The following is a 115,343-nucleotide window of genomic DNA, read 5'->3' on the forward strand; positions in this document are numbered from 1 at the left end:
ATTGTTATAAAACAAGCTGGTATCGAACCGATACCAGCTAATGTTTTATAAGGAATACCCAAAGTCCAGAAAGAACCATGGAGCCATGTGAAGCTGTTCATCTTTTTTTATGCATGTTTTTCAGGAAAACAAAATCCAGCAGCAAAATCCATCCTGTCCTGGTGTAATATCTTTCAAGATTTTCCCCTTCCAATATGTTAAAATAGCAGAAAAGCAGTTTAAAAGGAGCAGTCAAATGATACAGGAGCAGGAACAGCGCCGGGTCTATTATGATAAGGACCTTAAAATAGAAGCCTACAATCTGAGCGGGGTGGTGCAGAAATTCCCCAATCATTTCCACGAATATTACGTCATAGGCTTTGTGGAGGGAGGTAAAAGGCATCTTTGGTGCCGCAGCAAAGAGTACGATGTCAGCGCCGGGGACTTGATTCTCTTCAATCCCAGGGACAACCATTACTGCGCCCCCATAGACGGGGAGCCTCTGGATTACCGCGCCGTCAACATTGAGCCTTCTGTCATGGAACAGGCGGTAAAGGAAATCACCGGCCGGGAATTCATACCCCGCTTTACCCAGAATGTGGTGTACCGCAGTGACATAACCCAGTCCGTATCCGCCCTGTACAGCGCCATCCTGCGCCATGCCTCCAGGCTTGAAAAAGAAGAAGCCCTGTTCTTTCTTCTGGAGCAGGTGCTCCAGGAATATGCGGCCCCGTTTAAGGAGGAGGATATATCCAGGCCCGACGACCGCATCCAGAACCTGTGCACCTACATGGAAGAGCATTTTTCAGAGAATATAAGCCTGGATGAGCTGCTGTCCATGACTACCTTTGGAAAATCCTATCTGCTGCGCTCTTTCACTAAGCAGGTGGGCGTTTCCCCCTACCGCTACCTCCAGACCATCCGGCTGGACAAGGCAAAGAAATTCCTGGAACAGGGCATCCCTCCTGTGGATGCAGCGGCCATGGCCGGTTTCTCAGACCAGAGCCATTTCACCAACTTCTTTAAGGAGTTTATCGGGCTTACCCCCAGACAGTATCAGAAAATATTCTTATCTGAACCTGATAAGGAACAAAAGGAGCAATATCATGAATCATAACCGTACCGCCGCAGGCCATGCAGCTGCATTTGTAACCATCCTCATATGGGGAACCACCTTCATATCCACCAAAGTGCTGCTTCGGACATTCAGCCCTGTGGAGATCCTGTTCATCCGTTTTGTCATGGGATATCTGGCGCTGTGGCTGGCATGCCCCCGCTCCCTGCGCCTTACATCTGTCCGTCAGGAAGGACTCTATGCCGCAGCTGGTTTCTGCGGCGTTACCATGTATTATCTTTTGGAAAATATAGCCCTTACCTATACCCTGGCATCCAACGTAGGCGTCATCATCTCCATTGCGCCTTTCTTTACAGCCCTCTTGGGCTGGATGTTCCTGGGAGGGGAAAGGCCGCGGCTCCGGTTCTTTGCCGGATTTCTCCTGGCAATGGCAGGCATCAGCCTCATTAGCTTCGGCAACGAGGCAGCCTTATCCCTGAACCCTGCCGGAGATTTGCTGGCCGTGGCAGCCGCAATCATATGGGCTGTGTACTCCACTCTCACAAAAAAAATCAGCGCATTGGGACACGGTACCATCCAGAGCACCAGAAGAACCTTTTTCTACGGCCTTCTATTCATGATGCCTGCCCTGACCGTCATGGATTTTCATGTGACACCGGTCCAGTTTACTGATATGAAAAATCTACTGAATCTGTTATTCCTTGGGCTGGGCGCATCTGCGCTGTGTTTTGTAACCTGGAATACCGGCGTGAAAATACTGGGCGCTGTCAAGACCAGCGTATACATCTACATGGTGCCGGTCATCACCACCCTGACCTCAGCCCTTATATTAAAAGAACCGGTGACAATACCGGCTGCACTGGGAATCATCATGACCCTGGCCGGATTATTTTTATCCGAACAGAAAACCTCAAACAAAGGAGAATCTAAGATATGGACCACCAAAATGAAAAATGTGTAATGGTAATTGATGAGGAGCTGCCCACCGGCATCATAGCCAATACAGCCGGAATCATGGGAATCACCCTTGGAAAAAAGCTACCCGAAACAGTAGGGCCGGATGTCTCCGACCAGAGCGGAAGGTCCCATCTGGGTATTATCGCAATTCCGGTTCCTATCCTCAAAGCAAGCAAAGAAAAATTAAAAGAGCTGAGACTTAAGCTTTACGAACCATGCTTCTCAGAACTGACCGTAGTGGATTTTTCCAATGTGGCGCAGAGCTGCAATGACTACGGCGAATTCATATCAAAAGCATCCCGGACCGACGGCGACAGCTTCCAGTATTTCGGCGTTGGCATCTGCGGCGCAAAAAAGCTGGTCAATAAACTGACTGGAAACCTGCCGCTTTTGAGATAGGAAGGAATTTAAAGGTTGCAGAAGCATTAGGTGCATCCGTCCGTGAGTGGAACGGGGGCGGGAGAGCCGGACGCGGGCTGCGGAGCGGGAATCACTAAGGCCGTGGGAAACGGCTTTAAACAAGATTCAGGCGACCCAACTCGCGCTTAGATTCATCCTTGACTCGAGAAACTGAGCTCAGACAAGGGTACGCCTGAATCTTAAAGCCGTTTCCCACGGCCTAAGTGATACCAACGCTCCTGTAGATGCATCCGCCTCTCCCACCCCCGTTCCACTCACCCGCAGCATGTCTTTGCATCTGCATCATTTATATCCCCAAAGTAAATAAATAGTATGGAAGAATTAACGGCTGGCCAGATATTTTTTCTTACTTGGCCCGGATGAGACAGCGGACGCTTTGAATATGTAGTGGGTGAGAGCCGGGGACGCAGGGCGGGAGGCGACTTTGGAGCAGTTCGGAGAGACTTAGGCCCAAGGGGCAGGAAAAGCCGGGGTTGCGCAGGGCGCTCCACGCCCGGAGCAAAGCAAACATGGAGCCGAACTCATCAAGAGTTCGGCGTAATTTTTGCGGTCCCTGGTTTTTCCTGCCTCTTGGGCCTTAGTCTCTCCCACTGCGGAAACGGTCGCCTCCCGCCCTGCGTCCCCGGCTCTCACGAATGCGGCACCCCATTCGTCCGCGTACTAATCCTCTGGATATGGATAGCCAGAAAGCCTGCCTCCTGGGAGGCCACGGACATCCCCAGCCGTTTTTCCATATCCCTGCACACATCCACCGCCACCTGGTAGGGCCTGGGAAATGTCTCCCTTGCGTAGGCTTCCATGTCCAGGTTCACCGGCTCACCTTTCCGTATACGGGCAATCATATACCGCAGGTGGCTCACCAGGCGGTTATACCCCAGAGAGTCAGAGGCCAGCTTTATGCCCATCTTCTTTTCTATGCCGTGGATACTGTCCTGTACCAGTCTGGCCATATCCATGGAATGGGCCACGTTCTCCTCGGATGAACCTGCGTGGATGTGAAGGGTAATGTATCCCACCTCGTCCTCGGATATGACGATGCCTGTCATTTCCCGTATAATTTCCCTGCCTTCCATGGCAGCCTGGTATTCCCGGTCAAACAGGGCCTTTATATCCTGGTTAAAGGGATTGGGAAGTTCTCTCCCCTCCCTGGCCCTGCCTGCTGCCAGGGCGATGTGGTCCGCCATGGGTATCAGTATGTCTGAACTGATGTCACCCAGTGTTTTCCTGGCTGACTCGATTATGTTTCCCGCTGCCTCAATAAAAACAGGGTCAATGCTGTTCACCTGCTGCAGCGCCGTGGACTTTCCGGTCACAAGCTCATACCGCTTTGCCTCTTTCACCTGCTCCAACCGCTCCCCGGTCCGGTGTCCGAAGCCGATGCCGTTTCCCAGCAGAATCAGTTCCCTGCCGGTATCTCCATCCAGAACAAGTATTCCATTGTTGTTTAATACTTTGATGATGCGGTACATAAAACCCTCCCCGTCCTTGGCGCAGCGTGGGGAGTGCAAAGCACCCCCGCTGCCTATACGGACATTATACCTAATATCCTGAAAAACATCTACATTTGGAACGGAATTTTACGCTTTGCCTTGTTATGTCTATCTTTAATACTCCCTCTTGACACAGGGGACGGAAAGAATACCATCCCCATTCCCTTATCCCAATCCAAATCATCAATACCATCCGATTTCATCCAGGGCATCTACCTCCCCTGTCTTAACCATATGAATCTCACAGCCTTCGGTGAGGCCGGTGAATACGGCCATACAAGCCTCGGATGCAGCGCTGGCCTTTACATATTCCAGGTCGAATTCCATCAGTTTCTGGCCTTTCTTTACCTTCTGCCCGTCCGACACAAAGGCCTCAAATCCCTTTCCGTCCAGCTTCACCGTATCCACGCCGATGTGCAGAAGGTACTCCATTCCGTCCTCCGTCTTCAGGCCGATGGCATGCTTTGTGGGAAATACAAACAGCACCTGGCCGTCCTCCGGCGCCAGCACCCGGCCGTCTGACGGTATGACCATATAGCCGTCTCCCATGGCCTTGCTGGAAAATGCCTCATCCGGCGCTTCCGTGATGGAGGCAGCCCTGCCCGTAAAGGGCGAGCAGATGATGTGTCTTTCCCGGCCATTATTACCGGACCGGCCATGTGCAGTCTCTTCCTTTACAGCCTCACAGGGTCCATCTTCATCCGGCGCATCTGCCAGATACTGCTCCAGATTGGACTTTATTACGGTCACGTTAGGCCCGTAAATCACCTGGACTCCCTGTCCCTTTTTAATGACCCCCACTGCTCCGGTGGCCTTTAACAGTCTCTCATCCACCAGGACCGGGTCCTCCACAGAGCATCTGAGACGGGTGGCGCAGCAATCCACAGAGGTAATGTTTTTCTTTCCGCCCAGGCCGCGGGTAATATCCATGCTGAGGGCGTCCCCGGCTTTGCCGGCTCCATTTCCCGTATCCGCCTGCCCGGCTGCTCCGGATGCACCGGCTGATTTCCTGGCATTTACATCTGCCTTTGTGTAAAGCTTTGTCTCCTCATCCTCATCTTCCCTGCCCGGAGTCTTTAAGTCAAACTTCTTAATCAGGAAGCTGAAAATAAAGTAGTACAGCAGGAAATATATGATTCCTGCCGGTATGATTCGCATCCAGCTGGTCTTTGCATTTCCCTGGAGAATGCCGAATATAAGTAAATCCAGAAAACCGCCTGAAAAGGTAAGTCCCACTGCAATATTCAGTATATGGGCAATCATATAGGCGCTGCCTGCCAGAATCACCTGTACGGCAAAGAGCATGGGCGCCACAAACAGGAAAGAAAACTCAATGGGCTCCGTAATGCCGGTCAGCATGCTGGCCAGGGCTGCTGAAAGGAGAAGTCCTCCCGCGGCCTTTCTCTTTTCCGGTTTTGCTGTGCGGTACATGGCCAGGGCTGCGCCGGGAAGGCCGAATATCATGAAGATGAACTCACCCGAAAAATACCGGGTGGCGTCTGCGCTGAAATGGACCACGTCCGGCGAAGCCAGCTGTGCAAAGAAGATGTTCTGGCCGCCCTGAATCAGGCTTCCGTCCACCATCATGGTACCGCCCACAGCCGTCTGCCAGAAAGGCATATAAAATACATGATGAAGCCCAAAGGGAATCAGCGCCCTCTTGATGATGCCGAAAATCAAAGTGCCTGCATACCCGGTCCCTGTCACCAGCCCGCCCAGGGCAAATATGGCGTTCTGCACAACCGGCCATATAAAGTACATCACCATTCCCACGCCCACATAGACCACCGTGGATATGATGGGCACAAAACGGGACCCGCCGAAAAATGAAATGGCATTTGGCAGCGCAATCTTATGGTAGCGGTTGTGGAGCGCCGCCACACCCAGGCCCACGATAATTCCCCCGAACACACCCATCTGCAGGGTCTGGATGCCGCACACGGAAGCAATGGTGCCGTCCAGAACACCGGGAGCAATGGCGCCGTCCGGAAAAATCTTTCCCGTGATGGTCAGCACAGCATTGATGGATACATGCATAACAAAAAATGCAATCATGGCGGAAAGGGCTGCCACCTCTTTCTCAGCCTTGGCCATGCCGATGGCAACTCCCACCGCAAATATAATGGGAAGATTGTCAAATATGACATTTCCCGCTTTGGCCATGATGACCAGAAGGGCGTTTAACATGGTTCCATCACCCAGAATCCGTTCCAGCCCATATGTCTGTATGGTGGTGACATTGGTAAAGGAACTGCCGATACCTAACAGCAGGCCCGCCACCGGCAGCACTGCAATGGGAAGCATGAAGCTGCGTCCCACCCTCTGAAGAACACCAAATATCCTGTCTTTCATTTTTCTTGTCTCCTGTCTTTTTCGTCCAATCGCGCACCCTGGCTGTCCGGACACAAAAAAGGCATTAACTGTTAAGAACACTGTCTCCAATGTCCTCTGTCAGTTAATGCCTGCATCACCAGTAACACGCTCTTTATTCGGTTGCGCATTTAGTATAAACAAAAACCAGGATTTATGTCAATCCGAATTGTGCACTAATATATCCGTGTCTTTTTATGCAAATGTGCTAAAATCCAATTCCTTATTCCAGCGTCAGGCCAAAGTCCAGCTCATAGTAATTACCCTCGCTGTCCCGGTAGGCATAGGCCCTGCCGTTTTCATCCTTCATGGATTCCGGCATGTATTTGTCCTTATCATACCCAGGCACATCATTGTGGGATATACATACGCCGTCCCGGTCCACCCGGATGACATCGTCATTTTTCGGGAGGGTAATGGGCATCCTGCCGGTGGGTGCGCATGTTCCCATAATGACATCCAGGGTTGCATCCGTATAGGTGTCAAATCCTGCCAGAAGGGCGTCCGCATAGGGTTCCACATTTCCCACCTCCCATGCCAGGGTAAAATTAATATTGGATATCACCTTTTTCCCTCTGCTGTGAAGGTATTCGTATATTTCCCGGATTCTCCCGGCCCCCAGCAGGGTGGTTTCCCGGTGGAAGGAATCCGCCGGGCGTCCCTGGCTGTCCACATCGCACACCCGCTTGTTCTCGCAGATATCCAGCTCCAGATAACCTTTGGTGGAATGGAAATATTCCCCTGAGCTTGGCCGGATAAACAGAATGGCAAAATCAGCCTCCCTGTAATCATCTGCCTGCTCCGCCTGAAACCTTTCTGCAAAGGATTTCCTGACTGCATCCGTCTCTCTGGCAGCAGCTTCTGCTTCACAGCCAAAGCACTCCACGTATATCTTTTTACCGGCCGTCTTCCTTCTATGCAGAGGAAGCAGGCCCTCTTTGTTCTTCAAGAGCACTACGGACTGCTGGTGCACCCGGTAAGCGTCATCCCAGTGTTTTTTTGTGGCAACCACCTGCTCCGCTGCTGCGGGGTCACGGTATGGGTTGTCGAACATGCCCAGCTCAAACTTCTCCTTTAAGGTCCTGGTTACCGCCCTTGTAAGGGCTTCATCCGTCAGCACCAGGTCCCTGGCCCGGTATCCCTCCGGCACCGGGTGGCCCTGGGCCGTGTAATACCCGTTCCTTCCGCGTTCATACGCCTCCCTGGCGGAAAACACATCCAATGATCCGCTGATGATATCCACCCCGGTATTGACTGCCAGCGCGATTCTGGAAGGCACATCCAGTTCCTCCACTCCCCAGGCCATCTTGTTGGAGATGCCGGAGTCGCTGTTCACATATCCCTCAAATCCCATCTGCTCCCGCAAAAGTCCCTGGATAAAAGCCCTGTTAAATGCAAATCCCACCGGCTCCATTTCCATGGCCTTCCCGTCCGGCCCGTACTGGGGCCTGCTCTTGGCAGCGCATGGTTTTGCATAGTATGGCATGATGGAAGAAGCCCTTTTGTCTATGGCTGTGCGGAAGGCAGGCAGGTGGTATGTGCCCAGGCTGTCTTCTGTCTGGTACACATTCCACTGTCCCTGGACATAGTGGGGGTCAAATCCATTTTCCCGTGCGCCTCCTCCGGGGAAGTGTTTGATGGTGACAGCCACCCCGTCCCTGGTCACGCCCCGGCTGCTGCCCTGTATGCCGGGAATCAGCCGCTCCATGATGGCGCATACAAGCTCCGGATCCTCTCCAAAGGTACCATAGGACCGCTGCCACCTGGGGTCTGTCATGACGTCGGCCATGTACATATATCCTTTTTTCATCCCGGTTGCATCCCATTCCTTTCGGATGCATTCAGCAAAGCTGTCTATAAGCTCCGGTCCGTTTCCCCTGACAGCAGCCGCAATTCCCATGGTTCCGGGCCAGGCGGCAAACACGCCCGCCGCATCGTTCATTCCAAATACAATTTCCCCGTGCTCATTCCTGGAATTGGAGAGCACCATCACCGGCAATGCATGGCTGGTTTCCTCCGCCACCCTGTTAAGCTGGTTAATCCAGTCCACAAGTTCTCCTGGCTTTGGATTCTGGCGGAGGATAAAATGCCGTATGCCCATTTCCTTTATGGTGTAAGTGGTTCCGTAGGTCTTTTCCACATTAAATATGGACTCGTCCTGTTCCACAATTTCCTCGTTGAGCAGACCGCTTTCGTCTACCTTTGTCCTGTCCTCCTGGTAGATACCCATCTTCCAGGAATTGACAAACAGCATGCCGATTTTCTCGTCGGCAGACAGCTCTGCCGCCAGGGAGGCTGCCCGCTCAGCAGGCGTATTCCGCCAATCCTTATAGGGGGTCAGCCTGCCGTCTCCTGTCAGGTCCCTGAAATACAGTCCGTCCCTTTCAATTACCGGCTTTACGGCAACTCCGATGACAGGACCGTTCTGGTTTTTATAAAAATGAATGTCAGATGACGCCTTATTCATAGTCTCAATCCCTTCTGATTTTGATTCTGTTTCTTAAGTCTTATTTTTGCTTCTCACCTTCATGCTGATTTTACAGCATCCGCAATCTGTCCCGGTTCTATATTGCTGCTCCGGCAGCTGCTTCCTCTGCGCTGTCCTGTAATATTCCCTTTCCGGTCCGTGCTTCCTTCCGGTTTTCCAGCTCTTCCTGGATTTCAGCCATTTTCACCTTATCCAGCTTATACCAGCGCATGGCTATGATTGTAGCGATATGGCCCAGAATCGGCACGATGCAGAAGCATACCATAATAGCCATGTTGAAGGTTGCATTTACAGGCTCATTGGGCCTGATTACCACATTTCCCACCCCGGCCATTGTCAGGGCGAATCCCTGAATCATGGCGGAAAAGGAGGATATGATTTTATCAATAAAGGAGAACATGGTTCCCATCATGCCGGGCACAAAACGGCCGCTGCGGTACATCTCATAATCCGTACAGTCCGCTATCATGGGGATGATGCCTGAATTTCCCATACTGGCCAGGCATTTCTGCACCAGGAACATCCCTAAGAATATGGCCGGCACTTCCGGGTCAGGTCCGACTACAAACATGATGGCCAGCATAATCATGGACCCCCATGTTCCCACAAGGAAGGTGCGCTTAAGTCCGAATCTTCTGGATACAAACACCCCGCCAATGGAAATAGCTACAAGCGGTGTAATAAGGATACTTGAAAATACGCCCTGAAGCTTGGAATTCAGCAGCATGTTGGCAAACAGGTAGGTCATGGTTCCGCTCATAAGGAGCTGTCCCAGTTTATCTGTGGCAGCAGAGATAATCAGCATCTGGATGGGACGGTTGTGCATGACAATATCCTTGTAATCCCTGAACTTTACCTTGGGTTGCGAGCCTGCTTGGCCAAAGAATTCAGGGCGGTCCTTTGCGCTGATTCCAATGATGGCAAGGATGGTAAATACAAAGGATATAACCGCTAAAATGATGACTGCTTCCTTCCACATGGCCGGATTAATCATTCCCAGGCCTTTTCCGTTCTCCCCCACAAATTCCCCGACGGAATATTTTTCAGCCAGAATGGTGGTGATAAGCATGGGCACCAGAGCGCTGGCCATCTGGGTCAGAACGCTGTCAAACCCGGCGAATATGGGACGCTGCTTTGGATTATTGGTAAGCACGGCCTGGCCCGCCTTGGTAACAACGGTCTGGCAGGTGTATCCTATAATATAGATAACGTAAAATACAGTGGTAAAAATGTATTTCCTGGAAATTCCCCAGGAGGACGGCGTATTGAAAATCACTATCAGGCTGCACCAGATAATGATATTGCCCACAAGCATATAGGGCCTGAACTTGCCGAACCGGCCATTGGTCCGGTCCACCAGAAATCCCACCAGCGGGTCCGTAACAGCATCAAAGATACGGGTCCCCGTTGCAATCAGGCCCACAATGGCCGCTGCCAGCCCCAGGACATTCTGGGTAAAATACGAATACTGCATCATTAAGAACATGGCGATATTGGTAGCACAGTTATTCAGTGAAAAGAAACCAATCTGCCATAGCTTCGCGTTGTTGTACTGTTTTGCAACACTTTTATTCTTCTCCATTTTCTATAATCTCCCTACATTCACACATTTTCATTTTGTTTGCCGGCTTTATGTTTGTAACAACATTCTAACACACTTGATTTTAAGTGGTTAGGATTATATAATATTAATTAGGATTATATTGTCATATTTATTTGGGTGATTTAGATAATATTTTTTGGATTTTTTGTGCAAATCACACCAAGGCTGCGGCAGTGCAGCGGATTTAAGGAGAAATGAAAGGGGGAACAGGAAAATATGAAAGAGCAGAGGCATATGGATGAACAGGAAAAAGCGCTCATATCCAAGCAGTTCATCGAAGTCATGTTAAAGGTCCCCGTCATCCTGTGCCCCGCGCAGGTACAGGCCATGGAAACCGGTATCAAAGAATATTTTCCGGATTTCATCAAGAACAGCTTTCCTTTTTTCATTACCGGTTCCATGGCAGAGTCCTTACAGCCGGGAGCGCTGTACCATATAACGGATTTCATAAACCTTCATTTCAGCCTGTTCCTGTACGACGGGGGAAAGCAGGTTTTCATAGCCGGACCCTATCTGCCCTATCCGGCGGACACTGCCTTTTGCGAGCAAACCCTGCAGAATAACGGAAAGAATCTGTCCCTGCTGGTCCCCTTCAGCCAGTTCTGCCTTAACCTGCCCGTAGTGGGAAATTCCCAGATTACAGAGGTTGTCCGCACCGCCATACGGGTTGTTACCGGAACGGACCAGGAAATTCCCTGTCTTCACTATGAATCGCAGCGGCATTATACCCAGGAGAGTTCCGGCCTGTCGGAAGAGGGTGTGGATGAGGCTTCCATAGAGCTTCTGGAACACCGGTATTACTACGAAAAGCTGCTCCTGCAGGAGGTTGCACAGGGCAGCCAGGACCTGGCCCTTAAGTATTACAGACAGTTCTCCCAGGAAAGCCGGGCCATTGTCCGAACTGAGGACCCCCTCCGCACTGCAAAGAACCTGGGTTTCTCCCTGAATACCATGCTCCGCAAAAGCGCAGAAACCACCGGCATCCATCCCGTGTATCTGGACATCATCTCCTCCAACTTTGCCATGCTCATTGAAAACTCCAACAGCTTAAGGGAAGCCGAGGAATGCAAATCCCAGATGATAAGCGCCTACTGCCGCTTTGTCCAGACAAATCGGCTGGACCAGTATTCTCCCCTGGTCCGCAAGGCCATCACCTACATCCGCATCCACTTAGCCGACCAGCTCACCCTTGCAAGGATTGCAAAGGGCATCCGCGTAAGCCCCTCCTATCTCTCCCGGCTGTTTAACCAGGAGACAGGGGATTCCATTTCCAACTTTATCACAAAGGCCAGGGTGGAAAAGGCTGCCGGACTTCTCTCCTTTTCCGGAATGTCCATCCAGAACATTGCCTTTTACGTGGGTTTTGGGGATTTGAATTACTTCAGCAGGTGCTTTAAGAAATATAAAAGGATGACGCCCACTGAGTTTAGGGCGTCATCCTCTGTCGGGTCGTAAGGGGGGCTATTCTTCTGCCCGGACCTCAGCATCCCCCATATATTTCCGTTCCATCTGATGCCTGGCCTTACGGTTCTCCACACTGTCAAACACAATGGAAAAATCGTAATCCTCAGGATACAGCTCCCCAGCCTTTACCTTTAGCTTCAGACGTTTCTGGTTTACCAGGCGTTTTTCCTTCTTTACCTGGACCAGAACATTTCCCGTCCGGTCAGCCGGTTTCACCACAATGCCAATCTCCCCCTTTGGAAGGACCTCCACGCTGTCCCCTCTCCCATACGCTTGTTCCGGATTTGCGGAAACTGTTTTTTTCCTTATGGGGACAATACAGGGAACCGGAATCCGCTCCAGTCCTCCCGGCTGCCTCCCGCAATGCTGTTCCCGGACCGCCCTGTCTCCGTACGCCTCCGATGCCGCTGTTTGAATCATATCTTCCGGCATGCCCAGGCGCTTCGCAATATAGAGGGCGCAGCTGTCCCCGGTCTTTCCTATTTCCAGCCGGTAAAGGGGCCTCAGGTTCTCACGGTCAAAAGCCATCCTGGCGCTGATGAGCTCCTGGTGGCGGCCTGCATAAGTCTTAACCTCCGGGTAATGGGTGGTAACCAGGTAGAGGCATCCCCTAAGCCTCAGCTGCTCCAGTATGGCAATGGCAATACCCATGCCCTCGGCCGGGTCAGTGCCTGACCCCAGTTCATCCAGTATAACCAGACTTTCCCTGGTGGCCCGCTTCAGTATCTCCAGCACATTGGTGATATGGGCTGAAAATGTAGACAGGTTATCCAGTATATCCTGACCATCACCGATATCGCATAATACCAGGTTGCGCATGGCTATGTCCGCCTCCCGGCAGGGTAGATGCAGTCCGGAGCAGGCCATGAGCACGAACAGTCCCACGGTCTTGATGGCAACGGTCTTTCCCCCTGTATTAGGTCCTGTGATTACCATACCCCGCTTATCCCCTCCCAGCTTAAAATCCAGGGGCACATTGGTATCCTCCGGCAGAAGGGGGTGTCTGGCTTCCTTAAGGCATATGATTCCCTCCGTGTTGACAGCCGGTTCCCTGGCATCCATCTGTGCACTGAGCTTTCCTTTGGCAAACACAAAATCCAGCTTGGCCAGCAGGGCCAAATTTTCCTTAAACCCTTCCTCCTCCATTGCAATCTTATCCATAAGCGTGTACAGGATGCGCCTTTCCTCGCAGTCCTCCTCTATCCTGAGGCCCTCTATCTCATCCTGCATCCTGGCTATGGCCTCCGGCTCTATGAATACCGTAGAGCCGCTGGAGGACCTGTCTATGGCGCTGCCCGGTATTTTGGATTTATACTCCTTTTTAACCGGCAGGCACAGTCTGCCGTTCCTGGTGACCAGAAAGGCTTCCGCCATATACTTTTTCTGTGATTTTAAAAGAGCCTCCGCCTTATCCTTGATTTTCTCTTCCAGGAGCAAAAGCTCCCGGCGGATATCCCGCAGCGTACCTGACGCACGGTCGTCCACCCTGCCGTGACGGATGGCTCCCTCTATCTCTTCCTTTAGTTCCGGCATAAGCCTGAGGTTTTCCCCGTAATAGGACAGTGGAATTCCATAGGATATTCCCTTGTCCAGATAGGACCTGACCCGCATGACTGCAGCCAGGAACATGCCGATTTCCTCCATTTCCTCCGGCGTAAGCAGCTCGCCGCGGACAGACCGGGCTACCAGCCCCGCTGTGTGTTCCATGGCCGGCATGGGCGGGGTGCCTGCCAGTTCAAGCATCTGCCTGGCCTGGGTGGTGTCCCTCATGCTTCTTCGCAGTTCCCCTTCCTCCATAAAGGGCGCCAGCCCTCTGGCCATTTCCCTGGCCTCCGCTGAATTGGCAAGGTCTGCCAGCTGTTCTCTTATGATATCAAATGCAACTGTCTTATATGATTCAAATGTCCTGTTCATTGTATTGTCTGATTCCTCTCTGTTTTCCTGTTCATGTATGCTCCTTATGGGAGCGCGTCTGAAACATAATGGATGTACCGCGAACATAAAAAATGGAAGACAAAAAAACCTACGGACATCCACTGCAGGCAATGTCGCATAGGTTCCAAAGGATACCATATGATTCATCTGTCATGGATTCCGGGGTACACAAAAACAAAGCCCGCCAAATGGACTGTCATTTCATGTACACAATCGGTTTAATTATCTTCCACAAACAGATACAATTAACAAAAAGACACCTCTCTTTAAATATTACTGAATCCGATAATAACAGATTTAAAAGCTCCAGTCAAGAATTTTATTTTAAATTGTGCTATACTAATAGGGATAACTAAAATCCGGAGGACTGACTGACATGCCTTTTGTTTCACTCATCATACCTGTCTACAATGCAGAAAAATACCTGCGCCGCTGTCTCAACAGCGCCATGGAGCAGACGTTTCAGGACATGGAAATCATCGTGGTAAATGACGGAAGCCAGGATACCAGCCTGGAAATCTGCCGGGAATATGAAAAGATGGACCGCCGTTTCCGTATCATTAACAAAGAGAATACCGGGGTATCTGACAGCCGCAACCAGGCCGTCCAAATGGCCAGCGGAGAATACTTACAGTTTATGGACAGCGATGACTGGCTCGCCCCGGATGCCACGGAAAGCTTTGTCTTCGCAGCCAGAAAATACGACTGTGACCTGGTAATCTCAGACTTTTACCGTGTGGACGGAGCGGTATTTACGGAAAAACAGCATATACGGGAACGGGGACTTCTGACCAGGGCCCAGTATGCAGAATATATGATGCAGGAACCGGCTGATTTTTATTACGGCGTGCTGTGGAATAAACTGTACCGCCGCAGCATTGTCCGGGAGCATCAGCTTAAAATGGACGAGGACCTGCGCTGGTGCGAGGATTTTTTATTTAACCTTAACTTTATCCGGTATGCCGGACGGTTCACAGCCATCCAGACTCCGGTTTACTACTACATGAAACGCAAGGGCAGCCTGGTGAGCACGGACTGGAAAAAGGCCAACGCGGTAAAGCTGAAGCTCCGGCTTCTTAAGGATTACAAGGAATTATACCAGAGCATGGACCTGTATGAGCAAAACAAACTGAAAATCAATGCCTTTGCTGTTTCCATTGCAAAGGACGGCGGAATCGGCGCTCCCTTAAGCCGTCTCAGGAACAAACTGAGCGAGGAGGATTATATTGAGGATGAACTTCCGGCCGGATACACCCGTGTGTGCCACACCCTGGGCCCTATTTACGATGACAGCTCCCGTATACTGATACTGGGCAGTTTTCCCTCGGTAAAATCCAGGGAACAGAACTTTTACTACGGCAATCCCCAGAACCGTTTCTGGAAATTAATGGCCCGCCTGTTTGAGGAACCTGTGCCCGAAACAACAGAGGACAAGAAGGAACTGCTGGCACGCCGCCATATAGCGCTTTGGGACGTGGTGGCTGCCTGCGATATCAAGGGTTCCAGCGACCGGAGCATACGCAATGTGATTCCCACGGACCTGAACCGGATTCTCCGCACGGCCTGCATTGAAAAAATCATCGCCAACGGCGACACGGCTTTTCAGCTGTACCGCAAATACTGCCAGGAAAAAACAGGAAGGGAAGCTGTCAAATGCCCTTCCACCAGCCCTGCCAATGCATTTTTCACACTGGACCGGCTGTCCGAGGCATGGAGCAGGGAATTATTCGGGTGAAGCTGCCGCTGCCCGGGATTCCAAATTCCCCCAAAATGCCCCGTATACTCATATTTTTCTTGCAAAAAGCATATAAAACGAGTATGATTATTAAAATTTGATTATTATTTATATGGGAGGACATACATGTTAGATAAAAAAGTAGCAGAACTTATTAACACACAGGTAAACAAAGAATTTTACTCCGCTTATCTGTATCTGGATTTCGCCAATTATTACAAGGATGCTGAGCTGAATGGCTTTTGCAACTGGTACCAGGTACAGGCCCAGGAGGAACGGGACCATGCCATGCTGTTCATCCAGTATCTGCAGAACAACGGAGAAAAAATCACACTGGAGGCAATCGCCAAGCCGGACAAGGTATTTGAGGACTTCAGGGGACCTCTCGCTGCCGGACTGGAGCATGAAAACTATGTGACCGGCCTTATCCATGAGATTTACGATGCAGCGTATTCCGTAAAGGATTTCCGTACCATGCAGTTTTTGGACTGGTTCGTCAAGGAGCAGGGCGAGGAAGAGAAGAATGCCAGCGAGCTGGTAAAGCGTTTTGATTTGTTCGGCCATGACCCCAAGGGACTCTATATGCTGGATTCAGAGCTGGCAGCCAGGGTCTACACAGCTCCCTCCCTGGTGCTGTAATGGGGAAGGATAAATACATATGTCCCTGCTTTAAGGTGACAAAGGACGATATCAAAAAGGCCATTGAAGAAGGCGCTGATTCCTTTAAGAAAGTTAAAAAAGCCACGCGTCTGGCTTCCGGGTGCGGCCATTGTAAATGCAAGGCTAAGAAGTATACGAAAAAGCGGCTGGATAAGGCCAAATGAAAAATCAATCTAAAGAGCGGGTCTGCACACTGGTATTGTATGTGCAGACCCGCTGCTTTTTCCTGCATCCCTGAACCTTCTATTTCCGGCAGCACTCCGGCTTTCTGCTGCAGCACTCCGGCCTTCTGCTGCGGACCTCCGGCTCATAAACAGCTCAGATGCGTACCTCCTTTTGGGCGCGGAACGTTCTTCCCGATGCAGGGTGTTTTATCAAATATCAATCTCCCGGTCCCTATAATAATACATCCTGTCCCGTTCCCCAATCTCCCTTAGCACACGGCAGGGATTTCCCACTGCCACCACATTGGCAGGTATATCCCTGGTAACCACGCTCCCTGCGCCAATAACGGAATTGTCCCCAATGGAAACACCCGGCACCACCACGGCGCCGGCTCCAATCCACACATTCTCACCGATATGCACAGGCATATTGAACTGGATTCCCTCCCTGCGAAGCCCAGGCTCCACGGGATGGCCCGCCGTGGCAATGGTCACATTCGGTCCAATCATACAGTGGGAGCCAATATAAATCTCGCCGTCATCCACCAGAGTCAGATTAAAGTTGGCATAAACATGGTCCCCCAAATGCACATGCCTGCCTCCCCAGTTGCTGTGAAGAGGCGGCTCTATATAACAATCCCGCCCAACCGAGGCAAGCATCTGTCCCAGCAGTCCGGCACGTCTGGCGCTTTCCTTTGGCCTGGTTGCATTGTACTCATAGAGAAGCTCCAGGCAGTCTGTCTGTTCCTTCATAATCCCCTCATCCCCCGGAAAATACAGGCGGCCTTCCTCCATACGTTTTCTTGCACTGTTAATTTCTTCTGTTCCGTCCCCTCCTTTGTACCGGTATTCCTGCTGACTTTTGTCCATTTCCATCCAAACATTCCTCCGATTTCATGTCTCTTTGCTATTGGAATGATTGTACTATATTATATGGACAATGAAAAGCAGAAACGCGGAATACTCCTATTGGCACTGTTTCCGTTCCACCGCCAGTTTCCCTGCCGCCGCGCCTGACAGGGCCACTTCCCCGTCCTCCAGGCGGTTCAGCTTTCTGAATACAGCTGTCATGAACAGCACGGCTGCTCCAAAGGACACCACATCTGCTGCAGGGCCCGAATACAAGGTTCCTGTCACTCCGAAGAAAGCCGGAAGCACCAGAGCCAGGGGCACACTCAGTACAAAATCCCTGAGCAGGGACAGCAGCATGGAAAGCGCCGGCCTTCCAATGGACTGCAGAAAGATGCTGCATGACTTCTGGATACAGCAGAGTACAATTCCACCCAGAAATATGCGGAAGGCCAGCACTGCAAACTCATTGTACAGGCCGTCCTCACTGCCGAATACGCTGATAATCTGAACCGGGAACAGCTCAAAGCATACCATGGAAACCAGTCCCACGCACAGCTGGGCCATCATCATTGTTCTGAAAATCAGCTTTACCCTGCGCCATAATCCTGCCCCGTAATTATAGCCCACAATGGGCTGGGCTCCGGCTGCAATGCCCACCACAACGGATATCACAATCTGGAACACCTTCATGACGATTCCCACCACGGTCAGCGGAATATCCGAGCCATACTTTGACTGTGCGCCGTAAATTACCAGAACATTGTTCATCACCGCCATGATAACTACAATGGATATCTGGGTGAGAAAGCTGCTAATGCCCAAAGGCAGGATATGCTTCAGTATCTCCCCGTCCGGCTTAAAGCAGGAACGCTCCAGCCGGAAGGATTTGGGCTTAAACAGATAGTATGCTGCCAGAAGGGCGGATACAATCTGCCCGGTTATGGTAGCCAGGGCAGCGCCCCTCATGCCCCACCCCAGCACAAAGATGGCCACAGGGTCCAGGATAACGTTGATAACGCAGCCTATAAGGGTGGAACACATGGCGAACTGAGGGCTGCCGTCTGCCCGGATAACAGAGTTCATGGCATTGGCAAACATGAAAAAAGGGATGCCCGGTATGAGGTATGTGAAATACTCCCTGGCATACCCGATGTTGTTATCAGTTGCACCGAACCCCCACAGGATACGGTCCCTTAAAAGAACATAGACCAGTGTAAGCATGATACCAGCTGCCGCCATAAAGGCCGCTGCATTTCCCACGCTCTTATTCCCGTGCTCTGCATCCCCGCGGCCCTGGCAGATGCTTAGATAGGCAGCACATCCATCCCCCGCCAGGAGGGATATGGCAAGGGCAATGACTGTTAACGGAAACACCACGTTGGTGGCTCCATTTCCCAGAAATCCCACGCCCCGTCCAATGAATATCTGGTCTACAATATTATAGAGGGCAGACACCAGCAGGGACATGATGCAGGGAATGGAAAATCTCAGCATCAGTTTTCCAATGGATTCCTCCGCCATATATTGGTTTGCATTTTGATTCATAATAACCTCCGTTTCTCTTTTAAAGCAAAAAAGACTGCATCCCTTCGTGAATGACCTTCACGTGAAGAGTTACAGCCATAATGCAGTGTTAACTATACCAGTTTTTGCTAAATTCTGTAATACGTAAATGTATACAAACTTTGGGGTTGTATATATTGTGCACTTCTGCCATTATACTACAAAATACAGCACAAATACAAAATCCCATCATGCGCCTGCTGGGGTTCGAACCCAGGACCTACCGGTTAAAGGCCGGTTGCTCTTCCAGCTGAGCTACAGACACTTCCTTTTAACACGCCGGACTTTCACCGCCCCACTCAGCCACCAGGATGTCGTTGACCGACACCCCCAAAAGCAGACTCAGTGCAAACATATTGTCAAGGCTGGGCAGTGCGTCACCTCTCAGCCACTTGTAGATAGCGTTGGTGGTGGAAAACCCGAAATAGTCCCTGAGGTACGGTACGCTCAGTCCCTTTGCCTTTCTCAATGCATTAATCCGTTCTCCTGTTGCCGCGGGGTTTATAATTGGATAGTTCATCTTCTTCCTCCCTTTCTTTGCGAAGGGTGGCTGACGGGATTTGAACCCGCATGGCCCGGAACCACAATCCGGTGCATTACCATTTCTGCCACAGCCGCCATTTTCCTTTTTTTAGATACTAAAAAACCGCCTACCCAATACGGATAAGCGGCTAAAGGAATTCGGAAGATGAATCATCTGAACCTATTGTTCCTGAATAAGCGCATACCATAAGGGCATCCAAACAAAACGCTGTTTGTGAGCGTATTTCTGTGCATGGTGCTTATGGCTTTTCTGTGCGTCTAAACGGAACATGTCATTTCCTCCCTTTCTCATTTCCTGTCTTGTTTCATGTTTTATTTCATGTCTTGATTCTAGCACGGATTCTGCCTGCTGTCTATATACCTGTGGTATAGAGCCGGTAAAAAAACAGCTGTACCGGCAGATGGTTCCGGCTACCCGCAGGTCACTCCGGCAGATGGTTCCGGCTTCCTGCGGGTCACTCCGGCAGATACATCTCGTCCTCCATCCTGCAAAACCCATACCGCTCATACAGAGGCCGCCCCATGCTGGTGGCCTCCAGTGCAATAAAATGAATGCCCCGTTCCCTGGCCTCCTGCACCAGCAAATCCAATGTCTTCATGGCAATGCCTTTTCTCCTGTACTCCGGGTCTGTATACATGTTCATGATATATGCCTTCATCCCGGTTGGATTATGGTATGTGGGCATGACCTGGTAAAAACTGATTCCACCTGTCCCGATAATCCGGTCCCCCTCATATACCAGATAGGCCACATGGCTGCCATCCCTCAGGCTTTTTTCGTAGTAGGACCGCGATTCCTGTTCTGTCTGTCCCATATCCGCAGCAGCCGACAGCTGGTTTGCCGCCCTGAGGACCTGGATTCTGGTCTTAACCAGTTCCTCCATCTGTTCCCTGCCCGCTTTCTCAAAACGCATCATTGCGTACCTCCCTTTCACTTCCCTGTATATGTTCCCTATTCAAATTTCCCTCATCCGGCAGCAGTTTTACCCCGTCCCTTTCCCTCAGCACCCGCCTCATAATATCAAGGAACTGGGATACGTACTTCCCCCTGCTGTTTTTCTTCATCAAATAATATATGACCGTATCCGGAGGGCCTTCCTCCATTTCGTGTATCTTCCACTCCGGTCCCAGGGAAAGGGACCTGGCTATATAGTCCGGCAGGATAACCCAGGTGCCCTTTTCCCGCAGGAAATATTCCATAAGGGACATCTGGTCCAGCAGCACCCTGGCTCTGGCGCCGGGCCCAAACCAGTAATCGTGCCACCTATCATATTCCGGGTTCCAGGGAAGGCGTATTTCCCTTTGGGAATCCAGCTCAGACGGATGGACGGCTCGGTCCGCCCAATCCGTGGCCAGCAGCACCATTTTCCCGGAGAATAAAGGAATAGTGTCCACGGACTGGGAGAACATGTGGTCCGATATAAGGGCAAGGTCCACCTCCTCCTTCTCCACATGTTCATAGCTTTCCCAGGAATGATACTGGTGGAATACCAGCGGACAGTCCGGGTTCTGTTCCATGAACCCGGCCAGGACCTCCGGGAGCAGGTATGTGCTTATACTTCCCACAGAGCCGATGTACAGGCTCTGCCTGCTTCCAAAAACGCCAATCTGCCTTGTCTCGTTCCACATCTCCCTCCATTTTTCAGCCAGGGCTATAAATGCCCTGCCTTCCCGTGTCAGCTCTATGTTCCTGACTCCTTTTTTCCGGTTCATGAGGCAGTAACCCAGCTCCTGCTCCAGGGCGCCAATCCGCCTGCTGAGAGCCGGCTGTGTCACATACAGTTCCTGGGCTGCCGCTGAAATACTGCCGCTTTTTACAATTGCCAAAAATGCCTCTATCTCCAGCTCCGTCATTGTGCACCTCATAATATAACTATTTATTTATATATTAAGGCAAATATAAGCATTTTACAATCATTAATTTTCCAGCTATAGTTACCTATGAACATGTAACAGTCCGGACAGTCATTTTCCATCTGCCTGAACTGTTACATCCAATTATATCTGGAAAGGATAATGACATCCATGAAAAACCTGACCTCCGGACCCATTCCCGCACAGCTGATTTCCCTGGCCTTTCCCATGATAATAGGCAACATCCTTCAGCAGTTCTACAATACCATAGACGCCATGGTGGTGGGCCGGTACGCAGGCGGCGCTGCCTTTGCTGCCATCGGAGTGGCTGGGACTGTCATGAACCTGTTTATTTTTGTCATCAATGGTTTCTGTACCGGAATCTCCATCCTGCTGGCTGGTTTTTATGGGTGCAGGGACTGGAAGAATTTCAGGCGTGAATATTTTGTATCCCTGGCAGCGGGCAGTATTTTCACTGTGTTCCTGAGCCTGGGCGGCCTGGCGACCTTATCTCCCCTGCTGCGCCTGATTCAGACGCCGGACCAGGTGGCCGGGCCTGCCCGTACTTACCTGACCATTATCTTCCTGGGGCTTGGGGCTTCCTACCTGTACAATTTCTGCAGCGCTGTCCTGCGGGCTGCGGGCGATACGGCTGCTGCCCTTATTTTCCTGGCAGCGGCCATCTGTTCCAACCTGGCGCTGGATTTGGTGCTGGTGGCCGGCCTGGGACTGGGTATTGCGGGGGCTGCCTGGGCCACCCTAATCTCCCAGCTGTTCTCCGCTGTCCTCTGCCTGGTCTACATGCGGTGTAAGGCGCCAGAGCTTATATTTACCCGGAAGGACATGGTAGCGGACCTGTCCCTGCTGAAACGCACCTGCAGGTACTGCTTTGTCACCGCCCTGCACCAGTCCAACCTGTACATCGGTAAACTGCTGGTCCAGGGCGCGGTAAACTCCCTTGGAACCAGTGTTATCGCCGCTTATACGGCGGCCGGACGGCTGGAGGGCTTTGCCAACTCCTTTGGCGACAGCGGCAGCGCCGCCCTCTGTGTGTTCCTGGCCCAGAACAGCGGGGACACACATAAAAAGAGGGCCCGCCAGGGATTTGCCGCAGGTACCATCCTGCTGACATCCCTGGGAGTCCTCTCCTCCCTGCTCTTATTCTGCCTGGCCCGTCCCGCCGCTGCCTTTGTGCTGAAAGGCACAGGACCCGGCGCCCTTCCCCAGTGCATCCTTTACCTGAGAGTCATATCGCTGTTCTACACCTTCTGCTTCATGGGCAATGCTTTGGTCGGATACTTCCAGGGCCGCGGCAGAATACTCATACCGGTCATAGGAGCCACGGGCCACATCACCCTGCGGGTTGTCCTGTCCTATATACTGGCCCCCGGATACGGGCTTCCTGCCGTGGCGGCCGCTACCGGCACGGGCTGGGCCATGGTGGTGGCGTTCTGGTGGATATTATGGTTCCGGAGCAACCATGTGAAGAAGCCTTACCGGGCCCAGGAGGCCTGATACATAGTTCCGGCTGTCCCGGTCCATATTGTCCTCGTTCCAATAGCGGTTCCATCCCAGGGCCATTCCCTGGTCCACCAGCATGTGGCGACGTTCATTGGACGCCAGGTTGGATACCACTATGGTAATCTCATTTTCCCCCTGGCGGAGCAGGTCCGTGATGTCCGCCCTGTAGGGATGCCACAGCCTTGTGTCCGCCAGCCTGCCGTTAACCCATATTTCCGCACAGTGATTGACTTGGCCAAGCTCCAGCACACAGGTGCCTTTCTTTTTGTCCGCAACCCATGTGTTTGTATACCTGCCCCTTCCTGAAAACCACGGAAGTCCCAGCATACGCCAGTCCTGAAGATTGGTCCTGACCGCCTTCACGGATACGCGGACCGGCTGTTTCAGGCCGTCCCCGCAGCTGCCTGCTGTTATCTGGATGGTGAGTATATGAATGCGTTCATTGTCAGGAAGTCTGTACGCCCCATTTTCCCACTCCATTTCCTTGCCGTCCAGCAGGCAGACCGTGTTCCCGGCTGCAGCCGGTTCATAAATGACCGTTGTTCCGGCAGGTATTGTGATTGTGTAATAGAGCTTTCTCGGATAGGCCATGGTCCGGCCGAACAGCGGCAGGTCCCCCCACGGTTTCATGGGCGGTCTTCCCCGTTCCCATGCTTTCAGCCACACATGCTCCAGTCCCGGATAATTAAAGTTTTTTACCTTCTGTACATCAAAATCAGCTGCCGTAAACCGCCTGTCCGAATCCGGCTGTTCCCATCCTTCCCACAGGCTGTCGGTTACAATCCAGGTGCTGTCGCTTTTCACCGTTATTTCGCTGGTTTTGCAGACAATGGTCCCCTCCATAAGAAGGGAAATAAACCGGTCTGCAGGCAGCTCCTCTGCAGAACAGACATATACATCCTGAAGCGGTTTATGGTTTTTCACATGAATGGCCAGAGTATTTTCTCCCTGCGCCAGCATGCCCCTATCCGCAAATACCACAGGCTCTCCATCGCTGGCTCCCCTGTATACCATTGCGCCGTTAATATAGCATTCAAAGGAATCCACTGCAGCCACGCAGAACTCCGCTCTTTCAGGCATGTCTTCCAGGAAAACCGTCTTTCTGAAATACAGGTCGGTTGCGTCAAGCTGGTCGTTCCAGCTGCGCCTGCGTGTAATCCACCGTCCGCTCCACAGGCTCAGATGGCGGCCGCACGCCCCTTCCTCCCCGGAACAATTGCAGATTCGGATAGTCTCTGTCTCAGAGGACAAATCAGAGGTGAATCCCGCAATGGGGATTTCCAGCTCCGTGCTGTCTGTATCTGATATCCCCTTTTCCCGGCTCCGGCAGGACACGGAAAGAGGAAGAAAATCCCATTTTCCTGTAATCCACTCTTCCTCCCGCCGGGTCCCCTCGGGAAGGGCCGGTCTGGCCTGGCTGATTGTATGTCCATCCAGGCCAAATAGTACATAGACAGCTTCTCCCGGCTCCAAATCCATATAGAGATGGATACCGTCATTCACCTGTTTATACCTGGCCTGCGCCATAGCTCCTTTTTCAATATCCAAAAGCACGGGCGCCGAAGCGTGGCGGAAGAACAGCACCGGACTGTGCTTCTCGCCGCTGCTGTTGACCACCAGATAATAGTCAAAATCCCCTGCCTTTCTGTGATTCCAAAAAAGGCTGCTGCGGTTTCCGTAAATCACGGATGCGGATGGCGGTGCCAGGCTGGCTGCTGCCTCAGGAAGGCGGCTGATGCTGCAGACCGTTCCATTTAACACTGCGTCCGCCCTTTCATTTGCATTTTCCCTGTCCGCCGGCCCGGTCCGGTAAAACAGCAGGCTGCCTCCGGCCTTTGTCCATGCTTTCAGCTTTTCCGCGGTTTCATCCATCAGGCTTCCCCCTTCCGGAAGAAGCAGTACCTGAAATCGCTGCTGCCCCATGCACAGCCTTCCCTCGTGGATATGGGAGTTTATGATGGATTCCTCGTCCACCATGTCCGTATCCAGCTGGTGCTCAATCATGATATTAAGGGCCTGATGGAATCCGTCGCTGACAGCCCTTCCAACAGCATTTTCCTCTCCGTTCTCCATATTTTCATCCATGGCGCCTATAGGGTAAAGAATAGCGTAATCCACCGCAGGGCTTCCCTGGCTGTTCATATAGGACAGACGCCTTATATAGTCGGCAAATATCTTAAAATAGTCCCAGTACGGATTCTGGTAGAAAAAGCTGGTGGGCCAGTCGCTCTGGGAACCCTGGTGTCCGCATTCATAATAGAACCCATGGAGGATAAACATGCTGGTTCCCATGGCTGCCAGGGTGTTGATTCCTTGTTTGAACTCCTCCATGCTGCAGTTCCATCCTGCGCCTCCCAGGGCTTCCGACATGGCTCTTTCCTTTCCGTAGAGCCTGGCCACGGACACGGAATATTTCGGCTCGCAGTATGTAATCCGTCTGGGATACCGGTACCGGTAATCATGGCAGTCCGAGCCGGGCACCATAAGGTGGCGCATGGTCTTAAAATAATCCCCCTGTCTTCTGGGATGCTCCCACAAAAACTCCTCTGTGTGGCCTGTAAGCTGCAGGCCGTACCTCCGGCACCAATCCGATATCTGTTTAAAAAAAGCCTCCTCGTACATGGCGGTTATGAGGGAATAGTAGTCCCTGCGGACCTGCTTATCCCTGTCATCACTCCCGTCCACAAGAGAGGGAAGCTCCTCAAGGATGTCATAGCCGTATGTGTCCCGGAAACATCCCGGCAGACGGTCTGTCCAGGGCAGAGGATTTCCCATCATATAGATTTCGTCAAAAAAAATGCCTGGTATCAGTTTTCCGAAATCCTCTCCCCACCGCTTTCTGTACTCCTCATGGGTCAGTTTTATAAAGGAGGCAATGGTTTCAGGATTTAGATAGTCCACTGCCTTTTCAAATACCTTTTCGTAAAACTCATAGACAAAACCGCCCTTTCGAACGATATGGTACGGCCCGGTCCCGGGCTTTTCATCCGCCTTTCTCTTCACCGCATAAAGCCCCTTTGCCATATTGTCCCTTCCACGGGACAGAATTCTGGAGGGCTTCTGGAACCCGTATTCAAAGGTGCTGCCCGCGGTGCCGCTGGGCCATGCATACTCGTCGTAGAGCCAGGGGGTAAATCCCTGTTTTCTGGCTTCCTCCACGCAGGCGCCAATGGCATCCCACCATGGCTTCTCCAGGTAAGGCGTTTTAAGGTAGGCCCTGGGATGCATGAAACCGCCGTATACGCCCTTCTCCACCATCTGGTCAATCTGCCAGGCCAGACGCTCCTTTTCCAGTTCTCCGTTTAAGAACCAGAAGGCCAGCACACTGTATTCCCTTCCCGGGTCCTTAAAATCATGAATCAAATCCATACCCTTCCTCCTATCCCTTCACTGCCCCGGCAGCAATGGACTTTACGAAATTTTTCTGCATGCACAGATACACCACCACAATCACAAGGGCGCTGATGGACAGGGCCGCAAACACAGGCGTATAGCCTACGGTCTCCGTCTTTTTATTAAACAGGGCCACGCCCACGGAAAGGGTGTATTTGCTCTCGTCCGTGATGGAGGTCAGGGCCCACAAATACTCATTCCACACCTGCATGGCTGACAGGATGGCCATGGTGGCCAGGATGGGCTTTGCCAGGGGCAGCATGATTTTCCTGAATACCTGCATGTTGCTGCATCCGTCCAGCTTTCCCGCCTCCATCAGCTCATCGGGCAAATCCTCAAAATAGTTCCGGCAGATAATCAGACCCATAGGGGCAAATCCCTGGAAATACGGAAATACCAGGGCCGGAAGGGTATTGACCAGATGCATCCGGTTCACCATGGTAAACATGGGCAGCAGGATGATGGCCGTGGGTATCAGCAGGTTGAAGATAATCATATAATAAAAGAAGGTCTTACCCGGAAATGCAAGCTTTGCAAAAGCATATCCGGCGCAGGTGACGAACACCAGGTTTACGGCAGTGGTAACCAGGGTAACCACCACGCTGTTCATGAAATACCTGGACATGCCTGCATCGTTCCAGGCCGTTGCGTAGTTCTGGAAATTAAGCCTGGCCGGCAGGGTCCAGATGCTTTCCAAAAACTCTGTCTCTGTTTTCAGGGACTGGATGACCACCCACAAAAGGGGATACACGGATATAAAAAATGCCAGCAGCATAAAGAGAAACAAAAACCATTTACATACATTTTTCTTATTCATCATGAAGCCCTCCCTGCCCTTTTCTTCTGGACAATGGTCTTAACTGCCATAATCGCCACCATGATAAGCATCAGTATGACGGATGCGGCCGTGCCTGCGCCGAAGTCCCGGTTGGTAAATGCCTTTGTGTAAATGTAGGATGTCATCACGTCGGAAGCGCCTCCCGGCCCGCCCTGGGTCATGACCCATATCAGGTCAAAGAGCCTGAGTCCGTTGGTCACGGTCAGCATGGCCAGCACTGCAAAGGTAGGCTTTAAGTAAGGAATGATGATGTAAAACAGCTTCTGCCAGAAATTGGCGCCGTCAATCTGGGCCGCCTCCAGGAAATCCTCCGGCATCTTGGTGATATTGGCGTACATAATCAGCATATTAAAGGGCTGTGAACGCCATATCCAGGTAATTGCAATGGCCCAGAGGGCTGTCTCCGGACGGCTGAGCCATGCCTTTGCATACTTCCCCAGTCCCGCCATCTTAAGGAACTGGTCCACTGGCCCGATGGTGGGGTCATAGATAATTCTCCATATGCAGCCCACCACCACCATGGATATCAGGTAGGGTATGAACAAACCCGCATTGAAAATTTTCTTGCCCGGCACGCCCACATACAGTACATAGGCAAACACGAACCCAATGGGAATGGCCAGGAAGCTGACCAGAATAAGGTAAAATGTATTCCACAGGGAGCGCACGAACTTGGGGTCCGCCAGAACCTTGGCATAATTTTTAAAACCCACAAAATGTTCCAGGGCTCCAAGTCCGTTGTATTTATAGAAGCTGGTCTGCAATGCATTGACAAACGGTATGTAAAGGAAAATGACCATGACAATGATGGTGGGGGCAATCAGCGCCAGCGCTGTCATCATTTCCTTCCTTTCTTTTAATGTTTGGGATGATTTCATTTTTATCTCCTCTCGGCGGGCCATAACATCGGCTGTTCTGTCAGATGCGGCGCAGGAACCTGTGCCTGTTCCTGCGCCGTTTTTCTTACTGCTTTATTTCTGAAACATGTCTGATGATGCTGCCTGTCACGACGCCCGGCATCAGTTCAGGTTGGACAGATAGGTCTCCTCATAGAGCTGGTTCAGCTGGTCCGTCACATAATCTATGTCGTAGGTGCCTAACAGGTAATTGGGCTCCAGGTCTGTCAGGAATGTGTTCTGGATTTCCGTTGTTATGTTCACCGGCACATAGATATCAGGAATAAAGCCATTTTTACCTGCGTCAATGTATCCCTGCATGGCCTCGTTGTCGCTGGTCAGCTCAAAGTTGGTAAGTCCGGGGTTGATGAATTTCGCATAATCCTCTGAAAATGCAGTCTTGGACGTCATGAACTTCACGAACTCAATGGCTTCCTCCTGGTGTTTGGAGGAATTGGTCACTGCCCAGATACTGCTGGAACCGCCCAGGCATCTGGCAGGCTTTCCCTCCACTCCCGGCAGGGCATAGGAAGCCAGCTCCACTCCCTCCGGCACGTTCTCAGTCAGATAGGAAAGATAGTTTGGCTGAAGCATGACCTGAACCAGCTCCTTCTGTACAAAGAGCTGCTGCATGGTCTCCCGGTTGCCCGTAAGGCCGGATTCCGGGAACCACCCCTGGTCCCACATATATTTAAATTTTTCAAGGCCCTTCCTGACGCTCTCAGATGAGAAGGTCATGGAACCGTCCTCAAAGGCATTGGGATTGGCATCCAGCTCCTCACGGCAGTACTGGTCCCAGAAGATTCGCGGCCACCAGTCCATGTTCTGCTGCTGCATGGATACGGGAATCTTTCCGGCTGCTTTTATGGCCTCGCAGTTTTTCTCAAATTCCTCCCATGTAGCGGGAACACTCAGTCCCAGTTCCTTATATACGTTCTTGTCATAGATAACAGCCACAGTGGTCATGGTAAATGGCACACCGTACAGCTTGTCCGCGTAGTCGGAGCCGATTGCCTTAAGGGTGGCCTTGCAGTTGCTCAGCAGGGTCGGATTGATTGTCTCTCCCCAGTTTGCGTCCTTCTCATAATTCTGTCCGTTTTCCACTGCACTGGTCAGGTCCACCAGCAGGCCGCTCTGCACCTGGTCCCCAATGAACTGGGAGTTGGTCATGACCACGTCCGGCAGCTCATTTGCCACATTCAGCGCTGTAAATTTAGAATAGTAGGAATCGGAGGGCACATATTCATATTCAATGTTGACGTCCGGGTTAAGCTCTTCATATACGGAAATCATTTCTTCCACCATTCCTCCGTAATTATCCAGCACCTTTATGGTAACCTTTTGGCTGCTGTCCCCTGATGCAGCCGTATTTCCCTCACCGGACGCTCCTGTATTTGAAGAGCCGCAGCCTGTCATGGCTGACGCGGACATGGCCGCACAGGTTAAAAGCGCAATCAATCTCTTATTCATCATAATCCTCCTATACACTCTGTTTTTGCATGTTCATTTTGTACAACCCAATCATACATTATACAGCTGTTTTTAGTCAATTTGCAATCAATGCAGGAGGAATACTTTCATGTTTTTCCGGGGTGTACTTTCATTCCGGCATGGTATTTTCATGTTGTCAGGCAGTTTTTTCCCTGTTTTATGTAAAAAAAGAAGGGCAGAAAACATGGCTCTGCTTTCTGCTCTTCCGGAATCTCTTCCTGATATTTACGTTTTGACCATACTTTTATGAACCCTATTCCATATAATCCAGAGGGTCCACCGTCTTATCCTGGTGCTTCAGCTCAAAGAATACATTGACGCCTTCCACGGAATAATACTTGGTAGGCTCGGACACGTAGCCCAGGGTCTGTCCCTTTTTAAGGTACTCGCCCTCTGCCGCGCAGACTTCCTTCAGCTGGCCGCAGGTTGCTGTGTACTCGTTGCCCAGGTCCATGACAACATAATTTCCGATTTCCTCATTGGAACCCACTTCCAGGATTCTGGCATTGGCCGGGGCTTCCACCGGTGTGCTGACATCGGACTGAATCACAAGGCCGGGATTGCATTTGTACTGGTCCAGGGTGGGGAAATAAATGGTCTGGTCCATGCTGTAGTCCAGAAGTACATTTCCCTTTACAGGCCACACCATCTTACTGGTATCTGTAAAATTGAGTACCAGTGCATCAGCTGCATCCCTGCCTGCGCCTGCTTCCGCCGCCAGGTCATTTCCCTGGTTGGCATTCTGGGCAACCGCTGCCTGGGTGGGAGCCGGTTCACTCTTCTGTGTCTCTTTTGCCGCATCAGAGGCACCTGCCACCTGGGGCATTTCCGGTGCTGTCTCCTGGGCAATCATTTCTGGCTGGGGCACTTCAAGGTATGGATTTGTCTCATTACCTTTTCCTCTTTGTACGGTAATCACTCCTGCTGCGGCTACTATAGTCAGCAGGCCTAACACTAGCATGACAAGAAACAGCTTATCCTTGAACATCTGGTTTACTTTCTCTTTCACGTTTATCACCTCGGTACTATTCTTACCAAACCAAGGCTACTTATTCAGAAATGAAAGCAATATTTTTATAAAAATATCCAAGGATATCTTCGGCCTTCCATCCCTCCTTTGCTTTCTCATTGGCAGTGGCCTGACTCAGCCCGTAGCCGTGCCCGATGCCCTTCACCACCGCCCTGATGCCGTCCTCATACGGCTCCAGCACAAAACAGGAGGAAGCCAGGCCCAGAGCGTACTGCACCTCCTCGCCTGTGTATCCTGCATTGCCAATCTGGACGTCATCCACATACCCGGCTTCATCCCTGGACACAATCTGTATGGTGTCCGGCACCTGGGAGGCTTCAATGGTCCTGGAGCCGGATTCCCCGGCCGGAATGCTGTTGATGGCCGCCGTAAACGAATCTCTGGAAAAGGAGAGCATCTGCATGTATCCCTCTGCCTCCACATCCCCGGGGCAGTCCACAGTCTGAAGATACGGATGGGTAAAATCCCCCTGTCTGGTCATTCCGGCCGTGGCCCTGCAGTACATGGGGTCAATGCATTTACCCTCGTAGGTCATGACAATGCCGGACGTGGCCTTAACCGCATCCTCCAGTTTTTTGTAGTAACCCGGAAACCGGCTGGACCCCCACAGCTTTTTCAGCTGGTCCGCCTCCAGATAATCCATGTCCAGGGCGGATTCTGCTATCTCTTCCCCGTCCCCCAAGCCTTCCATCTGCCTGCATATGTATGTCCTGGCAATGATGGCCTGTGCCTTCAGTGCTTCCGGCTCGTACTCCACCGGCATCTGCCTGGCAATGACTCCCGGCAGGTATTCCTCCATATCCATATAATAGGAGCCGTTGGTCCGGTCCAAAAGAATCCTGCGCCTGCCGGACACCTCCTTCTGCTGCTCATAGCGCAGCTCCTCTCCCCGGATTGTGCCTGTCCATGCAAGGGTTCCTACATAAGGCACCATAAGCCCGGTGAGGGCCGCCCATATGATGCGTTTATTCACAAAATCCAATCCCTCCTTCCCGTATCAGGGTAATCCCCTTACAACTAATATATGAATCCGGGGACAGCCCTATGTTTCAGGGATTTTGCCGCACAAAAAATATCGCCGCACCGTTCTAATGCCGGCGGGCGATATTTAGGTTATTATATGATATTTTCCCAGACTTACCCGATATATGCCTGAATCAGTCTGAAGGTATTCTCTGCGCCTTCCTTATGGCTTCTCTCATAGCCATGGGATGCGTAAACTCCGGGACCAATGAGGGCGTGGCGTACATCGTAACCTGCTTTCAGGGTAGTCTCTACGTCGGAGCCGTAATGGGGGTATACGTCCACGGCATAGCTGATTCCATGCTCCTTTGCCAGTTCCACAAGGCGGCATACAATGTCATAATTGTAAGGTCCTCCGCTGTCCTTTGCACAGATGGACACCTGGCGCTCCGTGCACTGAAGACCCTCTCCCACGCAGCCCATGTCCACGGACCATGCTTCGGTTACACCGTCCGGAACTGAGGAGGAACCGCCGTGGCCCACCTCTTCATAGATGGTAAAGTGGGCATAGACCCGGCGTTCAGGGGTCACTGCCTCATCCCTAAGATATTTTGCATATCCCATTAAAATGGCGGCGGACAGCTTGTCATCCAGGAAGCGGCTCTTGATGTAACCGGATGGGGTAATCCTGGTCCGGGGCTCAAAACACACATAATCTCCCGGCATGATGCCCAGCTTAACAGCGTCCTCCCTGCACTTCACATCCTCATCAATCAGCACCTCCACCGTATCCCAGGTGCGCTCTGTCTTCTCATAGCTGCCGTTTACATGTACGGAGGCGTCCGCCAGCTGACAGGTTCCCTCATAGATTCCGTCCGCTTTGGTGACAATCCGCACATTCTCAGTCTCGGCATTAGCCGGTTTCATGCCTCCTATATTAGTCAGCTTCAGCCTTCCGTTGTCCTTAATCTGGGTAACCATGCCGCCCAGGGTGTCGCAGTGGGCCTCCAGCAGAATTCCGTCCGCCTTGTTCTTCCCGCCGAAATCAGCAATCACGCCTCCCTTTTCAGTACGGTGAGCCGGTACCCCCAATGCCTCCAGTTCCTTTAACAGGTACCCGGTCACTTTCCTGCCATAGCCGGAAGGGCTGTCAATGGCCAGTAGCTTCTGGGTCTGTTCCATTATGTAGTCCACATATTTTCTGCAGTCAGACATATCCGTTCTCCTTTGTTGTTGGTATTACTTACTCAGAGTCATTCTACCAGAAAAACTGCGGTATTACAAGCAGGCTGTCCGGTTCCAGCGTCTATGATTTGGTCATCCGCTTCTGCCTTCAAAAGGGAATCCATGAAATCGGCCTTATCAATGAGGCGCTGGAATGTTTTTGACTGGCCTATATGGTGTAACCGGGCAGTTTATCTGCTGCAGGCTGTATGCATTCTACAGCCCGTATATACCGGAGTATTTTTCTTTCAGATACCTGACATAGTACTCCGGATTGAAATCTTCCCCGGTCACGTCCTTCAGTATCCGGCGGCTGTCCTTCAATTTTCCGTACTGATGGATGTGTTCTCTCAGATAATCACGAATTACATCCACCTTTCCTTCCTTCAGCAGGCCGTCAAAATCCATGATTTCCTTCATATGATAGTACAGCTGGGCGCCGAAAGCGCTTCCCAATGCATAGGACGGAAAATATCCAAAGGACCCCTGGGACCAGTGGATGTCCTGAAGCACTCCCTCTGCCGGATTCTCCGGGCGTACCCCCAGATATTCCTCGTATTTATCAGCCCATATCTCAGGCAGTTTTTCCACGTCCAAATCTTCCTCTATCAGCATTTTTTCAATTTCATACCGAATCAGTACATGAAGGCTGTAGCTCAGTTCATCTGCTTCCGTGCGGATTAATCCGGGCGTGACTTTGTTGACTGCCTCCACAAACTGGTCCAGGTCCGCCTTCCCCAGCTGTTCCGGGAACATCTCCTGCACCCTGGCGTACACAGGCTCCCAGAAGGAACGGCTGCGCCCAATGATGTTCTCAAAAAAACGTGACTGGGATTCGTGCATGCCCATGCTGGCTCCCTGTCCAACGGGCGTCAGTGTCAGGTCGTCACGGATACCCAGCTCATAGATGGCATGGCCTGCCTCATGGATAACGGAAAACAGGGAGCTGTCCACGCTGTCAGTGTAATGGGTGGTAATGCGCACATCCTTATTGTGCAGATTGGTTGTAAATGGATGGGCGCTGACTGCCATGACGCCCCGGTCAAAGTCAAATCCCACATATTCCGCCAGAAACCGCCCCAGCTCCTCCTGCTTCTCCTCCGGGTAGCTGCCTGTCAGGAAGGAATCATCTATTTTCTTTCCCTCCTCCATCACCTTTTTGAGAAACGGCACCAGTTCCTTTTTCAGGATGCTGAAAAACCGGTCCAGATTCTCCATGGAAAATCCATTTTCATAGTCATCCAGCATCACATCATACAGCTTCCTGCCATCCTTTGCCCTGTAGCCTGCGAACTTCTTCTGAAACTCAATTACCTTTTTAAGGGTAGGGGCAAATGCTTCAAAATCCCGGTCCTTTTTTGCCTTGGCCCAAACACTGGTTGCCCTGGCTGTGAGGCGGGCAAATTCCTGGTATTCCTCCTGAGGTATGGGACATATCTGTTCCCGCTCCTTTAGCAGTTCCCTGACATTGGCAGCCTCCGCCTCTGTCAGCTCCTTGTCCCCGCTGCATTTATCCAGCAGCTCTTTCATCCCGCTGCAGGTCACTGCCTGAAAATACTCTCCTGACAGCACTCCAATCACCTTGGATGTCAGCTCTCCTGCCTCCTTAGGCGCCAGCGTCTCGTTGTCCCACTCGAACAATGTCATGGCTGTCTTGATGGCCATGGCTTTATCCATGTATGTTCGTAGCTGGTCATATGCTTTGCTCATTGTCTTTTCCTCTCTTTCCATAGTTTATGTTCTGTTATGTTTTGTCTGTTCTTTGAAGCTTTTCCTATTTTATCCTTCCGTCATGCTGATTCATGTCTCTTAAAAGGACAATCCATCTAATTGAGTTTCCCCTGACCGTATGCTTCTTATACAAAGGCACGGACCCAATTATAACGCTACCATATCCTGCCATTTGATGCAATTCTTATTTTTTCTTTGGGCCTTCATTCTATGTCCGGAAAAAGGCCGGGTCCTGCGGTCCCTATGTGAAGTGCGGACCCTTGTCCCTCAGGGAGGCTCATGACACAAAAACAGAAGGCGCTGTAAACCAGCTTCGCGACCGCTGTCTTACAACGCCTTCCCGGCTTTTGGGATATTAATCAGCCCTGGCTTTGGCCCTCCACCGGAACCCGTCCTGTGGCAACATATTTTTTCTTATAAACCACGGTTGCCACGCCGTTGATAACCCCTACTGCCATAATCACAATGATATAGATAAATATTCTGGTATATCCTGCATTTCCGCAGGTATCCAGCCAATGGCCATACATGGCCGCCTGAAACAAATCAGGGCAGAATCCGATGGCGCATACAACGCCTGCCGTGGAGGCTGCATAACGCCGGGGGATTTTTACTTCAGAGGGCACTGCAAACATGGCGCCTCTGGCAATATGTACCATGAATCCAATCACCAGCGTCATAACAGTAAGGAGCACTGAGGGAACTCCTGCAGGCATGAACATGAAAATCAGGGTGATGACTGCACCGCAGGACAGCACAGTGGCTATGACGGATGACACGGAATGAATCCGGTCCCCCATGTACCCGCCCAAAGGAGCCCCAACAATACGGATTCCGTAGGTCCTGATGATGGCAATGGCGCCTGACCCCACCACAGTGGCTCCCAATACATTGGTAAAATATGGGGTAAAGTAGGACAGGGTCTGGTATGTGGAATAGGTTGCAAATACTGCAATGCCCGCAAACCAGGTGCGCGGGTCTTTAAATACTCCCATCCATTCCTTCAGGGATAGCTTTGATTCCGCCATGCCGTCACCAAGGTCCCTGCCGGCTGCGCCATCCCCGGCGGTTCCCGCTTTCTCAGGGTCAGGCAGCAGGAACACCAGGGCAATGGTAGCTATGAGTCCCACCGCGCCATAGCTTATAATGACTGCCTTCAGTCCTGCCACACCGCCCATGGCTCCAACAGCCACCCTGGCGTAAAGTCCCAGTGCAATGAAGTTGATGATTACGCTTGCCAGACCGCAGGCCGACTCCGTAAAGCCGAATATGGTACCCTGGCTTTCCTCATCTCCCACCAGACGCACCAGCTTCGTATGAGCCGGAAAATAGAGAATCAGACCTGCAACAGCCAGCCCGGCCCAGATAAAGATGGCAAACCCATAGCTCATGTTCATGGCCAGCAGGAAATTCAGGGCGCACGTAATAAACATGCCCAAAAGATAGACCTTTTTCGTGTTAAACTTATCGCTCAGCGCTCCTCCAAAAGGCGCCAGCAGGTTACCTATGCCGAATATGGCAATCAGAAGACCAAGCTGCGTATTACTGGCATGGAGCGCGCCTGCCAGGTCATCGTAAAATACATACTGTACAAAAGGCGTTGCATATACAACCGCAAATGCAAGACCCATGAAAAACACAATCAAAAGCTGCCTGCCGGTGATTGAGACCTTTGAATTAGACATAAAACCCTCCTCTACGCTGCCCATGCAGCGGTTCATAATTCATTTCCTGTTATCTTCCTGATTGGGCTGCCAGGCAGGCCAATGCAATGGAGTTCAGTTTGATTTCCGCTGTATCTGAACGTGACCCCAGTATTACCGGATTGGAAGCTCCCAGCACGATTCCGGCCCATGGGCTGCGGCAGAGATGTATCCATGACTTCCCCATGATGTTGCCGGCTTCTATATTGGGAAACACCACCAAATCCACGTCCCCTGTAATTTTGCTGTCAATCTTTTTATGGGCCGCTGCTTTAGGGTCAAATGCCACATCAAATGCAATAGGACCTTCTATGATACACGGAAGAAAGCCTTCCTCATTCATGGCTGCCTCCACTAACCCTGCCGCGTCCGTGGTGGATACCACCTTTGAATCCACCATCTCATTGGCTGTGAGAACCGCCACCTTAGGGTTGTGGATTCCCATGTTGTCCACTGCATACAGCAGGTTCTTAAGGATATCCTTCTTCTGTTCCAGGCCGGGAGCCACATTGATTCCGCTGTCAGAACAAAACAGCAGCTTATGGTAATTAGGCGCCTCATAGACAGCCATCATGGACAGAAGGCGTCCGGTACGCAGCCCCCACTCTCTGTTCAGGATTCCCCTCATGTAGATGCTGGTATTCACAAGCCCCTTCATCAGTACCTGAGCCTTTCCATCATGTACTTCCCTGACAGCCTTTTCCACTGCCTCCTCCTCTGTATCCGCCTGCAATATTTCCAGGGGACACAGTCCGATATGACCGCATATCTCTGCAATCTTTTCTTTATTTCCCGTAAGAACAGGGCGGATGAAGCCATGGTCTGCCGCAGCCTTTACCGATAAAAGCAGTTCCTGGTCAGCCGCCTGGGCCACGCTTACCACCAATGGTTTCCCGGACCGGACCCTTTCCTGTAATTCCTTAAAATTCTTTATCATGATTTGATTCTCCTCATATCTTCCATAACATCTAACTTAATTTATGGCTGTGGGCCAATCTGTGGCAGATTCCTTTTTTATTCTCCTCACCTTCCCGCAACACATAGACACCGAACATGGCCAGTACAATGGACAAAATCGGATTTACATAATTTAATACAGCGTATTTCCAATACTGGGACACGCCTACTCCAAGTGTGGACAGAATAAACACGCCGCTGGTTGACCAGGGAATAAACACCTGTGTCAGTGTGCCGCCCTCTTCCAGGAGGCGGGAAAGCATTTCCGGACGAAGCCCCCTCTCCTTAAAGGCTTCCTTGTAGAGGCTTCCGTTCACCACGATGGACAGGAATACCTCCCCCATGGTCAACGTACCGAAGGTGGTGCTGGCAATGACCACCGGTACCATCATACGGTCGCTCTTAACCTTCTTTATGATGACCTTTACAATCTGTGGCAGGTATCCCACATGCTCCATGACGCCTCCGAACGCAATGGCAATGCAGGACAAGGAAAATGTATACATCATGCTCTGTATCCCGCCTCTTAGCAGCAGCTTATCCACCAGCTCCACCCCGGTTGGTTCCACATAACCGTAGTTTAATCCTTCCATTACCTCCCTGAGAGGATATCCCTGGTAAAATACCGCCACCATAACTGCCAGCACCGTACCGATGGCCATACTGGGAACAGCCGGAAATTTCATCAGGTTAAGCACCAGAAGGACCGCCATGGGTACCAGTACCAGAGGGCTGATGCGGAACCTCCCTCCGATGGCGTCCAGGAACAGGTTCACGGTATCCATGCTGAAATTTGCACCGTGGTAGGAAAGTCCCAGGATGGTAAATATCACTAACGTAATGATATAGGAAGGAAATGTGGTCTTCCACATGGCGCCTATATGGGCATACAGAGTTGTTCCTGCTGCAGCCGGAGCCAGATTGGTACTGTCTGAAATAGAGGACATCTTATCGCCGAAAAATGCCCCGGAAATCACCATTCCAGCTGTCAGCGGGGCCGGAATCCCCATTCCTGCCCCAATTCCCATCATAGCCAGCCCCATGGTGCCCACCGTCCCCCATGATGTACCGATGGAAATTGAAGTAAGGCTGCAAAGGAGCAGGCCGATAGGCAGAAAATAATTGGGAATGATATACTGCAGTCCGTAATAAATCAGCGCCGGCACTGTCCCGGAAAATATCAGCGAGCTGATAATAATACCGATAAACAAGAATATAATCATGGCCGCCAGGGCCTGGCCCAGGGACTTTTTCATGCAGTCCACCAAATCAGGGAAACTGTATCCCAAAGCCGCTGACGCCATGCACACCACGGCCAGGGCGCACAGCAGCACTATATGTATGTCATAGTCCAGTATGACCACGCCTGCCAGCAATACTGCAATAGCAGCCCCAAACACCATGAAGGACATGCCTGCTCCGGGCAGTTTCTTTTCTTTCTGCTCCTTAATCAATGAATACACCCTCTTCCTCTCATATGGCCAGCTCATTCATATTCCCTGGGCGCCTCTTCTCCCCTGAGCACCCTTAAGGCCCCAAGAGCAAGGGCTGTCATCTCAAATTCCCCTGCCACCACTTCCACCGGGGCCAGGAAGCCTGTCATGCGGCTGATTTCATCCACCACATACTGCGAATGGGCAATCCCGCCGGTAAGTACAATGCAGTCCACCTTTCCCTCAAACACAGCGGCATAGGAACAAATTTCCTTTGCAACCATGTACACAAATGCCTCATAGACCAATTTCGCCTTCCCATCTCCCTGCCTCATCCGCTGTTCCACTTCCCCGGCATCCTTGGTGCCCAGGTAGTCATACATGCCTCCGGTACTGCTGATTTTAGCCACCATCTCTTCATAGGTATATTTTCCTGAATAACACAGCTCCACCAGCGGATATGTGGGAAGTCCGCCGCTGCGTTCCGGTGAAAAAGGACCATTGGTTCTGCCTCCGCTTCCGTCTATCATCCGTCCATTTTTATGGGCCGCAATGGAATTGCCGGAACCCAGATGCGCTATAATCAGACTGCATTCCTCGTATTGTTTTCCGATACGCTCTGCCGCCCATCTGGCTACCGCCTTATGGTTCAGCGCATGGAACCAGCTGGGACGCTCCAATTCAGCGATGCCGGAAATCCTGGCCTTAGGCATCAGTTCATCCACGGACACCGGGTCCACTACAAAGGACGGAACACCAACCTCATCCCCAATGCTCTTGGCCAGGGCCGACCCCAGATTGGAAGGATGCTCACCGTGGACTGCACGTCTCAGGTCCTCCAGCATCCGCTCATTGACCCTATAGGTTCCGCCGGGTATGGGATTCATAAGACCTCCCCTTCCTGCCACCCCTGACAGCTGGCGGATATCAATGCCTTCCTCCTCAAGGGCTTCCAGTATCAGTTTCTTTCTATAGCCGAACTGGTCAAATACATGCTTAAAGGCGCTTAACTCTTCCTGGGTATGGGTGATGTTCCGTTTCAGTATCTGCTCCTCATCCTCGAATACAGCAATTTTCGTGGATGTCCCTCCAGGATTGATGATTAATAGTTTCATAAAAAATATCCCCTCTTTCCGTCTGGTGGTTTATTTGTTGTTCTATTGTACGGAACACCGTTCTGTAAAAGAGGTAAAAAAGAAAGGAAACATATCTTGTTCCTTTCCCTTTCCTGTATTTAATCACATACAGCAATGGTTATAGTCAGCATAATAGCATAGCTTTAATCTGTTGTCAAATATTTTTTGTGCATTTTAACTTTTTCCTTTTGCCCCTCCCGGACAGTCCCTGTAGATATTCCTAAAAATTTCCGGAAATATCCCGGGCAGCATTGCATACAGCCTCTATCCTGTCTTCTATGTCAGAGGAATTCATGCGGCTGGTAGGCCCGGATAGGCTGATGGCTGCAATGGCCTTTTTGCTCCTGTCAAGTATGGGGGCGCCAATGCAGGTCAGTCCCAATTCCTGTTCCTCATGGTCCATGGCATATCCCCTGCGCCGGACCTTATCAATCTCCTCCCTCAGCTCCTCCAGAGAAGTTATGGTATTCACCGTATAACGGGTCAGTTCCCGCCCCTCATAAGGGGTTAGGTCAATATGGTCGCCAAAGGCCAAAAGGCATTTACCCACTGCAGAGCAATGGCACTCGCTGAGGGACCCCACCGGCGGATTAACCGTCAGCAGCTGCTGGTCGCTCATCTCCTTCAATATGATAACGCTGTGATACACATCACCTGGATTATGCTCCAGGATGGATACATTCACCACCTCATGGAATCTCTGGTGCAGTCTGTGGGCATAGGGCCGGATGACCTCCTGAATACCCATCTTATTTTCCACGCTCTTTCCCAATACAAACAGCTGGCTGCCCAGCCAGTATTTCTCTGTCTCAGGATTCCTGCTGACAAACCCCCTTGACTCCAGCGTGGATAATGTACGGTGCACCGTGCTTTTATATACTCCCATATCAGAAGCAATCTGGGTAATACCCACTTCCTTCCCCTGTCTGTTCAGATAAATCAATAATTCCAATGCCCGGTCCAACGCCTGAATCGTATCAGCCATTTCTCGTCCCCTCCTGTATCACAGCCACAAACCTGTGAGTATTGCTGTTCTTCTGTATAGTAGTAATTAAATACCATTTTTTTCAGAGTGTCAAGGATAAACACGTTGTCCGCAACAGCCCGCGGCCCGGCCGCGGCATGACTTCCCAACAACCGGCCCCTACCGGTTGTGCATTATTAACATATTTTCAATTTTAATTTTGTGTAAAAATCAAACATCCTCTGCTTGACATTTGTAAAGCAGCGGATATATAATTCCATGTAACGGAACATTGTTCTATACAGCAGAACAACAATAAGTATTGACAGGAGGATTATTTATGAAGGTCAAAGTAAATAAAGACCGCTGCAAGGAATGTGGATTATGTATTCACCACTGTCCAAAACAGGCTATCAGCAAATGTGATACCCTGAATGCCAACGGTTATTACCCCGTCCAGGTGGACGACCAGGCGTGCATAGCCTGCGGAATGTGCTATACCACATGTCCGGACGGCGTATTCCACATATTAGGTGAAACAGAAGGGGAGGTTGAATGATTCATGGCAGAGATGATGAAAGGCAATGAAGCCATTGCAGAGGCAGCCATCAGGGCTGGAGTGAAATTCTATGCAGGTTATCCCATTACGCCGTCCAGCGAAATCATGGAATACTTATCCTGGCGTCTTCCTGAGGTAGGCGGCAGTTTCGTGCAGGCTGAAAGCGAACTTGCAGGCATCAACATGGTAATCGGCGCAGCAGCATCCGGAGTCAGGGCTCTGACGGCATCTTCCGGGCCAGGCATTTCTCTGAAGCAGGAAGGTGTATCCACACTGTCCGACGAGGGCCTGTCCGCTGTGGTTATCACCCAGGTACGCTACGGAAACGGGCTTGGAACCCTGCTTTCAGCCCAGTGCGACTATAACCGCGAGACAAGAGGCGGCGGCCACGGTGATTACCGCTGTCTGGTATTTGCCCCTGCTTCCGTACAGGAATTTGTGGACCTGATGCGTCCTGCTTATGAGCTGGCAGAAAAGTACCGGGTGGTATCCGTCATGATGGGCGAAGCTACTCTGGGACAAATGATGGAACCGGTTACCCTTCCCGATTTCGTGGAGGCAGAGCGGACTCCCTGGGCTTTAAACGGACATTATACATATAAGAAAATCGGCATATTCCAACGTGACTCCATGAAGGAAGCCGTGGAGCTGGTGGAAAAGTACAACACCATCAAAGAAAATGAGCAGCGCTGGGAAGATGAGGGACTGGAGGATGCGGATTATGTTTTCGTATCATACGGTGTTCCGGGCCGCAGCACCCTGGGAGCTGTCCGCGAGCTGCGGGCCCAGGGAGAGAAGGTGGGAATCATCCGTCCCATTACAGTATGGCCATTCCCGGAAAAGGCGTTCCGCAAAATCAATCCTGAGGTCAAGGGAATCATCACTGTGGAAGCCAATGCAACGGGCCAGCTGGTGGATGACGCTGCCCTATACACCAAAAAGGCGCTGAAGGAACGCAATGTACCGGCATATGCCCTTACCTATGTGTTTGGCACACCTACAATACGGAATATCAAAAAAGACTATTTTGAAGTAAAATCAGGCAGTAAAAAGGAGGTATATTAATATGTCAGCTTCCAAGAAAGAAAAAAAGGTTCCCGTTCTGGTAGATAAACCAATGGACTTCTGTCCCGGATGCGGTCACGGAATCATCAGCAGGCTGATTATGGAATGCCTGGACGAACTGGAACAAAATGACAATATCATATTCCCCATCGGAGTGGGGTGTTCCTCCAACCTGGGGGCAGGCCTTGAATGCGACCGCCTCCACTGCTCCCACGGCCGCGCCGGCGCCGTGGCAACGGGCATGAAACGGGTTAATCCGGATGTGCTGGTTGTCTCCTACCAGGGTGACGGCGACGCATATAACATAGGAATCGCCGAGACCTTCAACGCCGCTTACCGGAATGAAAACATCACGGTCATTGTTGTAAACAACACCAATTTCGGCATGACCGGCGGCCAGATGAGCCTCACCACCATGGAGGGGCAGAAAACCTCCACCAGCGTCCATGGCCGCGACTGCAGCGTTACCGGTTATCCCCTTCGTTTCCCGGAGATGGTTGCCAGGGAATTCCCCGGCTCCGCCTATGCTGCCAGAGGAACCGTCACCAGCCCAGCCAAAATCAACCAGCTGAAGGGTTATATCAAAAACGGACTTAAGGCCCAGATGAACCATGAGGGCTATTCCGTCATCGAAGTGCTTTCCCCCTGTCCCGTCAACTGGGGACTCTCTCCGGTAAAGGCAATGGAGCGCATTGAAAATGAGTTAATTCCCTACTATCCATTAGGTGAATTCAAGAAAAGAGAGGTGCATTAAACATGAAGGAAATTGTATTTGCAGGCTCCGGCGGCCAGGGCGTGTTGACAGCCGGACTAATTATCTCTGATATTGCCGCCACAGAAGGCATCAATGTCACATGGGTTCCCTCCTATGGCTCCGCCATGCGGGGCGGCACAGCCAACTGCACCGTAAAATACTGCGAGAACACCATCTACAACCCATCCCAGGAACAGCCCGACCTGCTTCTGGCTATGAATAATCCGTCCCTCCACAAATTCCTTCCCCTGGTAGCTCCGGGGGGCGTAGTGGTGATTGGCGACCTGGTGGAAATTCCCGGCAATGCCAGGACGGATGTGACTTATGTAAGGGTTCCGGCCACAAGGATTTCCACGGAATTAAACAATCCCAAGGGCGCAAATATTGTCATGACAGGCGCAATCGTCAGGCTCATGGGAGACTTCACCAAGGAGGCCGCCATTGCAGCCATGAACCACATGTTTGAGAAAAAAGGCAAATCCCGCTTCAATGAAGCCAATGCAAAGGCATTCAATGCAGGGTATGATGCCGTAGAAACACTGGCAGGAGATTCCTGCGTCAGATAGAACACAAATGTAAGAGACAGCATGAAATGGCTATCAGCTATTTCATACTGTCTCTTTCCGTTTTCCTTCACTCACACCATTATTTTATAAACAGCTGTGTCCAATAATCCGTTCCGCTGGCATCCTGATAATGTCCTACTCCGATGGAAGTAAAATCCTTGTTCAGGATGTTGGCCCTGTGGCCTGAGCTGTTCATCCAGCTCTGCATAACAGCCTCAGGTGAATTCTGGCCATAGGCAATATTCTCACCAACGTTTCTGTAGCTGATGCCTGCCTGTGTCAGGATTGTGCTGAAATTGCTGCCGTCCGGTCTGGTATGTGAAAATGTACTCTTGATTTCGCGGGCCCTGGTGTTTGCCGCTTCTGCCACGCCTTCATGGACGGACAGGGGGCTGAGACCGGCCTTTGCGCGCTCTGCATTTACCAGCTCTGCCACTGCGTCTGCAAATGCATCCTGGCTGCCGCCATTATCCGGCTTGCCGGGAACTGTATCACCCGGAGTTTCGGGAGCCGTACCCGGATTGTCAGATTCGCCTGGCAGTGAGTTGTCCGGTCTGTCCGGCAGCATGTTGTCCGGGCTGTCCGGCAGTGAGTTGTCCGGCAGCTCGGGTGTTGGGAAAACAAAATCCGGCGGCGTAACCTGGGGCAGGCTGTTATCCGGCAGCACGGGGCCTGCGCCCCAGCCATTGTTCTGGTTCCCGTTATTGTTCTGGCCCCAGTTGTTGTTCTGGCCCCAGTTTCCATTCTGGCCCCAGTTGTCCGGAATACAGTTCTGGCCTCCCACTCCAATCACGTATGCGCTTCCATTGGAAAAGGGAATCTGATATGTAGATACGGCCGCCAGTGATGTCACCGGCATTGCTGTGGATATAAGCATGGCTGCAGCTGCGGACAATGTGTAAATAGATATCTTTCTCATGGTTACCTCCTTATGTGTTACATAATTATTACATTTCTGTTACAAAACTATAATAACACATAATTTTTGGTAAGCCATTAGGGAAAAACTGGAAACCTATCCTTTGATTCCGGTGGACGCGATTCCCTCCACATAATATTTTTGCAGAAATAGAAACATCAGCAGCATGGGAATGGCTGATATGGTCAGAGACGCCATGATAGCGCCGTAATGAATGGGCTTTGAACCAAAAAAGGTCTGTATGGCCAGCTGTATGGTCCTCATATCTTCCCCTGTCACCACCAGCATGGGCCACATAAAGTCATTCCAATGCGCCACAAAATCCAGAATAAAGATAGTGGCATATACGGTGCCTGAAATCGGCATGACAATGGTGAAAAATGTTTTAACAGGACCGCACCCGTCAATGGCTGCTGCCTCCAGTAAGTCGTCGGGTATATCTATGAAGAACTGGCGGAACATATAGATGGAAAAGCATTTTCCCACAAAGGGAATGATGAGTCCTGCCCAGGTGTTCACCCAGCCCAGACTTGCCACTTCCTTATACAGCGGCAGCATGATGGCCTCCATGGGCAGCACCATAAGGCTGATGACCACCGTAAGAAGGAGTTCCTTTCCCGGAAAATCGAACTTTGCCAGAGCATACCCGCAGACGGAATTCACGGCCAAATCCAAAATTACAATGATAAATACATAGAACAGGCTGTTCAGGATGAATTTAAGCATATTGACCCTGGTAAATACCTCAATATAGTTGCCCAGGGTGGCTGGTGTGGGCCAGAACGTCTTAATGGTGCTCATATCCGAAAAAATCCGTGCCTCAGGCTTTAAGGATGCCGCTATCATCCATAGGAGGGGCGACACAAAAATCAGGGCCACAATTGTATTTCCGCCGTAAAACAAGATTCGCTTCAGGGTATCTTTCTCTTTTTTTCCCATGATTATCCCTCCTTAATCCGCCTTGATGATGCGCTTTAACATCAGAGACATGGTTACCACAATGATGAAAAAAACCGTGGCCACGCTGCAGGCATACCCGAAATTCCGACTCTGGAATCCCTGCTCGTAGATATAATACACCAGGGTTCTGGTAGAATTCTGGGGTCCGCCCTGGGTCATGACATATGGCTGTGTAAACAGCTTCATCGCCTGAATCATGGTTATCATCACCACATATTTGATAACGTTTTTGAGTCCCGGCAGGGTCACGTATAAAAACTTCTGCCACGCCCCTGCCCCGTCAATGGATGCAGCCTCATACTGGTCCCCCGGAATGGCCTGAAGGCCTGCCAGGAAAATCATCATCTGGTATCCTGCCGCCTGCCAGGCGGACATAAAGATAATGGAGTTCATGGCCGTCTTTGGGTCTGTCAGGAATCCGCAGGCGCCAAATCCCAGTTTTGTAAGAAATGCATTCAGAAGTCCGGTGCTTGGATTGGGGTTATATAGTACGCTCCACAGAATGGCCACCACTACCATGGATGTAATGTTAGGGCTGAAATAGGCGGCCCGGAAAATGGATACCCCCTTTCTTCTGGATGAAATCAGCATTGCCAGCAAAAGAGCCAGGGCACACTGGAAGGGAACCACCACAACCGTGAAATAAATTGTATTCACAAGGGACTTTCTGAAATCCCGGTCCCCGAAAAGGTCCGCAAAATTATCCAGTCCGCAGAATTTAATTTTGTCCGGCCTCAGAATATTGTAATCCGTAAATGCATAGCGCACAGTGGATATGGCCGGCAGTATAAGGAATGCTGCCAGGAGCACCACTGCCGGAAGGACAAACAGGAACGCTGCATGTCTTTCATGGACCTTGCTCTTTGTACCATACTTCATGATATGCCTCCTTTCCCCTTAGAGGGAGGGGGATGTCATCCCCCATCCATTACTCTGCATAGTTCTTCTGGTAATTGGAATCAAAATCAGCCGCCAGCTGGTCCAGCGATTCCTTTACGTCCGCACCTGTAAATATGTTCATCATTGCCTCGGAAAATCCTGGGGACAGGACCGTATATCCCGGTGTCCTCGGCCTTGGATGACCTGTATTCAAAGACTGCTCTTTAAAAAGGGAACGCGGATATTCATTGTACTCCGTAAGTGTGTCATAGCTGGAAGCCCTGGTTGGCAGCTTGGCTATGGCCTGCGCATAGGAGGTCACGTTTTCTTTATTCATCAGATAGGATATAACGTCGCCGGCCGCTTCCCGGTCCCCATTCTTTGTGATGCAGGCTGCCCAGTCTCCTGTGGGGGAAGCGTTGATGCCTCCGTTGTCAGCCACAGGAAAATAGGTAACGCCCCAGTTCATATCCGGGAATGACTGTTCCAGTGTTGCCACTTCCCAGGAGCCTCCCAGCATGGTGGCGCATTTTCCGTTGTGGAATTCCTGCTTCATGGGGTCCACATTGGCATAACCGTTCTGAATCAGGCTGTTGAGGAAACCGGCTGCCTGGATTCCCTTTTCACTGTTCACATATCCGTCCGCCTTCGCGCCGTCCTCGCTGACAAAATCCGTGCCATTGGATATCCAGAACTGCTCCAGCACATAGGGCAGTCCCTCGCCCTTGTCCATGATGATGTTGGTGCCTGCCACCTCTGCAGTTGTCAGCTTCTCTGCAATCTCCCCAAACTCAGACCAGGTAAGGGCATCCTCCATCTTATCAGGCATGGCAATGCCTGCTGCATCCGTCATGTCTTTATTGTAAAACAGCGCCACGGAGCTCTCCGTCGCTCCCATGGCATACAGCTTTCCGTCGTATGTACCCTGAATTTTAATGGATTCCACAAAATCATCCAAATCCTCCTGCGTAAAGCAGTCGTCAATGGGAACAATGATGCCGTCCGCCGCATAATTGGAGATGTTGGGACCGTCCACATAGAGAATGTCCGGCAGGTCATTGGATGTCACTGCCGCATTAATCTTATCCTCATAAGCATAGGAGTCCGCACGCACAATGGCCTCCCTTTTAAGCTGGATTGCTCCCTTATGCTCCTCGTTAAATGCATTGATTTTTTCAGCCCACCATTCCTCAATGGCCGGTTCATCCGTTGGACTCCAGATTGTCACCACCTTTGTGCCGTCGCTGTTTGTCCTGCCTCCTCCGGATTTGGAACCGCCGCAGCCGCCCAGTACAGATACAGCCATAACCCCTGCCAATGCAACACATGCCAATTTCTTATTCTTCATATATAATCTCCCTCTCTTCATGCTTTATGATTCCATATGGATTCCATGGTCCATACTTCCAGTCTCTCCAGTCCGCCCTCCTCAAACTCGGCTTCCAGATATCCTGTGCTGCCCTCCTGGTAAAACAGCTTGGTTCCTGCGGATTCCCCATGATTCAGATACACTTCCGTGACTCTGCGGTCCACAAACAATTCCGCATAACGGACATTCCTTATATCAGACGGAAAATGGATTCCTTCCACTTCCTTCCTGGTGGACACCAGGCCCGTAATTCCATTCCTACGCACCAGAGAGAGCGTATCCTTCCCTTCCCTGGCAGCAATCACCCGGAAATCCTGTTCTCCCTTCACCCATATCTTAACAAGAAATGAATTGCCCGGTATATCCATCCCCTTCACCTGGTTCTGATTCCTGATTTCCAGTATCCTTTCCTTTGCCAGCCCGTAACATTCCCTGACCGGCTCCTGATACAGCCGGCTGTTCCTGATGTGCAGCTCCCTTGGCAGGGAAAAACTCCCATACGCCCCTCCCGGCCTCAGCCTGTGTTCACCGTAAAAATCAGATATCCACCCCACTGCAATCCTTCTGCCATTGTGTTCAAAGGTCTGGGCCGCATAAAAATTGCTTCCGAAATCATACCATTGCTGACTCTCCGCCTGAAACTTCCGGCCATCAAAAGTTCCGATATAACACCGTGTCATCTGATACCGGCCTTCCCGGTCCCGGTGGCACATCCATGCCCCGGCCGCCACATGTTTTCCGTCCAGCTCAAAGAAATCAGGACACTCAAAGGTCCTTATGCCCGGTTCATATTCCTGCAGCAGCGGCCCCTTGTAGAGCCATGTTCCATTCTCCCTGCCGTAGAGCAGAATGGACGGCACCCCCTCCAGGGCAGCCCCCAGTACCATATAGTCCTTCCCTTCCATATTCTGTATCTTGGGGTCCCTGAAATCAAAGGACACGCCGGCTGGTTTCTCCGCGATGCAGGGGCATTCCTCCTCCACATGGATGCCGTCCACGCAGACAGCCTCTGTCTGCCATTCCCTGGTATCCTCTCCATCCTCCAGCGGACCGTCGTGCCGGGTCAGGCAGATATACATCCTGTCTCCCGATACCTGGGCGCTTCCCGAGAAAGCACCGCCTTTGCGCTTCCGGTCCCTCCACAGGGACGGCTGAGGCTCCAGTACATGGGGCATATGGGTCCAGCGGACTAAATCCCTGCTCACCGCATGTCCCCAGTACATATCATTCCATTCCTGGCCAAAGGGATTGGACTGGTAAAACAAATGATAATATCCCTTAAACCAGCAGAGCCCGTTGGGGTCATTTACCCAGTTCATGAAGGGAGCGAAATGATACTGTTCCCTGTAAGGGGAGTCATACCATTCTGCCAGGTCTGTCTGTGTCCCGTCTTCCGTGTCAAGAAACCTGACCCCCCGCTCTCCAAGGTCCTGCCCGCCGCTTAAATATAATTGGACAATACATACCCCCTCCTGACTGATGCGGTATATACCTTCCTCCGGCAATGCAAGCAGTACCCGGCGGTACCAGTCCTGCTCCATGTGAATCTGCTGTTCCTTCCCGCTGGGGCCTTCCAGACAAATCCATCCCTCTGATTCACTGGTTCTCCGGGCAAATATGCAGATGCATTCATACCCCCCTCTGTCAAATTCCAACATTCCCGCCACCACCTTTACTGTTTTGTCTGTCCTTTTTGTCTATGTGGAACCCGTTCCATATTCACAATATAGTATAATTCGTTTAATCTGTCAATGGTGTTTTTAATTTTAAACAAAAATAGTGCACAATATACAATTTATAGCTCGGTATATTGTGCACTATTTATTCTTTCATTCCTATATTTTTCCAAAACAGAATTATGGTTCACTCCTGCTTGTTGTGGAACATATTATACCGTTCCACCCCTTTGTATGGAAACAGGCAATACCTGTTCCATTTCCACCTGCCTTCCATCCAAAAGTTCCATCATGGTATCCACACAGGCCCTGGCCAGTCCCGGTATATCCTGGGCAATGCTGGTCAGCTCCGGCGTGAAGAGCCTGGTCATGTCCACTGCATCATACCCCACGATATGCAGCTGCTCCGGCACCCTTATCCCTCTCTGGTTCGCTATGTTCAGACAGTAGAGCGCTCCTATATCCGTAGTAAAGACGCCGTCTATATTGCGGTAAATATCCATATACTGTTCCATGATACGGCAGTAATAGTCATACTCCATCATATTCCACGCCATTTCAATGGTCTTGACCGCAACTCCGTTCTCCTCCATGATTCGGTTAAACTCATGATGCCTGTCATTGGAAGGGGTATGGACCCGGAAGGAGCCTCCGAAATTCAGCACATTGCGGCATCCTGCGTCCAGCAGCAGCCCGGCTGCCAGCCGTCCGCCTTCCCTGTGGTCGGAATGAATCATGGGAATGTCCGGTCCCAGGTCACGGTCCATGGACACCACCGGTTTGTTCAGGTTCCGGTACGCATCGTCCTGAAGGGAATGGGCCCCGGTAATGATTCCATCCATCACGTTCTGCCGGAGCATGTCGATGAAGTCCTGTTCCCGGTTGCTGATTTCAATGGTATTGCATACCATGGCCTTATACCCGTTCTTATACAGCTGTATCTCCATGTGCTTCAATAATTTGCTGAAAAATGGATTTTCCATGTCCGGAACTACGATTCCAATGATACCGGTCCTGTTGCGGAACAGGTTCCTGGCCAGTTCATTGGGATGGTAATCCAGCGCTTCTGCAATAGCAAGAATCTTTGTCTTTGTCTCTTCCGCCACATAACCGGTTCCGTTCAAAGCGCGTGAAACCGTTCCGACCCCGACTCCTGCCTTTTTCGCCACATCTCTGATACTTGCCATGTCTCCCAATGTCCTCCGTCCTCTGCATTCATTACCTTGTATCTTAACAGGCGCCACCGGAAAACGCAAGGGCCCATCCATGTGTTTCATCACCTCTCTGGTCAAATTACACGAAAATGATTGTCACTTTCAGCGAAACTCAATATTTCTTCAAACGTATATTGATTTATTAAATATTTGTGCTACACTAATTGACGTGTTGGTCATTTTATTAACAAGATGTTTATTAAATAAATGATATTTAATTTAATAAAGTAGTTTAAACAGAGAGTTTGACAGCCTTTTACAAAGTGCTGCTGCTCTCTTTTTATTTTGAGTTTGGCAACCTTTCACAAAGTGTTGTTTTTGATAAAATCATAAAGACTTAAAGGAGACAAGAAAATGACACCAATTAACACCACAAGCAGTTCTTCCAAATTCGAACTGGACGGCAGGCCGGGAATGGGCGAAGCAGTTCCTCTGGGACTTCAGCATGTACTTGCCATGTTCGTGGGAAACATAGTTCCCATGATACTGGTTGCATCTGCAGCCAGCCTGTCGGCCCGTGACGCAAACATGCTTCTGCAGTGCTGCATGCTGGGGGCAGCCATCTCAACCGTGATTCAGCTCTATCCAATCAAAATCGGCAGCATACGGATTGGGTCCGGACTCCCCTGTATGATGGGACTTACATATGTGTTTCTCCCGGCCTGTCTTTCCATTGCCGGCAGCAAGGGCATTGCCTATATATTCGGCGCCCAGATTGCAGCGGGAATCGTAGCTGTCAGCTATGGCGCGCTGCTCAAAAAAATGTCCTCTTTTTTCCCTCCGGTGGTAACCGGAACAATCGTCATGACCGTTGGCGTATCCATCTTCAACCTGGCTATTGGAAACATTGCAGGCGGCACCTCTTCGCCTGATTTCGGCGCACCTGTGAATTGGGCGGTTGGCTGCTTCGTGGTACTGGTGGTCCTGGGCTTTAATGTGTACGGCAAGGGCCTTCCCAAGGTTGCAGCCATCCTCATCGGCATGACGGCAGGCTACATTCTCTCGGTTATACTGGGCCTGGTCAGCTTCTCAGGCATTGGAGAAGCTGCATGGTTTGCTGTCCCCAGGCCCCTGGCCTTTGGCGTTAAGTTTGATATGGGGTATTTCCTCATTTTCATCCTGCTCTACTTCATTGTGGCCGTACAGATGATAGGTGATTTTAATGTTTCTTGTATGGGCGGACTGGACCGTGAACCCACTCCGGACGAAATCGGCGGCGGCGCAACTGCAAATGGAATCACATCCATTATTTCCGCTGTCTTCAACAGCTTCCCCACCGCCACCTACAGCCAGAATTCCGGTATCGTGGCCCTGACCAAGGTGTGCTCCCGCTATGTCATCCTGGTTGGATGCGGCATCCTGTTCCTGGCAGGGCTGTGCCCCAAGGTGGGAGCCGTCCTGTCAACCATCCCCAACTGCGTCATTGGCGGCGGCACCGTAGTCGTGTTCGCCATGATTGCAACCTCAGGCATGAAGCTTCTGGCCAAAGCCGGTTACTCCAACAGAAACTGCCTGATTATCGGCGTATCCCTTGCCTTTGGCCTGGGCACCCAGTTCTGCAAAGGCGCAAGCGCGCAGTTCCCTGCCGGAATCGCCGCCATGCTGGAGGAGAACAGCGTAATCCTCACCTCCATACTTGCCATCATCCTTAATCTGGTGTTTCCAAAGGACCCTGGGGAGAATGGAACTACGTCAGGAAAAGCATAGGACAAATACGGTCCGGACGCCGGTCCTGCACCTCAAAGCGGCCCGCTATGCAAGACGCATAACGGGCCGCAGCCATTTTTGTTTCTTTTACTGCACAATGTTCAGATTGATATACTATTTCTGCTGTCAGTACACAATCCCCTTCCTCAATATGATATTCCCATAGATAGCCGATTCCCCGGACTGAACCACACAGTACGCCCTCTTTGCCTGTTCATAAAACTCGGAGCGTTCATATTTTCCTATAGCCCCTGTTCCCCGGCTGTCGTGGGCCTCCACAATTTTTTCATATTCCTTCCAGATAACTATATCCAGATGCTTGTCACACTCCATGGTATCCATAAGCATGACCGGCGTCTCCACATTTGTGTCCAGCGGAATCATCTGCAGCACTGCATCCAGCAGGGCCGGCACACCGTGTCCGTCCGCTCTGAGATAGACAGCCCCCTGCGCCCTGGCAATGAAGGCTCCTGGAAAATTGCCGTCCCCTATGCAGATACAGTCCCCATGTCCCATCTCATCCAGGGTCTTAAGCAGCTCCGGTGACAATATATTCGGTACATTCTTCAGCATATCATGCCTCCATTTCTCCATTCATCCCATGGTCAAAAAACAGCTTGTTCCCGTTATGGTACAGGATTTTCTTCTTATCCTCCTCTGTCAGGAAAAGGGCGTGAAATTCAACCATGTCCTTCATCTGCTGATACGTGTAACGGTTCAGCGTGGTGGGACAGTCGCTTCCCCACAAAAGCTTATCCGGTCCCATTATTTCATACGCTTCCCTCAGGTTGCTGATTGCTGTGGGACAGGGGTATTCCTCTGCCAGGAGCTGGCCCATGGCCGATATACCGAACCTCACATTATCCAGGGTCCCCAGCTTCAGAAGCTGTCTGTGCTTTTCCCGGTCCCCTCCGGGTGTCAGATATCCCATATGTTCAAATATGAAATAGGTTCCTCCAAATTCCCGGACCATATTCTTAAACTCTTCCGGCAGATATGCGGTTCCCCTGGTTGCTCCCGTGTCAATGATAACATGGAGTCCCTTAGACGCAGCCGCACGTATCAGGGGATAGATGGTTTCATAATGAAACATGGTGCAGGGATGGACTGCCAGCCAGCCCCAGTCGTCGCTCATCTCCAGTTTCAGCGCCCTGAACCTGCCCGTATCCGCCAGTTCCTCCATCTGCCTTACTGCGCCGGCTCCAAAGGGGTCCACCTGAATCACCCCGGCAAACACATCCGGATAACGCTCCACTGCATCCATGATTTCCCCGTTGATGCATCCAATGGTGGGATTCTGCAGCAATACAGCCTTTTCCACCTCTGACCGCCTCATCATTTCCAGAAGGTTTTCAGCGCAAAAGGATGTATGGTCGCTGAGGGGCGGCATGAAAGGCTCTGTTGTGCCTCCGTTTATCACTCTGCCCCAATGCTCAGACACCACGGTTCCTTTGTTGTTGTGTCCGTTTACCCTGCTGAATATATGTGCATGTATATCGATTGCTTTCATGATTTCTTCCTCTTATTGTCCTCTGACCATCAGCTCATGATGAACCCGCCGGTCACATTGAGTGCCTGTCCCGTCATGGCGCTGGCGCTGTCGGAGCACAGGAACTTCATGGCCGCCGACACCTCCCCCGGTTTCATAAAACGCTTCATGGGCACATTTTCCCAATCCTTGTACAATACCTCCTGGTCAATATGCTCTGCATCTGCATGCCATTTCAGGATATCCCCAATCCGCTCACCCTCAATGGGGCCCGGGCACACGGCATTGACGCGGATATTATGGTCCACCAGTTCCAGGGCCAGGGTACAGGTCAGCCCGATAATAGCCCACTTGCTGCACACATAATCAGAACGGTAGGGCAGGCCCCTCTTGCCCACATTGCTGGAAACATTAAGGATGGCTCCTCCGTTTTCCTCCATAAGGGGAATCATCTCCCTGCACACCATCATGGTTCCTGTGAGATTAATGTCTATGGTCCTTTTCCAGTCAGACAGTTCCATATTCTTTACAAGGCAGGCATTGTTGCCATTGATGCCTGCCACATTTAGCAGTACATCCACCTGGCCGCCTGTAAGGGCCGCAACCTCCTTCCCCATTCTGCGGACATCTTCTTCCTTGGAGATATCGCACATCACGCTTCCCAGTACTATTCCCTTTCCATCTGCAACCGCCCTGGACGTGGCGCCGCAGTCCTTTAAATCCACCAGCACAACATGGGCACCCTCTTTTGCGAAATCCTGGGCCACATACTGGCCCAGCCCGGTGCTGGCCCCTGTTACTACTACCTTTTTACCTTCATAGAACCCCATGCCAAAACCTCCATACATTCTTTGTGATATTTTTCCGGATACATCTACTCTATTAATAGTACATATCATTGTCAACAAGATACTGATAATATTTTTCAGTTGCTTCCTTGTTCACCGTCATGTCAAAACGGGTAAAGGGAACGCTGATGGCGCTCTCAAAGGATTCGCCCTTTAACACCTTCTCCACCAGGTCCATGGTTGTCTCGCCAAAATATGGGGTACACTGCACACAGGCGTAAATCCTGCCTTCCGTGATGGCTTCCAGAGCGTCGCGCATGCCGTCCTTGGAAACGATAGCCCCCAAAAGGTCGGTACGGCCTGCGTCCTCCATAGCCTGCATTGCGCCAAAGGACATCTCGTCGTTGTAGCTGATGATAAAATCAACGCTTCCCTCCGGATACTTGTTCAGGAAGTCATCCATAACGGAACGGGCTGTGGCGCGTGAATAGTCTCCGGACTGGGAATCCACGATTTCGATGTCAGGATATTGTTTTAATACTTCCCGTATGCCGTTTGACTGGTCAATGGACGCAGACGCCCCTACTGTTCCGCTGATTTCCAGGACTTTGCCCTTGGGCTCGCCGTACTTGTCTGTCAGGAATTCCGCCACATACTCGCCGCACTGGCGTCCAACCTCGGTGAAATCCTGTTCAATCTTTGCCACATATGTACCTGTGCCAATGTCAGCCCCTACCGCCCTGTCAATGGTTATAAGGGGAACGCCTGCCTGGGAAGCCATATCCACGCAGGGGGTCAGGGCCTCTGTCTGGACCGGGGCCACCACCAGGATATCCGGCTTTCTGGATAATAAGTCCTGGATGTCCGACAGCTGTTTGGAGGGGTCGGCTCCCGCGTCCGCCCAGATAAACTCATATCCCCTGGCTTCTGCCTGTGCCTGCATGTCGTCTGTATTGGTCACACGCCAGGAGTTGCCGTTGTCCCCCTGTGAAAAAGCCAGAAGCTTTGTTCCCGTATGGCTGTCCCCATTCCCGGATGCTTCCGCTGCCCCGGTCTTCCCCTGTGCCTGGGTTTCTCCCTTTGCCTGTGACTCATCTGCCCTGGCTGCAGCAGTAGTCTCATTTTCCGCCGCTGCAGGCGCCTTTGTCTCATTTGCGGAAGAACCGCAGGCTGCGAGGGATAATACCATGGCAGCGGCCAGTAATGCTGAATACATTTTTCTCATTGTTTTCTACCTCCATAAGATTGTGTTTGTTAATGCTGTATATAATTATTTATGTTACTTTGAGTTCTTCCCCTGGTAAATGTTCAGGAGCACCGTGGCAATCAGGATGCATCCCTTTAAGCCTACATGGAGGGCGCTTGGCACACCGATTGTATTCATGAAGTTGCTGAGCATACCCAGTATCAGTACTCCCAGGCACACATTGAACAGGCTGCCCTCTCCTCCGGCCATGGATGTCCCCCCTATAACCACTGCGGTAATGGAATCCGTGTTAAAGGTGCCTGACACGGAAGGGTCCCCCACCGACAGTCTGGATGTGTACAGAATGCCCACGATGCCGCACAGCAGCCCTGATATGATATAGGACGACCCTATGATGCGGTCCGTATGGATGCCGGACAGCCTGGATGCGGAAGCATTTCCGCCTGTACTGTACAGCTTTACACCAAAGGATGTATATTTAAGGATGGCTATGATGACAATGGCCGCAAAAATCCAGAAATACACATAGATGGATATGGACGCAATCTTCATCTTTCCCAGAAGCAGAAACTCCTTTTTAATGTTGAACACAGTATGGCCGTCCACAAATATGTAACCCAGCCCTTCCGCAATGGTCATGGTTCCCAGGGTGGTTATAAATGAATTGATTTTCAGCCTGGTGGTAAGCACCGCATTTATCAGGCCAAAGGCAGCTCCCAGTAAAACGGACAGCGCCATGGACGGCACCACCCCTATATCCTGAAAGAGCACATAGGCCACGGAACACATCATCATCACCGAACCAACGGATAAATCAATACCGCCGGTGAGTATAACCAGGAACTGTCCGATGGCAATGATGCCCAGCATGGCGTTCTGGTTAAATAGATTTACGATGTTGCTCTTCTGCAGGAAAAGACCCTTGGTGGAGACAGTCAGAACCGCTGCCATCAGCAAAAGGATAATAAACAGACGGTATTCGCTCCACAGCTTTCTCCCCTGCGCCTGTCGGTCTGATTCCTGCGCCTTCCTGTTTGATTCCTGTGTCATCCTACTTCACCTCCCTCTTTCTGCCTGCCCTGGTATTGAAGTAAACAGCCACCAGGATTATCAGCCCCTTTACCACCTTCTGCCAGTAGGAGGAAACTCCCATGAGGTTCAGTATGTTGGTTATGATTCCGTAAATCAGGACTCCTGCAAATGTATCGCTGAGCTTGCCCACACCCCCAAACAGGCTGGTGCCTCCGATGATGGCGCATGCAATGGAATCCATCTCATAGCCCACGGCCTTGTCGGGCAGGCCCACCCCCAGCCGGGACACGTAAATAACTCCGGCTACAAAAGCGCATACAGCGCTGATTGCGTAGGCTGTATAACGGACATGCTCCACATGGATTCCCGATAAGCGGGAGGACTCACTGCTGCCGCCAATGGCATATATATGCCTGCCCGTTGCCGTATGGTTCAGCACCAGGGTAAACGCCACGGTCAGGATGAGCCAAATCAGCACACAGCAGGGAATTCCTAAAATGGTGCCGTAAGCAATGGCGTTTATGGGCTGCCAGGAGATATTGACGGAATTCTCCCCTGAAATCCACAGTGCCAGGGTCCTGGCGATTCCCTGCATTCCAAGGGTCACCACAAAGAGCGAGATTCCCCGGTTTACAAAGAAGGCATTGACCAGTCCCAATACCAGCAGGGAAGCCGCTGCCGCTCCGAAGGCCCCCGCCGCGCTGACAGGAATCAGAATGGCCACCAATACGGATACCAGAGCCAGGAACGAACCATGGGACAGGTCAAAACCGCCTGTAATCAGTACAATGGTCTGGCCGATTGCCAGCACGCCGATGATGGAGGACTGACTGAACAGGTTCATGATGTTGGACATGGTGCGGAAATTTTCCGATACCCCGCAGGCTCCGATGAAAAACACTGCCAGGAACACATAAATCATATTATCCCGTATCTTCTTACTAACCATTGGCCCCATCTCCTTTTCTTAAAGACCTGGGAAGCGCGTATTCCAGCAGCTCCTCCTGGGATACCTGATTGGAGTCAAAATCCTTTGTTATGCTGCCCTCGGACATCACCATGATTCTGTCGCTGATATTCAGGATTTCGCTCATCTCAGAGGATATCAGCATAATTGCATGGCCCTGTTCTGCAAATTCCCGGATAATGTTATATATCTCTGTTTTGGCTCCCACGTCGATTCCCCTGGTGGGCTCGTCCAGAATCAGTATCCTGGCACCGGTAGCCAGCCATTTCGCCACTACAATTTTCTGCTGGTTTCCTCCGCTCAGGTTCCTTGCCTGCTGGGCGGGACTGCTGCACTTAATGCTCAGCTGCCGTATGTACTTCTCTATGGTGCTGTTTATCCTCTTTCTCTGAAGCAGGCCCAGACGGCTCAGTTTGTCCAGCACCGTAAGAATCACATTGTTCCCAACGCTCTGTATCAGTACCAGACCGTCGTTCTTTCGGTCCTCCGGAATATAGCCAATACCGTATTCACACGCCCTGGATGGCGAATCCACCCTGGCCTCCTTTCCAAAGACTCTGATAGTGCCGCTGTCTATGGGGTCTGCTCCGATGACAGCGCGGGCCAGCTCTGTCCTGCCTGCGCCTACCAGTCCCGCCACCCCCAGTATCTCCCCGGAACGCAGGCAGAAGGATATGTGGTTCAATGCCGTACCGCGGTTTAAATCCTCCACCTCCAGGGCCACGGGCTTAGACGGGTCGCCATACTGAGGAGTGATGTCCTCGTCCACCTCATGGCCCACCATTTTCTGAATCAGTTCCTTTCTGGTGGTATTCCTGACATCCATCACATCAATCAGCATCCCGTCCCTGAGAATTGTTATCACATCCCCGATTTCAAATATTTCCTCCAGGCGGTGGGAGATATACACGATTCCCACTCCCCTGGCCTTAATTTTCCCAATGGTCTTAAACAGCACCTCCAGCTCCCTGCCGGTCAGCACATCGCTGGGTTCGTCCAGAATCAGCACCTTGCTCTGAATGGACAGGGCCTTGGCAATGGCCACCATCTGTTTCAGGGCAACACTGAGCTGGCCCACAGGTTTTCTCACATCCAGCTCAATTCCCAGCTCTTCCATAAGGGCTTCCGCTTCCTGTATCATCTTCTTCCTGTCAATCAGAAAGGCATTTTTCTTTATCTCATTGCCCAGGAAAATGTTCTCTGCAATGGACATGCAGTCCACCAAATCCAGCTCCTGATAAATGGGATTAATACCCATGGCCCTTGCCGCCTTGGGATTGGCCGGCTTTACCTGCTCCCCGCCCATGAATATAATTCCCTCGTCGCACTGATACGCACCGGAGAGAATTTTAATCAGCGTGGATTTTCCTGCCCCGTTTTCCCCGCACAGACAATTAATCTTACCCGGCTCCAGGAAAAAATCCACATGGTCCAGAGCCTTTATTCCTGCGAAATTCTTCGTTATGCCGTACATCTGGACCACATAATCCGGATTGCCTGTCACCTTCTCCATTCCCCTCACCTCCTGTACTCCATACCGTATCTTATACCGTTCTGTTCTATAGGTCGGCCCTGTACTTGGCCAGCACCTCCTCGTTGATGTCCACTCCCAGACCGAATCCCTCCGGCACCTTTACCTTGCCTTCCTCAATGGCAATCGGCTCCTTTAAAAGCTCATCTCTCAGCGGATTGAAGTTGCGGTCATATTCCACCATGGGTTCATTCTGGAACGGAACCGGATTGGCGGTATGGGGAGACAGCGGCAGGGCGGAAATCGCGTTCAGCGCCGTTGCCAGGGCTATGCCGGACCCCCACACATGGGGTATCACATTTATGCCATAGGCGGCGGCCAGGGCATGAATCCGCTGGAACTCAGTCAGCCCGCCGCTGACACAGATATCCGGCTGGGCAATGTCGATACATCCCCTGGAAATGAGATTCTTGAATCCATACAGGGTATACTCGCATTCGCCTCCTGCAATAGCGATATCCAGCTTGTTCCGCACCTCCCTGTAACCCTCCAGGTCTTCTGGTATGACCGGCTCCTCCATGAAGAGAATATTCTCCTCCTCCAATACCCGTCCCATACGGATGGCTGTATAACTGTTATAGGCGTGGTTGCAGTCCACGAAAATCCCTACCCCGTCCCCCACGCTCTCCCGGATGGCCCTTACCCTGCGGGCATCCTCAGCAACAGACAGCAGGCCCACCTTGATTTTCAGGTTTTGGAACCCCAGTTCAACATAACCTGCAGCCTCCTCCCTAAGCTCATCAAGGGTTCTGCCCATTCCCAGGTAATCCTCTCCCCGGTAATAGCATCCGGTTGCGTACATCGCCACATGGGTACGCCTCAGTCCCCCCAGCATCTGTCCCACGGATACCTCCATCCGCTTTCCGCAGATATCCCACAGTGCAATGTCCACCGCGCTGATGGCTTCTATGTAGGTGCCCTTCTGCCCGAAATCCTTGGTGTGGTTATACATGTCCGCCCACAATATGCCCTTGTCCATGGGGTCCCTTCCCAGCAGCATGGGCGCCAGCACATGGTCCACACATGCCTTTACCGGCTCCGGAGGGCCGTACTGGCCTCCCTCCCCCCATCCGTAGATGCCTTGGTCCGTCTCGATTCTTACCAGAAGGCTGTTCCGCTCCGGGAACCCGCACTGGGATGAAAAGAAACGTTTTTCGCCCAAAGGCACCCTCAGTATCATTGACTCCACTTTTGTAATCTTCATCTTGTTCTACCCCTTATATGTTTGTTCTGAATCACTGGTTCCGCATGTTTTAGAACTTTTAGTATACTGATTGTATACAATTTATAGGATGGAAACCTCCTTTCACCGGTAATTAAAATGATATGGCTGCGGAAATCACCACAACCTGGTATTTCTCAGGGCACTTAACATGTCCTGCTGCGTACTGTAAATATGTTCCTCCATTAGCTTGGACGCCTTCTGTGCATCCCGCTCCTTTACCGCATCAATGATGGCCCTGTGTTCCTGGTTGGATTTCTCCATCCTCCCGGGCAGTGATGAGGCCATGATACTGAGCTGCTGTGTCTGCTCCCGCAGATTATTGATGATTTGAAGAATCCGTCTGCTGCCTCCCACACATATCAGCATGTGGTGAATCTGGTTTCCCGTGTCCGCAGACTTATGGTAATCCCGGCTTTCAAATTCCTCCATGGATTTGTTCCAGTCATCCTCCATCTGCCGGATATTGGCCTCCGATATGATGGGGACCGCGTTTTTCACGCAGATGCTCTCAAGAGCCTGGCGAATCGTATATATCTCCACAATATCCCCTTCGGTGATTTCCCTGACAACGCTCCCTCTGTAGGGGATGATGGTCACGAAACCGTCATGCTCCAGCCGCTTCAGGGCGTCCCTGATTGGAGTCCTGCTGACATCAAATTCCCTGGCCAGGTCCTCCTCCACCAGAGGTTCCCCGCTTTTTAATTCCATACGCAGTATCTTGCCTTTTATTGCCTCATAAACCTCGTTGGATATGATTGCTTTTTTCGATTCCTTCATGCCTTCCTCCTGATTCCATTTATATTATAACAGACACGAAATTGTTTTACTTATTGTATACAATCAGTATACTATTCGTTTCAACCATAATCAATGCTTACTTTTACCAGTTTTTCTTTTTTGTTTTTGTGAATATTGCACAATTTCGTCCAGGATATTCATTTAAATCCCTCCAAACCATTCTATATCATACCAGAAAACAAAAGAATCCGCCACAGCCAATGCCATGACGGATTCATGTTCCGTACCTACACTCCCCCTCTGCGCTCCATAACCACAAGAAGGGTCTTCAGTATGATTTTTATGTCCATTTCTATATTCCACTCATCTATATACTGGCTGTCCAGCTTAACCACTTCCTCAAAATCCGTGATATCACTTCTTCCGCTAATCTGCCACAGACCGGTGATTCCCGGCTTCATGGCCAGACGCTTTTTGTGGGCAAAGCTGTATGCCTCGTACTCATCAACCGTTGGCGGCCTTGTGCCAACCAGGCTCATATCGCCTTTCAGCACATTGTAAAACTGCGGGAATTCATCCAGGCTGGTCCTTCTGATAAAATGTCCAATGCCGGGAATCACCCTGGGGTCATCGTCCATTTTAAACATGTTTCCCCTAACCTTATTCTGGGGCAGCAGGCTCTCCTTCCGCTGTTCTGCGTCCCTGACCATGGAACGGAATTTGTAGATGCGGAACATTCTGCCGTTCTTTCCCACCCTTATCTGGGAAAACAGGACAGGTCCCGGCGACCTGATGCAGATAAGCGGTCCCACGATGATTCCAATTAAAAAGGCCATAACGCAGCCTGCCAGTCCTCCCGCTATATCCAGCATCCGCTTGCAGAACAGCATTTGCATGGGAATCTCCCGGTTAAAGCAGGATATCACATTCATGCCGTTGACCCGTTCCAGCTCCTTGTGCGGAATTTCCTCCAGATACTGTTCCATATAGATATGTACCACCATTCCTACAGAGAGAAATTGTTTCGCCAGTTTCGCCTCTTCCTCCGGCTTTCCCGGCATGCTTATCAATACCTCGTCAATGATATGGCCCCTCACATATTCCGTCACCTCGTCCATGGTGCAGCTCACGGCTGTCCCATGGATTTCTGCTCCCTTCATGTCCCGGTCAGCTATTGCCAGGCCCTGGATGTGGAAAACCGTGAAGGGATGGGCGCAAAGACGCTCAAGCAAGATGCCTGCCTGCTGCTCAGTGGCAATCACCAGCAGAGTCCTGGCATACTTAATCTTGCGGAACTTCCTGGTCAGGTACCGTTTAACCAGCAGCCGTTCCCCATACATAAAGAGAATTCCCGCAAAAAAGGCGGCAAACAGGACCACCCTTGAGAAAATCCCGCTGATTCGAAAGGCAAACAGGCATACCGCCTCTATGGCAAAGGTAACGGCCATATGTCTGCATACTGCTTCCATTTCCTTCAGATACCCTCTGTACAGGATTCCTCTGTAGCCATCTGAAAAAAAGGCCACCGACAGTGTAATGGCCGCCAGCATGATTCCCAGCTGGACATAGCTGATATACAATTCCCCCTGCACCCGCTCCTGGCTCAGTATCACCACCAGGCCGTGGGCCAGCTCCAAGGCCGTAATGTCGCCTATTATGAAATCCAGATGCTTTGTCCTGGCATTCCTCATACCTTATTCCTTCTTCCCTGCTGCTCCCGGAACTGTCTGATGGCCCGGAAGTTCACGTCTGTATCATGCACAGCATGCGCATTAACTCCAGTCCGCTTCTGAAACTCACTATTTTACCACCGGTAAGCCTTCCCCTGATACCGCCCTGTATACTGGAGTTCTCCCTGAATTTTATGTATACCGCCAGCACTTCCCGGGCCTGAAGGGCCTGATGGAACGGTATCTGGTCCAGACCTCCCATCTGCTTATCCCTGATTATTTCAAGGGGCGCAGCCGCCATGGTCTGATACTGCTTTTCCATATCCCTGTTCAGAAACCGGGGCTCTGCCTTGGAGCAGGGCGCTCCCAGCCAGCTGCATATCCGGTCCAGCTTTAATACCAAATCCCCTGCCCCCTCAAACTTCACCGCATCCTTAAGATAGCAGCTGCATATATCCCCATATATGCCTGCCTCCCGGCCTCCGTGTATACAGACCAGCATTGTGCTGGCCCGGTCCGGTACAATGAAATCCTCTGTCTGCCTGACTGCATCCCCGTTATCATTCCTATTTTCATTCCGACTCATCTGAAGGCCTCCTCACTTCTTTTTCACCCTGTAAATATACCTGGCCTCATATTCCTGCTGCGGTATAGGGCGTTCATAGTAAAAACCCTGGACATACCTGCATCCTATCCTGTGCAGCAGCCTCTTCTGTTCTTCTGTCTCCACCCCTTCTGCAATCACTGGCATTCCCAGCCTGTCAGCCATCTGGATGACGCTGGCCAGTATGATTTCTCCCTTTTCCGTCATAATGCCGTTGGCCAGGAACTGCATATCAACCTTCAGGGCATCCACATCAATGTCCTTTAGCATATTCAGGGAAGAGTAACCGCTTCCAAAATCATCCATCAAAGTGATGAACCCTGCCTGCCGCAGTCTCTGCACAGCTGCCTGCATCAGTTCCGGTTCCGAAACACATGCGCTTTCCGTTATTTCCAGATTCAGAAGGGATATGGGGATGCCGTATTTTTCAATCAGTCCGAGAAACATATCCGCTAATCCTGGATTGTAGAGACTAATCCTGGAAATGTTGACGGTCATGGGGGACAGGCATATGCCGTCGCCGCGCCATTTACCCATCAAACGGCACACATGCTCCCAGACATAGTAATCCAGCCTGGCGATAAACCCGTTTTTCTCAAAGACAGGTATAAACTTGCCTGGAAAAATCAAACCTACTGCCGGATGCTTCCAGCGCACCAAAGCCTCCGCCCCATAATCCCTGTTGTCTGTAAGGTCAAATTTAGGCTGGAAGTAGATGACGAACTGCTCCTGGTCCAGCGCATACTGCATTCCATTGACAATGGCAGCCTCCTCCGCCTCCCTCCTCCCCTGGTCCGGGTCATAAAAACCAAGGTAAGACCCAAACTGGTATTTACATTTCCGGCTTCCCGCAAAGGCTCTGATATACATCTCTTCCACAGGCAGGTCAGGTTCATCTATTATATATGCTCCTACAGTGGGCTCCAGCAGGTAATCCTTATGGCGTGACCCCAAATCATCCCGCACCATCCCCACCTGCATGATTACTGTTTCATAGTCATAAGGTTCGCATATGCAGAAGGTATCAGCAACCGTCCTTCCGTATGTACTGATTTCCACATAGTCTGATATCCTTCTTATACTCCCTGCCAGAAACAGCAGCAGCGCATCCCCCTCTCCTTCTCCGAATACAGTGTTATAACGGCGGAACCTGTCTATATCGAATCTCAGGAACACAAACCGGATGTCCCTATGTGCATCCACCATGCGCCGGGTTTCCCTGAACATCTTTTCCCGGTTGTACAGGCCGGTCAATGCATCGTGATTCATTGCATATCTCTGTTTCCTGCGTATCTTTTTCCTGTACTCTGTCATTTCAGGCCCTCCTGTTTTCACGCCTAATCTATAAATGGATTCTCATCCAGGGAGTATCTGCCTCCCTTTAGGAATTTATGTTTTAAAACCCACCATCCGGGTATCCAGATATATCTGTGCATTGCAGGCGAAGCGCTTCCAATCATCCAGCAGTTCCTGTCACAGCTTCTGGTAAGCCGCCGGACCTGCCTTGCCTGTTCCGAGTTCCACAGCTCTTCAAACTCCTGTTCCCTCAGGTTTCCCATGACAGCCTTACGGCACATGCCATTGCAGGGAATCACATCGCAGTACGGGTCAATAAAAAATGCGTCTCTCGACATGTCGCAGGGAAGCAGACGTTTATTTCCATATATGTAATTAATCAGTCCATGGTTGAAATATGCGCGGAACCACTTTTTGGGGGAGCTGCTTTGCAGAAGTTCATTAATCAGCTTCTCAAAGTTCCCGGCAACCCTTTTCTTATCCTCAATCCGGTTGTCCGTTTTCCTGAAATAAAAGGAATTATGCAGGGTGGCTGTTGCAAATTCCATCCCCATCTGGTCAGACAGACGGTACAATGGCACCAGGTCCTCACAGTTCATGTCCTGGACCGTCATGCCAAAGCCCACATCAGGATGTCCCATCCCAACCAGCGTTGTCAGTGTTTCATATCCCCGGTTGAACCCATCCGGAATGCCTCTGATTAAATCATTTGTTTCCTTAAGTCCCTCAATACTGATTCGTATTCCCACCCTTGGAAATTCCCTGCATAAATCAATGATTCGGTCTGTGAAATATCCGTTGGTAGAAATAACCACCCTGTCCGATTTTTTGTATAATTCCCTTACAATATCCGGCATATCCCTGCGTATGAACGGCTCCCCGCCCGTTATGTTGGTAAAGGCCATATCCGGCAGTTTCCTGATTACATCCAGTGTAATCTCCTCCTCCGGCCTTGTTGGATATTTAAAGCAGTCGCACATATTGCAGTGCGCATTGCAGCGGTATGTGACAATTACGGTTCCGTATAGTTTCCCAGCCATTGCTTCTCCTTACTGTCTCAATTCTTCTCTGTATAATTCCATCAGCTTGTCACAATATGTCTCTGCTGTGTCATACCGGACCTTTCCGCAGTTCTCCGCCCAGGCTGAACACAGCGCCGGTGAATTCCACAGGTTCCTTATCTTTTCCTTCAGGTCCTCCAAATTCCCGCTGTCAAATAAAGCCCCGTTTACCCCATCCTCTATCAGCTCCGGAATCCCTCCTATCCTGGCTCCCAGGACAGGAGTGCAAAGAAGCTGTGATTCAATCACGGAAAAGGGACAGTTCTCATAATACTCAGACGGATAAATGCTGAATCTGGCCTCCCGTATTACCTTGTGCAGAGCCTCACCGGTCATGAAACCGATGTTTCTTATATTGGGCACCCCCTCTGCCAGGCGTTCCAAAGGACCGCTGCCCGCAAAGACAAAGGGAATGTACGGCAGTTCCCGGCATGCCTTTAAAAGGGTTCCCATGCCTTTTTCGCTGGAATACCTGCCAAAGTACAGGACGTAATCTTTTTTGTGTGTTGGCGGCACTTCCATATTGCCGGCAAAATTGTGAAGCGTCACAGTCCTGCCCCTGAACAGCTCCACCTGGTTCATCTTTGTCTCCAGGAAATGGCTGGGGCATATAATCCGGTCTATATACCGGTATGTGCCAAGTTTTCTGTAGACCGCTCCCTCTGCAGCGCCCAATATGCTTTTTACCAGAGATGAATGTATGCATTTTTTCCTGACACAGTTTTGATACCGTCCGTCCACGCAAAGCTCACAGTTCTGCCCGTCCCCGGGCGAGTTGAGCATATGGTTGGGACAAAGCAGCTGGTAATCATGGGCCGTATAGAATATGGCCGTCTTTTTCCCCGTCCTTTTATCATGGGCCCTGACTCCGTAAATAACAGAAGGGGTCAGCTGATAATTAAAATTGTTCAGATGGACTACATCCGGGTTAAAATCCTTCAATACCTGCTCCAGCTTATTCTTTGCTTCCCTGGAATACAGGATTGAAAAAGGATACTTAAAACGTCTCATGCCCCTGGTATGGAAATCCAGGCCGGATGTATACAGATTGCTGGCATTGCCAAGAGTCCTGTCCGGGTCGTCCATGCCAAAATACTGGACTTCATGGCCTTTTTGGTGCAGACAGGCGCCCAGTTCAATGATATAGGTTTCCGAACCGCCCCTGGGCTTCAGGAATTTATTGATTATCAGGATTTTCATCATGTTCTCCGTTTTGCCGCCTTAATACCAGTTGACATCCACCACAACCAGTTCCGGCTTATTATTGATTCTGGGAATCTTGTGGCTGTTTCCAAGGCCGCGGCTTACTATGACAGTGGAATTCCCCAATTCGTGCATCCCTTCCGTCAACTCCGGGAAGATTCCCTGTTCCCCGGCATATAGTCCTCCTATGAAGGGAATCCGTATGACTCCGCCGTGGGTGTGGCCGCACAGGGCCAGGTCTATGGGCAGGTCCTCAATCCCATCCAGAAAGTACTCAGGATAGTGGACCAGCAGGAGCTTGAAGCAGGGGTCCTCCATAAACTTATCCATGAACTTCTTTCCTCCCCGCTTTTCATAGTTGGCTGTTTCATTAACCAGTCCTCCTATTTCAATCAGGCTTCCATTGACCGTGGTTTTTTCCGACGCGTTTGTGAGCAGATGGACCCCTGTCCCCTCTATATCCTTTGCAATTTCCGTCTTTCTGTCAGCGAAGTCCACAAATTCATGGTTGCCCATGACGTAATACACATCAGCAATTTGGGTCAGCTGCCCGCACAGCTCCAGCACCACATGATAGTCGTCGTTGCGGACCATGTTCATATCTCCTGTTACCGCAATGATGTCCGGCTTCAGTTTTCCTATCCTCTCCACCAGTTCCCTGTTCTTTTCCCCGAATTCCTTCAGGTGTAAATCAGACAGCTGTACAATACGGAAGCCGTTGAGAATCTTATCTGACTCCACATGGTAGAACGACACCTCCAACTGGTTCCCGTCCCATTTGATTTTCCAGGCCAGTGCTGCAGCCATGACCGCAATGGAAATGGCCGCCAGGATTAGTTTCTTTTTCTTTAATATCGGGAATTTCACCAGATTGTCCTCTCTTCCTGTTCATAGGTACAGCTAATGAGCTCATAAATCTTGTATATGCCCATGCGTCCGGACTCTGCCAGCTGGGCCGTGATTTTCACAGAGCTATCCTCCATGTCCTGCCTGATGCGGTCCTTCAGAATCTCCAGCATGAATACTGCCTTGTCAAAGGGGCATTTGTCCAGAATACACAGGATGCTGTTACCGCCGTTATATCCGATGAATCCATATTCCTTTGACAGTCCATCCAGAATCCTGCCCAAATCCCGCAGTATCTTATCTCCTGCCTCCCGTCCCAGCCTTACATTGATATCCTTCAGATTCATAATTCTCAGGTTCACGCAGGTGCACAGCTCCACCATTCCCCGCTGGTTCATGGCCTTGATATACTCGTCACAGCTCAGCCGGTTCGGCAGCTTTGTCTTCTTATCTATGTATAAGGTCCGTTCAATGATTTCCCCCAGCCTTCCCAGGATAACAGCCCCCACGCAGCCTCCACCGAAAAACAAAAGCAGCGTGATAGCCAGATACACCTTCAGGTTCAGCTTTTCCCGGGCCTTGACACTGCTGTTGATTGCCACATTTTTTCCCACCAGGTAATCATTGTATTCCTGGCCAGTCTGATAAAACAGCTCATAAAGTTCGTTGAGACGTACGGTCAGGGCATCCAGCTTCCTGTCCGTCTCCTCCCGGCTGACAGACCGGTCGGCCGCTGTCTCCTCTGAAAACATGGAGAGTATGTACTCCTTTTCCTCTATCTTCTTCTCCAGCTCGTATCTCATCTTGTTGTAGGACACATATTGATTCATCAGTGTATCGTATGTATTCTCACTGTACACAGGGTTTCCCATGTCGTCCGTCCTCTCATAGATGTCCTGCAGTATGATGGAGTCCGATGCTGACTCTCCCCTGAATGCGGCGCTGTATTCCTGGGCGGTCAGTATTTTGGGATTGTACTGTTCCATCAGGTCCAGCAGGCCGTCGGACTGCTCTGTCTCACGCTCCATCTGCAGCCTCAGGCTCTGGATGTCGGCTTTGTATGTTTCCACCAGTACATCCCTGTCCTTTGTCAGTTTTCCCGAAAGGATATCCACGTAAAGGCGGTCAATGCTTACATCCCGGATAAAGGTGTAAAGGGAGGTCAAATCGTAAAAACTGTACCCGGTCCTGGAGGAACGGAAATTCTCGTCATTGGCCCTCAGGTAGCTGAGTATATCCTCAATGGACTGTTTTATGATATCTACCTTGTCTATGTAGTCAAACTGGCTGCCCGACAGGTTCTCAATATTGTTCGGCGTAATGGACTGGGCCACATACCGTTCCCCATAATAGGTCAGGTAACTGCTTACGACTGCATTGAGTACATTCTTGGCAAAGTCCTCTGAGTATTCACTTCCAACAGAAAAGGAGATATAATATTCCGTTGGCTTCGCCTCATATACCTCGCCCTCGCTGAGCAGCGCCTCCTTTCTGGTCTGCTCCTCCTCATCGATGACAGGCTCCACGGTTATGCCGCTGCGCACAAAATCCACTTCCAGGTCCATGCCCAAAGACTCAATTGCCCTGGATACCACATTGGAGGCGTATATCTTACTCACATCAAGGTCCGCCCCGCTGGGCGTCTTTCCGTTTACAGCGCCCTCATTCGTGTAGGTAATCAGGGTGTACGCCGTATAGACCTGCCTTCTGCTGAAAAACATATAAAATATGGAGCCGCCCATGACCATGAACACGATAATCAGATATTTCCATTTTTTTATGTAATGTATGACCGGAAAATGCTCCAATTCTTATTCCTCCAACCCTTTCTTTCTCTCCTTATAAACCATGCAGCAGACAATTCCCCCATAAAACACAGCCGGGACAGCAATGGAGGGAAGAAGGTTAATCCTGCTTAAAAGTCCCCTTGGTTCCGCGTTCAGTGTAATATAATTTTTACTGTTGTATCTTGAATACTCTTTATCCAGTGCAATGGCTTTGCGGGATATGTCCTCTATCTTTTTATCCATCTCCTCCATCATGGTATTTGCCTTGGATATGCCGGAGGGATGATTTACAGAGGCTGCAATGCTGTCCCTGACAGCCTGTCTGGATTTAATTTCCTCCTGCTTCTGTTCCAACTCCTCCTTTGCCTTCACTGAATTCTCAGCCAGGTAGTCAATACCGGTCTTGGTCTTGGACATATAGAACTTTTCCTGGTTGTCCACGGAGGGCACCATAACGATTCCCGTCAGTCTGGAATCATACATTTCAATGCATTCTTCATATAGCCCGTGAATCTTGCTGCTCAGCTCATGGTTCATACGGTCCCGGTAATTCCGGTAATCCAGCACCCTGACAAATTCCTTCTTTTCTTTATAAAGACCCAGCTGCGTCACATAAGACCGGAAATTTGCCAGCGTCACCTTTCTTATATTTCCTATCTCCCCCACCAGGCCCTGGAATGTGGCTCCGTTTCCTCCTGTAAAACTGCGGTTGTAGCTCCCTTTATTCTCCAGATACTTACTGATAAGAGACAGCTTGATATAATAGTAGCTGGCTGCCTGGCTGTATTCCAGTCCGCTCAGCTTTCCTGGCTCATAACTGAGTATTTCCCGGTTATCTGTATATTCCTTATAAAAGTTCTCCAGGTATGCATAGTAAATCATCAGCAGCATATCTTCTGTGCGGACTGCATTTAGTCCCCTGTTTTTCTTATAAATCACCTTGTACTGGGTCACCACATATTCATCCTTATAATCATCGGGCAGGTCAATGCTTATGTTTTCAGCCAGCTCTTCCGGTGTTATTTCCGTGACCCCGGCCAGTTCCAGCGCCCTGGCAAGTATCTCCTCGGACTTTAGTTCATAGACGCTGAAGTAAGTACCGTTTGGATTCAGTCCCCTGGAAGCCTCCTCATAATTTAAAGAAAACCCTATAACGGCTGTATTCCGGCTTCTGTAATAAAACAGGCAGCACAGAAGAACGCTGCACAGGATGGAACAGAGGAGCAGCCTTACCCATGTTCCCCTGGCTGCTTCAGACAGAAATCCAAGCTTCTTTTTTATATCCTCCATGGTATTCCTTCACCTCCTCTATCCCCCACTCCTGCGCCTGTCCGCATATGCTGTCACGCAGACATACACGGCAATATTGATGGAATAGTAGAAAAATGTATTGTCGGTTGCGTAAGTCAGAAACATGTATATAATTGACATGATTAAAAGGGGAAGGGACTCCGCGCCAAACCGTTTCCTGACAAATTCCAGTCTGTACCATGTATTGCTCCACAGCCAGAATATGAATCCCCAGAACCCCAGTTCAATATAATATGTCATAAACTCATTGTGGGGCATGTCCTCCACCGCCAGTCCCCTGCCCAGGCTATGGTAATCCGACCACATCTTGAATATATAGCGGACTCCATTTCCTTTGAAGGACGGGCTGATTTCATAAAAATCCTTGTAGAACTCATAAATGTGGTCACGGCTCATGGTATTGACTCCCAGGCCTTCCATCAGGGAAGTATACATGCCTCTTTTTATCAGAATCAGATACCCATACGCAAACAGGAAGATAAGGGCTGCCATAACAACGGTAAATACCCGTCTTCCCTTGTACGGCAGGCGGTTATATACAGCCCCGGCCCCGCAGGCCATCAGAATTCCAATCACGTCAATCCGCTTTAATCCCACTGAAAAAAAGAAAGCCGAAACCGCAAACCCGGCTGCATAGCGCCGGTAATCCTTTATACAGAAAAGGCAGTACATGGAAAACACACCCAGCCCCTGCATCAGGTCATGCATCTCCATCTGTTCCATGGCCTTTCCCGTGGTTCCGGCAAAGGTACTGAGCAGCTGTACATATTCCGCTATCACACGGCCTGCCCCAAAACGGCGCATCACATCCGCCATAACAAGGGTTACGGTCAGTGCCATGGCGCCCAGGGTATACCAGACTGTCTTTTCGCCGAACATATAGTAGGCCGCGGCTATGCAGAGCACATTCAGCACAGCGCACAGGATATTGATGGTGCCGCGGACAATAAAGCCTGTTTCAGGGCAATTAACCAGCCATATCATCATAGATATGACTTCAATGCCGGCCAGGGGCACCAGCCATATAAGGGACATCCGGGCCACAAACCCCAATCCCTGAAAATCCGCGGTAACCAGAACACGCAGCATAGCCAGTAAAATGACCATCACGTCCATCACATAGCGCATATTCACCGGCAGAACAGGCAGTCCGCCCCGGTATTCAGCGGAGGCATAAAATGCGGCAGTCATAAACATGATATAGGCTGCCGCCGGAATACACCTTTTCATAACATCTGATAGGAAATCATCCATACTATACCGCTGTACCCTTCAGCCTTTTTGTATGCAGGCTGTTCCTGAATCTGAGCTCTTCCGGTTCAGACAGCAGGGCAAGGAACAGGTATGCCCCCGCAGCCATACAGTACCCGGCTCCCCTAAGAAACATTTTATTCTGAAAGCACTGTCTGGCCAGCAGAAATCCGAAGTGGCAACGGCTGGTGCGGCCTGCATATGGCCTGTATATGGCATAAACCCTTGAAAGGCCGTCAAAGGCCTTCCTGCTGCTTTTGGTAATCTGTTCCCCTTCATGCTGCACATGCTCAAACAGGTACAGAGGCACCCCTGCGCACCGGTAGCTGCGGCTCACCCGTATCCACATTTCGTAATCCTGCCTGGCAGGCTGTCCGGGGTCAAACAGACCGCAGGAAGCAAAGACCTCCCTGCGCAGCATTGCCTGGGAAGTGGTGCCTATATAATCACCGTACAGCATATCCTGAAAGCTGACCTCCTCCAGGAAACTTGCAGACATATTGTAAGGCCTTCTGTCCCTGACAGCTCCCCTGCTGTCCAGCCTGACCTGATACCCCTTGGAGTACACCAGTCCCATATCCGGCTTTGCAAACGCTGCCACCTGATGCTCTGTTTTCTCCGCCATCCAGCAGTCATCGTCATCCAGAAAGGCGATGTAAGCGCCATGTGAGCACAGAATTCCCAGATTGCGTGAAACCTGGGCCCCCAGATTCACCTGGTTCCGTATATAATAAACAGGGAGTTCCCGGTCCTTATACTGTTCCAGCCCCTGTTCAATTCCGTACCGGTCTGCATCCGGCCCATTGTCATCCACCACAATGAGCTCCAGCCGTGAATAGGTCTGATTGAATACGGAATCAATGCTTTTTCTTACCATCTCAAAATCCCTGTGGTATGTGGTAATGACCACGCTGACCAATGTATCCTTCATAATCCCTCACTTCCGTTTTCCCTTCCATGCGTTCCAGTATTCTTTGAAGCCGGCCCTGTGCAGATATACTGCACAGGGAGCTGCCAGAACCATGTACACAGCTGCGCCTGCCAGAATTTCACAGCCAATGAGCAGGGCGTCCCCCATATGGGGACGAAGCTCTTCTGCAATGGCCCTGACCACTGCATACATGACCAGGCCGCAGAACATATAACAGCTTCCTGACCTCAGATAAACAAAAAAATCCAGTTCCCTTTTCACACAGTACATCTGATACAGCATGACGCAGCCCTCTGCTGCCACGGTTCCCGCCACAGCCCCCAGGGCGCCGCGGGAAGGAATGAGACACAGGTTTACCAGAAGGTTCACAGCCGCCCCCAGCCACACGGACTGAAGATACACCTTATCCCTGCACCGCGGAATCAGATACTGGGTCCTCACCACGTTTGCACATGCAACCATGATGATGGTGCACGACATAAGCTGAATCAGGGGTCCGGTCCCTGCAAAGCTGCTGCCGAAGAAAAAAGGAGCAAAGTCATTTGCAACGGCTGCTATCCCAAAAGCCATGGCCGAGGATGAGAACATGACAAATTCCATGGAACGGGCGGTATACTGCTCAATAAGCCCTGTTTCCTCCCTGGATATGAGATAGGACATCCTGGGCAGCATCACCGTACCCAGGGCCGTAATCACGCCCTTGGGTATATTGATAATTTTCTCTACATTCTCATAGTATCCGCTCTGTTCCATGACAGAGAGGCTGCCCAGCATGACCTTATCCATCCTCTGATAGACAGACACAGCCACCACCGGTACAAACAGGACAGCCAGCTTTGGAATATGTTTTTTTGCCCTGGTCCATTCCGGCCGTCTGAAATCCATGTATTTCCCAACCTGCGTCCACAGCACAAGATTGCCCAGAAGAACGCTGCATGCCATGATAAGCACGTAAATCCACAAATCCTGCTGTTCCTTCACAAAGGCAAATACAGACAGCACAGCCAGTCCCTTTATCACCACGTTCCGCGTGACTGTCAGTCTGAATTCCTCCAGGCCAAAAAACATCCAGTTAATATCCGCCATGGAATTTAATACAGTCAGTATCTGGATTGCTGACACCCGGCGCAGTCCGGGACTGCAAAAGAAACGAAGATAGCAGGCATATCCTGACATGGCTGTCATGGTCAGCACAATCTGCCAAAACCAGATATTCCAGAACTCCCGGCTCCTCTTCTCACGGTCATCCCGTACCGCTGCAATGCTCCTGTTTCCATAATGATTCACTCCCAGCATCCCAAACAGGGCAGCCATACCCGCAATGGAGTATGTGTATGAGTAAACTCCAACGCCCTGGGCCCCCAACACCCGTGAGACATAGGGCGACAGGACCAGAGGCAGTATAAACAAAAGTATCTGGTAGAGCATGTTATAAGCGAGATTCTTTTTCAGGTCCGACATTCCATCCCCCATTCCATCCCTTTATCCGGTCCCGGGTGTTCAGCCGGACACCGGCCCAGCCCCGCCGCCGTCCAGGACCTGGCGGTATTGGGCAAGGAACCGGGGCGCAAGCACGTCCCAGGTATAGCCTTCCGCCACGGTCCGGTGGGCGCTGCGCCCTATCTGCTCCATCCGCGCCCGGTCCCCGTGAAGCCGAACAATCAGCCTGGCCCATATTACGGCATCCAGCTGCAGGCAAAATCCGTTTTCCCCATCCCGTATCATCATTGTGGAACCGCCGTTGTGTGTTGTCAGGACCGCCAGTCCGTAGTACATTGCCTCCAGCAGCACCATGCCGAATATGTCGTAGCGGGTGGGCAGAAGAAAGAAATCCGATGCCTGGTATAGGCCGGACAGGTACTTCTGCTCCATTCTCTCAGCATACCGGATATAGGGCATAAGCCCCTCCCTTTGTGCGTATGACCAGCACATTTTTGTATACTCAGGTTTCCCGGTCCCCACCAGGTTCAGAACCGCCTCCTGTCCCATATCCAGGATAGCCTTCATGGTTTCCAGAATAAACAGGATGTTCCTGCCCGGGTCCAGGTGGCCGATATAAAGAAGCCGGATTGCCGTCCCTTTCCTCCCAGCCTCCCGGATATATTCCGGAATCTCTTCCCCGCAGGTTTCCAGGGCGTCCATATCCATGCCCACTCCAAGGGTTTTGATGTCTTCCCGGAGGATTCCCTTGGACAGCAGGAACTGCATGGCCAGGCGGCTCTTAACAATAAACCTAGTGCGGTTTCTGAGATATGTCTTCAGAAGAAACAGGTCAAAGACCCTGCACATGGCATGGTACCTTTGGTTATGCTCCGAATAATAGGGTCCGTGATAGACCACTGTCTTTCCCGGATATTGCTTTGCAAGCAGCCATGTCTCCAGCTGGTTATACTCCCCTGACTGGATAATGTCATAGCTGTCCGCCAGCTTTTTCATACCTGGAAATACCGTGTTATGGAACAGGCTGATTCCCTTCTTGTAATAAATACAGATGTGCCTGTCCTCCTCAAACACATAATCAATCTGTTCCTCATCCCTGTCTGTCCAAAATACAACCCCGCAGGTATTTCCCATGCGCACAAGGGATTTTGCCAGCCCCAGTTCCTGGATATTGTAGGTTCTGCGCCTGACATCCATATAGCTTGGAAAGTTTCTGACAATTAGAATTTTCATTGCGTCCTGTCCTCTTCCTTTCCCTTTTTTCTCACATCCTCATACACACACAGAAGCTGCTCCACAGCCGAATCCCAGTTGTAGCGGCTGCGCACGAATTCAATCTGCCCTACACTGTCATGGACCCCCTCATCCTGTTTCAGAAGACCTTCCAGGCGCTGCTTAAGCATGGGGACATCCCCTCTGGGAAAACTGGATGCAAAACCCGCCGCTGTGTCCAGATTCTCTTCAATATCGCTGACCAGGCACCGGACGCCATAACTCAATGCCTCCAAAAGGCTGATGGACATGCCCTCCACATCGCTGGGCAACACATAGACGGAGCAGTTGGCCAGCAGTTCCTCCAGCACCCTCCCCTGGACAAAGCCCGTCAGCAGTATCCTGGAATCCTCCTGGGCCATATCCCTGATTTTTTTCACATAGGCATCATTCCTGGTCAGTTCCCCTGCTATGACCAGACGTTTATCCGTATCCGTCATTTTATAGGCATCTATCAGATTATGCAGGCCCTTTTCCGGTACCAGCCTTGCCAGAAAAAGAATATACCCGTTCCGTTCAAGGCCCCAGACCCGGCCGATTTCCACAGGTTGCGGAGAAGGCTTTACATTTACCCCGTTGGGAATATAGATTGCTTTCCGGTTGTATATATCCTTAAAATAGCGCCTGTTTCCAATGGACAGAACCAATAGGGCATCGGAATACCGGGCAGAGTTCCGTTCGCCCCACCGCAGATACCTTGTGGCGAATCCTCCCCACTTTACTCTCTGCCAGTCCAGCCCATGGATAGTAACCACAACAGGTATACCCAATAACCTGGGAATAAATGCCATGGCCCCGGGTCCCTCCGCATGAAAATGAATCACGTCGTAGCCCCCAAAAACCGCTCTGACGGCCGCCAGAACCGAATAGACAAAGGCGTTCAGGGCTGTGCGTCTGAAGGTGGGAATCCTTATAAGCCTGATGCCTTTGTATTCCCGGGGCATTTTATTTCCACCTCCTCCGTGCCAGCGGTTATAACAGTCTACCTGGTGCCCCATGGCAGCCAGGCGCACGGACAGTTCCTCCACCACAATCTCGATTCCGCCTTCCCTGGATGGCACGCGTTTATGTCCAATCATAGCAATTTTCATGCTGTCCCCGCCCTTCTCTTTTGTATCAGTCACATCCGAATAAATCCCTGGTGTAGATTTTGTCTTTTACATCCTCCAGCTCCTCGTCATACCGGTTAGCCACGATTACATCCGATATCCTCTTAAATTCCTCCAGGCTGCGGATTACCCTTATTCCCATATATGACCTGTCACTGACAGCCGGTTCATAAATGGCCATCCGGGCATTGCTTGCAGCCAGCCGCTGCATAACTCCCAAAATAGCTGCATGCCGGAAATTGTCGGAATCAGCCTTCATGGTCAGCCGGTAGATTCCGGTCACTGTCCCGGATTTTTTAAGGACCTGCTCCGCTATAAAATTCTTCCTGATATCATTGGCATCCACAATGGAGGATATAAGGCTGTTGGGTATGTTCCCATAATCAGCCCGGAGCTGCCTGGTATCCTTGGGGAGGCAGTATCCTCCGTACCCAAAGGACGGGTTGTTGTAGTGGTCCCCGATTCTGGAATCCAGGCAAACCCCGTCAATGATGTTCCCGGAGTTTAACCCGTATACCTGGGCGTATGTATCCAGCTCATTAAAAAAAGCCACCCGCATGGCCAGGTATGCATTGGCAAACAGCTTCACAGCCTCTGCCTCCGACGGGTCCATATAAAGGACCGGTACTTCCTGCTTAAGGGCTGCATCTGTTAAAAGTCCTGCAAATATACGTCCTTTTTCCATCTGGAACCCGCTTCCTGCATCCACGCCCATGATGATACGGGACGGGTACAGGCTGTCCTCCAGTGTTTTCCCCTCCCGCAGAAACTCCGGTGAAAACAGAATTCGTTCTGTCCGGAACCGGCTGCAAAGTTTCCTGGTATATCCTGCGGGAACCGTGGATTTTATGACAATGCAGGCATCCGGATTCACCCTATGCGCCTGCTCCGCCACTGTTTCCACCGAAGTTGTGTCAAAACGGTTTTTCTCCGGGTCATAATCAGTGGGCGTGGCAATAACAATAAAATCCGCATCCTCATAGGCTGCCTCTGCATTGGTTGTGGCCCGCAGGTTAAGCGGAACCTCCCTCAGGTATGCTTCCAGGCCGTCCTCCGCCACCGGCGACTGCCTTCTGTTAATCATATCCGCCTTCTCCTCCACAATATCCACTGCACAGACAGCATTATCCCGTGCAAGCAGCACAGCATTGGCCAGTCCCACATATCCGATTCCCGCCACTGCTATCTTCATCTGCTTTTTCATTCTTATCCCCTCTCTTATCCCCTTTCCCATGTATGCCGGGGCTCTCTCCTTTTCATGCAGGATGCAGGCGGGACCTGCGCCCGGGGTTAATATGCAGCCGCTGCCTCAGGCGCCAGCAGCTCCGCCGTCTCATCCGACCCATAGACAAGTATCCTGCCGCCGCTTCCAATCACCCACCTCCGGCCGTCTCCATCTGTCACTTTGGTGTTCTTCATAATCTTTCCGCTGGAATTCAGAAGCCGCTTTCCCTCCCCCGGAATGTCAAACGCCTCGTATCTGGCGGCGGAATCCGCTTTCTGCATTTTACCCTTATAATAAAAACGGCCGTCCTTAATGCCGGTGATTCCCTTTCCCTTCAGGTCAAAATAATACCGGGAAGGGGAACCGCTTATGCCGTCGTCCAGCATGGTCTTTCCTGTGACGCATTTCCGGTCGCCTTCCGGTCCCTTGCAGTAGTAGAATTCCCCTTCCGCCTCCACCAGCCCGGACTGGGCCGCGCCGTACATATCAAAGACATAATAGCTGCCCCGCACTTTTTCCACCGAATAGCTGTCCCTGCCTGCGCACAGCGGTTTTCCGGACCGGTCGAAATAATACCATTCCTTCTGGCCGAAGCTGCCCAGGTCAGAAGGCCCGTCCAGCTTAAGCCAGGCTCCCTGCACCTTTTCCCCCTCTGTGAAAGTCCCCTCCGTTTCATCTTCCTGCTGATGGAAGTATCTGTATCCCTTTATCTCCGGTGAGGTGTCAGAGAGCTTTACCCAGCCCGTGTACATGATGCCGTTTGCATCAAAACAGTACTCCTTCCCATCCACCCTCATCTCCCTCCTGCCGCCTGGGGAGCGTTTCTTCCTGCCGGAGGACCTGTTAAAATAAAAATAGGCATATTGTCCGTGCTCCTGTACATAATCCACCACGGCAGAGTTATCCATCCAGCTTGCCGGTATCTCAAGCCACTGCCAGCCGCAAGCCCTGGCGCCGTCTTCACCGCAGTAATAGTAAGAATCCTCCTCCTCGTCATCATCTGCTTCCTCTGTCAGCCAGCCCGTGCGCATAATGCCCGCGCTGTTAAAGCAATACGATTTTCCGTCAATCTTATACCAGCCGTCCATGCGCACATATCCGTCGGGTCCTGCATAATACCAATGGTTATACTCTGCATCCCTGGAATCCAGTCCGCTGATTACAAACCACTGATTGCGGTACAGAACACCATCAGGTCCTGCATACTGTTTCCGGCCGTTGTCCTGTGTCAGCCACCGTTTACGGTAATTAACTCCGTTGGAATCAAAATAATAGCTCCTTCCATCCAGCTCCCTGATGCCGCCCCGGAGAACTGCCCCTGATTCTGATGCATAGTACCAGCTCTCCGTCACCGCGCCTGTGGAAGGGTTGGTATTCTCAATCCTGAACCAGCCGTCATCCTGAAGGATTCCATCCTCGCCCAGATAATACTTTCCGCCATTGCCGTCCGTATACCAGCGTTTCCTGTAATTCAGGCCGCCGGCTTCAAACAAATACCAGTTTCCATCCTTTTCCCGCCAGCCATTGCGCCATACGACCCCATTGGGTTCCGCATAATACCAGTTTGTGTGTTCCTGCCCGCCTCCTGTTGAGGTGATGGAAAACCAGCCATTCTGTACCGCCCCGTCCTGGTCCGCATAGTACCTGTCATCCCCCAGGTTGAACCACCTGCTGCGGTAAACCGTACCGTTGGAATCAAAATAGCACGTCCGGCCGTCTGCCCTGTGCCAGCCGTCCCTTAAAAGGGCGCCGTCCTCAGCTGCATAATACCAGTTCGTAAAGGTCTTTCCCTTTCCGTCAGAAGAATCCACACTGAACCATCCCGGCCCCTTCCTGGCTCCGTCCTGGTCCACGTAAAAGCGCCTGTCATCCAGATTGAGGAATGTCTTCCTGGGTGAGCTCCCTCCTGAATAAAAGTAGTAATACTTCCCTCCCAGCTCATGCCAGCCGCTCTTCCGTATGGCTCCGTCCCCGCCTGCATAGTACCAGCTGGTCCCCTGCCGCCCGGAGGGCAATGTGGGCTTTGACACAAGGCTGAACCACTCATTCTCGTATCTGGAACCATCCTGGCGCACCCGGCAGCGCACCTCCCCTGCATCCACCCAGCTGTCCCTGACCATATGGCCGTCCCTGCCAACATACCGCAGCGTGCCGTCCGGCCATGGCAGCCACCGGCTTGTCAGCTTTTTGCTGTTTTCCATGTATATCCACTGCTGTGAGGCATCCTGCTGCCAGCCCTCTGCAGGCCGGGGCTGTACCGCCTCTTCCGGCTGGCCCGGGGTCTGTACCGGCTCTTCCGGCTGTTCCAGAGTCTGCTCCGTCTCTTGGGGCTGACCCAGGACCGGACTGGCGGATGATGCAAGGATTGCTGCTGTGACAGCGGCAATCCTGATAATTTTTCTTCCTGTCATTTGCGTTTCCCCTCAGTCAATCCCTTCCATATATGCTGTGTCACAGCCTCCAGTAGCGGAAACCGGCCCGTTCCATTTCAGGCTTATTAAATAGGCTCTTTACGTCAATCAGGACCTTTTCCTCCCCTCTGACATGCTTGAACATATTATCCAGTTCCCCTGGAGCCAGGCTCCTGAATACCTCATGGGCAACCGCCACAATGATGCAGTCCGCATTATACGTTCCGGGATACGGCGTGACGGACACCCCATACTCGGCTTCTACGTTGGCCGGGTCTGCCAGCGGGTCCGCCACCCGGGGACAAATCCCATACTCTTTCAGGCGTTTTATAATATCATATACCCTGCTGTTTCTGATATCCGGACAGTTCTCCTTAAAGGTCATGCCTAAAATCACCACCGCTGCCTGCCGGACCGTCTTGCCTGCCAGGACCATCTGTTTGATTGCCGCATCTGCCACAAAGGCTCCCATACCGTCGTTTACCTTTCTTCCGGACAGTATGATTTGGCTGTGATACCCCTGCTTTTCCGCCTCATATGTAAAATAATAGGGGTCCACACCAATACAGTGTCCACCCACCAGCCCCGGACGGAATTTCAGAGCATTCCATTTTGTATCCATTCCCGCCGCAACCTCCTCTGTATCAATCCCCATCCTGTCAAATACAATGGCCAGCTCATTCATGAATGCAATGTTAATATCCCTCTGGCTGTTCTCCGCCACTTTAATGGCCTCTGCCGCCTTAATGGATGAAACCCTGTACGTTCCCGCCGCTATGACGATATCGTATACATCTGCAATTACTTCCAGGGACTCCCTGTCCATCCCCGAGACAATCTTTGTAATATTTTCCAGCTTGTGTTTCCTGTCTCCCGGATTAATACGCTCCGGTGAATATCCAACCTTAAAATCCCTTCCGGCTGACAGGCCGGATTCCTTTTCCAGGATTGGAATGCATACATCCTCAGTCACTCCCGGATATACCGTGGATTCAAATACCACCACGGAACCCCTGCACAGATTGCGCCCCACCATTGTGCCCGCGCAGATGACCGGTGACAAATCAGGCGTATGGTCCTGGTTCACCGGGGTGGGAACCGCAACTATGTGGAACCGCGCTTCCCGCAGACGGGCCTCGTCGCAAGTAAAGTCAATGGTTGTATTCCTTATGGCATCATCCCCCACCTCCTGGGTAGGGTCTGTCCCTGCCTGGTATAGGCCAATCTTATGCCGGTCCAGGTCAAAACCAATTACCCTGACTCCCTTTTCCGCAAATGCAATGGCTATAGGTATGCCCACATACCCCAGCCCCACCACAGAAACCGCCGCCTTTTTCCGCATGATATCCTCGTAAAGATTTCCTTCCATGCACCTCTCCCTTTCCGGCTTTCTTACTGCCTGTTACCCCTCTTTTGTATTCTTTGCATATATCGCCTCTAAATAAGGGACTGTATCCGCGGCCCAGGAATATTCCGGCATGTATTTTCCCGTGTAAGCGGACAGGAACTTCCCGTTTCCCTTCAGCAGTTCATATGAATCACATTCAAACAGCCCGGTATCAACTGCGTACACGCCTCTTCTGTGAATCAGAAGATTTTCACATCCGTATTCCCTCAAAATGCGCCGGAGCCGGTAACTGACCACCCTTAAGTTGCTCTTGGACAATTTCTCCGGCTTGTCTCCATATAAAAGAGAGGCAAGCTCTGCCAGCGGCACGCTTGCTCCTCTCTTATTCACCAGGACAGCCAGCAGCTCCTTTGACTTCCTGCATGAAAAATACATTCTTTCCTTATCCGCAAAAACATCAAATCCATTAAATGTCTGTATAAAAATTTCCCGTTTTTCCGTCATACATGTCCTCTCTCCAAAATGGCCCTTCTGATACCCAATCTAACCCTTAGCGCCCTTTCTGGCCATATCCAAAACAGTCCGGAGCAAATCAGCGTTGGCCCATACCCCATATGCGGCTGTGACGGCTAAGGCCATTACCTGAACGGTTGTGGAACCTGAGTAAAAAGCAAAGGTTAATAGAACACCCATTGCAATAGAACTCAGGGCAGCCGCCCTTTTAATCCGCATATGCACGGTTCTGTTAATTTCAACATACCGTATGATAAACATGACCAGAAATGCAATCAGGCTGGACAGGGACGCTGCATATAAACCAATCCGGTTGATAAACATTAGGTCTGCGGTGAGATTTATGACTGCTGCGGCAGCCGAGGTATAAGCAACCTTTTTTGACTGCTTGGCCGCAATGTAAACACAGCTGTATAAGCCTACCAGGACTCTGAACAGCATTGCATACATAAGAATCAGAACCTGGTTGTATCCTTCCCTGTATTTGGCATTTACCATAACAGGAAATATAAAGGGCATCACTGCCACCACCCCGAAACACGCAGATGCAAATATCTTAAAAAACATGGTAACCATATCTGTCAGAAAGACATCGCGGTCCTCGTCATTAAAATGCAGTGATACGGATTCCGTCCAGGATAAATTCACAATATTGTAAAAGCTTATGAACACACTGGGAAATTTGCTGGACACTGTAAAAATCCCATTTGCCGCCAGTCCGATAAAATGGGAAATGACCGTTCTGTCCGATGCGTTAACCACCCACCACGCCAGATTATTGGGAATCAGGGGCAGTGAATAGCTGAGGACGCTCCGGAACAGGCTGTATTTTGCCCGCTTGACTGAAAAGTACTTCCAGCACCTGACACTGACTGCCAAATAGATAATTGTAAAAACCTGGGACAGCAAGGTGGCAGTCATCAGCCCTTTTAATCCCCATTTAAACACGGTCAGGGTAATGACATTAAAAAACACGGTGGAGGACGCGGATATAAATCCCGCAACCGCATATTTTGTATTGTCTCCAAGTCCCCTGACAAATTGAAGGAGAATTGCGGTGTACACGTGCAGTATGACATAAGCCAGCAGAAATTCCCCATTTGCAATTGACAGCAGCGGCCTTATGAGGAAGAAAATACCGGCATAGGCTCCCGATTGAATCGTACCGGAGATAAGTATGGTTGAAAAAAGCTGGGACTGTGCTCTGTGATTTCCACGTTTCTCCAGCAGAAACCGGAACAGCCCCTGGTCAAACTGCCAGTTAACCAATGGCAGCAGCAGGGTGGCATAGGTCACAAGCAGGTCAAAGGTTCCATAGTCCTTTGTGTCCAGAACCGCCGTATACAACGGCAGCATCAAAAAGCTTATGCTCTGTGTGCATATTTTTCCAAATGCTAATATTACGGTATTTTTTGCAAGCTCTTTTTCCCTGCTCATCTGTCACTCTGACCTTCCTGACCCAAATCAACACTTGCTATCCTGGGTTCAAAGCAGCAGCATGGCCTCATGCAGACCACCCTTACGCCGCTGGCCCGCTGCGGCCCCACCTTCATAAAAGTGGCCAGGACCGTGTGCCTCCCCCCCAGCCCCAGAGGACCAGTCCCTGCCAGATTCACACGTTTTGTAATCTCCCTCTCCATATCACTCTGATGTGAATAGGAACCATCCACAAGCGCCAGAAGCATCATGGATGCCGCCTCATAATGGGAACGCCCGATTCCAACGCCAAGGGTGCACGGGGTACACCCCAGAAGGGGAGCTGACTCCTTTGCCCATGATACAATCTCATCCAGTACGGTACGGACACTGTGTTTATGAAATACCCGGTATGTCTTTGCCCTGATTGCGGGTCCTCCCCCAAACATCAGGATATGCAGCCGGACCGTATTCCCTTCCGTACGGCGTATCAGGACAGGCGCTGCCTCCAGGGCGCCGGGGTCTGTATCCAGGCCCAATGACTGGTCCAGCCGCTGTGCCTCATCTCCTCTTACCGCCATGGGTCTTCCCGGCAGACGGCGCAGTCCCTGGCGCACCCCTTCCTGTATTGATTCCAGCATGAGGCCGGTTACTGCTGCGTCTGTTCCTATCTCCAGGACCACATGGGGTATCCCGGTATCATCGCACAGCGGGCTGGAATGTGCTTCAGCTGTTTCTGCATTTTGTAATATGGTTTCCATTGTCCACTTTGCCAGTGCATTTGTCTCAGCTTCAATTGCCTGTTCGTAAGCCGCCTTTTTATCAGGAAGAAAGGAAGAGCCTGCACGGACAAGGGTCCGGCTCACTTTCTCAACTATATTTTTATCAAAATCCATCCTGTCCTCCTCAGGGCTTGTCCTGACATCGCCCTAATAGATACTCTCATTGTGCGCGGCCCCAATAATGGCCGGAAAGTCCCTCACCAAAAGCTCATAGAAAGCTTCCATCCCCAGTTCCGGGAAGGCTGCGGTTCTTTGCCATAATGTATTCTCCTTTAACAGCGCGGTCACAGGGGGAATAACCGCATAGACAGAGTTGAAATCATTCAGCACTGCAATGGTTTCCTTCCCCACTGCCCCCTTTCCCAAATGGAGCTTTACACCGGCCATTGACAGCGCCCGGAAGCTGCCCTCAATCTCCAGCTTATTGCTGGATGTAGGGCCGATGCCTGCCGGGCTGACCGCCGTATGGAATATCACGCTTCCCTGCAGGTCGATTCCATGCTGCCCCAGAGTCCCTGTTTCTGTTAACCCGCATATTCTGGGCAGGACAGCATCCCTTCCGCAGTAAATCTTCCCCGATATAAGCACTGTGTCGCCGGCATGCAGGTTCCCGGCAGCCTCTTCCGATATGGGGGTTACAAGTCGTTTCATATTTGCTGCCCCCCTTAATCCGGCTGTTCAGACGAAAAGAGCTTTATGTAGCTGTGCTCATTTTCAATGACCCCGTATGCACGGGACCTCATATAAATCCTGGCAGCCCAGTTGGTATGGGGTTTTACTTCGTTCATCTTATTTCCGTTCCTGCCCTTAAATACTCCGCCTGCTTCACTGCTGAGAATATTCACCGCATCCTGATATTCCTCGTTTGTGACGGCCTGCATTGCATTGACATACTTGATATGGGACGGATGGATTACGGTCCTCCCCACAAATCCATTTGCCTTATCCAGAATCACCTCCCGCAGCAGACCGTCAATCTCTGAATTAATGATGGGAATCCGCTTCATCAGGCAGTCTTCTATATCATAGCTTGGAAGCTCCTCAAACATCATCTGCTTGCTGGCCCTGAAATACTCCCACACAGGACCTGACACAACATAGTCATTATTTCTGCCAAACAGATTCAGGATGTCGGACAGGCATTCCCTTACCGTCAAAATATCATAAATTGAATAGTCCACGCCCCTGCGCACGCCAAAGCAGGAAGAAAAGTCAGTGGCGCCCACCCGGACCTGCAGCACCATATCCTTATATTGATTCAGAATCTCACGGATTCCTGTCAGCTCTTCCATCCGCGTCTCTTTAAAGGCCACCTCTGAATCTTCAATAATAGGCATTCCGTATATGATTTCACCGAAGGTTTCATTCAGCTGCTTTAGATACTGCATATACGCCTGGCCGTTGTGGGTATTGAATTTCGGAAAATTGATTCCCGCCAGCACCTTTACATGTTTGCGGGTCAGCTGCTCTGAGAAATGGATGAACTGCTGCTGGTTCCTGACCCTGCAGAAAATAAGGGGCAAATCATCGTATGTAAGCTCATGGTTATCAATGGCCGTACTGAATCTGTCCAGCATCCTGATAACGTTTTTTTCCGCCTCTTCAACCTGTCCTTCCGGGCAGGCGTCCTCAAAGCAGAACACCATGGAGGTCAGACCCGGAAGTTCACGGTTCAATACCTTTCTGGAAAAATCTTTTGTTCCCGGCATATACATGGTTGCTCCCAGACAATACTGAAGCAGCTCCCTCTCCGTATATTTGCAAAAGTCCTCCGGCGGCACAACAAACTTAAAATCGGAATTATACTGATGGTGTCTCATCTCTTATCACCTGATTGAACCTTTCTTGGAGCCAACGGCTTCCGGATAATATGCATCAATCATGCGCCTGACCAGGCATACCTGTTTTGCACGCTTTTTCGCATCGTCAGCAGATGATTCCCAGCTGTGTGTCTGTGCCACGGAACCACCCGTCTTCAGGTATATGGGCGCAGCCACCCGTATCATCTCCGGCACCTCATAGTGCCGGATAAATCCTCCTGTGGACTTTGGATTCTCCGTATGGATGTCAATGGGGATATCAATGGCCTGGCGCAGGGCTGCCAGCATCTGGAGCTGGATGTCACGGACCGGATTCACGGAATCCGCACCAATCATTTCCAACAGCCTGGCGGAGCAGGGATTTCCGTGCCCTGCGTGGGCCGAAACCTTAAAATGGCAGTCCGCGGGAATCTCTCCGGCTTTTCTCATTTCGTTTAACAGCCACAGGCATCCCTCGTCATATACCAGAAAAGACCGGCAGCCAAGGGCAGCCCCCCTTTTAACATCCTCCACCGCGCGTACCACCTGCTCCTGTCCCCGCAGACGGTATCCCATGCGGACACCCTCAGGCGTGTTTACCGAAGCGCTGGTATCCGTGGTTGCCCTTGGGCCGATGGCAAGTATTAAATCCGTTGCAGCCTGCCGGGCCAGGCGGACCATTTCCATGATTTCATTATCCGTTAGCATCATGATTCCCTTTGTCTGGGTCACTCTGTGGATACAGATTCCATACCTGTCCATTTCCTCCAGAAGTGCCTCCATTACCCCGGGTCCCTGAATGCCCGGAACCTCAAACCGGTACTGGCCTCCGTCCGCAAACCGTTTTCCGGAAGACGGCAGGTCATATGCATCGCCTTCCGGCATTCCTATTGACTTTAAAAAAGCTCTTGTCTCTTTCATGAATTTCCTCCATTCCTGTACCTGGATTTATCTCCTCAGTTCTTCCATCAGCTCCTGTATCAGACCGTGATGGGAAATCTTCAGGGGCGGCAAATCCCCCCTCAGTCCCTTGTGAATCCTTACCTCTATAAACGACGCCTTCTCTGCTCCGGCCAGCCGGTTAACGGTTTCCGCCAGTTCATCCCCTGACATGACATAGGAATCTGCGGTCACATATCCTGCGCCCTTTGCAATGCAGGTAAAGTCAACCGAATATCCGGCTGACGGCTGTCCTCCCACGGATTCATGGGCACCGTTATTAAGCACCACGTGCATAAGATTGGGGACATCCACTTTGCTGACCATTGAAAATGCCCCCATGTGCATCAGGGCCGAACAATCCCCGTCCAGACACACAATCTGGCGTCCCCTGTCCGCAGCCGCCAGGCCAAGGGCTACGGATGAGGCATGACCCATGGCGCCTACGTTCAGAAAATCGTGTCCATGGCCCTCCTTTCTCCGTTCCCTTAAAAAATACAGCTCGCGGGTTGCCCTGCCCGTGGTTGCAACGTAAATGGTATGTTCCGGCAGGGTGTCCAGAATGATTTCAATGGCCTCCTCCCGGCTCATGGGATACCTGCCGGACAGCACACTGGTCTTCTTACCGCCTGCAAACACGCCCTTTCCTGCAATCACTGCCACCGGGCCCCTTCGTGTACGTGCCAGGCGCACAGCCCATTGAATCCGGGCCTCCATCAAATCGTCGTTGTCCTCAGCTGCCGCAAAGGGTATGTCCAGCATTTCAAGCAGCTTATCCGTCACCGCTCCCTGGGTCCTGTGCTGGGGCCAGTCATTGGTTCCCGGTTCCCCTCTCCACCCAATCAAAAGTACAAGGGGCACACTGTAGACATTCTTATCCGCCAGTGAAACAATGGGATTGAATGCATTTCCCATACCCGAATTCTGCATATATACAAGGGGCACACTGTTGGTGCTGAAATAATATCCGGCCGCAATGCCAACGGCGTTTCCCTCGTTGGCAGCAATCATATGATTTTCTTCCGGTACGTGCTCCAGCAGATAATTACAGAATCCGTTCAGATAGGAGTCCGGTACCCCCACAAAGAATTCAACCCCTTCTTTGTGCAGTGTATTTACAAAACGTGCCTGGTTTATCATCTCTTCCTCCTTGCGGGCCTTCCGCCCTCCTGTCTCCCTGGCGCGGTATATAACGTAAAATACTCAGGCGCATCCGCCCGGCTGATTTCCCACGCCTCTTCCACTGCCTGCGCCACATCCTCCGGCAGTTTTCCCTTGCCCAGAAATGCCATGTTCTGCTTTAGATGGGCAGGACGCGAAGCCCCGATAATGATTCCGTCCCCGCGTTCCGGCTTCAGCATGGAATGGTATGCCAGCCAGCGGTAAGCTGCTTCCGCCACGCCGATGTCATACGGCCCGCATGCGTTCCTGATACGTCCGGCCGCCTCAAAATAGGAATCCTTCCAATACCGCTGCTGGTAATTGGGACGGTATGTAAATCTGCCTTTCTGAATCATCCCCTTCCCGCCGGAATACTTATCCGTGAGGATTCCGCCTGCCAGGGGATTGTAGGCATAAAAACTCATTCCATAGTGGGTAAGGGCACTGTCAAGCTCCCTTTCCGCATTTCTGCTCAGCGCATTGTACAGACCTTCATAGACAGACGGACGCATCCACCCGTGTGCTTCACAAATATGGCAGGCCTGGGATACCATCCACGCAGGGAAGTTGCTCAAACCCAGCCGTCTGAATTTGCCCTGGCCGTATAAACCAGCACATGCTTCCAGTGCGGATTCCATGGGCGTGGCCGGGTCGGGGAAATGCAGGTACAGCGTATCCGCATGGTCTGTGTTCATGCGAATCAGGGATTCCGTAAACTGGGTAAGGACCGCCTCCTTATCCAGCCTTCCTGTTATCCTGGGATTAACCTTTGTGGCAATTTTTAATGACCCGGCGCCTGGTTGTCCCATTTCAGCCCCAATAAGCCGCTCGCTTTCGCCATGGTTGTACACATAGGCCGTATCAATCTCGGTGTGCCCAAGAGACATGAAATACTGAAGCATATCCCGGACATCGGTTCCAAAGACCTGCTCCCCGAAGGTCATTGTTCCAAGAATCAAATTTATACCTGGTTCCATAATTTTTCCTCCCTGCAGCATTTACAGATACGCAAACAAGCCTTCCATACTGCCCTTCATGCTGTTTACATAGTCCATGAGCGCCGCTGCCTCTTCCCGGGTTTTACCGCTGTATACAGCCAGTTCCGTAAAACGTTCTGAAAACTCATCCTTTGTAAGGGGATTTTCCGGTTCACCCTTTGGGAAATCCACCCGCTCCGTATATTCTTCTCCGCTGTCCAGTGTCAGTTTAAGAACCGCGGTTGTCATTGCGGGAAACAGGTCGGTGAACTCCCGGTCTGACAGTACCCTTACCTTGGCGGCAAGCGCCAGTATATCCGGGTCCTGCACACGGCCGGAGCTGTATTCCGCCAGTCCTGCCTTCCCCCATATCAGTCCCGCGGCAACACCGTAGGGAATGCTCATTTTGGCGGATGCGGGTCCCGGAATCACGGTATGGTCATGATTGTTAACCGCCCAGTAATAGGTCCTCACTTCAATGGACGACACTGCCTGCTGCAAAATGCCGTATCGCGACCTGATATTAATTGCCGCTTCAATGGCCGGGTGGCAGTAGCGGCAGGCCGCATAGGGTTTTGTATACGTCTTTTCAATTGCATATGTACCATTCATTCCTGGTTTTTCCAGTCTGATATCTTCCCGGCCGGTCATCATTTTCAGATACCCCCGTGAGCCTCCCAGGGGGTCGGGATGTCCCATAAAGCCTGCCCGCGCCATCTGTACGGATGTCAGCCCCAGCAGAGCCGACTTTGCGGCATTATAGGGTTTAAGTTCTGAACCGTCATCCAGCACCTTAAGCATCCCTGTTGCCGAAACACAGGCCGCCGAGAAGGCATTTACCGTCTGCTCCCATGTGAAATCCAGCATATATGAGGCTGCCAGTGCTATACCAAGGACTCCGCAGGTCCCTGTGGCATGGTATCCCATCTCCTTGTGCCCCGGCTGTATGGAGACTGCCATTGTAAACGATGTTTCATACCCGATAATGGCTGCCTTCAGGAACTTATCACTTTCAATCCCATACCGCTGGGCCAGGGGCAGCAGGACGGAGAAAAGCGGGGAACCCAGATGTATGATTCCGGTATTGGTCCCGTCGTCAAAATCCAGGGCATGTCCGTTGAGGCCGTTCAAAAAAACAGCATCCTTTATATTCATCCTGCGGCCCAGGCCAATGGCGGTTATGCCGCCTGGCTCCGGCTGTTCATATTTCAGGTAATTGGCAATCTTATCCCCGATTCCTTTTGTGCCTGCCAGGGTGACGCCCAGATAATCCAGCAGGGAAAGCCTTGCTTTATCCATTACACGGTCAGGAATACGGGTTTTAAAAAAATCCGTCAGCCTGGTTAAAAATAGTTCTGTACTGTTCATATACATCCTCCCTGAACCTAAGGCTTCCCGTTCCATTACGCCCTGTATCCGGGAAAAAATCCGCTGTCCCCGGCCGGTTCCTCCCGCATTTCAGCCAATGCCCTGTATTCATCTTCCATAAATATTTTCCTGCCAATGCAGAACCTGGAGGGAGCCCCCCTGTAAAATGCCTTTTTGAAACGGTAAAGGCTGTCCTCCCTTGAACCAACGCCGCCTCCCAGATGGAAAGTACGGCAGCCGTTGGCAGCTCCCCACAGGGCCGCTTCAAAAAGCAGCAGGTTTGTGGGCGCCAGGCTCTGGTATTCCTGCAGAGAACCTGACAGATGGTAATTCAGCCGCCCGTTGGCAGCCAGAATGATGGATGCAGCCACCACCTTTCCCTCCAGCTGCGCATAAAAGACCTGGGCGTTTTGGGGCAGGTCCCTCAGTATGCTCTCATAAAAACCATCACTGAAATAATAGTAGGAATCCGCCTGGTCCTTATCCATGGTACTGTTGTACACCTCCCTGAAACGCTGGTAGATTTCAGGGTATCTTCCGTTATAAATCACTATTCCGGATTTTATGGCCTTGCGAATCATGTTCCGGTTCTTACTGGTCAGATTCTGCCATATCACCTCTGGGGAAGAGAGGTCCATGGCAATGGTATTTCCAAGAGGTATCACCTCATACGGGCCATCTGAAAAAACGCAGTTGCCAAGTACCGGATGATACCGCACAAATTCGCTTACAATATTGTGCTCCCTGCACCAGGCTTCGTATGCATGGAACAGCTCCGGTTCATCACCCCCGCCTTCCAGGAGCCAACCTCCATATCCATACGGCGTATTAAAGTCAAACCATCGGCCCGCTGCAATCCTTCCCCTGAATCTGCCGTCATCCGCAATGTCACGCTTCATGACCACATTTATGCCCCGGAGCGGAGAAGTATGGGATTCATAATAAAACAGCATCGGCTCGCCATCGCCGTGCAGCCTGAACGCCTTTACATATCCGCACATAAAGTAGACATCGTAATGTTCAAACGAGCACACCACACTGTCCCATTCTTCCGCCTGCTCTGTTGTATATACAATCAATGACATGACATACTCTCCTCTTTTATCGTCTTAATCCAATGCTGCGCAATGCTTTTGCACATTTGAATCTGATTTTTTTTGCCAGGCCGAAGGTGGTATATTTGCGCAGCACACAGGCTCCGCCGTTTCTCGCGTATTCATCCCAGAACATACCGCGGTTTTTGGGAGGAACAGGCGCGCTGCGCAGATTAATCTGCCTTGGCACAGCCATATCCATGTTCCGCTGTTCTGCATATACCTGAGTCCCAATACGCTCCATCAGACCGGCCCCCTTTTCCGTATTCACAATTGCCAGGGAAATTCCTATATCATCATCTATCTCCGGTTCAGCCTTATCAATTCCCCAGAAATCACCCATGGTTATATCTGAAATTCTTTCTTTTGAGGCAAAGCCGCAGGAAAAACAGGAATCGCGGATGGAGTATTTGCCCAGATACAGTGTAAAGAACGGTTCGTTTTCCCTGCGCGCGCCCTCATATGTCTTGTCTTTTAATTCCACACGGATATGATGTTCCTTCCATCCATATTTCTTTGTGCGGAAACAGACCGACACGGCCCGGTCCTTTTTTATCTTCTCAATGTAAGAAATATAGTCTTTAAAAAGACCAGGGCTCACATTTCCCCCGCACAGTACATCGCACAGAATCAGGTTCCTGGTATCCGAATCCCCCAGAAAAAGCCTTAAACCGCCTGTCTGGCAGGGAGTCCCTGTAAACAGGACTGTCTTTCCGGCTTTCAGGCAGGCAAGGATATCCCTGAAACAGCTTCCCATATCACTCTGTACGTATTTGGATTGTCTCATCCGGTCCCTGTCATCCGCATTGGACGCGCATATATGGCCAACGGAAAGACCGTCCCGCCATACCGCCCCGCAGACAACGCCGCCCCGCGCAAGGACATAATCGGACAGCGCAGTAAACAGGCCGCCGGATGAACTGTTTCTGCGTATGTCATTGTCCCGGTTTCTCACCGACCATACTACTCCGGCCTGGCCCGGGCCGGCGGCAAACAGGGCGTTTCTGTTGGTTTCCACGGCCGGACATACCTGATAGCAGAGATTGCATCCGGTGCATTTGCTTTCATGTATCCAAGGACGGCTGAACCCCTTTTCATCCGTCCTCATGGATATGGCATCAGACGGGCATTTGCTGACGCATGCCCCGCAGCCATAACAAAACGGCGAATCCATTATTTCTTCCAGCTTTATCATTTTGCATTGTTCCTTTTTTATCTGTCTTATAACTGCCTGCTGCCGGTTCCACTGTCAAAAACATTCTGCAGATAACCCCTGGACCGGGTTCTTTGGTTTTCCAATATTGATTCTAAATCCGGGTTGGAAAACGGCTCAATCCTGATACAGTTCCCGTCCGGAGACTGGCTGTCCAGCAGTTGCGTCATCCTCAGGTACTCAAGCATGCGGTTATTCCTGTTGGAATGACGGCCCTTCATCTGCAGCGAATACATTTCTTTGTTGAATATGGTTGAAAACACGGTTGCATGGAATGAATTGGTAAACACTACCTCTGAATGAATCAGAAGCTTCAGGAATTCCAGCGGTCCGGCTGCGGTCCGGGCAAAGGCGTCAAATCCTTTCATTTTAGCGTATTTCGGGACCAGCCTTGGGTTTAACAGCCTTATTCCCCTTTTTCTGGATTCCTTCAGCGCAAATGCCTGGAGCTCCTGCTGCTCCACCACCGGATAATAGAAAGCGTACGGTTCCGGCGGGCAGACATCCTCTGCCTGTTCTGCGGCCCTGAGCCAGTCCTCCCTCTCCGGCAGAATCACCGGGTCCGCAACCACACGGCACTCCCGCCCTGACAGAAATTCAATCAGTTCCCGGTTATTGTTTTCACGGATTGACAGGTACCTGATTCCGGCCAGTTTACCGCGTATGATTGCTGCAGTTTCTTCATCCACCATATTTGAAGGCATTCCCAGGCTGGGGGCATAGGCTGCCGTGATTTTGTCTCCGCCTGCAAAATCAAGAAAAAAGGCACCGTCCAAATCCGTAATGGTCCGGTTCCATATCTGGTCGCTTCCGCACACAAACGCATCATACCTGTCATTGAGCCTGACAAGTTCAGGGCTGTCGCAAAAAACCTGATGGGGAGACTCAAACAGCGGTTCATGGAATTCATTAAACCTTTTCCTGACCTGCTGATAATGCTTATCCGTATGAAACAGGAAATTGCTGCCTATCCGCTTTATATTATGTCCGGCTGAGGCCAGCGAGTTCCAGCTGCCAAGCTGTGTATATCCCCTCATTCTTTCTTCCACTTTTCTGGTGCGGTAGTCAATTAAATACGCACCATGTCCCATATCCCGCAATACCTTTACCAGGGCAAATGCCTGTAAAGATGCCCCGTAATTCTGGCCGTTATGGACCGTGATAATCCCTATCCTCATCTCTCCTCCTTCACCGGCTGACAAAAGAAAACTGTGCCGTTGCGCTTTGACATGTTGGAAACCATTTTCATAAAGAACATGGGCATCCAAAAGGTCAGGTTTGAATATCCTGTCAGGAAAAAGAGGGGCAGAAAAAATGCTGTCATCAGCAAAAACACTAAAGGGAAACATTCCCGCTGTATCCTCAGCATGTCAATATACATCCAGACAGCAATGACGGCCCCTGCAATCCCCTGGTCGGCCAGCAATTCGATAAAGCAGTTATGTACGGCATTTCCAATGATATTCCAGGAATATGCAGATGCCGCACCAATACCGCTTCCCAGAAAGGGATGGCCGGTAAAGCCTCTGAGTCCGGCTGCCCATAGCCTGATGCGCACATCGGTGCCGTATCCTTCAAAGCCTGTCATTCTGGTAAAGACAGGCAGATTGCGGAAAAAGAAATAGAAACCCATAGTAAATACACCTAACAGAACCAGGAGTCCTGCTTTGCGCATCAGATTACCATCCTTTAAAATCACCCTGGCAAGCACAAGGGCGCATATACAGAGAATGGTGAGAAAGCTGCCTCTTGAGCCCATGATAAATACTGCAATGACCGTGGATGCACAGTAAATCAGCCGGCGGCTCCGCTCTTTGTCTGAAAAAAACACACCGTATATGTTGACTGCAAACGGAGGCATAAGATACGCCGACAGGTAATTCTGGTCCTTATAAAAGGCTGCAAACTTAATGGAAGCCCTGCCGTAGGAATCCACACCAAACCCAGCTATATATCCTGCAATAACAATCAGGCTCAGGACAAATGCAAATTTTATATAAAATGAGATAATCCTATTTAATGTGACGCTGCTTATATTTACCCCTGGTACAAATGCAAACATGACAATACAGAATACAACATGGAAGATTCGTGACTGGGTAAAATGGATGATGTCCGAAGTGCAGGTCGACAGGACGGCAAAAAAGGCCATGGCCGCGGCCTGTATATAGTGTTTTATCTCTACATCCCTGGGCAGCGCCAATGCCGTAAGAAGCAGAATACAGGCCGGGATGATTGTCTTTTCAAGTATTGCTCCAAACTCATAGTTATTAATGATGTAACAGAACAAAAAAATGCAAAACGCATATTGGAACAAGCACTCCCTGACAGATACGATGTGACAGGCTTTTTTCCGTTTTATTTTAATTACCATTTATCGCGTGCCTTCTTTCCATCTATCTGTTTTTACCGGATTGTGTCAGCCTGTTTTCATTCAGCTTTCTCAGCCGTTCGGCCAGGCCATAGCATTTTAATCTCAGCAGCACATATTTTATTTTTGCGTTTCTTCCCAGGTCAGACACTTTAACCCTCTCAAATACATGCAAATAAGGCTCCTGCCTGAAATACTCCGCACATTCCCTTCTGCGTGCAAAATACGGTGCCGTATTCTGACTGTTAAAGAAGTAGAGCTTAATGGCCAACAGCATTGACGTCAGGACTCTTAAATACAGCTTGCCGGTGAAATCTTCCGACTTATTATACTGTTCTGCAAAGCGGAACAGCTCCGACAGGTACATGTCCTGTTCCTTTTTGGCATTGGGCCTGTACCGGTTGACAATGCTGCCTTCTGTATAACGGTAGTGATATATTGCTTTGGATGCATATTCTACACAGGATGCCGCCTCAACCGCATACATATAGAAAATACTGTCCTCGTCATACGGAACAATGGGAAACAGCAGACCGCTGCTGCGGATAAATTCTGAGGCATACATTTTTCCCCAGGCAGAGCTGATGGTCATTCCCCTCCTGTTTCCATGTTTTTCATGGTGGATGGTGCAGCATTTACCCTGCAGATATTCCCGTTCACCGTAATCCGTAAACCTGGTTCCATCGGCAAAATGCGGAACACATTGCACCTGGCCTGAAGGATACTCGCGGAAACCGGAATAGATATAGATATCTGCTTTCTCCTCCTGATGACTGATTCTGTTCATAAACTCCTCACAGTAGTCCTTTTCAATCCAGTCATCACCGTCCACAAACGTTATCCATGGGGAGGTTGCAGCAGCAATACCCGCATTCCGCGCATCGGACAGGCCGCCGTTTTTTTTATGTATCACAATCACTCTGTTATCGTTTTTTTTGTATTCATCGCATATTTTTCCGCAGTCATCCGGTGAACCGTCATCAACCAATATTACCTCGATATCAGAAAAAGACTGTCCGAGTATACTGTTTATGCACTGATGCATGTAATCATATGGCACCTTATAAAAAGGAACCACAAAGCTTATCTTTGCCATTGTATATTTACCTTATCCCCAAGTGTTGTCTCAAAATCCAGAACCAGTCCAAGCTGCCTTTCCATATCCTGTACGCAGTAGCGCTGGTCACAGATAAGAGATAATTCATTTTCATAAATTTCCCTTGTCATTGTGTGTGCCGTATGACACAGGGGCCAATGCACCGGAGCGTAAACCCGGTTCTCAATGAGATACTGTTTTAATTGGCTGCGCATACCGCCCTTGATTAAAACAGGAACAAAAAGCGGGACATCCTGCGCCTGTACGGACGGAAATATGGGACGGGCTATCCGGCTCTCTGCAAGATGGGCTGTCAGCCATTTTGCGTTCTCACGCCTCTGCCCCGCGCCGTCCTGCAGTAAGGCTGTGGCGCAAAGAGATTCACTGTCCGCACCGTAGCCCGCAAAATCCTTCTCAAGCAGCAGCTCCGCTTCATGAAATACTTCTAAAAACAAGGTTTTGTCATCGGTTTCCCGTTTCATATACTGTTCCTTGATTTTATAGCCCTTTTTTCTCAATTCCATATATGGAATACATTCCGGCATATCACCCTTCCCCGTAAATGTCCCTGCATGTTTACAGGCAAATCCGGCGCCGGCAACCGGCCCCCATTTGCGGAAGCTTGCATAGGTGTAGTCTGGTTCATGGTATGCTGGTTTTGACAAAAGCGAGTGCGTCACGTCGTGAATGTGTACTGCATCAGGCAGAATACATCTGTCTCCCTGGTAGCCGAAATAATCCGCGGTCAGCAGTATATCACATGGATGTCCCTTATCCACCAGGCTTCTCAGCCCCTTGCCGGCTGTAACCGGATAAAACGCAACCTGAATGCCGTGCATTAAAAAAGGCTCAATCATTGTATGGCAGCAATAGTCCGGCAGATATGCAGTCCTGCATGGGCGCTCCTCCACGATATCCTCAATCACCGCATACAGCGCTGTGCGTCCCGACATATAAAACCGAATGTCTCCCTTATTACGTAGCCATAACGGCAATCCGGCCTGTCCATGGGTTACGGCCTGTCCATGGGTGCTTCTCCAGTATTCGCTGCCTATCTCATCTCTCATAGCCTGTCAACCTGTCCGTATCAAAGGGCGTCAGCAGCATATTCCTGCCCTCCCTGTCCTCAATCACAGTATTGGCCTGGATGAAATGTATCAGGTCAATGATTTCAGGCATTGTCCCTGCTGAAAACTTGACAAGCATTGCTTTCTGGCCATTTGTCCCGTTTTCCTCCACCACAGAGCCTGCTTGCTTCAAAAGGCATATATCATCCATTTCCGCCCTTCCCGTTAAGGGGGTGTAGTCCACTTTGCCCACGGTTCCTCCGTGGAGATACATGCACAGTGTACAGGCATACTGGCCAAAAACCGGGTTATCCTTTTCCGGATTGTCACCCATTGACCCGGTCAGGGAGTAGGAGATAAGCATTTTCATAAAGTCAATACCGTTATATTTCCGTATAACCTTGAAATCATCATTGCCGTTTACCCTGTAGCCCATTTCAAAAGCCTTAATACCGTCACTGTCCGCAATGAACTGGAAGTTTGCAATGCCGTTCCTGGCGCCAATTCCCCTCAGCAGGTCTTTAATCCCTTTATCCACTGTTTTTAAATACAGGTCATAATATTTAGACGGCGTGAGGGCCACGTCGCAGAGCCGGGAGGTTCCGCCCTGCTCCCCTGAGATATACTTATCGTTCAGACAGGAAAGACTGATACAACCGTCTGCAAATGTGTAAACAGCACTCAGCTCGGTCCCTTTCAGATACTCCTCCACAATCACCCCGCCGGACCGCGATAAACCGGCAGCCAGCGCAACAGCTGCATCCAGCTGCGCCTGGTCTTTACATATGGATATGCCCTTTCTTCCCCCGCTGTCAGACGGCTTGACAATGACAGGATACTTAATCATGGCCTTTTCCTGTGGCGTCATGGGCAGCGAGCGGCAGTACTCCCGCGGTGTCATGATTCCGTACTCCCTGCACAGCCTTTTAAATAACCGCTTATTCCTTGTTATTCCAATCTGTTCTTCTGTTGCGTAAAAGGGGCTTCCTATGGCCTGGGATATCTTACAGGCCGCCATAACCCGTTCTTCGCTGTAGCCGGCAATCACACCATCGATTCCCTCTTCCATGCATCTTCCTGCAACAGCCTGCGTGTCGGTATAATCCATATCCCAGGCATCATCCGCCATACCCTTGGCAGGACTGATACTCCAGTCAGTATACTTATCGCAGCAAACCACATACACGCCCATGTCCTTTGCCGCCTTTACAAATGCAATATCGTTGGCATCACTGCTGATTACCAAAAGCCTTTTTTGACTCAAGCTTTCCATCCATGTTCCCCTTTCAGACCTTCGGTGCGTCCTCTGCGGCTGCACTGCATTCCTTAGCCTTGTTCATATCCGCCCGTACAATATAAAGGCTGGCCGTCGTCTGGTCATCCTGTATAATGTCACTGCGCAGGATAACCTTCACCACAGTCAGCAGAACAACCTTCAAATCAAACATAAATGTCATGTTTTTTACATAGTCAATGTCATACCTGAATTTTTCATCCCACGATATGGCGTTCCTTCCATTCACCTGGGCCCACCCTGTGAGTCCCGGACGGACATCATGCCTCATCTGCTCGCTCTCGTAAAAATACGGCCTGTACTTGGTGGGAAGGGGCCTTGGTCCTACAATACTCAGGTCCCCTTTAAGGATATTCCACGCAGAAGGCAGTTCATCCAGACTGGTACTGCGCAGAAAACGTCCAAATCCGGTCAGCCGCTCAGGTCCCGGCAAAAGTACTCCCCTTTCATCCACCTCATTGGTCATGGTCCTGAATTTATATATCATGACAGGCTTCCCCTGTTTTCCGATTCGTTCAGTGGCGAACAAAACAGGCCTGCCCATTTTAAACCTTACCAGAAGGGCCAGAATCCCATACAGCCAGCAAAATACCGCCAGGGCAGCTGATGTCAGTACGATGTCCAGCAAACGCTTCATATATGTTCTGTAAAAACCATGCTTTCTGCCTGGCTGTACGGCTTGTTCCTGCTTATTGTCACCTGTCTTGTCCATGTGCGCATCCACCTTGCTGAAACAGATTTTTTATCAAACGGCAAACCCGGTCCAAATCCCCATCTGTCATTTTTGTATCGCTGGGAAGGCAGACACCTCTCCTGAATAATGTACCTGCAACACTGTCGTCCGCCCATCTTTCTTTATCCGTGATGCAAAGAGGTTCCTCACAGTCTGTTATGAAAGCCTTGTCCCGGAACACGGGCTGCAGGTGCATTGGCTTCCACAGGGGTCTTGACTCCACATTGTCGTCTGCAAGCGCATCCATTATCTGTTCCGGTGTGATGTCCGTTCTCTTTTCATCCACCTGGATACAGGTCAGCCAGCAATTGCTGCTGGTTCCCTCCGGTATGGGCATGAAGCTGACGGCCTCTATATCCTGCAGCGCCTGCTTATAATAGGAATAAATGTACTGCTTTTTTTCCACCCTGTCCTTCAGTACCTTCAGCTGTCCCCTGCCTATGCCTGCCACAATATTGCTCATACGGTAGTTATATCCTATCTCCTTGTGCTGATAGTGTCTGGCCTGTTCCCGCGCCTGCGTGGCCCAAAACCGAACCCTGGCCGCCTGTTCTCTGGCCTGTTCCGGGTCATCCATGCTGCACACCAGCATTCCCCCGCCTGAGGTTGTTATGATTTTATTCCCATTAAAACTAAAAATCCCGTAGTCCCCAAAGGTACCGGTCCATTTTCCATGATAGAGTGTCCCCAGAGATTCCGCGGCATCCTCAATAACTGCAACCCCTCTCTCCCTGCACTGCTTCATGATTTCATCCAGCTTTGCGCTCAATCCATATAAATGGACTATAATAACGGCTTTGACCTGGGGATATATCTGAAACGCCCTGGCAAGTGCTGACGGCGAAATATTCCATGTCTCGTAATCACTGTCAATAAATACAGGAACCGCCCCCTGATATATGACTGGATTTACAGTTGCGGCAAAGGTGAGGGTGGGACAAAATACAATATCCCCCGGGCCTGCCCCCGCTGCCTTTAATGCCATATGCATGGCTGCTGTCCCGGATGATAATGCAGCTGCATCCTTTGCCCCTGTCACAGCAGCAAATTCCTTTTCAAATTCATTTACATTGTTTCCCAAAGGAGCTATCCAGTTCGTATCAAACGCTTCTTTTATATATGCCTGTTCATAACCTTCATCGCTCATGTGGGGTGACGAAAGATATATCCTTTGTTTCCCGCTCATTTCTCTGCCCTCGTATTTCTATTAAAAATGCAATCATTCCGGTTGTTCTATACTATTTTTTTTACAATTTCCAAACCGAGCCTGATATCCAGCTTCCTTCCAAACATCTCCATCTGAACCACGGCTATCCTTTTATGCCGGTCAATGAACCGGATTTGTCCTGCCATCTCTTTCATGGGGCCTTCCGTGATGATTATCCGGTCGCCCGCTATGTAACCCCTTGACATTGCGGTTATATGTTCCCTGCTTCCCATGGCTGCAAGTAACTCTGTCTCTTCCTCCTTCAGCGGAATGAACTCCACACCGTTTCCCAAAATCTTTGTCAGTCTGGGAACGTGCTTCAATTCCTCATACAAAGCATTCACTTTGTCTGTTATGAGAAAAATATAGCCCGGAAACATAATTGGGTATTCCTGATGCCACTGCGCCTGGTAGCGCCTCATTCTTTCGTACCTTGGAATGAAACAGTCTGTCAGTACGCTCTGATTCATCACGGACTTGCAGAGCCGGGCCGTAATGCACTCGCTCCCTGTCCTTACCTGTACCGCATACCATTTCTGTCTGCTGCCGGATGGGCAGGCTCCGCCATCCTCATGTAAAGCACTGTCATCATTTGTCCTGCAGTCTTTCATGAAGTTCTTCCTTTCATATAACAGGCATCCAAACAGAATGCGCAATGGCGACAATCCTGCATGAATGCCCTTTTATGGTTTTGTTACGCTCCCATCGCACGCAAATATGCTGCATACGGCCATTCTCTGGTGAAGCAGCAGCCGGTCGGCTGCCGGTGAATCACTTCCAGGCTCTATTCCAACAGCAGCTTCCTGGGCTGCCGTCCTGGAATCATCTGTCTTATAATGATATTCAGGTACCAATTCATGCACAATCCGGCGTACATCACCTGTTTCGTTCCATGCCGCCTCTCCCAGCCTCCGAAGCGCCCGTTCAAACCTGTCATAGTCCATCTCAATGGGCCTTCCAATAAATATCCGGTCATTCCCAGTCTTCTGAAGTCCTTCCTCATCCATGAGTAATTCTTCATACAGCTTTTCACCAGGCCTCAGCCCAGTAAAGGAAATTTCTATGTCCCTGTACGGCTCATATCCGGACAAGCGGATTAAATTCTCAGCCATATCCAATATCCTGACAGGCTTTCCCATATTCAGGACAAAGATTTCCCCGCCCTTTGCATAGGCCCCGGCCTGTATCACCAGACTGACTGCCTCGGGAATCGTCATAAAATACCGTATGATGTCCCTGTGGGTTACTGTCACCGGTCCTCCGTTCTCAATCTGCTGTTTAAAAAGCGGTATCACGCTGCCGTTGCTGCCCAGCACATTTCCAAACCGGACCGCCACAAATTCAGTCCCGCTTTTCTGGTTGCACATCTGTACCACCATCTCACAAAGCCGTTTGCTTGCGCCCATGATATTGGTTGGATTTACTGCCTTGTCCGTGGAAATAAGGATAAACCGCCTGACTCCGTACCGGATGGCTGTCTTGGCTGTCTTATATGTCCCCATCACATTGTTCTTGATGGCTTCATTGGGGCTGTCCTCCATCAGCGGTACATGCTTATGGGCTGCTGCGTGGTAGACAATATCCGGCCGGTATGTACGGAACAGGTAATCCAGGCGGTTTGTATTGCGCACAGAACCTATCAGCACCACAAGATTCAGCTGGGGATGCTCCCGTTTCAGTTCCTGCTGGATTTCATATGCGTTATTTTCATATATATCAAATATAATCAGCTGCTTTACTTTATGGCCTGCCAGCTGTCTGCACAGCTCACTGCCAATGGATCCGCCTCCGCCTGTTACCAGTACAACCTTATCCTTCACATACCCCATGATTTCATCCAGATTAACCCTGACAGGCTCCCGGCCCAGAAGGTCTTCTATCTCCACTTTGCGCAGTCTGGATATACTCACCTCGCCGTTCATAAGCTGGTATACTCCCGGCAGGGTCTTTACCTGGCAGCCGGTTTTCTGGCATAGGTTCAGGATGCTTTGGATTTCTTCCGGCGCAGCCGTGGGAATAGCAACAAAAATCGCATCAATTCTCTTTTCTCTGACAAGCTCCGGTATATCATTCCTGGTGCCGCAGACCCTTACCCCGTCAATGACACGGCCTTGTTTACCCCTGTCGTCATCTACAATACATACCGGCAGGTTATGAATTTTTTCACTGGCCTTCATCTCACGGATAATCAGGGTCCCGGCTTTCCCTCCCCCAACAACCATGACCCGGGTAATGGTTCCTTTTTCATTTACCCGGTTCAGCCTGTTTATGATTCGTTGAACCACCTGATAACTGGTACGCCCGCACATAGCGGCCGCCGTCATCAGTACAAACCACAGCACATAGTAACTTCTTGGCATCTGTATGCCGAACAGGAGGATTCCTGCGGTCTGAAACAGAGCGGCAGCCAGGCACGCCATGGCTGCCTCCATCATTTCACGTATTCCGGCAGCTCCCCACATAATGGCATAAAGGCGTCCCGCATAAAACACTGCAGAGACAACAGCCATCTGTAAAAGGCAGTATTTCCATACCTCCCCTGCATATCTGACAGGAATGGAGCTGAGATTCAAATCAAATCTCAGCCCCAGGGCAAGATAGGCGCAAATCCACACCATCGCCATATCATATCCCCAAAGAATCCACATCCTTGCCAGTCTGCTGCAGGGCAGGTATTTCTCTAAAACAAATCTGTCTTTACCCTTCAATTTCATCCCCACCCTTTGTACCGCCATTTAAGACTCTACCGCTTGTAAATAACTGAAAACGTACCTGAGTTAGGAACTTCAAACCATATCATCTTGGAGCCAATGTCAACCTTGTTGGGTTTTATCACCTTCCAGGTTCCTGTCATGTTGTCGTAGAAAAGAACTTCAATGTCGCCTAATCCATCCACCATATTGGGAATATAAAGAGGCACTTCCACCGCCCCTGTCTTCTCTGCATTGGTTGCAGCATCTTTTGTTACAATTGCATGGGTTCCCACCAGGGCATTGTATCCTGTCAGGTCCACATCCGGAACAGCCTCGTTTAAAGGACGTCCGCTGTTAATGCCATTGATGGCGCTGACCACTGACTCAGGAAGACCTGCAACAGCGTTTCCGCTGTCCTGTACAAATTCCAGAGCCGTGTTTCCCACAACAGCCTGTCCTCTGCTGTTTGTCTCCACCTGTGCTCCTGATGATGTCTGCCCAACTCCAATCTGGACCACATTATTTCCCTGTCCTGATTTTGTGGCAGATGTACTGCTTGTGGTGGTGCCTGTTTTTACTCCCGAGTCGTAGCTGCTGCCGTCACTGCTGCTGCCGCTGTTGATTACCGGGTCTGTCCCTGCGCTGCCGGCTGCATATGTGCACACAGCCTGGGATGCTGCAAGCGCAGTAGTTAATACAATTGTTGCGATTTTTTTTCTCATGGTTCCCGCCCTTCCTTTCTTGGTGTAACTTATGTTTTTTATGATAAGTATCTGTTACAATACTTATTATCCTGTGAGTGATATACGGCTATTCTTCCAGCCGGTAAAACATATCGAGTATGATTGTCTGTACCTGCTCCTTGTCAGGATGGTACTCGTCGTAAATGGATGTCTCCACAGCCTCCCCCGGAAGGGTCAGCATATCGGCTCCTGCCAGGTCCTGGCCGCTTCCCAGAAAAGCCAAAGCCATATCCATATACTGGTCCTTGGCCATATCCGTAATCATGTACGGCTCCAGGTCCTTTAAGAGCCGCGGAACAAAACCTTCATCCCTTCCGGCCTTTATCCGGGCCGCTTTCAGGAACCCCTGTATGTATGTTTTCTGGCGTTCCGTCCTGGTCAGTGCGCTCTGGGGCTGATTGATATCCCTGTAACGGATAAATGCCTCCGCCTGTTTTCCGTCAAGCGTAATTATTTTGCCCGGGGTAAAATCCGGATTGGCTTTTTCCAGTCCGTCTTCATCCATTACAACCGTGACGCCTCCCACCCCATCGTTCATAAGAGGCAGGGCCGACATGCTGACGGCCATATAACCGTCAATGCCCAGGCCTCCCAGCAGGCTGCTTACAGCTTCCGTCATATACCTGCAGCTCTTTTCCCTGCCATCCCCGTACGCATATCCCAGTGTAAGATGCTGGATACCCTGGCCCAGAACATTTCCGCTTAAATCGGTCAGGGTTATCTCCGTCATAGTATCCCTTGGTATCACAAGAATGCTGACACGGTTTCTGGCTGTATCCTGTGCCACCAGGAAAATACCATCCGCCTGGCCGCCCGAGCCCGGAACCATGGATTCATCCAGCGGTCCCTTCCGGTCAATTCCCAGGCATAATATTGCTTTAACATATGTATTGCGCCGGTAACCCCTTCCCTGATACACGATTCTGTCCCTGGCATCCGCGGAAACAGCCCCTGTCTGCTCCAGACGCCACTGCGCCGCTTCTTCTGCGGAAGCGTTCTTCTCTTTATATAAACGGCAGGTCTGATAGATAAAACATCCTGCCAGAATTATCCCCGCAATCATGACTGCTTTTCTCCAGTTACGTTTACGCTCCAGCCTTTTTCCGTAACGGTGCTGATTCATATCACATTCCACCTAATCTTCTTCACATCCTAAACCATCCCCCCCCCCCCCATAATATTTACCATATGTCTTGCCGTAATACTTTTTGTAATACCCTTTTTCATATCCGGCCTTAACTCGGTTCAGCACGGTTCCCAATATACGGCATCCGCTTTTTTCCAGCTGCGATTTTACTTTCTGGACCAGGCGGTAACTGATAGTACCGCTTTCCACAACAATGACAGCCCCGTCGCAGTGGCTGGCTATAATGGCTCCGTCTATAACGCTCCCCATGGGAGGCGTGTCGATTATGATATAGTCGTAATTATTCCTGGACTTCTCCAACATATCTTTGAATAATGTGTCCTCCAGAAGTTCGGCCGGGTCCGGAGAATAGGGTCCGGCCAGTATCATGTCCAGATTCTCGGTATCCGTGTGGTAGAGCACCTTGTCCAGTGGCTTCTGGCCGCTCAGATACTGGGACAATCCATTGGGATTTCCTTTAATCTCATACCGCTTTACAAGTACGGATTTGCGGATATCCCCGTCCACCAGAAGCACTTTCTTTCCAATAGACCCAAAGGACGAGGCAAGGGCAAAGGTTATTTCACTTTTCCCCTCGTCCGGCAGCGAACTTGTAAACATGATGACCTTCAGACTGCTGCCGCAAAACTGGATGTTGGTACGCAGGGTTTTGATGGCTTCCTCGTAGTGATAATCCTTTTTCTCCGAATTTTTTAACTTTAGTGTCTGTTCCACCTTTTCACACCGCCTTTTCCGTTATTCTTCCCGTCCGCCTTTTGCTTCCTGCTGTTTTTCTTCCTTGAATTCTCTTCCTTCCTGTGTTCCTCTGCCATCTCGCTGTTGTCCGGCACAGAAGCTAATACGCTCATCCCCAGGTACCGGGCCACGTCTTCCTCGGAACGCACGGTATCGTTCATGATGACCTGCAGGGCTATAAGGCCGCAGGCCAGAACAGCCAGGGCCATTCCCCCTATGGCTGCATTCCTCTTTACACTTGGGGAGGACGGCTCGTCAGCCACCACGCCCTGCTCTATGATTTTAGGAGGTATCATTTCCATGATGTCGCCTATGTAATCGGAAGATGCCTTTGCAATCTCATCCACAATCGCCTTCGCCCTTACCGGGTCCGTATCCGCTACAGACATGTTCAGGATTCTGGTGTCCGCGGGATTAGTGATGCGGACCATTTCCTTTAGCTCATCATACGTGAATATCAATCCCTGTTTCTCAATCACCTGCTCCAATACAGGCCGGCTGGTAATCATGACGCTGTAATCCTTAGTCAGCTGGCTTCCTATCTGGAGGTCCGCCAGGGACGTCAGCGTTGTCTCCTTGGACAGCACATATACCATGGACGTGGATGTATAAACAGGGTTTATAACGAACTTGCTGAACAGGCCGGCTGCCAGGCATCCCGCCGCAGCTGCCAATATAATCAGCCAGGCTTTTTTCTTAAATGTAAACAGCAGTTCCATCACGTCTATTTCAATATCATTTTCATCCTCATACAAATTCTTTTCCATTGCAGTTACCTTTTCCATACGTTTTCTTTTGTCACAGCATCCTGTCCGCTAATATATGTTCCGGATTTTCCAGGGCAATCCGGACTGCTGCCTCCCTTCCCATGTGGCGTTCCATCCACAAAATCGTGTCCTCTATATCCGGAGGCCGGATTGTTACATTGTGCATATCCGTAGCAATAAAATGAATCACTCCATTCTTCAGCTTTCGTTTACACCATCGGACCTTTTCATCCGTATACTTACCCTTCAGGCTTCTGGAATTCATCTGCAGATACGCCCCGCAGTCCACCAGTTCTTCGGCCAGCCCGTCCTTTGCAAGGCATTTGTACCGTTCAGCATGGGCAACCACCGGAAAGTAGGATGCCTGCACCAGCTGCCGTACCGCCCTCTCAATCCTGCTGAAACTGTCCATGGGCTCGAATTCCACCAGCACATATCTGCTCTCTGCCAGAGTCAGGGCCTTTCCCCTGTCCAGATACTCCGGGAGATTTTCAAAATACATGACTTCCTGCCCCAGGCTGACATGGTAATCCTTTGATATGGCGCCTGCCCTTTTGTTCAGATGCATGCATATATGCTTTAATAAATCCGTATCTTCCCAGCGCCTGTAATGAGGAGTGGCTATGATATGCCTGACGCCCTGCTTATAGGCCATGTTCAGAAGTACAACAGCCTCCTCCCAGCTGCCTGCCCCATCATCAACCCCCGGAAGTATATGCGCATGTATATCAATCCAGCCCTTGTCTAAAGCCATTGTACCCATTCAGTTCCTCTTTCAGATATTCATGCATGACACGTATGACATCCATTCCGCTGCGGAAGCTGACGCTTCCCTTATAATTCTTAAGGATGCCCTGTATGCTGGAATTACGCCTTGCGTATACCCTTATGGAAAACAATCTCTTTTTGCTGACTGTACAGAGGTCACTGAGGTTGTACCTGGCCGGCTGCAGCTTTTCCGGCCTTGTCACAACCATATTCCCATCCGCCTCCCCCATCGTCCGGGGCGTCCTGCTCAAATGCCGGTATTCATTGCATTTGGATGGGTAAGCAGCTGCATCCATTATGGCTTCTATCAGAACCAGCAAATTATCCAGGCCCCTGAAAAAAAAGGGGTCCTCATAGTAAAATGTCTGTAAATATCCCCTGACTATCCCCTGGCTGCATCCCTCAATGACAATAAACATGGTAGCCGTTTGTTCCGGATACCTTCCCCCATCTCTCAGGATGTCATCCTCTGCAATAATCAGGTCTTTCAGCTCTTCAGCATCCATATAACCTTCCTTTCCCTGCATAGATATGCGTTATTTCCGAAGAACAATGCCAGTCCAAATTCCAGGCCGCTGGTGTGTACCTCAGAATAACCATTCTGCGGTACCTCAATTTATGGAAAGACCACAGAATAACCATTCTGCGGTACACTGTGTGCAATGATTTGTAAGGGATTTTATATTTAGGGAGATTATTTAAAAAACAACTGTCTTTACTGATAATAGAATGCAAAATTATGACATGCGTAAGTGGCCGGCTGACAATTATGTTCATTTCCGGCCTTGTTGCAGTAGAAAAAAAAGAGATATGTATATTGACTCTGTCTGCGTTTTGTTATAAAATACAAATAATGTATGGACCCATCAATAAATATACAGGCATGACACCACAGAATGGTTATTCTGTGGTTTTTGTATTTCTATCCCAATCTTCATTCTGTTCATTATTTTTTCGTATTGTTTGATGCTTCCTGCAACATAAATCCGCGTAGTTTCTATGGACGAATGCCCCAGAACGTCTGCCAGGTGTGCTAGATTTTTTTCAATAGAATAAAAACTCTTTGCGAAAAGATGTCTGAAATTATGGGGGAAAACTTTGGAAGATTCGACTCTTGCGTCCTTGCACAATCGCTTCAGGGCATGACAAACATTGCTTCTGTCCAGATTTCTTCCGGTTCTTGTGCGGAATACATATCCGCTTTTTATATTTAATGCTTTTATATATTCCTTAAGTCTTTTTACTAATTTCTTAGGAAAAATAATGACTCTGTATTTCCCCTTCATGCAGATTTCCGCATTCCCATGATTGATTGCCTCCACCGTAACATAGGACAGCTCACTGATTCTGATGCCTGTGCCGTACAGTACCAGCATCAGATGATATAGCTGTGTTTTTCCCTGGCGCCTGGCTGTCTCCAGAAGTCTTCTGTAATCACTTTCATTCAGCTCCCGTTTTTCATCCAAATATGACCGCTTCTGAACTTTTAAAAACTTAATCCTGTATTCCTCCAAATCCATGAATTTCAGGAATGCATTTACTGCTGAAAGCTTGCCGTTTACGGTCTGCGCCCTGCATTTGGCGCTTATATCCTGCCGATATTGAATGAGCAGGTCTTTATTTATTTCTGAATCTCCCATATACGCCATCATCTCACTCACATCATGCAGGTATTTACTTATTGTAGCTTCAGCCTTTTCCTCATATCTTAAATAATTTTCAAATTGCTGCAACACTGCTGCCTTGTCCATCCACGCCTCCGTCTGATAAATTAAATTGTCTGCAACCAACTGTTCCATACTGCTTCCATTCACAATTACTAAAATTAGTTTCCCTATTGAAAATTGTTTCTATACAAGATATGGTGGAGTCTGCTCTGTTTCTTTCCCTTGATGACAATATTAAAAGGGGTTTTTCATGATATGACAAGGTGGGGGCATGGTATATTTTACAAAAAATAGAAGAAAATGGATTTATCAGAGTTATATGGTCCAAAAGAAGAGCGCTCTGCTCCCGCAGAACGCCCTTATAGTTTAACGATTCAATTCCGTCATAATTTGGATACCTGTCTGGATATCCATACCGCATCAAATTTCAGCTATCCCCTTAAAGCCTCAGCAAAAGCAATCAGCGTCAATGCCTGTCCATAAGCCATAGGGCGGAGTCCGATATTTTTATAATGTTCTGAATCCATTCCCATGGCAGTTCCTGCTGATACCTTGAGAACAGTTCCGTCTTCGGCCACGCAGTCACAGAGGGCTTCAATGGCCTTATTGGCGCAGTGCTCAAAGCTCTTGTCCAGGATGCCCTGACGGACTCCGCGAAGCAGCCCTGCCGCGATAGCAGCTGTTCCGGATGCCTCTTCATAGGAATCCGGGTCGTCCAAAATGGTGTGGAACAGGCCGGATTCCGCCTGGCAGCTGCGCAGCGCCTCTGCATGAGCCTTAAAGGTGTCCAGAAGATACCTGCGTGTCCCCTCGTCCAAATCAGCTGCCTGTTCCAGATAAAGCGTGATTCCCAGCGTAAACCAGGAGTTTCCGCGGCACCAGAAGATACCGCCGAAATTGTCTCTGCGTATAAAGCTGTAGCCATGGTAGAAAAGGCCGTTGTTCTTGTTGTACAGATACTTGATATGGACCAATACCTGATGAAGGGCCTCGGCCTTCCATTCCGGATTGTTGTAGCGGTTCCCCATCTGCTGCAAGAACAACACGGCCATAAACAGCGTATCCACCCATAGCTGTCCTTCGTTTAAGATGACGCCGTTTCTGTCACCAATACCGCTGGTTACATGCTGAAAGCCATTGTCCCCTGTCTTTGGAAGCTCATGAATCAGCCAGTCCGCCTGATTCATGCACATTTCCTCATACATGTCTTTCCGGGGCAGGCGGTCCATAATCTGAAGCAGCGTGAGATAAGGCTCTGTGGTATTGATATTGCGCGAGGGCAGGCCCCTCTCTGTGTTTTTCCGGAACCAGTCCTCAAAAAATTTCATATAACTTTCATCACCATTCTGTTCATACAGCATATACAGGCCGTAAAGTCCCACGCCCTGGGGCCAGTCCCATTCCTCAATCCCAAAATCCCTTGCCACATTTCCAGTGGCAATGGCTTCCTCTATGGAAATGTTTTTATCCTTGTCGTAGTCCGCGCCGCCCAGGTGCAGAAGTTTATAGGCCACCTGGTTTGTCTTCGCTTTCAATCGTTCTGTTGTCATTATCTTTTCCTCCTGAGATAAATTTAATATATGCGCTTGGGGTCATGCCCGTGGCTTTTCTGAACAGCTGGCTGAAGTACTTTGGATTATTGCCGCAGCCTACCCTTTCCGCTACCGACATAATCCTGTCGCTTCCCATGCCTTCGTCCAGCAAAAGTTCCTTTGCCTTTTGAATCCGCAGACGGGTCAGGTAGTCGGAAAAACGTTCTCCGGTTTCCTTCATAAACCGTTTGCTTACATAATCAATGTTCATATACAGATGGTTCTCTGCAATCCATTTTAATGACAGATTGCAGTCTGATAGGTTGTTTTGCACGAACTCATCAATGCGGACGCTTATGCTGCCTTTTTTTGTTTCGCCTTTGTGGTATTTGTCAAAAATTTCGTGAAGCTTCGGCACGATTATCTGCAGCATATCACCCGTGCTGGTCAGGGTACGCAGCTTAAGAAGCAGCTCCGTTGCATTTAAAGCGGAAAAAAACAGGCAGCGTGAGGCAGAATACATCAAAACCGATGAGGCCAGCTGGCAAAAAAATACGGTATCCGTAATCTGAGACAGCAGTATCAGCAGTTCATCCAGCGCCTTTTTGGCAGCCAGGATATTTTCCTGGTAGAGCATCTCGGTCAGATGCTCCGCCTCTTTTGTTATGCTCCGGTAATTACAGATAGTAATCAGAGCGCCGTCGTTGTCATAGTAAATAATTTCATAGCGTTTTACCTTTAAAATCACATCATCCAAAAGCAGCTGGAGATTCTCATAATGAATCCGTTTATACTGGCTTGAGATGGTCTGGGCCGGAAGCGGTATTTTCTCCATACAGGCATCCAGACCGCTATACTCTACCTGATAAGACAGAAAGAAAAACAGCAGTGTCTGGTGTACGTACAAAATATGAAAGGTCAGTCCGGGCGTGTGTTCCCGGCGGAAACCGTGGATAAATTCCACTGCCCGTTTCATGGCGGATTCATCCACAAAATAAAGGTAGCACAACTCATAGGGCGTATTTTCAAAGTCCAAGAATTTCCGGTAAGGGGCATAGATAGACTGGAAATCCGTCCTTTTGCATGACGTATCCTGGGCCACGCCCTGGTTGAGCACATTCAGCATCATGGTACTGTCAAGATGCTTTAAGGGTGACGACTGCTGGGGATACCGGCTAATCCTCTTTTGCGAGAGTTCCTCGATTACTTCCTTCACAGTCTGTATAATCAGCGTTTCTTTAAAGGGTTTTAGCAGATAGTGGCGGACCCCAAACTGCATGGCCTCCCTGGCAAATTCAAATTCCCCGTATCCCGACAGAACGATAAATTCCACCTCTGCGTGCAGGCGTTTGATTCGCTGCAAAAGCTCCAGGCCGGACAACCCCGGCATCTTAATGTCTGTAATCACAATATCCGGATATTCATCCATAATGATATCATAGGCCTCTAAGCCGTCTTGCGCAGTTCCGATAACACGGACCCCCAGATTTTCCCAGGGAATGTGCTTAGAAAGAGTTTCTCTTATTATCGTTTCGTCGTCTACAATTAATAGTTTTATCATACGTCCTTCTGGTCCTCCGGTAGCCGAATCTGCACCACTGCCAAATCCTCGGATTCCACATTATAAATATGCAGACCATATGCTTCTCCAAACTGAAGCTTGATGCGTTTATTGATATTTAAAAGCCCGATTCCAAAGCCGTGGGGTGATATCTGGTTGGTTTCCAGATTCTCCAGCACATTATCCGGGAACTGGGAGCCATTATTGCTGACTGTAAGTATAACCATTCCATTTTCCCGCTTTCCGGTTATCTGGATGCGGAATGTGCCGATTATCTCCTCCAACGCATAGTTGATGGCATTTTCCACCAGTGGCTGGAGGGTCAGCCTGGGAATGGGTGTATGGTAAAGCTCCTCCGGAATCGAGAGTTCATACTGCACCCGGTCTCCAAACCGGACCTGGATAATCGCCATGTAATCTTTTACGATGCCCACTTCGCTTTCAATCACCGACTTAGCCGTGCTTTTACTTAAGGTAATGCGCAGCAGGGACCCCAGCGCCTCCACCATCCTGGAAATCGGTTCCGCCTCTATGGCCTTGGCATAGCTGTTGATGGATTCCAGCGTATTGTAAAGAAAATGCGGGTTAATCTGGTTTTCCAGGGCCTTGAGCTGCATTTCTTTGGTCAGAAGCTCGTTGACGTAATTTTTCTGAATCAGTTCCTGGACCTGCCGGGCCATCTGGTCAAAGCCCTGATGGAGGGCGCCAATCTCGTCCGTCCGGCCGGAATAATCAAATTCCCTGGAAGGAGAAAGTGGCTCATCCTTTCCAAACTGGTTCATTTTACTGAGCAGACGGTAAAAATGCCGGCTGATGGAAAGAAACATTTTCCGGGAAAAAAGCAAACTGGCAAACAGTGTCAAACCAATGACGGATAAGGACAGGAAAAGGGATAAAAGCCGGGCCTGAACCACAGAATCATTGGGGCGCAGGCAAAGATAATCCCATCCAAATTCAGGAATTGTACCTCTGGTATAGAAAAAACAGGAACTTCCCGGATTCCCTATGGTTCCATAATCTGCTGCCCTGGAAATTGCAGGGATTGCCTGATTCTCCAGTTGCGGTGAATGGTAGATTTCCTTCCCTTCTTTATAAATGATGTAGAGAGGCGGCGCCGAATCAAAAACCTGTCCTGCCGAATTCTGGATTACCTCGTTCAGGTTAATATTCACCAGAATGGTCCCAATGGTGTCCAACTGAAAATCCTTGGCCCGCCGTACATCCCTGACAAGAAAGAGGCCGTATTCTTCACAGTAATCCGTGACCCATATAGCGTCTCCCGGATGTTCATGGGCAGCGGCCAAAAGGGCTTTTGTTATCTCCGGCGGCACATCCCGGCATCTGGCCGGATTGCTGTAGGTCACGTAGCTTGGATTATATAAATTAATGTAGTAAATGCCGTTTTGCCTGAAATTTTGATAGTAATCCGGTATCACATAAGATAAGGTCCGAAACGCCTTGGACTTGTCATTGTCGCTGGCCTGGGAATCAGAGGCAACCGATAGAAGGTCCTGGATGGAGTTATCCGCCAGAATCATTCCAGTCATGTCCACTGTGTTGGACAGCCGTTCTGCTATGGCGGAAGAACTGTAGTCTGAGGATTCCTTCGTGGCCTCGTACAGAAGGAGGTTGCCGGAATGATAGATACACCACAGGCCGGTTCCTGTCCCTAACGCAGTCATGGCCAGGACAAAACAGATAATGCAGGTAAACTTCTTATTCAAAGAAAAATTGTTAAATTTTTTATGGATTTCTTCTTTTATTTTCATGTCTATTATTATAGGAAAACTCCACCCGGTTTGCAAGGGTATAGCCCCCGCAAGCCGGAAAATCGAACTGTAAGGCCGGTTTTTTAGGAAACAGCCCCCGGAAAAACCACGTTTTTTTAGGACCGTGGAACGTTTTTTTGAGTTCCATTTTCTGTACAAAAAAACTATACTATTTTCATAAAGCAGCACGGATTTGTACAAATGTGTGAAAAGGAAAAATGGAAGGAGCTTATTATTATGAAAAAGAAATGGACAGCATTATTAGGATGCGCCCTGGCGGCGGCCGTATTGACCGCCTGCGGCAGCGGACAGAGCAGTGAAAATACAAATGAGGCCACGGCGGCCGGTACAAACCAGGGCCAGACAGGAACCGTCAATATGATTGTTTCCTGGTGGGGGAACCAGACGAGAAATGAGCGGACCCAGCAGGTGCTGGACCTCTACAGCAGCCAGAGCGGCATCACGTTTGACGGCCAGTTTGCCGAATGGGCGGACTATTGGAACAAGCTTTCCACCGCCGCCGCCGGCAATACCTTACCCGATATCGTGCAGATGGATTACGCTTACCTGGACCAGTTCGTGAACAATCATTTATTGGTGGACCTGACTCCCTATGTAGAGGACGGAACCATTGACGTCTCTAACATCAGTGAAGATATTTTAAATTCCGGCAAAGTGGGGGACGGCCTTTATGCCATTCCAACCGGAATCAATGTCCCTACCCTGCTGTACAACAAAACTTTGCTGGAAGAAAACGGAATCAAAATCCACGACAATATGACCATGGAGGAATTCTATACTGTTTGCAAGGAGGTCTATGAGAAAACCGGCTATAAGACAGATGTATTTTATGGAAATGGGGCCGACTTCGCGGCTTATGTCATGCGCTCCCAGGGAGTTTCGCTCTATGGAGACGGCAAGCTGGGCGCTACAGAGGAGCAGTTGAAGACCTTTTTCGATATTTATGAGAAAGGAATTACCGAAGGATGGATGTGCGAACCGTCCATTTACGCGGAACGTACCATTGGAACACCTGAGCAGATGCCCCTGGTTTACGGCTCCACCCCAAGTACCAGAAGCTGGTGCGCA

At 50.5% G+C, this 115,343-nt stretch carries 98 protein-coding genes and 2 tRNA genes (1 of these 100 running past the window's edge); 14 read left to right on the forward strand and 86 right to left on the reverse strand.

Going from position 1 to position 115,343, the window contains the following annotated elements:
* The first annotated feature begins 235 nt into the window (after window positions 1-235).
* Genes I2H39_RS17780 through I2H39_RS17790 form a run of 3 tightly spaced genes read left to right on the forward strand, consistent with a single transcriptional unit; the run spans window position 236 to window position 2,410 of the window.
* On the forward strand, window positions 236-1,096 hold the full coding sequence (locus I2H39_RS17780) for an AraC family transcriptional regulator (RefSeq protein WP_195627180.1): 861 nt from the start codon (window positions 236-238) through the stop codon (window positions 1,094-1,096).
* Window positions 1,086-2,015 carry a DMT family transporter gene (locus tag I2H39_RS17785; protein WP_195627181.1) on the forward strand — a complete coding sequence of 310 codons (930 nt, stop codon included), beginning with the start codon at window positions 1,086-1,088 and terminating at the stop codon, window positions 2,013-2,015. The genes I2H39_RS17780 and I2H39_RS17785 overlap by 11 nt, the downstream gene beginning before the upstream one ends.
* Window positions 1,988-2,410 carry a DUF2000 domain-containing protein gene (locus tag I2H39_RS17790; RefSeq protein WP_195627182.1) on the forward strand — a complete coding sequence of 141 codons (423 nt, stop codon included), beginning with the start codon at window positions 1,988-1,990 and terminating at the stop codon, window positions 2,408-2,410. The genes I2H39_RS17785 and I2H39_RS17790 overlap by 28 nt, the downstream gene beginning before the upstream one ends.
* Window positions 2,411-3,060: 650 nt before the next feature.
* Here I2H39_RS17790 and I2H39_RS17795 read toward each other — a convergent pair.
* The 4 genes from I2H39_RS17795 to I2H39_RS17810 all read right to left on the reverse strand — a co-directional run bounded on the left by I2H39_RS17795 (window position 3,061) and on the right by I2H39_RS17810 (window position 10,361).
* Window positions 3,061-3,900 carry a PRD domain-containing protein gene (locus I2H39_RS17795; protein ID WP_195627183.1) on the reverse strand — a complete coding sequence of 280 codons (840 nt, stop codon included), beginning with the start codon at window positions 3,898-3,900 and terminating at the stop codon, window positions 3,061-3,063.
* A 204-nt stretch (window positions 3,901-4,104) separates the two neighbouring features.
* Window positions 4,105-6,273, reverse strand: a complete 2,169-nt coding sequence (locus I2H39_RS17800; RefSeq protein ID WP_195627184.1) for a PTS transporter subunit IIABC — start codon at window positions 6,271-6,273, stop codon at window positions 4,105-4,107.
* Window positions 6,274-6,514: 241 nt separating this feature from the next.
* Complete coding sequence (locus I2H39_RS17805) at window positions 6,515-8,758, reverse strand: glycoside hydrolase family 3 N-terminal domain-containing protein (protein ID WP_195627185.1); 2,244 nt, start codon at window positions 8,756-8,758, stop codon at window positions 6,515-6,517.
* 97 nt (window positions 8,759-8,855) lie between these two features.
* Complete coding sequence (locus I2H39_RS17810; RefSeq protein ID WP_195627186.1) at window positions 8,856-10,361, reverse strand: MFS transporter; 1,506 nt, start codon at window positions 10,359-10,361, stop codon at window positions 8,856-8,858.
* 237 nt (window positions 10,362-10,598) lie between these two features.
* Between I2H39_RS17810 and I2H39_RS17815 the strand changes: the two genes are divergently transcribed.
* Window positions 10,599-11,837, forward strand: coding sequence for a helix-turn-helix domain-containing protein (locus tag I2H39_RS17815; RefSeq protein WP_227146482.1), 1,239 nt, complete (start codon window positions 10,599-10,601; stop codon window positions 11,835-11,837).
* A gap of 6 nt (window positions 11,838-11,843) precedes the next feature.
* Here the strand turns inward: I2H39_RS17815 and I2H39_RS17820 are convergent, their stop codons facing one another.
* Complete coding sequence (locus I2H39_RS17820; RefSeq protein ID WP_138309498.1) at window positions 11,844-13,760, reverse strand: DNA mismatch repair protein MutS; 1,917 nt, start codon at window positions 13,758-13,760, stop codon at window positions 11,844-11,846.
* Window positions 13,761-14,157: 397 nt separating this feature from the next.
* Here I2H39_RS17820 and I2H39_RS29670 point away from each other — a divergent pair, with 397 nt between their 5' ends.
* The 3 genes from I2H39_RS29670 to I2H39_RS17835 all read left to right on the forward strand — a co-directional run bounded on the left by I2H39_RS29670 (window position 14,158) and on the right by I2H39_RS17835 (window position 16,340).
* Window positions 14,158-15,516 (forward strand): DNA-deoxyinosine glycosylase, encoded by a 1,359-nt coding sequence (locus tag I2H39_RS29670; protein ID WP_195627187.1) that lies wholly within the window; start codon window positions 14,158-14,160, stop codon window positions 15,514-15,516.
* Between the two features lie 126 nt (window positions 15,517-15,642).
* On the forward strand, window positions 15,643-16,155 hold the full coding sequence (locus I2H39_RS17830; RefSeq protein ID WP_138309500.1) for a ferritin: 513 nt from the start codon (window positions 15,643-15,645) through the stop codon (window positions 16,153-16,155).
* Window positions 16,155-16,340: a (2Fe-2S)-binding protein gene (locus I2H39_RS17835; protein WP_138309501.1), complete on the forward strand. Its 186-nt coding sequence runs from the start codon at window positions 16,155-16,157 to the stop codon at window positions 16,338-16,340. Before I2H39_RS17830 ends, I2H39_RS17835 begins: the two co-directional genes overlap by 1 nt.
* A gap of 210 nt (window positions 16,341-16,550) precedes the next feature.
* Here the strand turns inward: I2H39_RS17835 and I2H39_RS17840 are convergent, their stop codons facing one another.
* The 7 genes from I2H39_RS17840 to I2H39_RS17870 form a co-directional block, all read right to left on the reverse strand.
* On the reverse strand, window positions 16,551-17,135 hold the full coding sequence (locus I2H39_RS17840) for a sugar O-acetyltransferase (RefSeq protein ID WP_347708593.1): 585 nt from the start codon (window positions 17,133-17,135) through the stop codon (window positions 16,551-16,553).
* Between the two features lie 171 nt (window positions 17,136-17,306).
* The gene (locus I2H39_RS17845; RefSeq protein ID WP_195627189.1) at window positions 17,307-18,737 is read right to left on the reverse strand and encodes an MATE family efflux transporter; all 1,431 of its coding nucleotides are present in this window, start codon (window positions 18,735-18,737) and stop codon (window positions 17,307-17,309) included.
* A 210-nt stretch (window positions 18,738-18,947) separates the two neighbouring features.
* Window positions 18,948-19,020: transfer RNA gene (locus I2H39_RS17850), tRNA-Lys, on the reverse strand.
* Between the two features lie 6 nt (window positions 19,021-19,026).
* A complete protein-coding gene (locus I2H39_RS17855; RefSeq protein WP_138309522.1) occupies window positions 19,027-19,275 on the reverse strand; it encodes a helix-turn-helix transcriptional regulator in 249 nt (82 codons plus the stop codon).
* Between the two features lie 25 nt (window positions 19,276-19,300).
* Window positions 19,301-19,373, reverse strand: a tRNA-His gene (locus tag I2H39_RS17860).
* A 380-nt stretch (window positions 19,374-19,753) separates the two neighbouring features.
* Window positions 19,754-20,215, reverse strand: coding sequence for a GNAT family N-acetyltransferase (locus I2H39_RS17865; RefSeq protein WP_330640754.1), 462 nt, complete (start codon window positions 20,213-20,215; stop codon window positions 19,754-19,756).
* Window positions 20,202-21,152 carry a LysR family transcriptional regulator gene (locus tag I2H39_RS17870; protein ID WP_195627190.1) on the reverse strand — a complete coding sequence of 317 codons (951 nt, stop codon included), beginning with the start codon at window positions 21,150-21,152 and terminating at the stop codon, window positions 20,202-20,204. Before I2H39_RS17870 ends, I2H39_RS17865 begins: the two co-directional genes overlap by 14 nt.
* Window positions 21,153-21,323: 171 nt before the next feature.
* Here I2H39_RS17870 and I2H39_RS17875 point away from each other — a divergent pair, with 171 nt between their 5' ends.
* The gene (locus I2H39_RS17875; protein ID WP_195627191.1) at window positions 21,324-22,667 is read left to right on the forward strand and encodes an MATE family efflux transporter; all 1,344 of its coding nucleotides are present in this window, start codon (window positions 21,324-21,326) and stop codon (window positions 22,665-22,667) included.
* On the opposite strand, the gene I2H39_RS17880 is transcribed toward I2H39_RS17875, so the two are convergent.
* The 13 genes from I2H39_RS17880 to I2H39_RS17940 all read right to left on the reverse strand — a co-directional run bounded on the left by I2H39_RS17880 (window position 22,614) and on the right by I2H39_RS17940 (window position 40,453).
* Window positions 22,614-26,042 carry a glycosyl hydrolase gene (locus tag I2H39_RS17880; protein ID WP_195627192.1) on the reverse strand — a complete coding sequence of 1,143 codons (3,429 nt, stop codon included), beginning with the start codon at window positions 26,040-26,042 and terminating at the stop codon, window positions 22,614-22,616. The genes I2H39_RS17875 and I2H39_RS17880 overlap by 54 nt on opposite strands.
* A gap of 10 nt (window positions 26,043-26,052) precedes the next feature.
* A complete protein-coding gene (locus I2H39_RS17885) occupies window positions 26,053-26,886 on the reverse strand; it encodes a carbohydrate ABC transporter permease (RefSeq protein ID WP_138309526.1) in 834 nt (277 codons plus the stop codon).
* Window positions 26,883-27,782 (reverse strand): sugar ABC transporter permease, encoded by a 900-nt coding sequence (locus tag I2H39_RS17890; protein ID WP_138309527.1) that lies wholly within the window; start codon window positions 27,780-27,782, stop codon window positions 26,883-26,885. The genes I2H39_RS17885 and I2H39_RS17890 overlap by 4 nt, the downstream gene beginning before the upstream one ends.
* 141 nt (window positions 27,783-27,923) lie before the next feature.
* Complete coding sequence (locus tag I2H39_RS17895) at window positions 27,924-29,273, reverse strand: ABC transporter substrate-binding protein (protein ID WP_227146479.1); 1,350 nt, start codon at window positions 29,271-29,273, stop codon at window positions 27,924-27,926.
* Between the two features lie 271 nt (window positions 29,274-29,544).
* Window positions 29,545-30,300, reverse strand: a complete 756-nt coding sequence (locus tag I2H39_RS17900; protein WP_138309529.1) for a M23 family metallopeptidase — start codon at window positions 30,298-30,300, stop codon at window positions 29,545-29,547.
* Between the two features lie 40 nt (window positions 30,301-30,340).
* Window positions 30,341-31,294 carry a SpoIID/LytB domain-containing protein gene (locus tag I2H39_RS17905; protein WP_195627193.1) on the reverse strand — a complete coding sequence of 318 codons (954 nt, stop codon included), beginning with the start codon at window positions 31,292-31,294 and terminating at the stop codon, window positions 30,341-30,343.
* Window positions 31,295-31,458: 164 nt separating this feature from the next.
* A complete protein-coding gene (locus I2H39_RS17910; RefSeq protein ID WP_195627194.1) occupies window positions 31,459-32,499 on the reverse strand; it encodes a M42 family metallopeptidase in 1,041 nt (346 codons plus the stop codon).
* 225 nt (window positions 32,500-32,724) lie between these two features.
* Entirely contained in the window at window positions 32,725-34,218 is a 1,494-nt protein-coding gene (locus tag I2H39_RS17915) for a carboxypeptidase M32 (RefSeq protein ID WP_195627195.1), read from the reverse strand.
* A gap of 380 nt (window positions 34,219-34,598) precedes the next feature.
* Window positions 34,599-35,924 (reverse strand): MFS transporter, encoded by a 1,326-nt coding sequence (locus tag I2H39_RS17920; RefSeq protein ID WP_195627196.1) that lies wholly within the window; start codon window positions 35,922-35,924, stop codon window positions 34,599-34,601.
* Between the two features lie 49 nt (window positions 35,925-35,973).
* A complete protein-coding gene (locus tag I2H39_RS17925; RefSeq protein ID WP_138309535.1) occupies window positions 35,974-36,879 on the reverse strand; it encodes a phosphate acyltransferase in 906 nt (301 codons plus the stop codon).
* 31 nt (window positions 36,880-36,910) lie between these two features.
* Window positions 36,911-38,389: a Na+/H+ antiporter NhaC gene (gene nhaC / locus I2H39_RS17930; RefSeq protein WP_240305295.1), complete on the reverse strand. Its 1,479-nt coding sequence runs from the start codon at window positions 38,387-38,389 to the stop codon at window positions 36,911-36,913.
* Window positions 38,386-39,447: a butyrate kinase gene (buk, locus tag I2H39_RS17935; RefSeq protein WP_138309537.1), complete on the reverse strand. Its 1,062-nt coding sequence runs from the start codon at window positions 39,445-39,447 to the stop codon at window positions 38,386-38,388. Before buk ends, nhaC begins: the two co-directional genes overlap by 4 nt.
* Before the next feature lie 241 nt (window positions 39,448-39,688).
* Window positions 39,689-40,453 (reverse strand): IclR family transcriptional regulator, encoded by a 765-nt coding sequence (locus I2H39_RS17940; RefSeq protein ID WP_195627197.1) that lies wholly within the window; start codon window positions 40,451-40,453, stop codon window positions 39,689-39,691.
* Window positions 40,454-40,772: 319 nt separating this feature from the next.
* Here I2H39_RS17940 and I2H39_RS17945 point away from each other — a divergent pair, with 319 nt between their 5' ends.
* The 4 genes from I2H39_RS17945 to I2H39_RS17960 are packed head-to-tail and all read left to right on the forward strand — an operon-like array spanning window position 40,773 to window position 43,376.
* Window positions 40,773-40,991, forward strand: a complete 219-nt coding sequence (locus I2H39_RS17945) for a 4Fe-4S binding protein (protein ID WP_195627198.1) — start codon at window positions 40,773-40,775, stop codon at window positions 40,989-40,991.
* 3 nt (window positions 40,992-40,994) lie between these two features.
* Window positions 40,995-42,056 (forward strand): 3-methyl-2-oxobutanoate dehydrogenase subunit beta, encoded by a 1,062-nt coding sequence (locus I2H39_RS17950; protein ID WP_138309540.1) that lies wholly within the window; start codon window positions 40,995-40,997, stop codon window positions 42,054-42,056.
* A gap of 1 nt (window position 42,057) precedes the next feature.
* On the forward strand, window positions 42,058-42,810 hold the full coding sequence (locus I2H39_RS17955; protein ID WP_195627199.1) for a thiamine pyrophosphate-dependent enzyme: 753 nt from the start codon (window positions 42,058-42,060) through the stop codon (window positions 42,808-42,810).
* A 2-nt stretch (window positions 42,811-42,812) separates the two neighbouring features.
* Window positions 42,813-43,376 (forward strand): 2-oxoacid:acceptor oxidoreductase family protein, encoded by a 564-nt coding sequence (locus I2H39_RS17960; protein ID WP_138309542.1) that lies wholly within the window; start codon window positions 42,813-42,815, stop codon window positions 43,374-43,376.
* 79 nt (window positions 43,377-43,455) lie between these two features.
* Here the strand turns inward: I2H39_RS17960 and I2H39_RS17965 are convergent, their stop codons facing one another.
* From I2H39_RS17965 to I2H39_RS17990, 6 genes are all read right to left on the reverse strand, one after another.
* Window positions 43,456-44,295: a CAP domain-containing protein gene (locus I2H39_RS17965; RefSeq protein ID WP_195627200.1), complete on the reverse strand. Its 840-nt coding sequence runs from the start codon at window positions 44,293-44,295 to the stop codon at window positions 43,456-43,458.
* A gap of 96 nt (window positions 44,296-44,391) precedes the next feature.
* Complete coding sequence (locus I2H39_RS17970; protein WP_195627201.1) at window positions 44,392-45,234, reverse strand: carbohydrate ABC transporter permease; 843 nt, start codon at window positions 45,232-45,234, stop codon at window positions 44,392-44,394.
* Window positions 45,235-45,246: 12 nt separating this feature from the next.
* Window positions 45,247-46,134: a sugar ABC transporter permease gene (locus tag I2H39_RS17975; RefSeq protein WP_195627202.1), complete on the reverse strand. Its 888-nt coding sequence runs from the start codon at window positions 46,132-46,134 to the stop codon at window positions 45,247-45,249.
* Window positions 46,135-46,183: 49 nt separating this feature from the next.
* A complete protein-coding gene (locus I2H39_RS17980; RefSeq protein ID WP_195627203.1) occupies window positions 46,184-47,482 on the reverse strand; it encodes a sugar ABC transporter substrate-binding protein in 1,299 nt (432 codons plus the stop codon).
* Between the two features lie 17 nt (window positions 47,483-47,499).
* Window positions 47,500-49,161: a glycoside hydrolase family 32 protein gene (locus tag I2H39_RS17985; RefSeq protein ID WP_195627204.1), complete on the reverse strand. Its 1,662-nt coding sequence runs from the start codon at window positions 49,159-49,161 to the stop codon at window positions 47,500-47,502.
* A gap of 230 nt (window positions 49,162-49,391) precedes the next feature.
* Window positions 49,392-50,366, reverse strand: a complete 975-nt coding sequence (locus I2H39_RS17990) for a LacI family DNA-binding transcriptional regulator (protein WP_195627205.1) — start codon at window positions 50,364-50,366, stop codon at window positions 49,392-49,394.
* Between the two features lie 381 nt (window positions 50,367-50,747).
* On the opposite strand from I2H39_RS17990, the gene I2H39_RS17995 reads away from it, so the two are divergent.
* A complete protein-coding gene (locus I2H39_RS17995) occupies window positions 50,748-52,100 on the forward strand; it encodes a nucleobase:cation symporter-2 family protein (protein WP_195627206.1) in 1,353 nt (450 codons plus the stop codon).
* Between the two features lie 126 nt (window positions 52,101-52,226).
* Here the strand turns inward: I2H39_RS17995 and I2H39_RS18000 are convergent, their stop codons facing one another.
* From I2H39_RS18000 to I2H39_RS18270, 55 genes are all read right to left on the reverse strand, one after another.
* Window positions 52,227-52,673, reverse strand: coding sequence for an RbsD/FucU domain-containing protein (locus I2H39_RS18000; RefSeq protein ID WP_138309550.1), 447 nt, complete (start codon window positions 52,671-52,673; stop codon window positions 52,227-52,229).
* Window position 52,674: 1 nt separating this feature from the next.
* The gene (locus I2H39_RS18005; protein ID WP_195627207.1) at window positions 52,675-53,610 is read right to left on the reverse strand and encodes an amidohydrolase family protein; all 936 of its coding nucleotides are present in this window, start codon (window positions 53,608-53,610) and stop codon (window positions 52,675-52,677) included.
* 29 nt (window positions 53,611-53,639) lie between these two features.
* Window positions 53,640-54,419 carry an SDR family NAD(P)-dependent oxidoreductase gene (locus I2H39_RS18010; RefSeq protein WP_171042650.1) on the reverse strand — a complete coding sequence of 260 codons (780 nt, stop codon included), beginning with the start codon at window positions 54,417-54,419 and terminating at the stop codon, window positions 53,640-53,642.
* 52 nt (window positions 54,420-54,471) lie between these two features.
* On the reverse strand, window positions 54,472-55,602 hold the full coding sequence (locus I2H39_RS18015) for an ABC transporter substrate-binding protein (protein ID WP_138309553.1): 1,131 nt from the start codon (window positions 55,600-55,602) through the stop codon (window positions 54,472-54,474).
* A gap of 54 nt (window positions 55,603-55,656) precedes the next feature.
* Window positions 55,657-56,634, reverse strand: a complete 978-nt coding sequence (locus I2H39_RS18020; protein ID WP_138309554.1) for an ABC transporter permease — start codon at window positions 56,632-56,634, stop codon at window positions 55,657-55,659.
* A gap of 1 nt (window position 56,635) precedes the next feature.
* Window positions 56,636-57,565: an ABC transporter permease gene (locus tag I2H39_RS18025; protein ID WP_195627208.1), complete on the reverse strand. Its 930-nt coding sequence runs from the start codon at window positions 57,563-57,565 to the stop codon at window positions 56,636-56,638.
* Complete coding sequence (locus I2H39_RS18030) at window positions 57,558-59,096, reverse strand: sugar ABC transporter ATP-binding protein (RefSeq protein ID WP_138309556.1); 1,539 nt, start codon at window positions 59,094-59,096, stop codon at window positions 57,558-57,560. Before I2H39_RS18030 ends, I2H39_RS18025 begins: the two co-directional genes overlap by 8 nt.
* Window positions 59,097-59,142: 46 nt before the next feature.
* The gene (locus I2H39_RS18035; protein WP_195627209.1) at window positions 59,143-60,318 is read right to left on the reverse strand and encodes a mandelate racemase/muconate lactonizing enzyme family protein; all 1,176 of its coding nucleotides are present in this window, start codon (window positions 60,316-60,318) and stop codon (window positions 59,143-59,145) included.
* 135 nt (window positions 60,319-60,453) lie between these two features.
* Window positions 60,454-61,116 (reverse strand): GntR family transcriptional regulator, encoded by a 663-nt coding sequence (locus tag I2H39_RS18040; RefSeq protein ID WP_138309558.1) that lies wholly within the window; start codon window positions 61,114-61,116, stop codon window positions 60,454-60,456.
* Window positions 61,117-61,364: 248 nt separating this feature from the next.
* On the reverse strand, window positions 61,365-62,768 hold the full coding sequence (locus I2H39_RS18045) for a sugar transferase (protein ID WP_195627210.1): 1,404 nt from the start codon (window positions 62,766-62,768) through the stop codon (window positions 61,365-61,367).
* A gap of 52 nt (window positions 62,769-62,820) precedes the next feature.
* On the reverse strand, window positions 62,821-63,333 hold the full coding sequence (locus tag I2H39_RS18050) for a hypothetical protein (protein WP_195627211.1): 513 nt from the start codon (window positions 63,331-63,333) through the stop codon (window positions 62,821-62,823).
* A 12-nt stretch (window positions 63,334-63,345) separates the two neighbouring features.
* Window positions 63,346-64,665 carry a GGDEF domain-containing phosphodiesterase gene (locus tag I2H39_RS18055; RefSeq protein WP_195627212.1) on the reverse strand — a complete coding sequence of 440 codons (1,320 nt, stop codon included), beginning with the start codon at window positions 64,663-64,665 and terminating at the stop codon, window positions 63,346-63,348.
* A 23-nt stretch (window positions 64,666-64,688) separates the two neighbouring features.
* Window positions 64,689-65,687 (reverse strand): radical SAM protein, encoded by a 999-nt coding sequence (locus I2H39_RS18060; protein ID WP_195627213.1) that lies wholly within the window; start codon window positions 65,685-65,687, stop codon window positions 64,689-64,691.
* A 9-nt stretch (window positions 65,688-65,696) separates the two neighbouring features.
* Entirely contained in the window at window positions 65,697-66,911 is a 1,215-nt protein-coding gene (locus I2H39_RS18065) for a glycosyltransferase (RefSeq protein WP_319638380.1), read from the reverse strand.
* An 18-nt stretch (window positions 66,912-66,929) separates the two neighbouring features.
* Window positions 66,930-67,778 (reverse strand): metallophosphoesterase, encoded by an 849-nt coding sequence (locus tag I2H39_RS18070; RefSeq protein WP_138309563.1) that lies wholly within the window; start codon window positions 67,776-67,778, stop codon window positions 66,930-66,932.
* A complete protein-coding gene (locus I2H39_RS18075; protein ID WP_195627214.1) occupies window positions 67,775-69,565 on the reverse strand; it encodes a diguanylate cyclase in 1,791 nt (596 codons plus the stop codon). Before I2H39_RS18075 ends, I2H39_RS18070 begins: the two co-directional genes overlap by 4 nt.
* A 3-nt stretch (window positions 69,566-69,568) precedes the next feature.
* Entirely contained in the window at window positions 69,569-70,834 is a 1,266-nt protein-coding gene (locus I2H39_RS18080) for a hypothetical protein (RefSeq protein ID WP_138309565.1), read from the reverse strand.
* Window positions 70,835-70,852: 18 nt separating this feature from the next.
* Entirely contained in the window at window positions 70,853-72,085 is a 1,233-nt protein-coding gene (locus I2H39_RS18085; RefSeq protein ID WP_227146470.1) for an O-antigen ligase domain-containing protein, read from the reverse strand.
* A gap of 25 nt (window positions 72,086-72,110) precedes the next feature.
* Window positions 72,111-73,037, reverse strand: a complete 927-nt coding sequence (locus tag I2H39_RS18090) for a glycosyltransferase family 2 protein (RefSeq protein ID WP_195627215.1) — start codon at window positions 73,035-73,037, stop codon at window positions 72,111-72,113.
* Between the two features lie 6 nt (window positions 73,038-73,043).
* Window positions 73,044-74,498 (reverse strand): flippase, encoded by a 1,455-nt coding sequence (locus I2H39_RS18095; RefSeq protein WP_195627216.1) that lies wholly within the window; start codon window positions 74,496-74,498, stop codon window positions 73,044-73,046.
* A 39-nt stretch (window positions 74,499-74,537) separates the two neighbouring features.
* Window positions 74,538-75,710, reverse strand: a complete 1,173-nt coding sequence (locus tag I2H39_RS18100; protein ID WP_138309568.1) for a glycosyltransferase family 4 protein — start codon at window positions 75,708-75,710, stop codon at window positions 74,538-74,540.
* Window positions 75,707-76,873, reverse strand: a complete 1,167-nt coding sequence (locus tag I2H39_RS18105; RefSeq protein WP_319638379.1) for a glycosyltransferase family 4 protein — start codon at window positions 76,871-76,873, stop codon at window positions 75,707-75,709. Before I2H39_RS18105 ends, I2H39_RS18100 begins: the two co-directional genes overlap by 4 nt.
* Window positions 76,866-78,062 (reverse strand): nucleotide sugar dehydrogenase, encoded by a 1,197-nt coding sequence (locus I2H39_RS18110; protein ID WP_275892403.1) that lies wholly within the window; start codon window positions 78,060-78,062, stop codon window positions 76,866-76,868. Before I2H39_RS18110 ends, I2H39_RS18105 begins: the two co-directional genes overlap by 8 nt.
* A gap of 86 nt (window positions 78,063-78,148) precedes the next feature.
* Window positions 78,149-80,494, reverse strand: coding sequence for a hypothetical protein (locus tag I2H39_RS18115; RefSeq protein ID WP_138309569.1), 2,346 nt, complete (start codon window positions 80,492-80,494; stop codon window positions 78,149-78,151).
* A 40-nt stretch (window positions 80,495-80,534) separates the two neighbouring features.
* Window positions 80,535-81,863 carry a nucleotide sugar dehydrogenase gene (locus I2H39_RS18120; protein ID WP_195627217.1) on the reverse strand — a complete coding sequence of 443 codons (1,329 nt, stop codon included), beginning with the start codon at window positions 81,861-81,863 and terminating at the stop codon, window positions 80,535-80,537.
* A 33-nt stretch (window positions 81,864-81,896) separates the two neighbouring features.
* The gene (locus I2H39_RS18125; RefSeq protein ID WP_195627218.1) at window positions 81,897-82,346 is read right to left on the reverse strand and encodes a hypothetical protein; all 450 of its coding nucleotides are present in this window, start codon (window positions 82,344-82,346) and stop codon (window positions 81,897-81,899) included.
* A gap of 39 nt (window positions 82,347-82,385) precedes the next feature.
* Complete coding sequence (locus tag I2H39_RS18130) at window positions 82,386-83,792, reverse strand: oligosaccharide flippase family protein (RefSeq protein ID WP_195627219.1); 1,407 nt, start codon at window positions 83,790-83,792, stop codon at window positions 82,386-82,388.
* On the reverse strand, window positions 83,789-84,667 hold the full coding sequence (locus I2H39_RS18135) for a fumarate hydratase (protein WP_195627220.1): 879 nt from the start codon (window positions 84,665-84,667) through the stop codon (window positions 83,789-83,791). Before I2H39_RS18135 ends, I2H39_RS18130 begins: the two co-directional genes overlap by 4 nt.
* Window positions 84,668-84,700: 33 nt before the next feature.
* Window positions 84,701-85,204 (reverse strand): fumarate hydratase C-terminal domain-containing protein, encoded by a 504-nt coding sequence (locus I2H39_RS18140; RefSeq protein WP_138309574.1) that lies wholly within the window; start codon window positions 85,202-85,204, stop codon window positions 84,701-84,703.
* A gap of 14 nt (window positions 85,205-85,218) precedes the next feature.
* The gene (locus I2H39_RS18145; protein WP_138309575.1) at window positions 85,219-86,373 is read right to left on the reverse strand and encodes an HpcH/HpaI aldolase/citrate lyase family protein; all 1,155 of its coding nucleotides are present in this window, start codon (window positions 86,371-86,373) and stop codon (window positions 85,219-85,221) included.
* A 6-nt stretch (window positions 86,374-86,379) separates the two neighbouring features.
* The gene (locus tag I2H39_RS18150) at window positions 86,380-87,273 is read right to left on the reverse strand and encodes a peptidase (RefSeq protein ID WP_138309576.1); all 894 of its coding nucleotides are present in this window, start codon (window positions 87,271-87,273) and stop codon (window positions 86,380-86,382) included.
* 27 nt (window positions 87,274-87,300) lie between these two features.
* Window positions 87,301-88,431: a phosphonopyruvate decarboxylase gene (gene aepY, locus I2H39_RS18155; RefSeq protein WP_195627221.1), complete on the reverse strand. Its 1,131-nt coding sequence runs from the start codon at window positions 88,429-88,431 to the stop codon at window positions 87,301-87,303.
* Window positions 88,428-89,429 (reverse strand): aldo/keto reductase, encoded by a 1,002-nt coding sequence (locus I2H39_RS18160; RefSeq protein ID WP_195627222.1) that lies wholly within the window; start codon window positions 89,427-89,429, stop codon window positions 88,428-88,430. Before I2H39_RS18160 ends, aepY begins: the two co-directional genes overlap by 4 nt.
* Before the next feature lie 21 nt (window positions 89,430-89,450).
* Complete coding sequence (locus I2H39_RS18165; RefSeq protein ID WP_138309578.1) at window positions 89,451-90,797, reverse strand: MmgE/PrpD family protein; 1,347 nt, start codon at window positions 90,795-90,797, stop codon at window positions 89,451-89,453.
* Window positions 90,798-90,832: 35 nt separating this feature from the next.
* Window positions 90,833-91,882, reverse strand: coding sequence for a GNAT family N-acetyltransferase (locus tag I2H39_RS18170; protein ID WP_195627223.1), 1,050 nt, complete (start codon window positions 91,880-91,882; stop codon window positions 90,833-90,835).
* 16 nt (window positions 91,883-91,898) lie between these two features.
* Window positions 91,899-93,086 (reverse strand): Coenzyme F420 hydrogenase/dehydrogenase, beta subunit C-terminal domain, encoded by a 1,188-nt coding sequence (locus I2H39_RS18175; RefSeq protein ID WP_195627224.1) that lies wholly within the window; start codon window positions 93,084-93,086, stop codon window positions 91,899-91,901.
* A 26-nt stretch (window positions 93,087-93,112) separates the two neighbouring features.
* Window positions 93,113-94,282 carry a polysaccharide pyruvyl transferase family protein gene (locus tag I2H39_RS18180; protein WP_195627225.1) on the reverse strand — a complete coding sequence of 390 codons (1,170 nt, stop codon included), beginning with the start codon at window positions 94,280-94,282 and terminating at the stop codon, window positions 93,113-93,115.
* Window positions 94,279-95,394, reverse strand: a complete 1,116-nt coding sequence (locus I2H39_RS18185; RefSeq protein ID WP_207746874.1) for an O-antigen ligase family protein — start codon at window positions 95,392-95,394, stop codon at window positions 94,279-94,281. Before I2H39_RS18185 ends, I2H39_RS18180 begins: the two co-directional genes overlap by 4 nt.
* A gap of 106 nt (window positions 95,395-95,500) precedes the next feature.
* Complete coding sequence (locus I2H39_RS18190) at window positions 95,501-96,571, reverse strand: glycosyltransferase (RefSeq protein WP_138309583.1); 1,071 nt, start codon at window positions 96,569-96,571, stop codon at window positions 95,501-95,503.
* The gene (locus I2H39_RS18195) at window positions 96,559-97,638 is read right to left on the reverse strand and encodes a hypothetical protein (RefSeq protein WP_195627227.1); all 1,080 of its coding nucleotides are present in this window, start codon (window positions 97,636-97,638) and stop codon (window positions 96,559-96,561) included. Before I2H39_RS18195 ends, I2H39_RS18190 begins: the two co-directional genes overlap by 13 nt.
* Entirely contained in the window at window positions 97,628-98,911 is a 1,284-nt protein-coding gene (locus I2H39_RS18200) for an ATP-grasp domain-containing protein (protein ID WP_138309585.1), read from the reverse strand. The genes I2H39_RS18195 and I2H39_RS18200 overlap by 11 nt, the downstream gene beginning before the upstream one ends.
* A 13-nt stretch (window positions 98,912-98,924) precedes the next feature.
* Window positions 98,925-99,644 (reverse strand): sugar transferase, encoded by a 720-nt coding sequence (locus I2H39_RS18205; protein WP_275892402.1) that lies wholly within the window; start codon window positions 99,642-99,644, stop codon window positions 98,925-98,927.
* Window positions 99,628-100,851 carry an aminotransferase class I/II-fold pyridoxal phosphate-dependent enzyme gene (locus I2H39_RS18210; RefSeq protein ID WP_138309586.1) on the reverse strand — a complete coding sequence of 408 codons (1,224 nt, stop codon included), beginning with the start codon at window positions 100,849-100,851 and terminating at the stop codon, window positions 99,628-99,630. The genes I2H39_RS18205 and I2H39_RS18210 overlap by 17 nt, the downstream gene beginning before the upstream one ends.
* Before the next feature lie 47 nt (window positions 100,852-100,898).
* Complete coding sequence (gene loaP / locus I2H39_RS18215; RefSeq protein ID WP_138309587.1) at window positions 100,899-101,483, reverse strand: antiterminator LoaP; 585 nt, start codon at window positions 101,481-101,483, stop codon at window positions 100,899-100,901.
* A gap of 72 nt (window positions 101,484-101,555) precedes the next feature.
* Window positions 101,556-103,580, reverse strand: a complete 2,025-nt coding sequence (locus I2H39_RS18220; RefSeq protein WP_330640752.1) for a nucleoside-diphosphate sugar epimerase/dehydratase — start codon at window positions 103,578-103,580, stop codon at window positions 101,556-101,558.
* 35 nt (window positions 103,581-103,615) lie between these two features.
* Window positions 103,616-104,287 (reverse strand): hypothetical protein, encoded by a 672-nt coding sequence (locus I2H39_RS18225; RefSeq protein WP_138309588.1) that lies wholly within the window; start codon window positions 104,285-104,287, stop codon window positions 103,616-103,618.
* Window positions 104,288-104,375: 88 nt separating this feature from the next.
* Window positions 104,376-105,431: an LCP family protein gene (locus tag I2H39_RS18230; RefSeq protein WP_138309589.1), complete on the reverse strand. Its 1,056-nt coding sequence runs from the start codon at window positions 105,429-105,431 to the stop codon at window positions 104,376-104,378.
* A 12-nt stretch (window positions 105,432-105,443) separates the two neighbouring features.
* Window positions 105,444-106,169: a CpsD/CapB family tyrosine-protein kinase gene (locus tag I2H39_RS18235; RefSeq protein ID WP_195627228.1), complete on the reverse strand. Its 726-nt coding sequence runs from the start codon at window positions 106,167-106,169 to the stop codon at window positions 105,444-105,446.
* A complete protein-coding gene (locus I2H39_RS18240; protein WP_330640749.1) occupies window positions 106,154-106,975 on the reverse strand; it encodes a Wzz/FepE/Etk N-terminal domain-containing protein in 822 nt (273 codons plus the stop codon). The genes I2H39_RS18235 and I2H39_RS18240 overlap by 16 nt, the downstream gene beginning before the upstream one ends.
* 13 nt (window positions 106,976-106,988) lie before the next feature.
* Window positions 106,989-107,720, reverse strand: coding sequence for a CpsB/CapC family capsule biosynthesis tyrosine phosphatase (locus tag I2H39_RS18245; protein WP_138309592.1), 732 nt, complete (start codon window positions 107,718-107,720; stop codon window positions 106,989-106,991).
* Window positions 107,686-108,231, reverse strand: coding sequence for a hypothetical protein (locus I2H39_RS18250; protein ID WP_138309593.1), 546 nt, complete (start codon window positions 108,229-108,231; stop codon window positions 107,686-107,688). The genes I2H39_RS18245 and I2H39_RS18250 overlap by 35 nt, the downstream gene beginning before the upstream one ends.
* Before the next feature lie 360 nt (window positions 108,232-108,591).
* Window positions 108,592-109,524: a tyrosine-type recombinase/integrase gene (locus tag I2H39_RS18255; RefSeq protein ID WP_347563845.1), complete on the reverse strand. Its 933-nt coding sequence runs from the start codon at window positions 109,522-109,524 to the stop codon at window positions 108,592-108,594.
* Window positions 109,525-109,823: 299 nt separating this feature from the next.
* On the reverse strand, window positions 109,824-110,942 hold the full coding sequence (locus I2H39_RS18260; protein WP_195627230.1) for a glycoside hydrolase family 88 protein: 1,119 nt from the start codon (window positions 110,940-110,942) through the stop codon (window positions 109,824-109,826).
* Entirely contained in the window at window positions 110,896-112,485 is a 1,590-nt protein-coding gene (locus tag I2H39_RS18265; protein WP_138309595.1) for a response regulator, read from the reverse strand. The genes I2H39_RS18260 and I2H39_RS18265 overlap by 47 nt, the downstream gene beginning before the upstream one ends.
* Complete coding sequence (locus I2H39_RS18270; protein ID WP_195627231.1) at window positions 112,482-114,209, reverse strand: sensor histidine kinase; 1,728 nt, start codon at window positions 114,207-114,209, stop codon at window positions 112,482-112,484. The genes I2H39_RS18265 and I2H39_RS18270 overlap by 4 nt, the downstream gene beginning before the upstream one ends.
* A gap of 282 nt (window positions 114,210-114,491) precedes the next feature.
* Between I2H39_RS18270 and I2H39_RS18275 the strand changes: the two genes are divergently transcribed.
* On the forward strand, window positions 114,492-115,343 hold the 5' portion of the coding sequence (locus tag I2H39_RS18275; protein ID WP_195627232.1) for an extracellular solute-binding protein. Its footprint extends 480 nt past the window's final position; 852 of the gene's 1,332 nt are visible here — the first part of the coding sequence; the start codon lies at window positions 114,492-114,494; the stop codon falls past the right edge of the window.

It is taken from the genome of Clostridium sp. 1001283B150225_161107_B6 (assembly GCF_015556325.1).
GTDB lineage: Bacteria > Bacillota > Clostridia > Lachnospirales > Lachnospiraceae > Enterocloster.

What these genes read in the sequence shown, in the direction of transcription:
- I2H39_RS18085 (WP_227146470.1), bottom strand. Translation starts at nt 72,085, where the DNA reads ATGAAAAGGTGTATTCCGGCGGCAGCCTATATCATGTTTATGACTGCC.
- I2H39_RS18245 (WP_138309592.1), bottom strand. Translation starts at nt 107,720, where the DNA reads ATGGGTACAATGGCTTTAGACAAGGGCTGGATTGATATACATGCGCAT.
- I2H39_RS17895 (WP_227146479.1), bottom strand. Translation starts at nt 29,273, where the DNA reads ATGATGAATAAGAGATTGATTGCGCTTTTAACCTGTGCGGCCATGTCC.
- I2H39_RS17800 (WP_195627184.1), bottom strand. Translation starts at nt 6,273, where the DNA reads ATGAAAGACAGGATATTTGGTGTTCTTCAGAGGGTGGGACGCAGCTTC.
- I2H39_RS18135 (WP_195627220.1), bottom strand. Translation starts at nt 84,667, where the DNA reads ATGGATTTTGATAAAAATATAGTTGAGAAAGTGAGCCGGACCCTTGTC.
- I2H39_RS18125 (WP_195627218.1), bottom strand. Translation starts at nt 82,346, where the DNA reads ATGACGGAAAAACGGGAAATTTTTATACAGACATTTAATGGATTTGAT.
- I2H39_RS18015 (WP_138309553.1), bottom strand. Translation starts at nt 55,602, where the DNA reads ATGAGAAAAATGTATTCAGCATTACTGGCCGCTGCCATGGTATTATCC.
- I2H39_RS18160 (WP_195627222.1), bottom strand. Translation starts at nt 89,429, where the DNA reads ATGGAACCAGGTATAAATTTGATTCTTGGAACAATGACCTTCGGGGAG.
- I2H39_RS18180 (WP_195627225.1), bottom strand. Translation starts at nt 94,282, where the DNA reads ATGAGGATAGGGATTATCACGGTCCATAACGGCCAGAATTACGGGGCA.
- aepY (WP_195627221.1), bottom strand. Translation starts at nt 88,431, where the DNA reads ATGATAAACCAGGCACGTTTTGTAAATACACTGCACAAAGAAGGGGTT.
- I2H39_RS17795 (WP_195627183.1), bottom strand. Translation starts at nt 3,900, where the DNA reads ATGTACCGCATCATCAAAGTATTAAACAACAATGGAATACTTGTTCTG.
- I2H39_RS17970 (WP_195627201.1), bottom strand. Translation starts at nt 45,234, where the DNA reads ATGGGAAAAAAAGAGAAAGATACCCTGAAGCGAATCTTGTTTTACGGC.
- I2H39_RS18150 (WP_138309576.1), bottom strand. Translation starts at nt 87,273, where the DNA reads ATGAAAGAGACAAGAGCTTTTTTAAAGTCAATAGGAATGCCGGAAGGC.
- I2H39_RS18190 (WP_138309583.1), bottom strand. Translation starts at nt 96,571, where the DNA reads ATGGCAAAGATAAGCTTTGTGGTTCCTTTTTATAAGGTGCCATATGAT.
- I2H39_RS17990 (WP_195627205.1), bottom strand. Translation starts at nt 50,366, where the DNA reads ATGGCAAGTATCAGAGATGTGGCGAAAAAGGCAGGAGTCGGGGTCGGA.
- I2H39_RS18205 (WP_275892402.1), bottom strand. Translation starts at nt 99,644, where the DNA reads ATGGACAAGACAGGTGACAATAAGCAGGAACAAGCCGTACAGCCAGGC.
- I2H39_RS18065 (WP_319638380.1), bottom strand. Translation starts at nt 66,911, where the DNA reads ATGATGAAAATCCTGATAATCAATAAATTCCTGAAGCCCAGGGGCGGT.
- I2H39_RS18140 (WP_138309574.1), bottom strand. Translation starts at nt 85,204, where the DNA reads ATGAAACGACTTGTAACCCCCATATCGGAAGAGGCTGCCGGGAACCTG.
- I2H39_RS18090 (WP_195627215.1), bottom strand. Translation starts at nt 73,037, where the DNA reads ATGAAGGATACATTGGTCAGCGTGGTCATTACCACATACCACAGGGAT.
- I2H39_RS18010 (WP_171042650.1), bottom strand. Translation starts at nt 54,419, where the DNA reads ATGGGGTTCTATGAAGGTAAAAAGGTAGTAGTAACAGGGGCCAGCACC.
- I2H39_RS17880 (WP_195627192.1), bottom strand. Translation starts at nt 26,042, where the DNA reads ATGGATTTGATTCATGATTTTAAGGACCCGGGAAGGGAATACAGTGTG.
- I2H39_RS17985 (WP_195627204.1), bottom strand. Translation starts at nt 49,161, where the DNA reads ATGTTGGAATTTGACAGAGGGGGGTATGAATGCATCTGCATATTTGCC.
- I2H39_RS18045 (WP_195627210.1), bottom strand. Translation starts at nt 62,768, where the DNA reads ATGAGGAATGCCAGGACAAAGCATCTGGATTTCATAATAGGCGACATT.
- buk (WP_138309537.1), bottom strand. Translation starts at nt 39,447, where the DNA reads ATGAAACTATTAATCATCAATCCTGGAGGGACATCCACGAAAATTGCT.
- I2H39_RS17815 (WP_227146482.1), top strand. Translation starts at nt 10,599, where the DNA reads ATGAAAGAGCAGAGGCATATGGATGAACAGGAAAAAGCGCTCATATCC.
- I2H39_RS18255 (WP_347563845.1), bottom strand. Translation starts at nt 109,524, where the DNA reads ATGGAACAGTTGGTTGCAGACAATTTAATTTATCAGACGGAGGCGTGG.
- I2H39_RS17830 (WP_138309500.1), top strand. Translation starts at nt 15,643, where the DNA reads ATGTTAGATAAAAAAGTAGCAGAACTTATTAACACACAGGTAAACAAA.
- I2H39_RS18110 (WP_275892403.1), bottom strand. Translation starts at nt 78,062, where the DNA reads ATGAAAAAGCAGATGAAGATAGCAGTGGCGGGAATCGGATATGTGGGA.
- I2H39_RS17975 (WP_195627202.1), bottom strand. Translation starts at nt 46,134, where the DNA reads ATGAAGTATGGTACAAAGAGCAAGGTCCATGAAAGACATGCAGCGTTC.
- I2H39_RS17845 (WP_195627189.1), bottom strand. Translation starts at nt 18,737, where the DNA reads ATGAATCAAAATGCAAACCAATATATGGCGGAGGAATCCATTGGAAAA.
- I2H39_RS17840 (WP_347708593.1), bottom strand. Translation starts at nt 17,135, where the DNA reads ATGGAGGAAGGCCGCCTGTATTTTCCGGGGGATGAGGGGATTATGAAG.
- I2H39_RS18210 (WP_138309586.1), bottom strand. Translation starts at nt 100,851, where the DNA reads ATGAGCGGGAAACAAAGGATATATCTTTCGTCACCCCACATGAGCGAT.
- I2H39_RS17890 (WP_138309527.1), bottom strand. Translation starts at nt 27,782, where the DNA reads ATGAAATCATCCCAAACATTAAAAGAAAGGAAGGAAATGATGACAGCG.
- I2H39_RS18080 (WP_138309565.1), bottom strand. Translation starts at nt 70,834, where the DNA reads ATGGAGGATATAAAAAAGAAGCTTGGATTTCTGTCTGAAGCAGCCAGG.
- I2H39_RS17925 (WP_138309535.1), bottom strand. Translation starts at nt 36,879, where the DNA reads ATGATAAAGAATTTTAAGGAATTACAGGAAAGGGTCCGGTCCGGGAAA.
- I2H39_RS17915 (WP_195627195.1), bottom strand. Translation starts at nt 34,218, where the DNA reads ATGAGCAAAGCATATGACCAGCTACGAACATACATGGATAAAGCCATG.
- I2H39_RS18265 (WP_138309595.1), bottom strand. Translation starts at nt 112,485, where the DNA reads ATGATAAAACTATTAATTGTAGACGACGAAACGATAATAAGAGAAACT.
- I2H39_RS17950 (WP_138309540.1), top strand. Translation starts at nt 40,995, where the DNA reads ATGGCAGAGATGATGAAAGGCAATGAAGCCATTGCAGAGGCAGCCATC.
- I2H39_RS17780 (WP_195627180.1), top strand. Translation starts at nt 236, where the DNA reads ATGATACAGGAGCAGGAACAGCGCCGGGTCTATTATGATAAGGACCTT.
- I2H39_RS17785 (WP_195627181.1), top strand. Translation starts at nt 1,086, where the DNA reads ATGAATCATAACCGTACCGCCGCAGGCCATGCAGCTGCATTTGTAACC.
- I2H39_RS18005 (WP_195627207.1), bottom strand. Translation starts at nt 53,610, where the DNA reads ATGAAAGCAATCGATATACATGCACATATATTCAGCAGGGTAAACGGA.
- I2H39_RS18050 (WP_195627211.1), bottom strand. Translation starts at nt 63,333, where the DNA reads ATGAGTCGGAATGAAAATAGGAATGATAACGGGGATGCAGTCAGGCAG.
- I2H39_RS18000 (WP_138309550.1), bottom strand. Translation starts at nt 52,673, where the DNA reads ATGCTGAAGAATGTACCGAATATATTGTCACCGGAGCTGCTTAAGACC.
- I2H39_RS18030 (WP_138309556.1), bottom strand. Translation starts at nt 59,096, where the DNA reads ATGGAGAAGGTGACAGGCAATCCGGATTATGTGGTCCAGATGTACGGC.
- I2H39_RS17855 (WP_138309522.1), bottom strand. Translation starts at nt 19,275, where the DNA reads ATGAACTATCCAATTATAAACCCCGCGGCAACAGGAGAACGGATTAAT.
- I2H39_RS17980 (WP_195627203.1), bottom strand. Translation starts at nt 47,482, where the DNA reads ATGAAGAATAAGAAATTGGCATGTGTTGCATTGGCAGGGGTTATGGCT.
- I2H39_RS18130 (WP_195627219.1), bottom strand. Translation starts at nt 83,792, where the DNA reads ATGAGCAGGGAAAAAGAGCTTGCAAAAAATACCGTAATATTAGCATTT.
- loaP (WP_138309587.1), bottom strand. Translation starts at nt 101,483, where the DNA reads ATGAAAGACTGCAGGACAAATGATGACAGTGCTTTACATGAGGATGGC.
- I2H39_RS18055 (WP_195627212.1), bottom strand. Translation starts at nt 64,665, where the DNA reads ATGACAGAGTACAGGAAAAAGATACGCAGGAAACAGAGATATGCAATG.
- I2H39_RS17885 (WP_138309526.1), bottom strand. Translation starts at nt 26,886, where the DNA reads ATGATGAATAAGAAAAATGTATGTAAATGGTTTTTGTTTCTCTTTATG.
- I2H39_RS17955 (WP_195627199.1), top strand. Translation starts at nt 42,058, where the DNA reads ATGTCAGCTTCCAAGAAAGAAAAAAAGGTTCCCGTTCTGGTAGATAAA.
- I2H39_RS17810 (WP_195627186.1), bottom strand. Translation starts at nt 10,361, where the DNA reads ATGGAGAAGAATAAAAGTGTTGCAAAACAGTACAACAACGCGAAGCTA.
- I2H39_RS17820 (WP_138309498.1), bottom strand. Translation starts at nt 13,760, where the DNA reads ATGAACAGGACATTTGAATCATATAAGACAGTTGCATTTGATATCATA.
- I2H39_RS18200 (WP_138309585.1), bottom strand. Translation starts at nt 98,911, where the DNA reads ATGGAAAGCTTGAGTCAAAAAAGGCTTTTGGTAATCAGCAGTGATGCC.
- I2H39_RS18115 (WP_138309569.1), bottom strand. Translation starts at nt 80,494, where the DNA reads ATGACAGGAAGAAAAATTATCAGGATTGCCGCTGTCACAGCAGCAATC.
- I2H39_RS17920 (WP_195627196.1), bottom strand. Translation starts at nt 35,924, where the DNA reads ATGTCTAATTCAAAGGTCTCAATCACCGGCAGGCAGCTTTTGATTGTG.
- I2H39_RS18145 (WP_138309575.1), bottom strand. Translation starts at nt 86,373, where the DNA reads ATGAGACACCATCAGTATAATTCCGATTTTAAGTTTGTTGTGCCGCCG.
- I2H39_RS18095 (WP_195627216.1), bottom strand. Translation starts at nt 74,498, where the DNA reads ATGTCGGACCTGAAAAAGAATCTCGCTTATAACATGCTCTACCAGATA.
- I2H39_RS17945 (WP_195627198.1), top strand. Translation starts at nt 40,773, where the DNA reads ATGAAGGTCAAAGTAAATAAAGACCGCTGCAAGGAATGTGGATTATGT.
- I2H39_RS17790 (WP_195627182.1), top strand. Translation starts at nt 1,988, where the DNA reads ATGGACCACCAAAATGAAAAATGTGTAATGGTAATTGATGAGGAGCTG.
- I2H39_RS18060 (WP_195627213.1), bottom strand. Translation starts at nt 65,687, where the DNA reads ATGGCTGGGAAACTATACGGAACCGTAATTGTCACATACCGCTGCAAT.
- I2H39_RS18175 (WP_195627224.1), bottom strand. Translation starts at nt 93,086, where the DNA reads ATGATAAAGCTGGAAGAAATAATGGATTCGCCGTTTTGTTATGGCTGC.
- nhaC (WP_240305295.1), bottom strand. Translation starts at nt 38,389, where the DNA reads ATGAGCTGGCCATATGAGAGGAAGAGGGTGTATTCATTGATTAAGGAG.
- I2H39_RS18040 (WP_138309558.1), bottom strand. Translation starts at nt 61,116, where the DNA reads ATGAAGGAATCGAAAAAAGCAATCATATCCAACGAGGTTTATGAGGCA.
- I2H39_RS17960 (WP_138309542.1), top strand. Translation starts at nt 42,813, where the DNA reads ATGAAGGAAATTGTATTTGCAGGCTCCGGCGGCCAGGGCGTGTTGACA.
- I2H39_RS18230 (WP_138309589.1), bottom strand. Translation starts at nt 105,431, where the DNA reads ATGAATCAGCACCGTTACGGAAAAAGGCTGGAGCGTAAACGTAACTGG.
- I2H39_RS29670 (WP_195627187.1), top strand. Translation starts at nt 14,158, where the DNA reads ATGCCTTTTGTTTCACTCATCATACCTGTCTACAATGCAGAAAAATAC.
- I2H39_RS17965 (WP_195627200.1), bottom strand. Translation starts at nt 44,295, where the DNA reads ATGAGAAAGATATCTATTTACACATTGTCCGCAGCTGCAGCCATGCTT.
- I2H39_RS18195 (WP_195627227.1), bottom strand. Translation starts at nt 97,638, where the DNA reads ATGAGAGATGAGATAGGCAGCGAATACTGGAGAAGCACCCATGGACAG.
- I2H39_RS17910 (WP_195627194.1), bottom strand. Translation starts at nt 32,499, where the DNA reads ATGTCTGACTGCAGAAAATATGTGGACTACATAATGGAACAGACCCAG.
- I2H39_RS17940 (WP_195627197.1), bottom strand. Translation starts at nt 40,453, where the DNA reads ATGGCTGATACGATTCAGGCGTTGGACCGGGCATTGGAATTATTGATT.
- I2H39_RS17805 (WP_195627185.1), bottom strand. Translation starts at nt 8,758, where the DNA reads ATGAATAAGGCGTCATCTGACATTCATTTTTATAAAAACCAGAACGGT.
- I2H39_RS18020 (WP_138309554.1), bottom strand. Translation starts at nt 56,634, where the DNA reads ATGACACAGGAATCAAACAGGAAGGCGCAGGAATCAGACCGACAGGCG.
- I2H39_RS18170 (WP_195627223.1), bottom strand. Translation starts at nt 91,882, where the DNA reads ATGTCATTGATTGTATATACAACAGAGCAGGCGGAAGAATGGGACAGT.
- I2H39_RS17875 (WP_195627191.1), top strand. Translation starts at nt 21,324, where the DNA reads ATGAAAAACCTGACCTCCGGACCCATTCCCGCACAGCTGATTTCCCTG.
- I2H39_RS18120 (WP_195627217.1), bottom strand. Translation starts at nt 81,863, where the DNA reads ATGGAAGGAAATCTTTACGAGGATATCATGCGGAAAAAGGCGGCGGTT.
- I2H39_RS18165 (WP_138309578.1), bottom strand. Translation starts at nt 90,797, where the DNA reads ATGAACAGTACAGAACTATTTTTAACCAGGCTGACGGATTTTTTTAAA.
- I2H39_RS18025 (WP_195627208.1), bottom strand. Translation starts at nt 57,565, where the DNA reads ATGGTTAGTAAGAAGATACGGGATAATATGATTTATGTGTTCCTGGCA.
- I2H39_RS18250 (WP_138309593.1), bottom strand. Translation starts at nt 108,231, where the DNA reads ATGGATGCTGAAGAGCTGAAAGACCTGATTATTGCAGAGGATGACATC.
- I2H39_RS18035 (WP_195627209.1), bottom strand. Translation starts at nt 60,318, where the DNA reads ATGAAGATTACAAAAGTGGAGTCAATGATACTGAGGGTGCCTTTGGGC.
- I2H39_RS18240 (WP_330640749.1), bottom strand. Translation starts at nt 106,975, where the DNA reads ATGGAAAAGGTAACTGCAATGGAAAAGAATTTGTATGAGGATGAAAAT.
- I2H39_RS18100 (WP_138309568.1), bottom strand. Translation starts at nt 75,710, where the DNA reads ATGAAAATTCTAATTGTCAGAAACTTTCCAAGCTATATGGATGTCAGG.
- I2H39_RS17995 (WP_195627206.1), top strand. Translation starts at nt 50,748, where the DNA reads ATGACACCAATTAACACCACAAGCAGTTCTTCCAAATTCGAACTGGAC.
- I2H39_RS17870 (WP_195627190.1), bottom strand. Translation starts at nt 21,152, where the DNA reads ATGACGGAGCTGGAGATAGAGGCATTTTTGGCAATTGTAAAAAGCGGC.
- I2H39_RS17865 (WP_330640754.1), bottom strand. Translation starts at nt 20,215, where the DNA reads ATGATGCGTTTTGAGAAAGCGGGCAGGGAACAGATGGAGGAACTGGTT.
- I2H39_RS18225 (WP_138309588.1), bottom strand. Translation starts at nt 104,287, where the DNA reads ATGAGAAAAAAAATCGCAACAATTGTATTAACTACTGCGCTTGCAGCA.
- I2H39_RS18260 (WP_195627230.1), bottom strand. Translation starts at nt 110,942, where the DNA reads ATGACAACAGAACGATTGAAAGCGAAGACAAACCAGGTGGCCTATAAA.
- I2H39_RS17835 (WP_138309501.1), top strand. Translation starts at nt 16,155, where the DNA reads ATGGGGAAGGATAAATACATATGTCCCTGCTTTAAGGTGACAAAGGAC.